The 115,343-nt window shown below is 44.4% G+C and carries 97 protein-coding genes and 16 pseudogenes (1 of these 113 running past the window's edge); 67 read left to right on the top strand and 46 right to left on the bottom strand.

What is annotated here, in order from left to right:
- The 3 genes from hpfG to ACVA54_RS11615 form a co-directional block, all read left to right on the top strand.
- Positions 1-2,380 carry the 3' portion of a (2S)-3-sulfopropanediol dehydratase gene (gene hpfG / locus ACVA54_RS11625; RefSeq protein WP_446649628.1) on the top strand. 152 nt of this gene lie to the left of the window's left edge, so the window shows 2,380 of its 2,532 coding nt (coding positions 153-2,532); its start codon lies off the left edge, out of view; its stop codon occupies positions 2,378-2,380.
- Between the two features lie 94 nt (positions 2,381-2,474).
- Complete coding sequence (gene hpfH, locus ACVA54_RS11620) at positions 2,475-3,434, top strand: (2S)-3-sulfopropanediol dehydratase activating enzyme (RefSeq protein WP_446649627.1); 960 nt, start codon at positions 2,475-2,477, stop codon at positions 3,432-3,434.
- Between the two features lie 79 nt (positions 3,435-3,513).
- Positions 3,514-4,575: an aldose epimerase family protein gene (locus ACVA54_RS11615; RefSeq protein ID WP_446649626.1), complete on the top strand. Its 1,062-nt coding sequence runs from the start codon at positions 3,514-3,516 to the stop codon at positions 4,573-4,575.
- Between the two features lie 146 nt (positions 4,576-4,721).
- On the opposite strand, the gene ACVA54_RS11610 is transcribed toward ACVA54_RS11615, so the two are convergent.
- Complete coding sequence (locus tag ACVA54_RS11610; protein WP_446649625.1) at positions 4,722-5,477, bottom strand: DeoR/GlpR family DNA-binding transcription regulator; 756 nt, start codon at positions 5,475-5,477, stop codon at positions 4,722-4,724.
- A gap of 18 nt (positions 5,478-5,495) precedes the next feature.
- Positions 5,496-6,383, bottom strand: coding sequence for a PfkB family carbohydrate kinase (locus ACVA54_RS11605; protein ID WP_446649624.1), 888 nt, complete (start codon positions 6,381-6,383; stop codon positions 5,496-5,498).
- Between the two features lie 210 nt (positions 6,384-6,593).
- Between ACVA54_RS11605 and yihU the strand changes: the two genes are divergently transcribed.
- From yihU to ACVA54_RS11560, 9 genes are all read left to right on the top strand, one after another.
- Positions 6,594-7,487: a sulfolactaldehyde 3-reductase gene (gene yihU / locus ACVA54_RS11600; RefSeq protein ID WP_075652658.1), complete on the top strand. Its 894-nt coding sequence runs from the start codon at positions 6,594-6,596 to the stop codon at positions 7,485-7,487.
- 521 nt (positions 7,488-8,008) lie between these two features.
- Positions 8,009-8,869: a class II fructose-bisphosphate aldolase gene (locus ACVA54_RS11595; protein ID WP_446649623.1), complete on the top strand. Its 861-nt coding sequence runs from the start codon at positions 8,009-8,011 to the stop codon at positions 8,867-8,869.
- Positions 8,870-8,952: 83 nt separating this feature from the next.
- The gene (locus tag ACVA54_RS11590; protein ID WP_446649622.1) at positions 8,953-9,579 is read left to right on the top strand and encodes a TRAP transporter small permease; all 627 of its coding nucleotides are present in this window, start codon (positions 8,953-8,955) and stop codon (positions 9,577-9,579) included.
- Between the two features lie 14 nt (positions 9,580-9,593).
- Positions 9,594-10,883 (top strand): TRAP transporter large permease, encoded by a 1,290-nt coding sequence (locus tag ACVA54_RS11585; RefSeq protein ID WP_446649621.1) that lies wholly within the window; start codon positions 9,594-9,596, stop codon positions 10,881-10,883.
- A gap of 117 nt (positions 10,884-11,000) precedes the next feature.
- Positions 11,001-11,267: a PTS transporter subunit EIIB gene (locus ACVA54_RS11580; protein ID WP_075652654.1), complete on the top strand. Its 267-nt coding sequence runs from the start codon at positions 11,001-11,003 to the stop codon at positions 11,265-11,267.
- Between the two features lie 76 nt (positions 11,268-11,343).
- Positions 11,344-12,594 (top strand): AGE family epimerase/isomerase, encoded by a 1,251-nt coding sequence (locus tag ACVA54_RS11575; protein ID WP_446649620.1) that lies wholly within the window; start codon positions 11,344-11,346, stop codon positions 12,592-12,594.
- A gap of 541 nt (positions 12,595-13,135) precedes the next feature.
- On the top strand, positions 13,136-13,582 hold the full coding sequence (locus ACVA54_RS11570) for a carbohydrate porin (RefSeq protein ID WP_446649619.1): 447 nt from the start codon (positions 13,136-13,138) through the stop codon (positions 13,580-13,582).
- A gap of 34 nt (positions 13,583-13,616) precedes the next feature.
- Positions 13,617-14,348, top strand: a complete 732-nt coding sequence (locus ACVA54_RS11565; RefSeq protein ID WP_446649618.1) for a carbohydrate porin — start codon at positions 13,617-13,619, stop codon at positions 14,346-14,348.
- Positions 14,345-14,521 carry a carbohydrate porin gene (locus ACVA54_RS11560; RefSeq protein ID WP_446649617.1) on the top strand — a complete coding sequence of 59 codons (177 nt, stop codon included), beginning with the start codon at positions 14,345-14,347 and terminating at the stop codon, positions 14,519-14,521. The genes ACVA54_RS11565 and ACVA54_RS11560 overlap by 4 nt, the downstream gene beginning before the upstream one ends.
- A 250-nt stretch (positions 14,522-14,771) precedes the next feature.
- Here ACVA54_RS11560 and ACVA54_RS11555 read toward each other — a convergent pair whose 3' ends face one another.
- Positions 14,772-15,635 carry a LysR family transcriptional regulator gene (locus ACVA54_RS11555; protein ID WP_446649616.1) on the bottom strand — a complete coding sequence of 288 codons (864 nt, stop codon included), beginning with the start codon at positions 15,633-15,635 and terminating at the stop codon, positions 14,772-14,774.
- 186 nt (positions 15,636-15,821) lie between these two features.
- Between ACVA54_RS11555 and ACVA54_RS11550 the strand changes: the two are divergent.
- The 5 genes and pseudogenes from ACVA54_RS11550 to ACVA54_RS11530 all read left to right on the top strand — a co-directional run bounded on the left by ACVA54_RS11550 (position 15,822) and on the right by ACVA54_RS11530 (position 22,572).
- Positions 15,822-16,327 (top strand): annotated as a pseudogene (locus ACVA54_RS11550) (YgjV family protein).
- 77 nt (positions 16,328-16,404) lie between these two features.
- A complete protein-coding gene (locus tag ACVA54_RS11545; protein ID WP_446649615.1) occupies positions 16,405-17,454 on the top strand; it encodes a TRAP transporter substrate-binding protein in 1,050 nt (349 codons plus the stop codon).
- Between the two features lie 186 nt (positions 17,455-17,640).
- Positions 17,641-19,647 carry an alpha-glucosidase gene (locus tag ACVA54_RS11540; RefSeq protein WP_446649614.1) on the top strand — a complete coding sequence of 669 codons (2,007 nt, stop codon included), beginning with the start codon at positions 17,641-17,643 and terminating at the stop codon, positions 19,645-19,647.
- A 118-nt stretch (positions 19,648-19,765) separates the two neighbouring features.
- Complete coding sequence (locus ACVA54_RS11535; RefSeq protein ID WP_446649613.1) at positions 19,766-21,388, top strand: dihydroxyacetone kinase subunit DhaK; 1,623 nt, start codon at positions 19,766-19,768, stop codon at positions 21,386-21,388.
- 101 nt (positions 21,389-21,489) lie between these two features.
- A complete protein-coding gene (locus tag ACVA54_RS11530) occupies positions 21,490-22,572 on the top strand; it encodes a glycerol dehydrogenase (RefSeq protein WP_446649612.1) in 1,083 nt (360 codons plus the stop codon).
- 183 nt (positions 22,573-22,755) lie between these two features.
- On the opposite strand, the pseudogene ACVA54_RS11525 reads toward ACVA54_RS11530, so the two are convergent.
- Both ACVA54_RS11525 and ACVA54_RS11520 read right to left on the bottom strand, forming a co-directional pair.
- Positions 22,756-23,358, bottom strand: a pseudogene (locus ACVA54_RS11525) (transposase); the annotation flags it as partial.
- 56 nt (positions 23,359-23,414) lie between these two features.
- Positions 23,415-24,259: pseudogene (locus tag ACVA54_RS11520) on the bottom strand (IS5 family transposase).
- 93 nt (positions 24,260-24,352) lie between these two features.
- Between ACVA54_RS11520 and ACVA54_RS11515 the strand changes: the two are divergent.
- Complete coding sequence (locus tag ACVA54_RS11515) at positions 24,353-25,300, top strand: IS1595 family transposase (RefSeq protein ID WP_446617798.1); 948 nt, start codon at positions 24,353-24,355, stop codon at positions 25,298-25,300.
- A gap of 5 nt (positions 25,301-25,305) precedes the next feature.
- Here the strand turns inward: ACVA54_RS11515 and ACVA54_RS11510 are convergent, their stop codons facing one another.
- Together ACVA54_RS11510 and ACVA54_RS11505 are read right to left on the bottom strand one after the other, a co-directional pair.
- Positions 25,306-25,989: a hypothetical protein gene (locus tag ACVA54_RS11510; protein ID WP_446649611.1), complete on the bottom strand. Its 684-nt coding sequence runs from the start codon at positions 25,987-25,989 to the stop codon at positions 25,306-25,308.
- Positions 25,932-26,405 (bottom strand): hypothetical protein, encoded by a 474-nt coding sequence (locus ACVA54_RS11505; protein ID WP_446649610.1) that lies wholly within the window; start codon positions 26,403-26,405, stop codon positions 25,932-25,934. The genes ACVA54_RS11510 and ACVA54_RS11505 overlap by 58 nt, the downstream gene beginning before the upstream one ends.
- 268 nt (positions 26,406-26,673) lie before the next feature.
- Between ACVA54_RS11505 and ACVA54_RS11500 the strand changes: the two are divergent.
- The 5 genes and pseudogenes from ACVA54_RS11500 to tdh all read left to right on the top strand — a co-directional run.
- Positions 26,674-27,066: pseudogene (locus tag ACVA54_RS11500) on the top strand (ISAs1 family transposase); the annotation flags it as partial.
- A 21-nt stretch (positions 27,067-27,087) separates the two neighbouring features.
- Positions 27,088-27,291, top strand: coding sequence for a hypothetical protein (locus ACVA54_RS11495; RefSeq protein ID WP_446619999.1), 204 nt, complete (start codon positions 27,088-27,090; stop codon positions 27,289-27,291).
- A gap of 50 nt (positions 27,292-27,341) precedes the next feature.
- Entirely contained in the window at positions 27,342-29,579 is a 2,238-nt protein-coding gene (locus tag ACVA54_RS11490; protein ID WP_446580347.1) for a thiamine pyrophosphate-dependent enzyme, read from the top strand.
- Between the two features lie 41 nt (positions 29,580-29,620).
- Positions 29,621-29,749 (top strand): annotated as a pseudogene (locus ACVA54_RS11485) (HNH endonuclease domain-containing protein); the annotation flags it as partial.
- 150 nt (positions 29,750-29,899) lie between these two features.
- A pseudogene (tdh, locus tag ACVA54_RS11480) lies at positions 29,900-30,057 on the top strand (L-threonine 3-dehydrogenase); the annotation flags it as partial.
- 272 nt (positions 30,058-30,329) lie between these two features.
- Here the strand turns inward: tdh and ACVA54_RS11475 are convergent.
- Positions 30,330-30,619 (bottom strand): annotated as a pseudogene (locus tag ACVA54_RS11475) (mechanosensitive ion channel family protein); the annotation flags it as partial.
- A 240-nt stretch (positions 30,620-30,859) separates the two neighbouring features.
- Here ACVA54_RS11475 and ACVA54_RS11470 point away from each other — a divergent pair.
- Entirely contained in the window at positions 30,860-31,207 is a 348-nt protein-coding gene (locus ACVA54_RS11470; protein WP_099078212.1) for a transcriptional regulator, read from the top strand.
- 73 nt (positions 31,208-31,280) lie between these two features.
- Here the strand turns inward: ACVA54_RS11470 and lldD are convergent, their stop codons facing one another.
- Positions 31,281-32,420, bottom strand: coding sequence for an FMN-dependent L-lactate dehydrogenase LldD (lldD, locus tag ACVA54_RS11465; protein WP_099078211.1), 1,140 nt, complete (start codon positions 32,418-32,420; stop codon positions 31,281-31,283).
- Between the two features lie 187 nt (positions 32,421-32,607).
- On the opposite strand from lldD, the pseudogene ACVA54_RS11460 reads away from it, so the two are divergent.
- The 4 genes and pseudogenes from ACVA54_RS11460 to ACVA54_RS11445 all read left to right on the top strand — a co-directional run.
- Positions 32,608-33,003 (top strand): annotated as a pseudogene (locus ACVA54_RS11460) (LysR substrate-binding domain-containing protein); the annotation flags it as partial.
- A gap of 132 nt (positions 33,004-33,135) precedes the next feature.
- Positions 33,136-35,169, top strand: coding sequence for a prolyl oligopeptidase family serine peptidase (locus tag ACVA54_RS11455; protein ID WP_446609026.1), 2,034 nt, complete (start codon positions 33,136-33,138; stop codon positions 35,167-35,169).
- Positions 35,170-35,459: 290 nt separating this feature from the next.
- The gene (locus tag ACVA54_RS11450; RefSeq protein ID WP_446596726.1) at positions 35,460-37,820 is read left to right on the top strand and encodes a Lon protease family protein; all 2,361 of its coding nucleotides are present in this window, start codon (positions 35,460-35,462) and stop codon (positions 37,818-37,820) included.
- 142 nt (positions 37,821-37,962) lie between these two features.
- Positions 37,963-38,260, top strand: a pseudogene (locus ACVA54_RS11445) (methyl-accepting chemotaxis protein); the annotation flags it as partial.
- A 104-nt stretch (positions 38,261-38,364) separates the two neighbouring features.
- Here the strand turns inward: ACVA54_RS11445 and ACVA54_RS11440 are convergent.
- The 6 genes from ACVA54_RS11440 to ACVA54_RS11415 form a co-directional block, all read right to left on the bottom strand.
- The gene (locus tag ACVA54_RS11440) at positions 38,365-39,111 is read right to left on the bottom strand and encodes a flagellar brake protein (protein ID WP_446617341.1); all 747 of its coding nucleotides are present in this window, start codon (positions 39,109-39,111) and stop codon (positions 38,365-38,367) included.
- A gap of 366 nt (positions 39,112-39,477) precedes the next feature.
- Positions 39,478-40,317, bottom strand: coding sequence for an energy-coupling factor transporter transmembrane component T family protein (locus tag ACVA54_RS11435; RefSeq protein ID WP_099078208.1), 840 nt, complete (start codon positions 40,315-40,317; stop codon positions 39,478-39,480).
- Entirely contained in the window at positions 40,314-42,068 is a 1,755-nt protein-coding gene (locus tag ACVA54_RS11430) for an ABC transporter ATP-binding protein (protein ID WP_446649609.1), read from the bottom strand. Before ACVA54_RS11430 ends, ACVA54_RS11435 begins: the two co-directional genes overlap by 4 nt.
- A gap of 6 nt (positions 42,069-42,074) precedes the next feature.
- Positions 42,075-42,623 (bottom strand): ECF-type riboflavin transporter substrate-binding protein, encoded by a 549-nt coding sequence (locus ACVA54_RS11425; protein WP_099078206.1) that lies wholly within the window; start codon positions 42,621-42,623, stop codon positions 42,075-42,077.
- Between the two features lie 268 nt (positions 42,624-42,891).
- Positions 42,892-44,022: an HlyD family secretion protein gene (locus tag ACVA54_RS11420; protein ID WP_099078205.1), complete on the bottom strand. Its 1,131-nt coding sequence runs from the start codon at positions 44,020-44,022 to the stop codon at positions 42,892-42,894.
- Positions 44,022-44,408 carry a DUF3302 domain-containing protein gene (locus tag ACVA54_RS11415; RefSeq protein WP_099078204.1) on the bottom strand — a complete coding sequence of 129 codons (387 nt, stop codon included), beginning with the start codon at positions 44,406-44,408 and terminating at the stop codon, positions 44,022-44,024. The genes ACVA54_RS11420 and ACVA54_RS11415 overlap by 1 nt, the downstream gene beginning before the upstream one ends.
- 145 nt (positions 44,409-44,553) lie before the next feature.
- On the opposite strand from ACVA54_RS11415, the gene ACVA54_RS11410 reads away from it, so the two are divergent.
- Positions 44,554-45,447: a DMT family transporter gene (locus ACVA54_RS11410; protein ID WP_099078203.1), complete on the top strand. Its 894-nt coding sequence runs from the start codon at positions 44,554-44,556 to the stop codon at positions 45,445-45,447.
- 51 nt (positions 45,448-45,498) lie between these two features.
- Here the strand turns inward: ACVA54_RS11410 and ACVA54_RS11405 are convergent, their stop codons facing one another.
- The 4 genes and pseudogenes from ACVA54_RS11405 to deoD form a co-directional block, all read right to left on the bottom strand.
- On the bottom strand, positions 45,499-47,082 hold the full coding sequence (locus ACVA54_RS11405; RefSeq protein WP_099078202.1) for a GGDEF domain-containing protein: 1,584 nt from the start codon (positions 47,080-47,082) through the stop codon (positions 45,499-45,501).
- On the bottom strand, positions 47,063-48,550 hold the full coding sequence (locus ACVA54_RS11400; RefSeq protein ID WP_099078201.1) for a tetratricopeptide repeat protein: 1,488 nt from the start codon (positions 48,548-48,550) through the stop codon (positions 47,063-47,065). Before ACVA54_RS11400 ends, ACVA54_RS11405 begins: the two co-directional genes overlap by 20 nt.
- Before the next feature lie 163 nt (positions 48,551-48,713).
- Positions 48,714-49,480 (bottom strand): annotated as a pseudogene (locus tag ACVA54_RS11395) (lactate dehydrogenase); the annotation flags it as partial.
- 97 nt (positions 49,481-49,577) lie between these two features.
- Complete coding sequence (gene deoD / locus ACVA54_RS11390; protein WP_099078200.1) at positions 49,578-50,288, bottom strand: purine-nucleoside phosphorylase; 711 nt, start codon at positions 50,286-50,288, stop codon at positions 49,578-49,580.
- Positions 50,289-50,681: 393 nt separating this feature from the next.
- On the opposite strand from deoD, the gene ACVA54_RS11385 reads away from it, so the two are divergent.
- Genes ACVA54_RS11385 through ACVA54_RS11370 form a run of 4 tightly spaced genes read left to right on the top strand, consistent with a single transcriptional unit; the run spans position 50,682 to position 54,794 of the window.
- Complete coding sequence (locus tag ACVA54_RS11385; protein WP_099078199.1) at positions 50,682-51,632, top strand: YbgA family protein; 951 nt, start codon at positions 50,682-50,684, stop codon at positions 51,630-51,632.
- Complete coding sequence (locus tag ACVA54_RS11380) at positions 51,622-52,428, top strand: MerR family transcriptional regulator (RefSeq protein WP_099078198.1); 807 nt, start codon at positions 51,622-51,624, stop codon at positions 52,426-52,428. The genes ACVA54_RS11385 and ACVA54_RS11380 overlap by 11 nt, the downstream gene beginning before the upstream one ends.
- A gap of 19 nt (positions 52,429-52,447) precedes the next feature.
- Entirely contained in the window at positions 52,448-53,863 is a 1,416-nt protein-coding gene (gene phrB, locus ACVA54_RS11375) for a deoxyribodipyrimidine photo-lyase (protein WP_099078197.1), read from the top strand.
- Between the two features lie 4 nt (positions 53,864-53,867).
- A complete protein-coding gene (locus ACVA54_RS11370; RefSeq protein ID WP_446580339.1) occupies positions 53,868-54,794 on the top strand; it encodes a L,D-transpeptidase family protein in 927 nt (308 codons plus the stop codon).
- A 26-nt stretch (positions 54,795-54,820) separates the two neighbouring features.
- Here ACVA54_RS11370 and ACVA54_RS11365 read toward each other — a convergent pair whose 3' ends face one another.
- Positions 54,821-55,075, bottom strand: coding sequence for an Lpp/OprI family alanine-zipper lipoprotein (locus ACVA54_RS11365; protein ID WP_099078195.1), 255 nt, complete (start codon positions 55,073-55,075; stop codon positions 54,821-54,823).
- A 424-nt stretch (positions 55,076-55,499) separates the two neighbouring features.
- Here ACVA54_RS11365 and ACVA54_RS11360 point away from each other — a divergent pair, with 424 nt between their 5' ends.
- From ACVA54_RS11360 to pstB, 5 genes are all read left to right on the top strand, one after another.
- The gene (locus ACVA54_RS11360; protein WP_099078194.1) at positions 55,500-56,843 is read left to right on the top strand and encodes a DEAD/DEAH box helicase; all 1,344 of its coding nucleotides are present in this window, start codon (positions 55,500-55,502) and stop codon (positions 56,841-56,843) included.
- 186 nt (positions 56,844-57,029) lie between these two features.
- Positions 57,030-57,851, top strand: coding sequence for a phosphate ABC transporter substrate-binding protein (locus ACVA54_RS11355; RefSeq protein ID WP_119464336.1), 822 nt, complete (start codon positions 57,030-57,032; stop codon positions 57,849-57,851).
- Positions 57,852-57,947: 96 nt separating this feature from the next.
- The gene (gene pstC / locus ACVA54_RS11350; protein ID WP_099078192.1) at positions 57,948-58,880 is read left to right on the top strand and encodes a phosphate ABC transporter permease subunit PstC; all 933 of its coding nucleotides are present in this window, start codon (positions 57,948-57,950) and stop codon (positions 58,878-58,880) included.
- A 22-nt stretch (positions 58,881-58,902) separates the two neighbouring features.
- Complete coding sequence (gene pstA / locus ACVA54_RS11345) at positions 58,903-59,766, top strand: phosphate ABC transporter permease PstA (protein WP_099078191.1); 864 nt, start codon at positions 58,903-58,905, stop codon at positions 59,764-59,766.
- Between the two features lie 60 nt (positions 59,767-59,826).
- On the top strand, positions 59,827-60,576 hold the full coding sequence (pstB, locus tag ACVA54_RS11340; RefSeq protein WP_446596722.1) for a phosphate ABC transporter ATP-binding protein PstB: 750 nt from the start codon (positions 59,827-59,829) through the stop codon (positions 60,574-60,576).
- An 84-nt stretch (positions 60,577-60,660) separates the two neighbouring features.
- Here pstB and ACVA54_RS11335 read toward each other — a convergent pair whose 3' ends face one another.
- The 6 genes from ACVA54_RS11335 to ACVA54_RS11310 are packed head-to-tail and all read right to left on the bottom strand — an operon-like array spanning position 60,661 to position 67,414.
- A complete protein-coding gene (locus ACVA54_RS11335; protein ID WP_446645069.1) occupies positions 60,661-62,307 on the bottom strand; it encodes a BatD family protein in 1,647 nt (548 codons plus the stop codon).
- Positions 62,308-62,311: 4 nt separating this feature from the next.
- Positions 62,312-64,006: a vWA domain-containing protein gene (locus ACVA54_RS11330; RefSeq protein WP_446642459.1), complete on the bottom strand. Its 1,695-nt coding sequence runs from the start codon at positions 64,004-64,006 to the stop codon at positions 62,312-62,314.
- On the bottom strand, positions 63,999-65,003 hold the full coding sequence (locus ACVA54_RS11325) for a vWA domain-containing protein (RefSeq protein ID WP_099078187.1): 1,005 nt from the start codon (positions 65,001-65,003) through the stop codon (positions 63,999-64,001). The genes ACVA54_RS11330 and ACVA54_RS11325 overlap by 8 nt, the downstream gene beginning before the upstream one ends.
- Entirely contained in the window at positions 65,000-65,476 is a 477-nt protein-coding gene (locus ACVA54_RS11320) for a DUF4381 domain-containing protein (protein ID WP_409119921.1), read from the bottom strand. Before ACVA54_RS11320 ends, ACVA54_RS11325 begins: the two co-directional genes overlap by 4 nt.
- A 40-nt stretch (positions 65,477-65,516) precedes the next feature.
- A complete protein-coding gene (locus ACVA54_RS11315) occupies positions 65,517-66,443 on the bottom strand; it encodes a DUF58 domain-containing protein (protein ID WP_099078185.1) in 927 nt (308 codons plus the stop codon).
- Between the two features lie 14 nt (positions 66,444-66,457).
- On the bottom strand, positions 66,458-67,414 hold the full coding sequence (locus ACVA54_RS11310; RefSeq protein WP_446649608.1) for an AAA family ATPase: 957 nt from the start codon (positions 67,412-67,414) through the stop codon (positions 66,458-66,460).
- Positions 67,415-67,794: 380 nt separating this feature from the next.
- On the opposite strand from ACVA54_RS11310, the pseudogene ACVA54_RS11305 reads away from it, so the two are divergent.
- From ACVA54_RS11305 to ACVA54_RS11290, 4 genes and pseudogenes are all read left to right on the top strand, one after another.
- A pseudogene (locus ACVA54_RS11305) lies at positions 67,795-68,038 on the top strand (methyl-accepting chemotaxis protein); the annotation flags it as partial.
- Positions 68,039-68,096: 58 nt separating this feature from the next.
- A complete protein-coding gene (locus ACVA54_RS11300; protein WP_099078183.1) occupies positions 68,097-68,297 on the top strand; it encodes a restriction endonuclease subunit S in 201 nt (66 codons plus the stop codon).
- 179 nt (positions 68,298-68,476) lie between these two features.
- The gene (locus ACVA54_RS11295; RefSeq protein WP_099078349.1) at positions 68,477-69,145 is read left to right on the top strand and encodes a LuxR C-terminal-related transcriptional regulator; all 669 of its coding nucleotides are present in this window, start codon (positions 68,477-68,479) and stop codon (positions 69,143-69,145) included.
- A gap of 310 nt (positions 69,146-69,455) precedes the next feature.
- Positions 69,456-69,608, top strand: a complete 153-nt coding sequence (locus ACVA54_RS11290; protein WP_253252652.1) for a hypothetical protein — start codon at positions 69,456-69,458, stop codon at positions 69,606-69,608.
- Between the two features lie 57 nt (positions 69,609-69,665).
- Here the strand turns inward: ACVA54_RS11290 and ACVA54_RS11285 are convergent.
- Together ACVA54_RS11285 and ACVA54_RS11280 are read right to left on the bottom strand one after the other, a co-directional pair.
- Positions 69,666-69,968 (bottom strand): annotated as a pseudogene (locus tag ACVA54_RS11285) (diguanylate cyclase domain-containing protein); the annotation flags it as partial.
- A 310-nt stretch (positions 69,969-70,278) separates the two neighbouring features.
- Positions 70,279-70,467 (bottom strand): hypothetical protein, encoded by a 189-nt coding sequence (locus ACVA54_RS11280; RefSeq protein WP_143699928.1) that lies wholly within the window; start codon positions 70,465-70,467, stop codon positions 70,279-70,281.
- Positions 70,468-70,557: 90 nt separating this feature from the next.
- Here ACVA54_RS11280 and ACVA54_RS11275 point away from each other — a divergent pair.
- The 3 genes and pseudogenes from ACVA54_RS11275 to ACVA54_RS11265 all read left to right on the top strand — a co-directional run.
- A pseudogene (locus tag ACVA54_RS11275) lies at positions 70,558-70,983 on the top strand (transposase); the annotation flags it as partial.
- Positions 70,984-71,318: 335 nt separating this feature from the next.
- The gene (locus ACVA54_RS11270; protein WP_099078181.1) at positions 71,319-72,167 is read left to right on the top strand and encodes a mechanosensitive ion channel family protein; all 849 of its coding nucleotides are present in this window, start codon (positions 71,319-71,321) and stop codon (positions 72,165-72,167) included.
- A gap of 317 nt (positions 72,168-72,484) precedes the next feature.
- Positions 72,485-74,481 (top strand): annotated as a pseudogene (locus tag ACVA54_RS11265) (EAL domain-containing protein).
- Positions 74,482-74,608: 127 nt separating this feature from the next.
- Here the strand turns inward: ACVA54_RS11265 and azu are convergent.
- Positions 74,609-75,061: an azurin gene (gene azu, locus ACVA54_RS11260; protein WP_446649607.1), complete on the bottom strand. Its 453-nt coding sequence runs from the start codon at positions 75,059-75,061 to the stop codon at positions 74,609-74,611.
- A 636-nt stretch (positions 75,062-75,697) separates the two neighbouring features.
- Between azu and ACVA54_RS11255 the strand changes: the two genes are divergently transcribed.
- Positions 75,698-79,477: an Ig-like domain-containing protein gene (locus ACVA54_RS11255; RefSeq protein WP_446649631.1), complete on the top strand. Its 3,780-nt coding sequence runs from the start codon at positions 75,698-75,700 to the stop codon at positions 79,475-79,477.
- 88 nt (positions 79,478-79,565) lie between these two features.
- Here the strand turns inward: ACVA54_RS11255 and ACVA54_RS11250 are convergent, their stop codons facing one another.
- Positions 79,566-80,216, bottom strand: a complete 651-nt coding sequence (locus ACVA54_RS11250) for an HAD family hydrolase (RefSeq protein ID WP_099078178.1) — start codon at positions 80,214-80,216, stop codon at positions 79,566-79,568.
- Between the two features lie 195 nt (positions 80,217-80,411).
- Between ACVA54_RS11250 and ACVA54_RS11245 the strand changes: the two genes are divergently transcribed.
- The 3 genes and pseudogenes from ACVA54_RS11245 to ACVA54_RS11235 form a co-directional block, all read left to right on the top strand.
- Positions 80,412-80,996, top strand: a complete 585-nt coding sequence (locus ACVA54_RS11245; protein WP_099078177.1) for a 2OG-Fe(II) oxygenase — start codon at positions 80,412-80,414, stop codon at positions 80,994-80,996.
- A 140-nt stretch (positions 80,997-81,136) separates the two neighbouring features.
- Complete coding sequence (locus ACVA54_RS11240) at positions 81,137-82,162, top strand: lactonase family protein (RefSeq protein ID WP_446609014.1); 1,026 nt, start codon at positions 81,137-81,139, stop codon at positions 82,160-82,162.
- A 65-nt stretch (positions 82,163-82,227) separates the two neighbouring features.
- Positions 82,228-82,514 (top strand): annotated as a pseudogene (locus ACVA54_RS11235) (AraC family transcriptional regulator); the annotation flags it as partial.
- 47 nt (positions 82,515-82,561) lie between these two features.
- Here the strand turns inward: ACVA54_RS11235 and arsB are convergent.
- Both arsB and ACVA54_RS11225 read right to left on the bottom strand, forming a co-directional pair.
- A complete protein-coding gene (arsB, locus tag ACVA54_RS11230) occupies positions 82,562-83,617 on the bottom strand; it encodes an ACR3 family arsenite efflux transporter (RefSeq protein WP_099078175.1) in 1,056 nt (351 codons plus the stop codon).
- 85 nt (positions 83,618-83,702) lie between these two features.
- On the bottom strand, positions 83,703-84,044 hold the full coding sequence (locus ACVA54_RS11225) for an ArsR/SmtB family transcription factor (RefSeq protein ID WP_099078174.1): 342 nt from the start codon (positions 84,042-84,044) through the stop codon (positions 83,703-83,705).
- Between the two features lie 940 nt (positions 84,045-84,984).
- On the opposite strand from ACVA54_RS11225, the gene ACVA54_RS11220 reads away from it, so the two are divergent.
- Positions 84,985-86,142, top strand: a complete 1,158-nt coding sequence (locus tag ACVA54_RS11220) for an amino acid permease (protein WP_446619213.1) — start codon at positions 84,985-84,987, stop codon at positions 86,140-86,142.
- Between the two features lie 142 nt (positions 86,143-86,284).
- On the opposite strand, the pseudogene ACVA54_RS11215 reads toward ACVA54_RS11220, so the two are convergent.
- From ACVA54_RS11215 to ACVA54_RS11185, 7 genes and pseudogenes are all read right to left on the bottom strand, one after another.
- Positions 86,285-86,374, bottom strand: a pseudogene (locus tag ACVA54_RS11215) (methyl-accepting chemotaxis protein); the annotation flags it as partial.
- Positions 86,367-86,561 carry a hypothetical protein gene (locus ACVA54_RS11210; RefSeq protein ID WP_253252651.1) on the bottom strand — a complete coding sequence of 65 codons (195 nt, stop codon included), beginning with the start codon at positions 86,559-86,561 and terminating at the stop codon, positions 86,367-86,369. The pseudogene ACVA54_RS11215 and the gene ACVA54_RS11210, both read right to left, overlap by 8 nt.
- Before the next feature lie 8 nt (positions 86,562-86,569).
- A complete protein-coding gene (locus ACVA54_RS11205) occupies positions 86,570-86,917 on the bottom strand; it encodes a hypothetical protein (RefSeq protein ID WP_446617349.1) in 348 nt (115 codons plus the stop codon).
- Complete coding sequence (locus ACVA54_RS11200; RefSeq protein WP_119464673.1) at positions 86,898-87,194, bottom strand: hypothetical protein; 297 nt, start codon at positions 87,192-87,194, stop codon at positions 86,898-86,900. Before ACVA54_RS11200 ends, ACVA54_RS11205 begins: the two co-directional genes overlap by 20 nt.
- A 227-nt stretch (positions 87,195-87,421) precedes the next feature.
- Positions 87,422-88,786 carry a YjiH family protein gene (locus ACVA54_RS11195; protein WP_099078170.1) on the bottom strand — a complete coding sequence of 455 codons (1,365 nt, stop codon included), beginning with the start codon at positions 88,784-88,786 and terminating at the stop codon, positions 87,422-87,424.
- Positions 88,787-89,258: 472 nt separating this feature from the next.
- Positions 89,259-89,930, bottom strand: a complete 672-nt coding sequence (locus tag ACVA54_RS11190) for a YoaK family protein (protein ID WP_099078169.1) — start codon at positions 89,928-89,930, stop codon at positions 89,259-89,261.
- Positions 89,931-90,068: 138 nt separating this feature from the next.
- Positions 90,069-90,470 (bottom strand): GFA family protein, encoded by a 402-nt coding sequence (locus ACVA54_RS11185; protein ID WP_099078168.1) that lies wholly within the window; start codon positions 90,468-90,470, stop codon positions 90,069-90,071.
- Positions 90,471-90,756: 286 nt separating this feature from the next.
- Between ACVA54_RS11185 and ACVA54_RS11180 the strand changes: the two genes are divergently transcribed.
- The 4 genes from ACVA54_RS11180 (at position 90,757) to ACVA54_RS11165 (ending at position 93,797) form a co-directional block, all read left to right on the top strand.
- Entirely contained in the window at positions 90,757-91,386 is a 630-nt protein-coding gene (locus tag ACVA54_RS11180) for a hypothetical protein (RefSeq protein WP_119464672.1), read from the top strand.
- 123 nt (positions 91,387-91,509) lie between these two features.
- Positions 91,510-92,796 carry a peptidoglycan DD-metalloendopeptidase family protein gene (locus ACVA54_RS11175; RefSeq protein ID WP_099078166.1) on the top strand — a complete coding sequence of 429 codons (1,287 nt, stop codon included), beginning with the start codon at positions 91,510-91,512 and terminating at the stop codon, positions 92,794-92,796.
- 389 nt (positions 92,797-93,185) lie between these two features.
- Positions 93,186-93,536, top strand: a complete 351-nt coding sequence (locus tag ACVA54_RS11170) for a hypothetical protein (RefSeq protein WP_099078165.1) — start codon at positions 93,186-93,188, stop codon at positions 93,534-93,536.
- A 129-nt stretch (positions 93,537-93,665) separates the two neighbouring features.
- Positions 93,666-93,797, top strand: a complete 132-nt coding sequence (locus ACVA54_RS11165; RefSeq protein ID WP_099078164.1) for a hypothetical protein — start codon at positions 93,666-93,668, stop codon at positions 93,795-93,797.
- Positions 93,798-93,880: 83 nt separating this feature from the next.
- On the opposite strand, the gene ACVA54_RS11160 is transcribed toward ACVA54_RS11165, so the two are convergent.
- The 3 genes from ACVA54_RS11160 to ACVA54_RS11150 form a co-directional block, all read right to left on the bottom strand.
- Positions 93,881-94,459 carry a glutaredoxin domain-containing protein gene (locus ACVA54_RS11160; protein WP_099078163.1) on the bottom strand — a complete coding sequence of 193 codons (579 nt, stop codon included), beginning with the start codon at positions 94,457-94,459 and terminating at the stop codon, positions 93,881-93,883.
- A 57-nt stretch (positions 94,460-94,516) separates the two neighbouring features.
- Positions 94,517-95,362, bottom strand: coding sequence for a DMT family transporter (locus ACVA54_RS11155; protein WP_172438057.1), 846 nt, complete (start codon positions 95,360-95,362; stop codon positions 94,517-94,519).
- 421 nt (positions 95,363-95,783) lie between these two features.
- Positions 95,784-96,752, bottom strand: coding sequence for a porin (locus ACVA54_RS11150; protein ID WP_119464670.1), 969 nt, complete (start codon positions 96,750-96,752; stop codon positions 95,784-95,786).
- Between the two features lie 558 nt (positions 96,753-97,310).
- Here ACVA54_RS11150 and ACVA54_RS11145 point away from each other — a divergent pair.
- From ACVA54_RS11145 to ACVA54_RS11135, 3 genes are all read left to right on the top strand, one after another.
- Positions 97,311-98,363, top strand: coding sequence for a porin (locus ACVA54_RS11145; RefSeq protein WP_446580322.1), 1,053 nt, complete (start codon positions 97,311-97,313; stop codon positions 98,361-98,363).
- Positions 98,364-98,558: 195 nt separating this feature from the next.
- Positions 98,559-99,173 carry a fumarylacetoacetate hydrolase family protein gene (locus tag ACVA54_RS11140; protein WP_099078160.1) on the top strand — a complete coding sequence of 205 codons (615 nt, stop codon included), beginning with the start codon at positions 98,559-98,561 and terminating at the stop codon, positions 99,171-99,173.
- A gap of 522 nt (positions 99,174-99,695) precedes the next feature.
- Positions 99,696-100,328: a LysE family translocator gene (locus tag ACVA54_RS11135; RefSeq protein WP_099078159.1), complete on the top strand. Its 633-nt coding sequence runs from the start codon at positions 99,696-99,698 to the stop codon at positions 100,326-100,328.
- 166 nt (positions 100,329-100,494) lie between these two features.
- Here the strand turns inward: ACVA54_RS11135 and ACVA54_RS11130 are convergent, their stop codons facing one another.
- On the bottom strand, positions 100,495-102,189 hold the full coding sequence (locus tag ACVA54_RS11130) for a phospho-sugar mutase (protein WP_119464669.1): 1,695 nt from the start codon (positions 102,187-102,189) through the stop codon (positions 100,495-100,497).
- 325 nt (positions 102,190-102,514) lie between these two features.
- On the opposite strand from ACVA54_RS11130, the gene coxB reads away from it, so the two are divergent.
- The 4 genes from coxB to ACVA54_RS11110 are packed head-to-tail and all read left to right on the top strand — an operon-like array spanning position 102,515 to position 106,823.
- Complete coding sequence (gene coxB, locus ACVA54_RS11125) at positions 102,515-103,678, top strand: cytochrome c oxidase subunit II (RefSeq protein ID WP_099078157.1); 1,164 nt, start codon at positions 102,515-102,517, stop codon at positions 103,676-103,678.
- Entirely contained in the window at positions 103,675-105,315 is a 1,641-nt protein-coding gene (gene ctaD, locus ACVA54_RS11120) for a cytochrome c oxidase subunit I (RefSeq protein WP_099078156.1), read from the top strand. The genes coxB and ctaD overlap by 4 nt, the downstream gene beginning before the upstream one ends.
- 21 nt (positions 105,316-105,336) lie before the next feature.
- A complete protein-coding gene (locus ACVA54_RS11115; protein WP_099078155.1) occupies positions 105,337-105,942 on the top strand; it encodes a cytochrome c oxidase assembly protein in 606 nt (201 codons plus the stop codon).
- A complete protein-coding gene (locus ACVA54_RS11110) occupies positions 105,939-106,823 on the top strand; it encodes a cytochrome c oxidase subunit 3 (protein ID WP_099078154.1) in 885 nt (294 codons plus the stop codon). The genes ACVA54_RS11115 and ACVA54_RS11110 overlap by 4 nt, the downstream gene beginning before the upstream one ends.
- A 2-nt stretch (positions 106,824-106,825) precedes the next feature.
- Here the strand turns inward: ACVA54_RS11110 and ACVA54_RS11105 are convergent, their stop codons facing one another.
- On the bottom strand, positions 106,826-107,062 hold the full coding sequence (locus ACVA54_RS11105; RefSeq protein WP_172438048.1) for a DUF2909 family protein: 237 nt from the start codon (positions 107,060-107,062) through the stop codon (positions 106,826-106,828).
- On the opposite strand from ACVA54_RS11105, the gene ACVA54_RS11100 reads away from it, so the two are divergent.
- Genes ACVA54_RS11100 through cyoE form a run of 4 tightly spaced genes read left to right on the top strand, consistent with a single transcriptional unit; the run spans position 107,061 to position 110,296 of the window.
- Complete coding sequence (locus ACVA54_RS11100; protein ID WP_099078346.1) at positions 107,061-107,828, top strand: SURF1 family protein; 768 nt, start codon at positions 107,061-107,063, stop codon at positions 107,826-107,828. The two genes, ACVA54_RS11105 and ACVA54_RS11100, sit on opposite strands and share 2 nt — an antisense overlap.
- Complete coding sequence (locus tag ACVA54_RS11095) at positions 107,825-108,361, top strand: cytochrome oxidase biogenesis cluster protein (protein ID WP_099078153.1); 537 nt, start codon at positions 107,825-107,827, stop codon at positions 108,359-108,361. Before ACVA54_RS11100 ends, ACVA54_RS11095 begins: the two co-directional genes overlap by 4 nt.
- Positions 108,362-108,372: 11 nt before the next feature.
- Positions 108,373-109,392, top strand: a complete 1,020-nt coding sequence (locus ACVA54_RS11090; RefSeq protein ID WP_099078152.1) for a COX15/CtaA family protein — start codon at positions 108,373-108,375, stop codon at positions 109,390-109,392.
- Entirely contained in the window at positions 109,385-110,296 is a 912-nt protein-coding gene (cyoE, locus tag ACVA54_RS11085) for a heme o synthase (RefSeq protein ID WP_099078151.1), read from the top strand. Before ACVA54_RS11090 ends, cyoE begins: the two co-directional genes overlap by 8 nt.
- 403 nt (positions 110,297-110,699) lie before the next feature.
- On the opposite strand, the gene ACVA54_RS11080 is transcribed toward cyoE, so the two are convergent.
- The gene (locus ACVA54_RS11080) at positions 110,700-111,701 is read right to left on the bottom strand and encodes an OmpA family protein (protein ID WP_099078150.1); all 1,002 of its coding nucleotides are present in this window, start codon (positions 111,699-111,701) and stop codon (positions 110,700-110,702) included.
- Positions 111,702-112,157: 456 nt separating this feature from the next.
- On the opposite strand from ACVA54_RS11080, the gene aroG reads away from it, so the two are divergent.
- A complete protein-coding gene (gene aroG / locus ACVA54_RS11075; RefSeq protein ID WP_099078149.1) occupies positions 112,158-113,210 on the top strand; it encodes a 3-deoxy-7-phosphoheptulonate synthase AroG in 1,053 nt (350 codons plus the stop codon).
- 170 nt (positions 113,211-113,380) lie between these two features.
- On the top strand, positions 113,381-114,553 hold the full coding sequence (locus ACVA54_RS11070; RefSeq protein ID WP_446580314.1) for an MFS transporter: 1,173 nt from the start codon (positions 113,381-113,383) through the stop codon (positions 114,551-114,553).
- A 296-nt stretch (positions 114,554-114,849) separates the two neighbouring features.
- On the opposite strand, the gene ACVA54_RS11065 is transcribed toward ACVA54_RS11070, so the two are convergent.
- On the bottom strand, positions 114,850-115,343 hold a 494-nt coding region (locus tag ACVA54_RS11065), incomplete at its 5' end, for a transketolase-like TK C-terminal-containing protein (RefSeq protein ID WP_446649606.1).

The following is a 115,343-nucleotide window of genomic DNA, read 5'->3' as shown; positions in this document are numbered from 1 at the left end:
TCTGCGCCAAACGTTCTTAGATCGTCCATATGACATTGATGTGGAAAGATTGCGTTTAGTAACAGAAGCGTATCGTGACAATGAAACCATGCCACGTATCGTGCAATGTGCACTGGCGTTTCAAAATATTCTGCTTAACAGCACGTTGCATATCTACGATGAAGATTTGATCTTAGGTGAGATTGCCGCGCCTGCTAAAGCATCGCCAATCTATCCAGAGTTCTCTGTTGACTGGATCATCGACGAAATTCTTAACTCGCCATTTGAAGAACGCTCAAACGATCAGTTTTATATTCGTAATGAGCAAGAGCGAGCGGAAATTCTTGAGTTGTGCGCTTATTGGAAAGGTAAGAGTGCCAATGAGTTCATCACAGCGAACTTAGATGATGATCAGAAGAAAGGTTCTCACATGGGTGAGAAAGTGTTCCAAACCAACAACTATCACTTCGCTGGTATTGGTCACTTCGCAATGGACTTCAATAAGTTGATGACGCTTGGCTACAACGGCGTTTTGCAGCAGGCACAACAAGCTTTTGCTGGGCTCTCAAAACAAGATCCAGATTATGGTGATAAGCGTGATTACTACACCGCAACGATCATTGCGCTAGAAGCGGCGATTAAATACATCACCCGTTACGCACTGCTCGCGGAAGACATGGCGTTTGCCGAGACTGATGAAGTTCGTCAGCAAGAATTGCAAGCGATGTCGGCGAACTGTTACCAAATTGCTGGTGGCGTACCGCAAACATTCTGGCAAGCGGCTCAGTTGTTTAACTTTGCTGTGACGATGACGCAAATCGAAGGCAATGGTCACTCAATTTCTTACGGTCGTATGGACCAGTGGATGCTACCGTTCTATGCCAAAGATCGTGCTGAAAACGGTGTGACCAAAGAGTTCGTTTTAGAAGTACTGGAAGTGCTCTACGTTAAGATGAACAACCCAACCAAGCTGAAAGACAAAGGCACAGTTAAGGTGCGCAATGGTCGTGGCTTTGGTGGTGAGAGCTTAACTATTGGCGGTGTTGATCAGCAAGGTAATGATGCCACTAACGATCTAACCATGTTGATGCTTGAAGCATCCGTGCATACACGTATGATGAACCCTTGGGTGTGCGTGCGTTTACACGATCAAACGCCATATGAGCTTAAAGTTAAGACTATTGAATGTATTCGCGCAGGCTACGGTCATCCGAAATTGTTCAATGATGGTCCAGCGATTAAAGCGATGCTTGGTAAAGGCGTGACGCTTGAAGAAGCGCGTGATTACGCGGTTGTGGGCTGTGTTGAGCCGACGATTCCAGGTAAAGAGCACGGCTGGCTTGATGCGGGCTATGTGAACACCGTGAAAATGATGGAAATGGTGATCAACGGCGGTCGTATTTTGTCGGGTCCTAATGCTGGCATGCAGCTTGGCCCTGATACTGGCAGCCTTAAAACTTATCAATCATTTGAAGAAGTGTTAGTGAGTGTAGACAAGCAGTTTGCTTATTGGTGTGACCAACTGTGTAGCTGCCTAAACATTACTGACAAGATGCATCGCATGATCAAACCAACTCCTTACATTTCCGCGTTTTTTGAAGGGTGTATCGAGTCAGGCAAAGACATGACTTATGGTGGCGTTAAATACAATGGCACAGCCCCACAAGCGGCGGGCATTGCTAGTTGTGCTGACTCATTGGCGAGCATCAAAAAGCTCATGTTTGATGACAAGAAATACACAGGTAAACAGCTGTTAGACGCGGTAAAAGATAACTGGGATGGTCACCAAAAACTGTATGCCTTGGTCAACAGCTCAAAGATCCCACACTTTGGCAATGATATCGACGAAGCGGACGAGCTATTTAACTTCATGTTTGAATGTTACTGCCGTCATATTAAAGGTCGTCAAAACCCACGTGGTGGTAAGTTCAGCCCGGGTGTTTACACTGTAAACGCTAACGTTGGGATGGGGTTATACACTAACGCATCGTTGGATGGACGCAAAAACGGTGAGCCAATCTCTGACAATATGGGACCAGTGCATACTGCGGGTGGCTCACACGATATTAGCGGACCAACGGCAGTGATCAACTCCGTCACCAAAGTGGACCATAGTTTGGCAACAAACGGTACGTTGCTAAACCTGCGTTTCCCTGAAGATGCAGTTTCGGGTGTTGAAGGTCGCGATATTCTGCTCAGCTTTGTTGATGAGTACATCGGTAAGCAGGGCATGCACGTACAATTCAACATCATGAGTTCGGAAAAAATGCGCGCAGCGCAAAAGAATCCAGAGCTTTATCGCGATATGTTGGTGCGAGTTGCTGGCTACAGCGCTTACTTTGTCGAGCTGGGTAAACCGCTGCAGGACGACTTGATCCAACGTACAGAACTACGATTCTAATTAACCCATAGTGATACCCAAACCATTGCCCAATCGTACGCGGGATTGTAAGTGGTTTGGGTTTTCACGTTTTAACACCAGGTTGAGGTGAATTGTGTCAAATCAGGCGATAGTGCTAAATATCCAAAGGTTCACGCTGCATGATGGACCGGGTATTCGCACCGAAATATTTCTTAAAGGTTGCCCTTTGCGCTGTGATTGGTGTGGTAACCCAGAAAGTTTTAAACGGGATATTGAAGTCGGCGTTTACCACAACAAATGCATTTCCACTGAACATTGCGCTTCGTGTTTTGATGTCTGTCCTGATAACAAAATGCTGATCTATTCCGACGCGATGTTGCAGCAAATCGATAGACACCAGTGCACCAGTTGCTTGAATTGTGTCGAGGAGTGTCCTTCGGAAGCAATAAAGCAGTGGGGCGAGTCGATGTCCGTTGATGAGTGTATGGATCTGATACGCAAAGACCGCGGATTTTATGACCGTTCAGGCGGTGGAGTGACGGTTTCTGGTGGAGAACCTTTGCTGCAGAGTGACTTTGTGGTTGAGTTGTTTAAAGCCTGTAAGCAAGAGGGGATTCATACCTGTCTTGAGTCGAGCTTCTATGTCAATTGGAACCGGATTGAAAAGGTTCTGCCTTATACGGATCTGTTTATTTCTGATCTCAAGTTAATGGACAGTGCCAAACATAAGCAATACACCAGCGTTGATAATCGTAAGATTTTTAATAACTTAAAAGCACTGAGTAAACTCGATAAAGCGCTGATTTTACGGATCCCAGTGATACCAACTATCAATGACGATAGTGGCAATATTTCAGCCACTGCTGACTTTATTGAGCAGGAACTTGATGGTCGAGTCAGCATCTTGCAGTTGCTGAGTTTTATGCGCTTGGGTGAGGAAAAATACCAGTCATTGGGTCTGCCGTACAAAATGCAATCACTGCAATTCGACCGCCATGAATTTCAGGCCCGAGTAAGCGAGATTGCCAACTACTTTAATCAACGCGGTATTCGTTGCTCAGTGGGAACGAAAGAGCAGAGCGAAACAGTTTAGATAGCACAAATAGAAATGCTAAGTGAGAGTGATGGTATCAGTTGGCGAATAAGATAAAACGGATAAATGAGGTAACTACGTGGAACTGAAGATTGAACATTGGGGACAGGTTGAAGGTCAAACTGCACCGGTAAAACTGATTACGCTGACCAACAGCCAAGGTATCTCACTGCAGTTGACTAACTATGGCTGTATTGTGACTTCAATTAAAGTACCAGATCGCAATGGCGTCGTAGCGGATGTTGTGCTTGGTTACGAAAGCCTAGAAAAATACCTTGGAGGTCATCCTTTCTTTGGTGCGGTAGCGGGTCGTTACGCTAACCGTATTGCAGAGGGACGTTATGAGCTTGATGGCGAAGTGTTTCAATTAGAAACCAACGAAGCGCCAACTGGGCAACACCTGCACGGTGGTACGAAAGGTTTTGATAAGTACGTATGGGATTTTGAGATTGAAGAACAAGAAGAGGCGACATACGTTCATCTGACGCGAGCATCGCTCGATGGTGAAGGAGGTTACGGTGGTACTATGAATGTGACTCACACCATTGGTTTAGATGAATTCAATCAAGTTCACTATAACTTCCAAGCTTTTACTAATAAGCCTACGGTTGTTAATTTAGTTAACCATAGTTACTACAACTTAGCGGGTCATGATTCGGGCACAGTTGATCAACATGAATTGAAGCTTTATTCCCAGTTCTACACCCCGGTATATGATAACGCCATTCCAACCGGTGAAATTCTGTCGGTTAAGGGTACAGGTCTCGATTTCACCGAGACCAAGCAAATTGCTTTGAATAAAGCGATGATGCCGTTATGCGGCTTTGACCATAACTGTATTCTTGATGGGTCTAGAAAAGAAGGCGAGTACAACTATGCGGCGGAGCTTTATGAGCCGCAAAGTGGACGTATGATGACGGTTCTCACCACCCAGCCAGCTGTACAGTTTTACAACGGATTCAAGCTGTCAAACAAGCATTGGGTAGGGCGTCATGGGGAGCGTTATGAGTCATGCCATGGTATGTGTTTGGAAACCCAGCACTATCCAGATAGCCCAAACAACGTGCATTTTCCAACGACTCGTCTTAACCCTGGTGAGTTGTTTGAAGAGAAAACGATTCACCGCTTCTCAATCAAATAGCTCTAAAGCAAATGATGTTGAAGCATAATTAGAGAAGGCCCGTAGAGGGCCTTTTTTAATTATTACAAGTGGTTGTAATAGGCGTAAAAAAAACGACTTAGATAAGTCGCTTTTTACGTTAATACGTTCACAACACTGAGTATCTATCAACAGATGACCACATATGTTTCGCCCTGTCTAGCCGCAGTTTCAATTGCTGGGCTAGGTTTCGAGTCAGTAAAGAAGTAATCGACGTCTTTGATGTTAGCAAGGGTGATTGACCCTTTTGGAATGAACTTGCTTGAGTCCATCGCCACTAACACATGACGTGCTGCCTTCATCACTGTTTGGGTGAATACGGTTTCGTTGAGATCGTATTCTAACAGTGTGCCATCGACATCGATAGATGCTGCACTTGTTACTAAGTAATCAAAGCGGAAGTTAGAAATGAACTCCATGGCTTCAGTACCAACAATACCGCCATTGAATGCTTTCACTTTGCCGCTAGGAATCAATACATCAATACACTTGTTAGTGTGCAGAACACTGGCTACTCGCAGGCTATTGGTGATGACCTGTAGATTACTTTTCGTCGCTAAGTGGCTCGCGATGATTTCTGTTGTCGTACCAATCGAAATAAATACGGTTGAACCATCAGGTATCAAATCAGCAATTGCTTTGCCCATGGCATGCTTTTGCTCGGTATCGGCAACTTTACGAACCTCATAGTCGAGATTGTATTTTGTCGCTGGCGAACTTGCACCACCGTGGTGGCGGATCACAAAGCGAGCGTCGCTGAGCTTTTTAATATCACGGCGGATGGTCTGTGTAGAAACTTCAAGAAGCTCTGCGAGATCTTCAACGCTGTAATAGCCTTTGTCATTGACGAGCTGAATTAATTTATCTTGTCTGGGATTAGTCACTTTAATCCTCGTTTTTGTTTATTTTTGAAGTTTTTGGTCCACTTCTGATCTAGTCGGAATGCCTTCTCGACCACCTCTTTTGGTGCATTTCAACGCTGCCACTAGGTTAGAAAAAACGATCGCCTCACGGCTTTGTTTCGATTCTGCGACTGCGACCGCTAAAGCACCATGAAAAACATCACCTGCACCTGTAGTATCTACTACATCTACTTTGATTACTGGCTCGTGACAAATTTCATCACCTTCTAACCAGTAGCAGCCTTGTGAACCTACTGTAACATAAACTTTGCCATCAGTTTGTTTTTTAGCGATTTTAAGACCTTCAATTGGGTCGCTGCAACCGGTGAATTTTTCAAGACCAGGTTCTGAAAATGCTACATGATCAGCTAGTTTTACAAGCTCGTCAATAGGATCTGGTGCTAGGTCAGCGTCCAGCACAGAAGGTATGTTGTGTTTTTTCGCTTGCTCTAAAGCGTATTTTGCACCTTCCGGCCAACGTACATCCGTTAAGATGGTGTCATACTGAGAAAAGTCGAGATGTTCCAATTGCTTTGGATCACGGCTAAGAGACTGATCTTGGTAATTTATGATCATTCGCTCACCTTCGTCGTCAACTAGAACAGCAGAAAAAGCTGAAGATGCATCTGAAACATGTACAGCGTTATCTACGTTTACACCATAACTGGCGAGTTCAGAAAGCATGGTATCTGCTACACCATCTTGGCCAACACGCCCGATGAAATCGACTTGATGCCCCATCTTAGCAACTGCTACAGCCGCCGTTGCTGCTGGGCCTCCGCCAACTTCGAAGTAGTCTTTTGCTACATATTTACCGCCCGTTGTTGGCAAAGTGGCTACACGTTGAATACGGTCAAGTACCGTAATACCTAAACATGCAATTGTCATAATTCTAATCTCTTTATGTTTACTTTATTGGATTGCGATTTTGCAAATTGATGTCTTCAGTATATTCACATCTGTAGTTTTAACTAGGACTGCAATCACAAAACGACCAAAACAAACAAAAAGCAACAAAATGTGACATTAGTTACGGTTGCAATGTCATTTTATGTTTATATTTGTCTCAACTTAATCGCTAACGTGAAGGAAAGAACAATGTCTACTATTGGATTTATTGGTTTGGGTCAAATGGGTACGCCAATGGCGCTTAATTTAATCAAGGGCGGCCACTCAGTAAAAGTTTTTGACATCAACCAAGATGCAGTCCAGCAGCTAGTTGAACAAGGCGCGACAGCAGCGACATCACCTGCTAATGCGGCATTAGATTCGGAATTCGTTGTTACTATGCTGCCAAACGGTACGCTAGTTAAAAATGTCATCTTAGGTGAGAACGGTGTTACGACGACACTCGATAAAAATGCACTACTTATCGACATGTCGACTATTCACCCGCTTGAGACTGACAGCCTAATTAAACAAATGACAGAACTTGGCTTCTCAATGATGGAAGCGCCAGTAGGCCGTACTTCTGAGCATGCTGTTCGTGGTGAGCTACTTATTATGGCTGGTGGCACAAAAGAGCAAGTAGAGCGCGCTCAGCCACTGTTTGATTGTATGGGTAATGAGACGGTTGATTGTGGCGGTGCAGGTAAAGGTATCCGCGTTAAGATCATCAACAACTACATGAGTATCGCGCTAAACGCACTTTCTGCTGAAGCAGCAACGCTTTCTGAAGCCATTGGTCTGGATTGGGAAACGTCAATGAAAGTGATGAGCGGCACGCCAGCAGGTAAAGGTCATTTTACAACTACTTGGCCAGGTAAGGTGCTAGCAGGCGATCTATCACCAGTATTCATGGTCGACCTAGCGCATAAAGACATTGGTATTGCGTTGGATCTTGCTAACCAAGTTAACGTGCCAATGCCTTGTGGCGCTGCGGCTCGTGAAATGTACAACCTAACTCGTGCAGCAGGTCGTGGTCGTCAAGACTGGACTGCGGTACTTGAACAACTGCGCGTAAGTTCAGGTCTTGAACCAAAAGTGAAATAAAAACTAATAGTAAATTGGTTATATAAAATGAAGATTAAGCAGCATTTTCTGAAATTTCGTGCGGTTTTTGTTGCTTATTGTTCCTTTGAAAACAACTATTTTTCATTGTATTGATGCATGGTTTTTCATTATTTCGAAGACGAAAGACTATAAATACGCAACATACCCTCATGGCAAAAATGAAGGGCTAAGTAGCAAAATCACGAATATTAATAAGTAATCGATTATTGTTTATACCCTAATTATAAAGGGGTAGGACTCTGTTTGCGCTGGTTAGTTTCGCAGACAATATTCCTTTGAAACAGTAAGTTATATCTATATAGCAAACGATGAGATATCGAGTTCTAACATAAATTTATGCTTGTTGAGTGTTTTGTGACTCCGTGTACATTTATGGCAATGAATGTCATTAAAGTGACATGAAGTGTTGTCCATCTAACAGAAATTGACAGCTTGGATTGGTAACTTCTGTCTTAGCAAAATTAGAGTCGATAAGACTAAAAATATTACAAGGAAATAAAATGGCTTACATATCTGGTAACACAATGATTAACGAAGCGTGGAAAAATGGTTATGCAATCGGTGCTTTCACAGCTCACAACCTAGAAACGATCAAAGCAGTACTACTAGCGGCTCAAAAAGAGCAATCGCCAATCATGATTCAAATTGGTCAAAAAGCAATTAACGAAATGGGTATGAAACCACTTCGTACTGCGATTGATTCATTAATCGAATATCACCAAATCACTGTGCCAGTGTGTGTTCACCTAGACCACAGCCGTAAGTTCGAGCAATGTATGCAAGCTGCGACTTGTGATTTCCAATCGCTTATGTTCGATGGTTCAGCGCTAGATTTTGAAGAGAACGTACGCATCACTAAAGCTGTAGTAGATGTAGCGAACGCGCTAGGTCTAGGTGCTGAAGGTGAGATCGGTAAGATTGGTGGTACAGAAGATGACATCACAGTTGATGAAAAAGACGCGATGATCACCACTGTTGCTGAAGCACTGGATTTCTCTGAGCGTACTGGCGTTCACTACCTTGCTGTTTCAATCGGTACTGCGCACGGTGTTTACAAAACAACCCCACAATTGAAATTTGACCGCCTGTCAGAAATCAAAGAAGCAGTACAAAAACCAATCGTTCTTCACGGCGGTTCTGGTGTGCCAGATGATCAAGTTATTGAAGCGGTAAAACGCGGTGTAGCGAAGATCAACGTTGATACTGAATTACGCCAAGGCTTTATTGACGGTGTACAAGCGCACTGGCAAGCAAACGCGAAAGACTACGTACTTGCTGACGTGATGAATACTGGTATCGCATCAATGAAAGAAGTGGTTCGCCACAAAATTCGCCTGTTTGGTTCAAACGGTAAAGCTTAATTTAACAATAAATATAATAAGACAGGGTGCTGTTTACCTCGGCACCCAATTTCCCAAAGCCCTATAAAAATGATGGTGATTCTATGCTAAAAACAATAGAAAAAGCATTGAATACAGTGACTACTCCTGTTGCGAAATTATTGCGCCATGTTGCTGGTGTATTACTTCTCGTGATGACAGTGATGGTTGTCACTCAAGTACTCTTCCGTTATGTATTTAACGTGCCTTTAAGCTGGACAGATGAGATGGCTCGTTTCTTGATGATCTACATGACTTATCTCTGCCTGCCGTTCGTGTACTTGGCCGACAAAAACATTGCAATGACGTTCGTAACTGAAATTGTGGAGAAAAAAGCACCTCGAGTGTACGCATTGTTTGCTTTAGTTGCGCATACCTCAGCAATTCTTGTGTTTGCAGTTTGGATTAAATTTGGCTGGAACTTCTACAACACTGGTTCAGTAATGGCCGACAGTTTGCCAATTCCAATGTATGTCATCTATGTGATTCCGCCAGTGATGATGACAGTAACATGTGTTTATGCATTGCAAAAATGTATCCAGTCTATCCGTGGCATCTTAGGAGATTTTACTGACGTTTCTCAAAGCCAAGCGACGGTTGCTCTTTATGAAGCAGCAATTATCGAAGAAGACAGTTCTGACGCGCCTGAAAGCAAAAACGACGCGAATTTAGAACCAACAGCAGCATCTTAAGAAGGCGTTAAACTATGGTATCTCCAATCTTTCTCATTTACTTTTTAGTGCTGCTTATCGTCGGCGTACCAGTACTATTTACATTGGGTTTGTCTCCGATGATCACTCTGTTCCAAAACGACCAAATGTTGTTTGCGAACATGCTTTACCAACGCCTTTACTCGGGCTTAGATAGCTTCTTACTACTTGCTCTACCATTCTTTATGTTGGCGGGTGAGTGTATGACCGCGGGTGGTATTACACCACGTATAATCGCGTTTGCTCAGACAATGGTTCAGCACTTGCGTGGTGGTCTAGGTCACGTAGTGATTCTGGCGGCATCTATCTTCGGTGCACTTACCGGTTCAGCGGTAGCTGCGACCTCTGCAATCGGCGGCATGTTGCTTCCTGAAATGAAGAAGTACAACTACGATACTGGTTATTCTGCAGCACTAACGGCAGCGGCGACGGTACTTGGTAACATCATTCCGCCATCAGGCATCATGCTTCTCTACGCGTTTGTTATGAACACGTCAGTAGCTGCGATGTTCTTGGCAGGTGTTACTCCTGGTATCATTCTGTGTGTGGGTCTTATGATCATGAACCACTTCCAGATCAAAAAATATCCGCAAGTACAAGCAATGGAACGTGCACCAGCGATGGAGCGTCGCCAAGCATTCGGTCTAGCGATTGTTCCGCTAATGACGCCAGTGATCATTCTTGGTGGTATTTACGGTGGTATCTTTACGCCAACAGAAGCGGCAGCAGTAGCAGTAGCTTACGCAATCGTAGTTTCACTTTACATCATCAAAGCAACGAACGTTAAAGCAACGTATGCACTGTTCGCGAAAGTCGCAGTGAACGCAGCATCGATTCTTATCATCGTTGCAGCGGCAAGTGGCTTTGCATCGTTAATCAGTCTATCTGGTGTTTCGACCATGGTTGCTGATTTCATGAATGGCATCACTGATAACCCTTACTTACTGTTTGCCATTATCAACGTACTGCTATTCATCATTGGTATGTTCTTAGATGCGGGCCCTGCAATCCTAATCTTTGCTCCGATTTTCGCGCCAATCATGACAGCAGCGGGTATCGACCCAGTTCACTTCGGTGTGGTTATGTGTGCAAACCTATCTATCGGTTTGGCAACTCCACCAATGGGTCTAGTACTGTTCGTAGCATCCGGTGTATCGAAGGTATCTGTATCTGAAATCTCTAAGAAAATCATTCCATTCCTAATCGTAGAAATGGCAATCATCTTCCTGATTTCATTCTTCCCATCATTGGTAATCGGTCTACCTAAATTGGCTGGCATCATGTAGTAGGTTGAGTAAGCGCGGCACGCCAAATAGTGCCGCGGTTCGAGATTAATTTTGGCTACACGTTATTTCAATAAGCACCAAAAAGTATTTGGTTCTTTTTTACCAGAGAGAAAATCGATGATTAACGATAAAGGCAACTTACAAGCCAAAGCGCAAAAAATCTTAAAAGCGATGGGCGGTGTTGAGAACATCGTTGCAGGCCGAATCGACAACTGCGCGACGCGCCTACGTATTCAGGTTAAAGATTTAGAAATCGTCAACGAAGGTTTACTGCGACGTCAAGGTGCACTTGGGTTTATCCGCTTACCGGATAACCAGATTCAAGTGGTGTTCTTTGATGTGCACACCCTAGCTGAAGAAATTCGAACTCAAGCCGCGAACTGATAACTCAAAACAAGCAAATCGCCGCTTAAGTTAAATACCCAAATTAAATAGATATAAGAAATAATAGGAAACAAATATGAAGTGGATTAACACCAAATCTCACACCTCTTGGCTTGATACTGAAACAGATCGTATCTTTGAATTCGGCCGTCGTTCAGTGGTTCCTAACGGATTTGGTTGGGTGGGTAACAACGGTAACATTCGTGAGGAGATGGGCACGCGCCTATGGATCACTGCACGCATGCTTCACTGTTACGCACTAGCAGCACACATGGGCCGCCCAGGTGCTTACGATTTAGTTGAACACGGTATTGCTGCACTTGAAGGTCCACTAAAAGACCACACTCACGGTGGCTGGTTCGCAACGATCGACAACTCTGGTGAAGGCATTGTTGACTCTTCTAAGCAAGGTTACCAACACGCTTTCGTACTACTAGGTGCGGCAAGTGCGGTTACAACGGGTCATCCACGTGCACACGCTCTACTTGATGAAGCGATTACCGTGTACGAAAAAAACTTCTGGGTTGAAGAGAAGCAGATGTGTTACGAGTCATGGGATCAAGCGTGGACTGAAACGGAAGATTACCGTGGCGGTAACATGGCAATGCACTCGGTTGAAGCATTCCTAATCGTTTACGATGTAACTAAAGATAAGAAATGGCTAGATCGCGCTCTAAACATCACTGAATTCATGATCAACAAGACTGCGAAGAGCCTAAGCTACCGTGTAAACGAGCACTTTGATTCAAATTGGAACCCACTACCAGACTACAACAAAGAAACACCAGCGAGCCACTTCCGTGCATACGGCGGTACTCCTGGTCACTGGATTGAGTGGGGGCGTCTAATCTGTCACCTACGTGCAACGCTGCTAGAAATTGGCGCAGAGTGCCCAGCATGGCTACTCGAAGACGCAATTGGTCTATTTGACGCAACAGTACGCGACGCATGGCATGTAGATGGCGCACCAGGCTTTGTTTACTCAGTAGACTGGGAAGGTCAACCTGTTGTTCGTGAGCGTATCCGTTGGGCTCCAGTAGAAGCGATCGGTACTGCTTACGCTCTATACGCAGTAACAGGAGAGAAAAAATACGAAGATTGGTACCGTATATGGTGGGATTACTGCCGTACTTACCTAATCGACTACGAAGGTTGTTCATGGTGGCAAGAACTTGATGTAAACAATCAAGCGGGTACAAGCGTAGTATGGGATGGTAAACAAGACATTTATCACCTAATGCACTGTTTAGTGATTCCTCGCTTGCCACTCACCCCAGGCTTAGCGCCTGCACTTGCTTTAGGTCTACTAGACGTGAATCTGAAGTAATCTTACCGATATAAAGTAATAGAGTCGCACCGTTTTCAATGATCGTATTTTGAACGGTGCGAACTTTTTGTATTCGTGCTCCTCTTTCTCGGGTTACTGCGTTAAAAGGATGAGCATCGACAATGGCTTGGTTTGAAAGCGAGGTAACAATTTAAAGATTAAGTGATACTTAAACGACAATGGTTAAAGAAGTACGCAAGCCAAGGTCCACACTATTCGCAAACCGTGTCCTTTGGGATCGCTCTCAGTGAGGCGCGTTCTTTGTTGAATGGATATTAACTTGAAAAACGGGCTATTCCGCTTTGTTGTTTTCCTTGAATTTTAGTCCGTCACAACGCTCTGAATCTGGCAGCTTGAAATCAGTTGGTTATCACATGCTCTGTCTATTTGATAGCGCATTATTTCAGGCGGCGATCCGATCATGGAACCATCAATTAGCAAGGTTTGCATATCGTGTAGGCCGGTTTTTTACGCCTCAAGTTTCTGACTATGGGCGAAAAATAATAATAATTTCGTGAAACATATTATCGGGACAATTGACATGAAAAATATGAACTATTCAAGTATTACTCTTTCTGTTTTTATTGGCTTATCAGCGTATTCTGGCTATGTAAACGCAGATGATCAAAGTCAAAAAAATGCACTAGCTATCGAGGAACTAAAAACTCAATTAGCGAAACAGAAAGATGAAGCTGTGCAGTGGAATGGCTACTTCCGAGCGGGCTTTACCTCCAACGAAAATGGCTCAGGCTCGGGTAATTCGACCATCCAAGCTCCGAATGCTGGAGGTTTTTATCGTCTTGGTGGCGGAGAGAGCAATTATGCTGCTACCGCATTTAGTCGCAAATTTAATACTGACTCAGGAGCTTGGGCGAAGGCCTATTTTGGTTTAGTGTATGAAGACCGCGATGCAAGGCGTTGGGTATTCGATACACAAGACAAAACCATATTTATGGACAAAGGCTACGTCGAAATGGGGGGGGCTTGACTTTTCTCCTGATGCTCTGTTTTGGGCAGGACGAGTGAACTGGTCTGATGATATCCATATTCTTGACCGCAAATACTATGAAATTCGTTCGCCAGGTATTGGCGTAAAAGGCATTGCCATCGATGATGCTAAGCTGGATTTGTTTATGACTTCTCATGACAGCGACGGTGATAAAACTTACACTGACGAAAATGGCACCGAAGTCACTTACGAAGATGACGCGAGACCAAGAACTCATACACTCGGCATGGAGTATCGCTCAGGCGCTTGGTGGTTGACTGCTAGCATCCAGAGCAACAGCAGTGATAGTCGCTATTCAGTAACAAGAAAAATCAATGGTGTTGAAGGTACTTACATTGGTGAAACCGCGACCACAGGTGCACATCTTATGGTGAACTATACTCAACCATCTTACTTCGGGTTGACGAATGGGCGAGACAAATACGGTGCACAATATGCCACGGGAACCTCGGCTGCCTTCTTGGGACGTCATGGCGATACTAACCAATCTAACGATGGTGGCCAAAATTACCGTGTATTTATTGATGGATTAGCGACCATTGGCAATTGGGACATCAACACAATTGCGTTGTTTCAACAGAAAAACGACGTAGATTTCGATGGTAGTGAAAATCAATGGTGGACGATCGGTGGCCGTTCTGCCTACTACTTCAGCGACAATTTAGCATTGCAATTCGAAGCTGGTTACAATGGCAGTAGTTATGCAAGTAAATCCGAACAGGAAGAAGGAGGGGTGCGACATTGACCATTGCTCCGACGTTAAAACTCCAAAAAACTTTCTTTAGCCGCCCTGAAATTCGCTTCTATGCCACATATGCAAAATACACCGGAGATTACAACGCATCTGGCCTAGATGGTTATAACCAAAATGATGATGATAGCTTCACTTTTGGTGCCCAAGCTGAAATCTGGTTTTAACTAATTCGGACTCAGTATAAGGGTAGAAAGAACACAAAAGCTGGTTCGGTCATTAGACTTTGTGGCAAACAGGGTCTGATGACTGAACCAGCTATGCGTCTCTTTTGCTACTTGCTCTACCATTTCGATGAATTTCGAAATGAAACACCCCCTCAAAGATAATGTCTTGCTAGCTGTGAGTTACCCCAATAGCAGAAAGCATATCTCTAAAAATTCGGCTCTGAATGGCTTAGAGTATCCTGAGTTGAGGTTATTTATTCACGACTTTTTGAATAAATGCGGTCCGTACAGGATCGGCGATATCAGCATTCCATAACAAGCCCACATCCCACTCGGCGTGTTTTCCGGTCAGTGGGATAAAACGAATTTGTGGTTGACTGATCCGCGCTACGCTTGCAGGAATGATGGTGTAACCCAAACGGGCAGAGACCAGTGCTAAAGCAGTAACAATGTCGTTGGCTTCTTCAAACACCGCAGGGCGCTGCTTTGCTTCCCACAAATAGTTGGTGATGTGTTTATTTAGAGTCGGATTTTTGTCACGACTCAAACCAAGATAGTTGTAGTGACTGAGCGAGCCCCACAGATTATCAAAGTTTAACTTCTCTTGATTATGAATCGCGATGGCAAGTCGGTCCGAGTATAGCGGGATCGCCTTAAGTGGCGCGTCGACAGGCAAACGGTCAAAACCCAGTTGCAGGTTACCTAATTGCAGCTCTTCAACCAGTTGGTGCGAAGGGTAGTCGTTAAGCGTGACGTGAACATTGGGGCAATCTTGCTTGAATTTAGCAATATAGTTGGGTGCTTCATGGAAAGAAGAGATACCGAAGCCGATATTAAGATGACCAGAGGTACCTTCTGCAACGAAGGTGGCTAAGCGTTGAAATGATTCAAAGCCTTTAAGAACCCGCTTTGCCTCCGGTAGTAAAACCTTACCCATTGGGGTTAATTCTGCCCCATGTCGACCGCGATCAAATAATGAAACATTTAGCTGCTCTTCGATGCGCTGAATCTTCTTAGTCAGCGCGGATTGAGTGATATAGAGGTGTTGCGAGGCAACACGGAAGTTCTTGTCATCGGCAAGTTGGCAAAAAGTGCGAAGTAAATCTATATCCATTCTGGTTTGGAATCGAAAGCTGAATTTTATTCATTATAACTAATCAAATATGTAATTTATAGTAAATTCATGTAAGAAAAACGACAAACCGTTGCAGTTATAAGTTCCTGAACTTTATATAGATTTTGTTTTGCCAAACATTGTATTGAGCGAAATTGAAAACAAAAGTTGAGCGTAGAAAATTAGATGAATGAGACACTGGTTCAAGCATTGGGATTTGTGGCATTAGGTTTAAACCTATTCGCATCATCGACAACTAACGACAATCGCATGCGAGCGATCATCTGCCTCTCTTGTTTGACGTTCTCAATTCACTATACCTTGCTTGGTGCTGTCGTGGCGGGGTTGAACTTATTGGTTCGTTCCGCGCGCTAGTTTCAGTGAAATATAAAGGACTTAAAGTCTTTTACTTGTTCCTAGCGGTGCAGATAGCGATGAGTGTTTACTTCTACTCTGAGCCACGTGATGTGTTACCGGCGATTGCATCAATCATTAGTTGCTACGCGCTATTTATTGCCGAAGGCATGCGAATGCGAATTGCCTTCCTGATTTGCACCTTAACTTGGATGGCCAATGCGGTCTTGGTTGGATCTTATGGCGGCTTACTTAACGATATGTTTAACGCCACTATGCTCTCAATTACCATTTTTAGGTTAAAAAAACAACAAAAAATACAAATTCAGACAAATTAATTTTCAATTAGTACCACGGCTCTTTGCCCTAATAACCCTAATAAAAGAGCCGCACCAATAATGATTAAGGAAACAACATGAAGAAAATACTACTGGGCCTTGCCACTGCATCTCTTCTTGCGGCTGGTGCTGCAAATGCTGCGGACTACAAACTAACGATTCCACACGTAACCACAGCAGATAGCTACAACCACCAATCGCTACTTGTATTGAAGAACTTTGTAGAGTCTCGCTCTAACGGTCAAATTCAAGTTGATATCTACCCTGCAGGTCAGCTGTGTGCTAACGCAAAAGAGTGTATCGCTGGGGTACAAGCGGGTATGTTCGATTACTTCCAAACCACGATTCCTGAGCTAGGCAGTTTCTGGCAGCCAGTTGGTGCATTCGACCTTCCATACCTACTGCCAAATGACCGCGTAGCAGAGTGTGTGTACGACAACGAACAACTTATTGCTGACGTGCGTAAAGAGCTAATGCAACGTGCGCCAAACGTGCGTCTAATGGCCGTATCAAACTCTGGTGGTTGGCGTAACATCGCAACTACTAAGAAAGAAGTAAAAACACCGGGTGATGTACAAGGTCTAAAACTGCGTACCGTACCGGCAAAAACTCAGCAAGACCTTGTGAAAGCACTTGGCGGCGCACCAACACCAATCGCGTGGCCAGAAGTATACACCGCGCTTTCTACAGGCATGGTTGACGGTACTAAGAACGGTATCGTAGATATCATCATGAACAAGTTCCATGAAAGTATCGGTTACATGATCCTTGACGGTCACGGCTACATGGGCGGCGCTTGGGTATTCAACGACATGAAATTTAAGTCGTTCCCAGATGAGCTAAAACAAGTGGTAATCGATGGTATCGCGGCGCAAAACCAATACCTACGTTCATACCCTAAACACCGCGAATACGCAGCTTATGAAGAATTCAAGAAAGCTGGCGGTAAAGTTTACAGCCCAACAGAAGCTGAAAAACAAGCATTTATTACGGTTTCGGCACCCGTTAAAGAAGAATTCTTGAAAGCAACCGGCGCTGAAGGTGAGAAATGGCTACAACGTTTTGAGAACGAAATCAAAACTTGTGAAGCGAAGATCCAAGCAGATTACGACATCCAATTTAAGTAATCTGCCCCTTATCTAACTCGATTGATGCTGCAGCGGTGTTCACCAGCAATCTTATTGCAGCGTCAATTCGTTAAGAGTAACAAATTTAATATATACGCTAGCTAGGCGCAGTACACCTAAGGCTTTTTCCTCGGGTGAACACCCAAGTTGCGCCTAAATTTTATCTCTATTTCGGAAGCTGTTCGAATGAAACTTACCCAAACTCCATCAGGCTTTACTATTAGCCACAAAAACAGAACTGTATTTGAACATTCACAAGTTAGCCCTGCTTTGTACCTAGGTATTGGCCAAGGCACTTTTGATATGTACCGCGGTAACTTTGATATTTCTGACTATGTGACAGAGCGTTTACCGCTGAAGAAATTCGCGATCACAGAAAACTCAGATGATGTTGTGGTTACCTTTAGCCTAGATGGTGAAGCGGTACTTGAAGCGCGCATGTATGAAACGGCTGAGTCGCGTCTTAAAGTTGAATTCACAGCGCTTGATGAAAAATACAACCGTTTTTGGGCACGTGTATCGGCAACTGAGTCCGAGTCAGTGTACGGCTGTGGTGAGCAGTTAAGCTACTTAAACCTACGTGGCAAAAACTTCCCTCTATGGAGCTCTGAGCCGGGTGTTGGTCGTAATAAAAACACTTACACGACTTGGCAAGCGGACGTTAAAGACAAAGCGGGCGGCGACTACTACACCACAAACTACCCACAACCAACATTCGTATCTGATAAGAAGTACTTCTGCCACTTAGAGACGCGTGCTTATGCAGATTTCGACTTTACTCACGCTGAGTACCACGAACTGCAATGTTGGAACATTCCAGAATATATACTGTTTGATGCTGAAGAGTCATTCCCAGAGCTAATGACTAACATTACTGGCGTATTTGGTCGTCAACCAGCATTGCCTGAGTGGGTTTACAACGGTGTGATCTTAGGTATTCAAGGCGGTACTGATATCACTATCGAGAAAGTTGAAGCAGCTAAAGCTGCGGGTGTTGAAGTTTCAGGTGCATGGTGTCAAGACTGGCAAGGCATCAAGATGACCTCATTTGGTAAGCGCCTACAGTGGGATTGGCAGTGGAACGCGGATCTTTACCCAGGTCTAGACACTAAGATTCACGAGCTAAAAGAGCAGGGCGTTCGCTTCCTAGGTTACATCAACCCTTACGTATTGAAAGATTTCCCGCTATACAACGAAGCGTTTGAAAAAGGCTACTTAGCAACCAAAGAAGACGGTTCAAAATACGTTGTCGACTTTGGTGAGTTTGACTGTGGTGTGGTTGACTTTACCAACCCTGAAGCATGTGAATGGTACAAAGGCGTTATCAAGCAAAATATGATCGATTTCGGTCTTGATGGCTGGATGGGTGACTTTGGTGAATACCTACCAACAGACTGTTCACTATACAACGGTGTAAGTGCTGAAATTGAGCATAACAAATGGCCGTACCGCTGGGCGAAAGTGCAGCATGAAGCGATTGAAGAAGCAGGCAAAACAGACGATATCCTGTTCTTCATGCGCGCTGGTGGCACAGGCATTCAAGGCTACTGTCATGCGCTTTGGGCTGGTGACCAATCAGTGATCTGGGAAAAAGATGACGGTCTTGCATCGGTTATTCCAGCGGCACTATCAGCGGGTCTAATGGGTAACGGTATCAGCCACAGCGATATCGGCGGCTACACTACATTACACGGTAACACTCGTTCTAAAGAGCTATTCCAACGTTGGGCTGAAATGGCGGCGTTTACACCAATCATGCGTAGCCATGAAGGCAACCGCCCTGGTGACAACCACCAATTCGATACTGACGCAGAGACACTAGCGCACCTAGCGCGTATGACTAAGATTTACAAGCATCTTAAGCCGTACATCAAAGCTGCAGTTGAAGAGAACGCAACCAAAGGTATGCCAGTACAGCGCCCACTGTTTATGCACTACGAGCAAGACTCAGAAGCGTACCAAATTCAATACCAATACCTATTTGGTCGCGATTTGATGGTTGCACCGGTTTACAACCAAGGCGAAACAGTGAAAGAGCTTTACCTACCAGAAGATGAGTGGGTTCATGTATGGACTGGTGAAACGTTCACAGGCGGTTGGATCAAGGTTGATGCACCTATCGGTCAACCACCAGTATTTTTCCGCAAGCAAGCGCAAGATGCTGAGCTGCTAGCGGCAATCAAGCAATTCTAATTAATGCTGGCTCAGGGTATTCCTGAGCCACATTTCCAAACCAAAAAATAATAAGTGGCGCCCTCATCTTGACTGGGCTCTCCCCAAACTCGTTTGAACAAAAATTTCTGGAATAACTATGGCTGACTTAATTCTAAATAATAAAGAGTCGTTCGTAATGGACTCAATCCAAGGCACTCTTTACACCTCTACGCTTGAAAACTTAACTTTTCTAGACTTTGAAAATGACATCAAAGTCGTTGCGCGCAATGACTGGAACAAAGAGAAAGTGGCGCTAATTTGTGGTGGTGGCTCTGGTCACGAGCCAGCACACGCAGGCTTCGTTGGTAAAGGTATGCTAACTGCTGCGGTATGTGGTGACCTGTTTGCAGCACCTAGCGTGGATTCAGTGCTTAACGCTATTTTGCACGTAACGGGCGATGCTGGCTGTTTAGTGATCATCAAAAACTACACTGGCGACCGTCTGAACTTCGGTCTAGCGGTGGAAAAAGCGAAAGAGATGGGTCGCAAGGTTGACCTTATCGTTGTCGGTGATGATATCTCTATCCCAGGTAACCCTCAGCCTCGCGGTATCGCAGGTACGCTATTTGTACAAAAAGTAGCTGGTTATGTGGCTGAAAACGGCGGCACGTTGGAAGAAGTGAAACAAGCGGCTCTTGATGCACACCAAAAAACAGCGTCTATCGGTGTGGCACTAACGAGTTGTTCACTACCGGGTGAAAGCAACGACCGTATCGCGCAAGGTAAAGCGGAGTTAGGTCTAGGCATCCACGGTGAAGCGGGTATCGAAACCATCGACCTACCAAAAGCAAAAGATCTTGTTTCCACTATGGTCAGCAAGCTACTAGAAGTGAAACCAACCACAGACAATGCGATTCTGCTTAATAACCTAGGTGGTCTATCTCCAATTGAGATGAACATTGTGGCTAAAGAAGTGATGGAATCAGAACTGGGTAAAAACACCAAGTTCATCGTAAGCGGCGCACTGATGACTGCGATCGATATGAAAGGTTTCTCTATTTCGACTATTCAACTAACCGATGAAATTGCTAACGCATTGGTTTCTCCTGTTGAAACAGCAGCTTGGCCAGGCGCGGTAGCGCGTCGTGAAGTGCCGGTGACTAAGTGCGAAAACCAAATCGCGAAGAAAGCATTTACGCCTTCACACGATGAAGAAACTGCGTTAGTGCTAACTAAAGTGTGTCAGGCAATCATTGATATTGAAGGTGAGCTAAACCACCTAGATTCAATCGTAGGTGATGGCGACACCGGTTCAACATTTGCTGCGGGTGCACACAAGGTTCTGGCTCAGCTAGAAGCAAACAACTTGCCATTACAAGACAAGGCTAAGTTGATGACAACTATCGCTGACTGCCTAACGTCAGTCATGGGTGGCTCTTCAGGCGTACTGCTTTCAATCATGTTTACTGCAGCAGGTCGCGACTTTGAGCAAAATGGCTCTCTACCGCAAGCACTGCAAGCGGGTCTTGGTCAAATGATGGCTTACGGCGGCGCGAAACCAGGTGACCGTACGATGATTGACGCACTACACCCAGCGCTAGAAGCATGGGCTCAAGAAGGCTTTGTAGCCGCAATCGCAGCAGCAAAAGCGGGTGCAGAAGCAACCGTAACAATGACTAGCGCGAAAGCGGGCCGTTCTTCTTACCTAAACAGCGACAGCTTAAACGGTACGAAAGATCCAGGCGCATTCGCAGTAGAAACTGTATTCAGCCAGTTCTAATTGATAAGCCATTTCAGAGGGGCACTATTGTGTGTCCCTCCAATATCTCCAATAACGTCGCACTAGTGACGAGAAACAGAATAAATTAAAAGGATCCCATCATGGATAACATCATCATCTCACCTAGCAAATACATTCAAGGCGAAGGTTCACTAGACAATATCGGTAAATACGTATCGGTATTTGGTAAAAAACCACTCGCAATCGCGGATGATTTCGTAATGGGTCTTGTACGTGATCGCGCTGAAACCAGCATTGTTGGTGAAGGTCTAGAAGTTAACTTCAACACTTTCGGCGGCGAATGTAGCCGCGTTGAGATTGACCGTTTAATCGAAGTACGCAATGAGCAAGGTAATGATGTGATCATCGGCTTCGGTGGCGGTAAAACGCTAGACACAGCAAAAGCTGTGGCGTACTACGCAAAAGTGCCAGTGGTAATCGTACCGACTATCGCTTCAACAGATGCACCAACATCTGCGCTAGCAGTAATCTACACGCCAGAAGGCGAGTTCAGCGAGTACCTACTGTTCCCACAAAACCCGAACATGGTGATCATGGATACGGGTATCATCGCAGCTGCACCAGTACGTACACTTGTGGCTGGTATGGGTGATGCACTGTCAACTTACTTTGAAGCTCGCGCTAACGGTCTTTCAGGTAAAGCAACCATGGCAGGTGGCGCGCCAACGCGTTCAGCTCAAGCATTGGCTAAGCTATGTTACGAAACGCTAATCGCTGACGGCGTGAAAGCAAAAGCAGCGGTTGAAAATGGCGTATCAACTAAAGCGGTTGAGAACATCATTGAAGCGAATACTTACCTATCGGGTATCGGTTTTGAAAGTTCAGGTCTTGCGGCTGCACACGCGATCCACAATGGTCTAACTAAGCTCGAAGAGTGTCATCACCTACTACACGGTGAAAAAGTAGCGTTTGGTACACTGACTCAACTGGTGCTAGAGAACGCAGCGCAAGCGGAAATCGAAGAAGTACTAAACTTCTGCCGCTCTGTAGGTTTGCCAACCAACCTGCACCAAATGGGCGTGAAAGAACTTAATCATGAGAAATTGATGGAAGTGGCTGAGGCATCATGTGCAGAAGGTGAAACTATCCATAACATGCCATTCCCAGTAACAGCGAAGTCTGTTTACGCAGCGATTCTGACCGCGCATAAGCTAGGTCTATAAACCTTCGTTCTACAGGGTATTGTCTCTGTAGATAAAGTTTTTTCTGAGTGCAAACGGCTTCTGAGGAAGCCGTTTCAGATTGATGACGAACCCTGCTTAAAAAGCGGGGTTCTTTTTTGGAAGCGACCTTAGGTCGCGATCGCGATATTTTTTTGTTATATCGTGCGCAGAAGTTTCCATTCATTACATAGGCATACAGAAGCAAGTATCTGCCATATTTAAGCCCATTTTTCGTAGATAGCTCACCACCAACGCTATCTTCTTGATGTTTTGGGCTGCCGTTGCCAACCAACACTGCATTTGCACATTAGCTAGACCTCGGAAGCGAGCATAACGATGACCATGATGTTGCTTGGCGTCTGCAAAGCTCCGTTCTACTGTTTCACTTCGACGTCGATAAGTCTTCTTGCCATAGGAAGAGAGCCGCATTTGATTTGCTCTCTCTACTGCATCGCTATAGATATGCCGAGTAATCACTTTCTTCATGTTTTTGCTTTGAGTGCAGTCATCCCTCATTGGACAGAACGCACACTCTTTCGGGTCTGAGTGGTATTCTCGGTAGGCATCGCGTGATGTGGTTTTATAAAGCAACTCCTGACCATTCGGGCATTGGCAGCTGTCTCTTTGCGCGTCGTAAGTAAAGTGTTTCTTTTTGAACGCATTTTTCGTTCTCGATGGGCGTCGATAACCAAACACGCCAAGAATACCTCGACGTTCAAGTGACTCCGCCACTGGAGCAGTAAAGTAGCCCGCATCCAGTCCAACGGCTATCGGGTTCAATTGGAATGGGCTTTGTTGCGTAATTCCAGTGGAAAGCGAAGATGTCTAAAATTGGGTGATTATCAAACAACGCACTGAGTTTTGGGCATACCTAGCCCTGTAAGTTTGTTCAGCGCTTTGATCATTGCGTAGGTCTCGCCAACCTGAGCGTTGTAATTTCTTAGGCTTAATTTTCCACCTAGCAACTGTTTCACCCGATACATTGCAGTCTCTGATAGCGAGCGCTTATGATAGCCATACCGCTTTTTCACTTCTTGTTGGAGCCGTAGAGCTTTTGACAGCCTACTGCTAAGTTACGAGGATGTCCTTGCTCCCAAAAGGCAGCTCCTTCTCTTGGTGGAATGAGCGGAACCGCTCGCTTGATCCGTATTGCATCATGACAATTCCTTGTGTCATAAGCTCCATCGCCTGATATCTCAATGATTTTGCGACGTGTCTGCTTAAGTAAGTTAGGAAGAACTTCGGCATCGGTTACGTTAGATAAGCTCAACTCTGCTGCGACTATTTCGTGGGTGCTAGTATCTACAGCGATATGCAGCTTACGCCAAACTCTACGCTTCCCATCAGTACCATGCTTTTTGACCTTCCATTCACCTTCGCCATAAACCTTGAGACCAGTGGCATCAATGGCCAGATGTTGTATCGCACCTCTGGTTTTGGTTTTAAATGAAACCAAAACCTCCTTAGCTCGACGGCTTATACAGGTGTAATGCGGACTAACAAGCGGGATATTAGCCAGTTTAAATACTGAGTCTAGAAAACCTTGCACTGCTCTCAATGGCATAGAGAAAACTCGTTTTACCATCAGTGCGGTCGTAATGGCTAAGTCGCTGAATCGGCGAGGTCTACCACGCTTGCCTTGTTTGTTTTGCTTCCAGTTGGTTGTTTTGTAACGAGGTCTTGGCATGAGGCTACATAAAGTTACATAATTACGCATAAGTTTCAGCTAGATCATTTTCTAGCCAACACTATACTTGGATCATTGGTTTGAGAGGTGTTTATGGCTAGAAATGAGATCCAATTTCAAAAAGGTGTATCATTGATCCGTTTCAATAGCCTTTATGGGACGGAAACTCAGTGCTATGAAAGACTTTTTAATCTTAGGTGGGGTAATGGGTTTATCTGTCCTAGCTGTGGCGGTAAAGAATACTGCAAGCTAAAGCGACATTCGTTATATCAATGCAACACCTGCCACCAACAAACCTCGCTCACCGCAGGAACTATCCTAGATAACACCAAGCTGCCACTGACTAAGTGGTTTCTCGCCATCTTCCTGTTGACTCAAGTTAAAAACGGCATATCAGCACTAGAGCTATCAAGACTAATTGAAGTCTCATATAACACTGCATGGCGCATGAAGCATAAGCTCATGCAAGCGATGAAAGAGAGTGATGATAAAAGACAACTCGATTACATAGTGCAACTCGATGATGCATATTGGGGCGGTAAAACAAAGGGCAAACGTGGGAGAGGATCTGTAAACAAAGTTCCTTTCATTGCCGCTGTAGCTTTGAACGAGGATTACAACCCTGTTTACATGCGAATGACTGTCGTTAAGGGCTTTCGTAAAGATGAAGTTGAGAAGTGGGCTAAGAAGCACTTGGTGCCGTCCACTCTCGCTATATCAGATGGACTTTCGTGCTTTGAAGCTCTGTCCAATGCGAACGTACACCATGATCGGGTTGTTAAAGATGGCGCACCTGATCTTGATGAAATTCAAGATAAATACTTTCATTGGGTTGATACGATGATAGGTAACGTCAAGAACTCATTGAGAGGTACTTACCACGCTATCAGCAAAAAGCATCTACCTCGATATCTCGGTGAGTTTTGTTTTCGATTTAACTACCGATTTAGACTCGAAGAAGTGCTAGATGAGCTACTTGGCTCGTCAATGACAACGCCTCCTATGCCATATCGGTTACTAAAATTAGCAGAGTCCCATTAAGTGACCTATTTGAGCCACTGATATACCCATCCATCAGCGATTAAAGTCTGTTTGATTTTTGCTTTATCTTTGCGACTGGCACGATTGTAGATTGATCGGATCTCTTGCTCAAAGCTATCTTCATTAAACCCACGTTTAATTGCTTTCTGATACCACTCATGCCCTTGAGTCACATCTCCCAAGATCATCTTACATGCGCCAATTAGAGTGCATGGGCGGTAGTCTTGTTTAGTAAGTTCATGAGCTTGAGTACCAAATTGGATCGCCTTATCAAGCATGTTTAGATCACGCTTTACCCCGCCACTTGTGGTTAAGAGTGCCGATTTCAGGCTCTTGTTGCCATTTGCGAATTTGAATGGGAAATTTTTATTAACCAGATCTGCCGCAATTTGAGACTTCCCAGCCTTTCGGTAATCAGCAATAGCATTCACTAGATTCCAAGGTTTCTTCGTATCTTCCCATTTGCGCTTTGCTAGTTCAGCTCGATTCAGGTAGTACAGCCCACTTACATATTGATTTTCAAAACCTTTGTTGATTAACCATAAGTAATCGCTCTTAGAAATTGTTTGTCCTTTGGTCAATGCTACGAGGATTTTTGCTGCTTTGGATCTTCTTAGTATCTTAACTACGTCTATCGATGGAAAATCAATATAGTCCCTCTCATATTGAGCTTTTCGTTCCTTAAACATCTTTCTGATGCTTCACGCCTTGCTTGCAGCTTTTGCTCTTGAATCTGGCGTTGCTCATTTCGTTGTTCAGCGGGAGTTTTGCTTCCGATAGAGACATGCTTTGAGAGCAGGGATTTAATCATTTCACAATCACCTGCGAACTCACCACCGTTAGTCGCTATCCTCTTTTTAGCTGAAAGTTTTAAAGGCATTAACTTCAAAGGTAATGAATAAGGTGATTCAGGTTGGGAATCAAGAAGCAACATCAAAGCCTCGGTGTACTCATCGCCCATCAGTTTGGATATGTCATTAATCTCATTTATTAGGCACTCTTGATCACTGGAAGCATCAATGCTCTTTTCTACCAATTCCAACCAGCCGTAATGGAGCGGGAACTGGGAGCGAGAGAACAAATTTTTAACTTTGCTGATTGACATGTGAGTTGATTCCTTGAGTGAGTGATGAACAGCCTTTGTTCATGTAAGTCATTATAAATAGGTAGCAAGAAAGCACAACAAAGTGACATTTCAATTTAGCTGAAAGATATACGTAATCAGGTATCTTTTTGCTCTAACTTAAGCTTCTTTCGTTGCTCAATTAGTAGAGTTGGAAATTCATCAATATTTTTCATTATGCAGCCTTAAATAGCACATTAATCAGCTTAACAACACTTTAGTCGTTTTGTTCTTGAAAGGAGATTAATGGTGGATGTGTAAACCATATCAATGGGGTGGTCTAAGAAGCATTATTAAAGTCACTTCTGAGGTTGAACATTCAATGACAGGAAAGGTGAGCAAAGAGACTCGTTGGTATACGAGTTCATTGGATTTCGATGCAGAGCAAGTACTTAAAGCCGTCCGAGGACACTGGCAAGTAGAGAGTATGCATTGGATGCTAGATATGACTTTCAGAGAAGATGAGTGCCGCATTCGGAAAGGAAATGGAGCCTTTGCTTTCAATGCGCTAAGGAAGATCGCTCTCAACTTATTTAAGTTCGATACGACGAAGAAGATAAGTATGGCACGGAAGAAAAAGAACGCAGCCATGAACGATGAATACCGCTCAGTGCTTTTAGAATCTGCGATTGAAATGCGCTAGCCTTGGGACAATATTCGCCAAATGAAGCTTCTTTTGTATACTGTCTATAATATGCTGCTAGAAGCCTACACGCCGCGACAACTCGAATACAAGACCGGCGGACCGCCCAACATCGATATGATGATGGATAGCACCAGCCTGCAACATGAATTGACCGGGCTCGACATCGTGCAAATCGAAGAGACTGTCCGTGACATCCGCGAAGGCCAATTTCGTAATGAGTAAGGCGCAGTTGTGCAACTGCTGTCCCGAAAACCGGGAGGGGAAGATACATCATGAACAAACCGAAAATCGCTGACACTAAACCCATCGCCGTTGAGCTAGAGAAAGATAAAAAATATTACTGGTGCACCTGTGGTCTTTCATCCAACCAGCCCTTCTGTGACGGTTCTCATGCAGGCAGTGGATTCGAGCCACAGGCGTTCACCGCACAGCAGGATGGCAAGGCATTTCTGTGTCAATGCAAACGCTCGGCCAATCCCCCCTTCTGTGACGGCAGCCATAACGCCATTACCCAGGAGGAACTCGACGCCGACCAGGGACTCGATACGATTTGGTACAAAGTGGCCGGGCTGGATGAGCTCAAGGATGACGAGGTCCGTTCGGTACAGGCCGGCTCGAAAACCATCGCCCTGACCTTCCATCAGAGCCAGTACGGGGCACTGGACAATGCTTGTCCCCACCAGGGTGGCCCACTCGGCGAGGGCGGCATCGAATGCGACGAGAGCGGCGAATGCTGGCTGCGCTGCCCCTGGCATGGCTGGGACTTCCATCCGTTGAGCGGTAAATCCCCCGGTGGATTCGGGGATGGAGTGGATACCTACCCAGTCGAAGTGCGCGATGACGGAGTCTATGTCCAGGTCAAGGAGCATCGGGAACGTACCCGCACCATCTCCGACGTCATGGTGGAAACCATGGTGAACTGGGGTGTCACTCATGTCTTCGGCATGGTAGGGCATTCCAATCTGGGCTTGGCGGACGCGATTCGCGAACAGGAAGATGCTGGGAATCTCACCTACATTGGTATTCGCCACGAGGGCGCCGCGTCTTTTGCCTGCTCAGGCTTCGCCAAGCTATCCGGAAAACCTGCCGCCTGCCTGTCGATCGCCGGTCCCGGCGCGACCAATTTGATGACCGGCCTGTGGGATGCCAAGGTCGATCGCGCACCCGTACTCGCGTTGACCGGTCAGGTCAACACCCAGGTGTTCGGCCCGGGCGCTTTCCAGGAAATCGATCTGGCCTCGGCCTTTCAGGCGGTCAGCCGCTTCAGTCAGACTGTGCTGCCGGGCAGCCGACACGCGGAACTGATGACGTTGGCGCTCAAGCATGCCATCGTCGAACGGGATGTGGCGCACTTGATCTTCCCAGACGAGGTCCAGGTCTTTGCGGCGGCGGACGATGCGCAGAGTTCATCGCCCGATGGACGCCTGGCAGCGCAGCAAATTTCACCGGCCAACGACTCGCTAGGCATGGCGCTAGAGAAAATTGCGGCATCACAGCGTCCGGCTATCATCGTTGGCTACGGTGCAAGGGAGGCCATGGCGGACGTACTCGCGCTGGCGGAGCGACTCAGTGCCCCCGTTCTGACCACCTTCAAGGCCAAGGGTCAGGTCAGTGACCGACATCCATTGGCCGCAGGGGTACTTGGCCGCAGCGGCACCCCTATCGCCAGCGGCTGCATGAACGAAGCCGATCTCCTGATCGTGTTCGGTGCGTCATTTGCCAATCACACCGGGATCACCGAACACAAACCCATTATCCAAGTCGATTTCGAACAAATGGCTTTGGGTAAGTTCCACCCCGTCGATGTGCCGGTCTGGGGCGAGGTCGGCGTCACGGCCCGGCGCCTGCTGAACGACCTGCCGGCAATGCATTCGACCGTCGACCAGCGAGCCGAAGTGGCTGGGCGCTGGGACGCATGGCGTGAGGAAAAAACGCGCCGCGCGGCTCGCAATAACGACCACGGGCTCAATTCCGCCACCGTCTTTGACGCACTCTCAGCGGCCTGCCCGGAGGATGCCGTCATCGCGGTAGACGTGGGCAACAACACCTACTCTTTTGGCCGCTATTTCGAATGTACCAATCAGACAGTGCTGATGTCCGGCTACTTGGGTTCTATCGGCTTCGGTTTCCCCGCTGCCATGGGTGCCTGGGCCGCCACCCAGACGGTCGAGGCGCACAAGGGAAGGCCGGTGATCTCAATCAGTGGAGACGGCGGCTTCGGCCAGTATCTGGCGGAGTTTACCACCGCCGTCAAATACGGCATGAACCTGACCCATATCCTGCTCAACAACAGCGAACTGGGTAAGATTTCCAAGGAACAGCGTGCGGGCAACTGGCAGGTTTGGCAGACATCCCTGCACAATCCGGATTTTGCCGAATTCGCTAATTCCTGCGGCGGGCTTGGCATCCGCGTCGACACGAAAGACCAACTGGATGAAGCGATCCGAAAAGCCCTTGCCTTCGATGGTCCCGCACTGGTAGAAATCAAAACCGATGCAGAACTGATTTGACCTATCGATAAAGCGAGAACAGAACACACAACCAAGAGCGGTTCTTCACAGAGGCAATGCTTTCATTGCCTAATATATCAACTCAGTGCAGCGATTTTGAAGAAGTGTTTGAAGCAATGGGGTTGCAAGTCAGAGGTATCAAAAGCCGACTTTTAGTGTCGGAGTGGTAATGTCGGAGAAGGGAAAGGTTGCTATAATACGTAGCAGCTTTCCCTTTTCTTATATCAAAAATACAAAAGCGCATTGATTTGCCCCAAATCTGTCCCATGGATTATTGTAAATTTTTGATAATTAAAGGTATTTAGACTGTTATCCCTAACATATTCGAAACTTGGTACAAGATGGCTTCACTGATCCCATCAGGCCTCGATCTAGCGCCAATCATCACGCACCACTACAAGATTGATGACTTCCAAGAAGGCTTCGACGTTATGCGTAGCGGGCAATCTAATCTGGCAAAGTTATCCTTGATTGGGAGTCGGGTAGCACAAGGTTAGATAGGCTTGTTGCTGTTACCCAAGCACTGGTTATCCGAACATGTGAATGGCAAAAATAGCCCTATTTAACGCCCTAAAATGTCCTATTTTTGTCCCTTAGACAGCGAAATAGTAATAAAAAGTGCCTCATACAGTATGAGGTACTTTTGTATCACTTGATGAAAAGTTTGGGTTTATTGTCCATCCTCAAAGTTTACTTATAGTGTTCAGCTCTCTTTTGCTTTCTCAAGCTCTCTCCACGCACGTTCTGACTCGTGCTTAGCCAGTTGAATTGATTGCCTAGTTCGCTGTGCAAAACGATGCCCAACGAGACGGTTGCAGGCCAGCACCAAATTAGCGTGCTGATGGGGGGGTTAATGCTTCTAAAAGCAAATCAACCCAATGGAAAGGGATTTTCTCTACAAGAATAGATTAGCGAGAGTGTAATACCCGCCATGCAATCCACGTGAAAAAGCTTGCAATAGTGATGAATAATACACTGCTGATCCATTCTTGATGGTGGACCATGATATCGTTTTGTAGTTCAGTAAGCCAAGGTGACATAGGTGTTGTTTCTTTCTAAATAGCAATGGCTAAAAGGTAACAAAGTCTGCGTCTTTACCCTAGTGGAATCATTGTTCTAGCGGGCTCAATGAAAGTGTTTAGGTAGCCATCGACGTTTTTTTGGGCGAGATGACTGTCAAGAGATTCAATGGATGAATTGTTTATTCTCTGACTCATCCCTAACATTTATCACACTCAAATATGAGACCGTAGGGCCACTTTGAATAGGGGAGATGGATCATGGAATTTACAGAGCTAGATAGAAACGCGCTCTATGACATTTGGATGTCACAAAAAGCAAAAATGCATATGACTCAAATGGAGATGGCGAAACGTATGGGTTTGGGATTGCACGAATTTACCGCCTTATTACGTGGAAATACGCCACTAACGCTAAGTTTTGTTAATCAGCTTTGTGAACAACTGCATGTGCGTCCAAATCAGGTTATTCCGTCTTTCACTGAGCGTGAATTTTCCACTTCAGGTTCGGTTTATTTACAAAACCGAGTGACAGTCGATGGGGACATACGCAATGTATTCATTGAAGGCAGCCAAGTCGTTATTGAGTATGAACACAAAATTGGCTGATCCAGTTTAGAGCAAATCCGAGCGCCAAGTACGAATGGTATTCGGCGCCTTATGTTTAAGTCAGTTATGCTGGTTATGGCATCCTTACCAAGGAGTTTTGTGACAGATCACCAATGCTCTTCGCGCCCGTAAGTGTCATTGCTACGCGCATCTCTTTGTTGTACAGATCGAGCAAATTTTCTACGCCTTCCGCCCCTTGAGCAGCCAGCGCGTACACGAATGAACGGCCAAGTAGCGTGCAATCTGCACCGAGTGCTAACATTCGAACCACATCCAAGCCCGTTCGAATGCCCGAGTCGACGAAGATCTTGAGATCCCCTTTCACTGCATTAGCAATACTGGGTAGCGCTTTTGTTGTTGAGAGCACGCCATCAAGTTGGCGACCGCCATGGTTAGAAACCACAATGCCATCAGCACCGAATCGAACCGCGTCTTTTGCGTCTTCTTCATCAAGAATGCCTTTGATGATCATCGGGCCATCCCAAAAGTCTCGTATCCACTCTAGATCTTTCCATGAGATTGAAGGATCAAAATTCGCGCCTAACCAACCGATGTAATCACCCAGCTTGGTCGGCTCACCACGGTACGTGGAAATGTTGCCCAAGTCGTGAGGTTTACCTAATAAGCCAACATCAAGTGCCCAACTAGGATGACGCATTGCTTGGAATACACGACGAATAGCGGCATTGGGGCCGCTCATACCCGAGTGCATGTCACGGTAACGAGCTCCTGGTACGGGCATATCTACGGTAAATACCAATGTTGTAACGCCTGCCGTTTTGGCACGTTCAAGGGCATTTTTCATAAAGCCACGGTCTTTAAGCACATAAAGCTGGAACCACATTGGGCGTTGAATTGCTGGCGCAACTTCTTCGATAGGACAAACCGAGACGGTAGACATAGTAAATGGAATCCCTTTTTTTTCGGCTGCTTGCGCCGCTTGTACTTCACCGCGTCGAGCGTACATACCCGTTAGGCCCACTGGAGCGAGGGCGATCGGCATCGCCAGTTTTTCTCCAAAGATAGTCGTCTCTAGGCTTAGGTCGCTCATGTCACGCAGTACCCGTTGGCGCAGTGCGACATCACCTAAGTCATCGGTATTGCGCTTTAGTGTTCGTTCATCGTACGAGCCCCCATCAATATAATGAAAGAGAAAAGGAGGCAGCTTGGCTTTTGCGGCTGCACGGTAATCAGTAGAAGCAGAGATAATCATAATGGGATAGTCCTAGCAATGGTTCTATCGTTGCCTACTTCGCAAGAGGTAGATGCTCGCTATGCATAGCGTTCTTGCTCAAGGTTTACGCGCAACAGAAAACGATTTTTATGTGATGCTTTGTTAAATTAATGTGAATTTACCTCTTTGCTTTTTATTAATATAGGGAAATAATGAAATCCTTTGTTCCTACATCACAAAAAACGGCAAGCCTATCGTTCCTATCGACCTCACCAGTCATAATTGCCTGCAATATGCCTATCAAACCACAGGAGCAACGGATTGGCAGTTTAAGGAACAAGAAGGGGATTATATCGTGGAAGTATCGGGTTACTTCTTAACAGACAACGAAACGGCATTAAGAAAAGCCGCATTGGACGGGCATGGTATCGCTTATGTGCCACGTTGCCTGGATTATCATGATATTCACAGCGGTCAGTTGGTGGACATCTTTCCGGATTTGGTTGGTAAGAAGCTTGGTGTTTATGCGGTTTCCCCTTTTACTCGTCAGTCACCAAACAAAGTAAAATTGTTGATAGAGCACATGCGCGAACGCTACCTCGCGATAGCACATTATTTCTAGACGCTTCATAAATTCAATAAATGTATCAATGTTTTGGTTGAAATTAGATGCCTACACCTTATGGTAGATATTGAGAATACATCTCAATAAAAACTAAAATAATGAAACTTCAAACGGAGCCACATGGACGTTATGGATTACCCAAAAACACGTAAAGATTCTGTCGTGGATACCTATTTTGGACACGACATTGCAGACCCATATCGCTGGTTAGAAGACGATCGCAGTCAAGAAACCGCAGAGTGGGTGTCTGGGCAAAACGCCGTCACTTTCGATTTCCTTGGTCAAATACCATATCGCCAGCAAATTCGTGACTTAGTTGCAGACAGCCAAAACTACGAAAAGTATTCCCAGCCATTTGTGCATGGTGATTACACTTACTTCTACAAAAATGACGGTTTGCAAAACCAAAATGTACTTTATCGCCGCAAAGGAGAGGGGGAAGCAGAAGTATTCCTTGATCCAAATACTTTTTCTAAAGAGGGGATCACTTCTCTGGGTGAAGTGAGTTTTTCTCAAGACAACCGCTTAGTCGCGTATTCGATTTCAGAAGGTGGCAGTGACTGGCGTAAGATCTTCGTGATTGACGTTGAAACCAAGCAGCAACTTGAGCCTGAAATTGTCGATGCCAAGTTCACTGCGATTTCTTGGTTAGGCAATAAAGGTTTTTACTATTCAAGCTATGACAAGCCAGAAGGCAGTGAACTGTCTGCCCGCACTGAGCAACACAAGCTCTACTACCATGAGTTAGGTACACCTCAGTCAGAAGATGAGGTCATTTTTGGTGAGCTTGAGTCACAGATTCATCGTTATGTAACGGGTACAACAACCAAAGATGATCGTTTTTTGATCATTTCAGGTGCGGAGTCGACATCGGGCAATCGTCTGTTTTATGTTGATTTGGATTCCGAGTCTCAAGAGGTTGTGACACTTCGTGACACCACCCAAGGCGATACTTACCTAATTGATAACCAAGATGATACGCTGCTTTTCTACACCAACCTCGATGCACCAAATGGCAAAGTAATGAGCTACCACTGTCAGACGAAGCAATGGGCAGAGGTCATTGCTGAGCAAGCGCAGCCACTGGATGTAAGCAAAGGTGGCGGCTATTTGTTCGCGACTTACATGGTCGATGTGTTGTCCAAAATGCAACAGTTTAGTTACCAAGGCGAGCTGATCCGTGACCTGGCTTTACCAGGGGAAGGCACCGCATATGGACTGGCCGGCAAAGCAGAAGACAAAACACTTTATTACACCTTCACGAACTACACTACACCACCAACCATTTTCTCTTTTGACGTCGAAAGTGGTGAATCCACACTCTATCAAGAGTCGAAAGCGCAATTTGATCGTAACGGGTATGAGTCTAAGCAGGTGTTCTATCGCTCGAAAGATGGCACCAAAGTGCCGATGATCATTTCTTACAAAAAGGGGACTAAGCTTGATGGTACTGCTCCAACGATACTGTATGGTTACGGTGGTTTTAATATCAGTTTAACGCCGATATTCTCAGAAAACGTCGCAAACTGGTTAGAGCTTGGTGGCATCTATGCCGTAGCTAATATGCGTGGCGGCGGTGAATACGGCAAGGCTTGGCATATTGCCGGTACGCAGCAATTAAAACAGAACGTATTTGATGATTTTATCGCTGCTGCGGAATACTTGATTGAGTATGATTATACCAGTTCTGAGCGTCTTGCAATTCGCGGTGGATCGAATGGTGGTCTACTTGTTGGTGCGTGCATGACACAGCGGCCGGAGTTGTTTAAAGTCGCGCTGCCTGCGGTGGGCGTACTCGATATGCTGCGCTATCACACATTTACCTCTGGTGAAGGCTGGAAGTATGACTTTGGCACATCTGAGCAGAGTGCTGAAATGTTCCACTACTTGCTTGGTTATTCTCCAACCCACAATGTGAAGCCAGGCGTGGACTATCCAGCAACGCTTGTAACAACCGCTGATCACGACGATCGCGTAGTACCAGCTCACTCCTATAAGTTTATTGCTGAACTTCAGGATAAATACCAAGGTGATAACCCGGTGTTGATTCGTATCGATGTCAACGCAGGTCATGGTGCAGGAATGCCACTTAGCAAGCAAATTGACCTCACCACCGACATGTACGCCTTTACTCTTTATAACATGGGAATTAAAGCTCTGTAGTTCGCACCGCAGTGCTTTCACACTAAAAAACGCCGCAATTTATTCGCGGCATTTTTCCTACGCTATGTCTGATCACTTACTTATTGTGATTGGTATAATTGAAAAGCCTGTCTTATCTAATCTCTTTGTTTGTCAGTATCCATGTGAAATTGAATAAAGTGACGTGATTTTGTTTATGGTTTAGTTGCTCAAAAAGCATTCAATTGAACTGGGGTGGAAGATAAATCACTTAAACTTAAGCAAATAATCTCTACACTGAGTTAATGACAATAAGAAAAAAGGAGACGGATATGGCCATACAAAGATTGGAACCAAAACAGCTGTATTCTGTAGCTAATCTAGAGAATATGCCATGTAAGTCGACCAAGGAACTGCCTCCGATTGATGAAATCGTCGGCCAAGAACGCGCGCAAAAAGCGGTTGAGTTCGCGATGTCTATCAAGGAGAAAGGGTACAATATTTACGCCATTGGGCAGAATGGCCTAGGTAAGCGCACCATGATTTTGCGCTATTTGAATCGTCATAAACACGATTCTGAAGAGTTATTTGATTGGTGTTATGTGGCTAATTTTGAAGACACGCGAACGCCAAAAGTACTTAAGTTACCCTGTGGTATCGGTAGCAAGCTACGCGCCGATATCGAAAAGCTCATGAGCAAGTTAATGAATGCGATGCCACTCGCTTTCGACAACGAAATGTATTATAGCCGCGCCGATCGCTTGAAGAATCAACTTGCTGATAAACAGCAACTTGAATTGGACGGCATCAGCAAAGAAGCCAAGGAAAAGGGTGTTAGCTTAACGATCACCACTCAGGGCGATTATCAGTTTGTTGCGATGAATGGCGACGAGCTTCATACCGAAGAGTCATTTGATGCTTTGAGTAAAAAAGATCAAGAGTATTTCGCTAACAGTATCGATGAGCTAGAGGTCAGTTTGCGCGGTATGATACGTGAACTGACGGAGTGGGAAGAAAACTTTAGCGAGAAAATCAAAAAACTCAATGATGAAGTCACGTTGGATGTGATCACTCACTTCATCAAACAGCTCAAAGTAGACTATGCGGGTTACTCAGAAATCAAAAACTATCTGACGGAACTTCAGAGAGACATTGTCGAAAATGCCGAGATTTTCCTAGATCAAGATGGGGAGCAAGGTGAGATAGCGACCGCATCATTAGACAAGAAGCTACCACGTCGTTACAAAGTGAATGTATTGGTAAACCGTGCTGATTGTGATTTCCCTATCGTTGTAGAAGAGAACCCAAATTATCATACGCTGTTTGGTTCGATTGAGACGGCAACGTTCAAAGGCACGGTATTTACTGATTTTTCATTGATCCGCGCTGGTAGTTTACATAAAGCGAATGGTGGCGTATTACTCATTGATGCGCAAAAGGTACTGGAGCAACCTTATGTGTGGGATGGTTTAAAGCGTGCCTTGCGTTCTCGCCAATTGAGTTTTACATCGTTAGAAAAAGAGGTCACCCTCACGGGGGCGGTGTCATTAGATCCTGAGCCGATCCCACTGAGTATTAAAATTATCTTGTTTGGTGATTATCGTACTTATCAGCTCCTTCAGCATTACGATCAAGAATTTGGAGAGTTGTTCCGTGTGACTGCGGACTTTGAAGATGAGATGAAGCGCACACCCGATTCTGAATTGCAGTATGCGCGCTTTATTTCCAGCGTGGTAAACGATAACAACATGCTGCATTGTGATAAGAAAGCGATAGCGAGGGTTATCGAGTATAGTTCTCGCTTGTCTGGGGACCAAACCAAGTTATCTCTTCATTCGGCCAACATTGCAAACGTGTTGCGAGAATCAAACTACGTTGCGCGTCAAGCGAACTCCAATATGATTCGCATCGGTCATGTAGAAGAAGCGCTTAAGAATCAGGAAATGCGCGTAAGTCGGCTGCAAGACAGCGTAATCGAGACGTTTGTCAATGGCACCACTTTGATCCGTACCGAAGGCACGGCAATTGGGCAAGTGAACGCTTTATCGGTACTGAGTACAACGGATCATATGTTTGGCGCACCCAATCGAATTACCGCTACAACCTGTTATGGCGATGGTGGTGTAATTGATATTGAACGCAGCGTTGATTTAGGGGGCAGTATTCACTCCAAAGGCGTCATGATTTTGTCTGCCTACTTGTTATCAGTGTTTGGAAAAACGGCACGTGTACCGCTAACTACTACGATCACGTTTGAGCAGTCTTATGGTGGCGTTGATGGTGACAGCGCAAGTATGGCGGAACTATGCGCCGTGGTGTCGGCATTTTCTAAACAACCTAACCGTCAGGATATTGCGATTACCGGCTCTATGAACCAGTTTGGTGAAGCGCAACCAATTGGAGGAGTGAATGAAAAAATTGAAGGCTTCTATGACGTTTGCGTGATAAAAGGGCGTCACCCAGGGCAAGGGGTGATTATTCCGCGCTCCAATGCACACAATCTGATGCTTCGCCAGGATATTGTGAAAGCAGTAGAAAAAGGCGATTTCCACATTTGGGCGATCGATCATGTTACTGAAGCAATAGAACTTTTTACTGGCAAAGCCGCAGGAGAAGCGACAGATGAAGGTACCTATCCAATTGATACCACCTTCGGATTGGCGCAAGCCAAGCTCAACGCTTTGCGAAAGTAAGACAGTGTTGAATCGATGTGATCTTACACTAGCGGTTGTGGCGACAATATATTGTTGATATGACAAAATATTTTCGCCTAATTCCATGAACTTATTGCTGTTTTATAAAGACATTCTGGCGAAAATTGATGATCAAACCTATTCATTGCAAGTCAGCCTTGAAATGTTGTGCCGCAATAATGAGCTAACTCAACAAGCGAATGACGCCTTGATTGGCATAACGGAATCAGTTGCGAACATTAATGATTCAAATATTCAGGTCGCCACCGTTGCGAAAGAGCAATCTCGAGTGACACAGGACATCAACCGTAATGTGGTAAACATGTCTGAACTCGGAAATCAGAATCTAGTGGGTATTAGCCAAAGTGCGAGTGCGAGCACAGAGCTGTCACTGCTGGCAGAAAAGCAAAAAGAACAGCTAAGTGTTCTTTAAGCTATAAATAACAAAAGGCACCTCTGGGTGCCTTTGCTTTATAGTAAAATGTATCGGTATCTTGTTATTCCATTCAAGCTGAGCCTTTATTATTATCTATTGTGCTCGGCTTTATTGTTTAAGTTTGAGTTTAATACCGTCAAATTTAAGCTGACTCAGTAAGTTTTTCGCATTGGCTTTTCCTATATCGTCAAATTCGACCCCATAGCGTGCATAGTGAGTAGATTTTTGTAAGTTACAGATGCGTCCCTTGAGAGAAGGCAACATGCGTCCATTTCCTGGGAGGACTAAATCTAATGAAACTTGTTCCCCGACGTGTAGTAGGCGGCTCATCGGCGAGGTAACAAAGCGGCAACCACTACGGGATAAATCACGTATCTCACATTCACTACGGTACTCTTTCAGCTGAACACGTGAGCGTAAATTTACCTCATAGCGCACTTCTTTTCGTAGTTGATACACCTGCATGCTACTTGGCAAACTCAGTACCAATAGTGGGTATGGCTCACTGAGACGATGTTGCAGTTGTGCCCTGAACGGAATAATTGCACCTTCCCCCCGATGTGAAAAGGCTTTTACATTGATCCAAAATCCCGCCTGAAAATAGTATTTTAAATCTTCTTCAGAAATATTCGGAATTTCAATCAGTGCTGTTTTATTCGAGTGGCAGCCTACAAAAGTACTGGTGGTGATACATTTAGTTCCTACTGGTGTCGTCACATTGAGAGTGACTTCGCTGCCGTGCTCGACCATAGCCATTGCATCTGTGCTGTTTAACGTTGTTGCCTGACGTTCCGGTGCATTTTTGTGTGAATGAGGCGCATTACATTCTTTAGCGCTTGTCATCTTATCACTCATTATTATTTTTTACCTAGACTGAGAAGGTTTTATGCACATCAATACTTAGTATTAAGATCTTAAGTATCAAGTAGAGTGATAATTCTAATTAGTATGAAATAGTGTTTCAACAAACTGGCCATTGATTCAGTCGGTGGTAGGGAAAAGTGAGAGGTAAGTAATAGTTTGTGTTAAAAAAATGTAGTATTTGTGGTTTTGTGACTTGAAGGGCGATCGCAACAGCATGCAAAAGTAAGTGCTATGCCTAAGTGAAATCAGATGTAGGATTCAGACTCGCGTGTTGAGATGGAGCTAAGGTAAGACTTTATTGAGTGATATAAAAATGGGATGCATTGCCATCCCATTTTTGTTTGTGTTGCATTAGATTCAGTACGGATACCAGAAAAGGTGAGTATCCATAACCCGTTTACTGATCGCTGCAACAACAATCACCACAATACCAGCCATACATATCATGTCGGCTTTGGTCAGCGGCTTCAGGCTGTACCATGTACGAGATGAATGACGACCAAAACCGCGTAACGTCATCGCATTAGAGATTTGATCCGCGCGATCTAGGCTTGAGAAGATCAAAGGGCCAAGAATCTTCGCGACGTTCTTAATACGAGTGAACAATGGTGCTTTCTTACTTAGCTCAACGCCGCGTGCTTGTTGAGCATGCATAATGTTAACAAAGTCCTTTTTCACTTCTGGCAAATAGCGCAGTGTCAAACTGACCGCATAGGCGATTTTGTACGGCACGCCTAAACGGTTCAAGCTTGCTGCAAATTCGGTAGGATGCGTAGTGAACACAAACACCAAAGCGATCGGGAACATGCTGAAGTATTTTAAGGTGACAGTCACAAGATAGAACAAGGTTTCTTGGGTTAGCGAGTAGTGACCTGGCAACGACAGCAGTACCGTAGTTGAGCCCATGTATTCAGAGCCTTGCTGTGGTGCCAATGCAAACATAAACAAGGCGTTCATCATCAAGACACTGGCTGTACCGATCAATAGCGGCTTGTATACATGAAATGGAACCTTGGTCATTTTTAATAACCAAAGGCCAGTAATGATTAACACCGCAATGATGCGTAAATCAAAGGTGGTGAGTACCACCGTAACCCAAGCAATGAACATCAAAAACTTAGTAATGCCATTCAGTTGATGCAGTGGTGATTGGGTATCAATGTAGTTGATACCAAACTTCATCTTGTTGTCTTTCATGCCACTACGTTCTCAATGTTTTCATTCTCAACGCCTTTGATAGGCAGCGTTGTTTTTGCTCGGTTGGTTTTCTCTGCATCAATAAAATGCTGCATAAAGCCGTTTGTGTCTTCGATACCTAATTCAATGGCCAGTTCGTACAAGCTAGTTGTGGTTAGGTTAGCTTGATCTAATAACTCTGGGTCACTAAATACCTGAGTCATTGGCGCATCGGCAATCAGTTTGCTGTCTGCAATCACGATAGAGCGTGTGGTGTACTCCAATACCAAGTGCATGTCATGCGATATGATCATCACAGTGATACCTAACTCACGGTTAAGCTTCTCGATAAAACTAAGCATAGAGGTGTAGTTACGGTAATCCTGACCGGCGGTTAGCTCATCCAAAATAAGTAACTCAGGTTCCAGCGCAAGAATAGACGCAATCGTCACGCGCTTCTTCTGACCGTAGCTTAACGCTTCAATTGGCCAGTGGCGGTATTTGCTCAAACCACACAGATCAAGCACTTCAAGGACTTTAGCTTCAACGAGCTTCTCTTCGATACCACGATTACGCAGTCCGAATGCGACCTCATCGAAAATCATGTGATGAGAAATCATATGATTCGGGTTTTGCATGACTACGCCAACCTTTTGGCTGCGCTCAAAAATCGTCAGTTCGCTAAGATCTTGACCGTTCAATGTCATCGAGCCGTTGTCTGGCTCAATCACGCCCATCACAAGCTTAGTAATGGTGGATTTTCCAGAACCATTTTTACCCAATACCGATACGAACTCACCACGTTGAATATCGAAACTGACGTTTTCCAGGGCGTTTTTCTCACCATCGTAGGAGTACGTCAGATTACGTACGCTTAATATTGTCTCTGTTTCTGGCTCTGTTGCTGGCGTTTTTGCTTCATCAAACCATCCTGTGACGGCAGACTTATACTGAGTGAGCGGCAGCGTATTTAAGTGTGATGGCTTTGCGTTACTTTGGATAGTGCATCCCGCTTGCTTTAAGGCAGAGAGGTATAACGGCTCACGAATGCCGTATTCCTCTAGCAGAAGCGAGGCTAAGAGCTCATCTGGGCTGCTATCCGCGATAATCTCACCGCTTTCCATTAGGATGATGCGATCAACTGAGCGGTGTAACACATCCTCAAGACGGTGCTCGATCATGACTATTGTTTTGCTCGTTTCGCGATGCAGTTCATCGATGATCTCGATGGTTTTTTTACCGGTTTTCGGGTCGAGCGCAGCAAGTGGTTCATCGAACAACAAAATGTCGACGTCATCCACCAGAATACCAGCCAAAGAAACGCGCTGTTTTTGTCCACCCGAAAGATCGTGTGGAGAGCGTTTTAACATCAGGTCTAAATCGACCATTTTTGCCGTGGCTTTGACCAACGGGTACATATCGATGTTAGACATAAGCTGGTTTTCCAGCGCGAAAGCAATGTCTTCACCAATACTTAAACCAACAAACTGACTATCGGTATCTTGTAATACGGTGCCAACTTGCTCGGTATATTGGTGCATATCAAAAGGAGCAGTATCGAGGCCGTTGATGGTCAACGTGCCTGTGACTTCCCCTTTGATTGCATGTGGAATCAGCCCGTTAAGACATTGGCCAAGGGTAGATTTGCCACTACCACTTGGACCGATGATGACGATTTTCTCTCCTTTCTCTATCCTTAGATTGATATTTTTTAGCGTCGGTTTATCCAGCGACTCATACCTAAAAGAGAAGTTAGAAAATTCGATTGTCATTCGATATTAAGCCTCTGTTAAGTTGCGGCTTTGCTTGTTACGTTTGGCGACAGATTTAAGAATGAAGAAGCCAACAATTGCAATAAGAATAGTGTTGCCCAGCGCGATGATTGACAGCTGAGTGAATACCTTAGTGAACGGTTCTGCGTACAAAATGGTATCTAGGAAAGCTGAGCAGCCATAACCAAACACATTGCCCAATAGAGCAAGTACGACGAACAACATAAAGTCCTTCATATTGAAATCTCCTTTCTCTAGACGGTTACGTGTCAGAGAAGGGAAAAGACCGATGATCAAACCGACAATACCTGAACCAAGCACCCAAGTTAACCATACGCCCCAACCTGCAAATAGATCGGTTACCCAGTGGCCGATAAAGCCGACCAAGAAGCCAACAAGAGGGCCGAATAAGACTGAGAACAGTGCCAACACCGCCATTGCTGGTTTTAGCGTCGTGTTTGCAAAGACTGGAATACCAAACATTGGCAGACCACCGATACCATAAAGGGCAGCACCGATTGCAATAACCACCACGGTTTTAGCAGAAAGATTCATAGATAACCTCAGTTCATTGTCGATTTTAAAGAACGTTCACTTGCTTTATTTTAGAAGCGTTTGGTTCATTGTTTGTTCTAATTTCTTTAGGGGGTGTGTCATTTGCTTCACACACGCCTTTGACTGGCTTAGTTTTTAGCAAGCATCAAAAATAAGGCGCGAATTATACAGAATAATAAAAAAATAGGGAATGCTATCTGTCTGGATGGCTAAAATGAAATCAGGGGCTAACTGTCAGCCCCTGATTACACTTTTTTTTACCGATAAATTAGTGATCTAGGTAGAGATAGTTTTGCCAGCTTTTCATCCGGATGAGTACCTTGCGCATGATAGATACGTGGGTGAAGCTGTCAGAGTAAACCGCGACCTCTACCGCTGTACCCATAGGCAAATGGTACGGTTCTAGATCGTCAGTGATTTCTAATTTAACAAATACTCGTCCACTTGTGCGTAGTGCATTGGTGTCAAGTAAATTACCACGCGCTTGGATTTGGCTTTCACCAATAGCGGGTAGTACTTCCATCACTTTGCCTTTGAAAACTTTTCCCGGTAGCGCTCGGAATATGAACTCCGCGTCGAAACCTGACTCTAGGCGTTGCAGTGAGTTTTGACGAAATGCGGCGGCGTAGATCTTTTCTTCTGTATGAACAAAGGTCATGACCGGAGCAAGGGGAAGAGGTACGGCCATGACGCCTGGACGTAACGCTAATTGAGTTACATAACCGTCGGTTGGTGCCGTCACTACAGTTTGATCTAGGTTGAATTCCGCTTTTCTCAGCTCGGCTAATAATGCTGCCACTTGGGTATTTTCACCGCCGACTTCAGAGTTTAACGCGATTTGTGCTTGATCTTGTTTAGATTGGGCCACTTCAAGTGCGGCTTGCGCTGCCTTGAAGGCTTGACGACGAGTATCCAATTGTTGTTCGGTAAACGCACCACGGTCAAAACCACGTTGGTATCGGTCAAATTCACGTTGTGCTTTATCGCGTTCAGCGAGCGCTTGTAGTACCGCAGCATCCGCTTCTTGCACACTCGATTCTAACCCTAACGCACCTTGACTGGCTTCTTTTACCTTAGCGCGTAGTCGGTCTACTTCGGCTTGAAAAGGAATAGGATCGATCCTAAACAGAATATCCCCTTTTTGAAGAGGTTGGTTTGGTTGAACCGGGACATCAATCACTCGACCACGCACCCCTGATACGACGGGCGTCGTCGAAAATACTTGGTTACCGACTTGGGTGAAGGGGTGGTTATAGTTCATTAATAGTATCAGTGTGCCGATTAACACCACACCACCAAGTACAGCGGTAGGCACTGTCCACTTATTGAGCGGGATATTGAATATTTTGAAAATTGCGATACAAAGCGCGGCGTAAGTTAGAACCAGTAGTAAATCCATTATTGATCCTCCTTACCTTGTTCTTGTTGTGATGAGACAGCTTGTGATGGTTTTTTCTGTTTTAATCTAGTGACTTCGTTTTTCAGCTCATTAACCTCATCAACCAGTTCTTCGAGACGATGGTGTATATCATGGGTTTCTCGCTCGAGTTGTTTGAAGCCCCATCCACGCTCTTTTCGCCATAATGTTGCCCAAATCCATAGAAAAGGCCAAAGTGCATGAAGTGTGAATAAGCTTACCCAGCCAGCGTAGTGAATCGCGTCTTGGTGTGGGTGCTCACGCTCTTTTGCTATTTCGTAAGGAATGTCGTGAATGACGATGATCCCGTAGAAGATAACTAAAGCAACGAAAATGAGTAACCCAAGTGCAAAATAGTCTAGAAACATCTTACTTCCCTGTATTGTTGCTAAAAATAAAACTTACGTAAATTAACTGTTTGAGTATTTGATAAAAATATCGATGAATCAAGAGTTTTATAGGTTATCTTACTGTAAATGATCGGTGCTACGTGGAATACGAAGGAGTAACACAGTGCAATATTTTGGTGAAATTGCCGCACTTTGTGCTGCGATAGTTTGGGCTGTCGCCACATTGATATATAGCCAATTTAGCCATCGATTTTCTGCAATGCAGTTGAACATTGTTAAAGGTGTTATCGCATCCATAATGATGTTAGCGGTAATGCCGTTTTTACCCCAAGGCTTACCAACGACTCAGATTGAACCTCTTTATCTGGTCGTGCTCGCACTTTCGGGAGTGATTGGTATTGCGATTGGGGACTCTGCATATTTTGCGGCATTAAAACGGATTGGCCCCAATAAAACGCTATTGTTGGAATCCCTTGCACCGCCGCTTTCTGGAGTGCTTGCTTTAGCGTTTCTTGGCTCTGAATTGAGCGCGCAAAGTTGGTTAGGGATTATGGCTACGATTGTCGCCGTGACCTTCGTGGTGTTTCAGCCATCCTCTTCAGGGCGGGCAATCAATCGGAGTGGTATTCTCTTTGGCTTACTTGCCAGTGTTTGTCAGGCTTCAGGTGTAGTGATTTCCCACTATGCACTGGTTGCAGGTGATTTACCGCCGCTACTTGGTGCGTTGATTCGATTGAGCATTGGCGTGTTGGCGGTATGTATGGTGATCAAAATGGTAGAGCCAGCTCCCTTTAGTACCGTCAAACAATACATTGCAGAAATGGGAAGCAAAGCGATGAGTTGGTTGCTGCTAGCGATTTTTGTCGGCACGTTCTTAGCGTTGTGGCTGCAGCAGGTTGCCGTAAAGTATGCCAATCCAGCTATTGCTCAGACGCTGATTGCTACGAGCCCGTTATTTATTTTGATTATTTGCGCGATGAGAGGAGAGAAGATCAGCCTAAAAAGTATACTTGGCACCTTATTCGCCTTGGCGGGTATTTCTTTGTTCTTTTTGTAAAACGATTGCAAAGAAAGCGCCCCGTTTTTCAATAGAAAGTCGGGGCATTTGTTATAGTTCGGTACAAATTTGATTTCGGCCATTGGCTTTGGCTCGGTAGAGTGCTTTGTCAGCTCGGTAGAAAGTACGTTGGGTATTTTCGCCATCTCGATGAAGCGTAATGCCAATGGAAACGGTCAGTCCTCGCTCGCCAAGAATTTCATGCCAGCTGTATTGATAGATGCGCTCGCGGTAGTTTTCTGCATGCATTTCAGCACGCGCTAATTCTGTATTTTCCAATATCGCTAAGAATTCTTCACCGCCAAAGCGAACACAGGATGCGCCGTGGATCTTAAAGTAGCTTGTCAATTCTTTAGCGACATTTTGAATGGCTTTGTCTCCAACTAGGTGGCTGAGCTCATCGTTGATTGACTTGAAGTGGTCAATATCAATAACCATTAAGGCAAATGGCGTATCGTGGAGCAGCAGATCTTTCAACTTTACTTCTAGCCAACGACGGTTATGCAGGGAAGTCAGCGGATCGGTGAACACGTCTTGCTGCAACTGAGCAACGGTGTGTTTGTGCTGTTTTGTGGTCTCTTTGAGCTCTTTATTTTCAATCTCAGATAGGATTAATTTGAGCTGTAATTCAAAGCGAGAAAGGCGTTTAATCTGAGCAGAACCAAGTTCACTGATTGGAATGTGTTTGACCAAATCTGATTCTATTCGGAACGCCTTTCTTTCGTAGCTAAGCGCTTTTTTAAACTGTCCTTGAGAGGCACACACTTGGCTTACCGCATCGTAAAAGCGATAAGCGATCAGCGGCGAGGTGTGTTTATTGATTCGTTTGTCTCTTGAATCGAGTAATAAGTTTGCCAGTGACTGACGGCCAACACCATTTAAGCAATAGGCTGCTTCAATTTTGACCATGGTGGAAAACCATTGTGAGTAGGCCTTTCTCGGTCCATATTGAATGCGTGAGATGGCAGCAAGTGCTTGGTGGTATTCTTTTTGGAGACGATGGAATTTAGCACGATATAAGTGGATTTGATTGGCTAGGTCTTTATCACTTACGAGGATACTCAGTTCTTCACATTCGTGTATTAGGTCGGCGGCGACACCGATTCGCTGCAGTGTGATATAGCAGGCTAGCATGCAGAGTTTGTACCGCAATCGAAGAGAGCGACTGCCAATGGCATGGTCGATAGCATCAATCTTCTGGTAGAAACGCAGTGCACGGTTATGGTCGCCATAGGTATCACAAAGGTTCCCCATACCGATGAGAGCGAGGACATAATGATCTATATAACCGTATTCAACGGCCATATTGGTCGATAGCGCGTATTCCGTGAGAGCGTCATTGTAATCGCCCCTCTCTACCAAACGTTCACTGAGGCTGGCTTTGAGTAGCAAGATATCTTCAACGTCTTGTGGTAATTCGAGAAAGGTGGCGGCATGCCTCAGCTCTTCAATGCTTTCATTGAGTTGTTGAAGTTTATGGCGGTATTCAGCACTGATAATATGGCAATGTGCTTTCTCTTGGTTGGTTACAGCGACGTGGTTACGAATATACTCCCAAAAAATGAGCGCCTCTTCGCCTGCAACAGAAGAGGGATCCATTCCTGCATCGGTGATTTTACTGAGCAGTCGTTCCATTCTTCATTACCTCAATGTGGCTTTCTTCCAACTGCTCAAGAGTGAACGGGAAGGTTAGGATGTCTTGTAGATAGAGGGTGGGTTTTACAGTGACAAAACCACGCCGCTTCCAAGGGTAGATGTCCATCATGGAACAAACCGTGCGATATAGCTCCTGGGCGGCTTGGCCTTTTTCGGCAATGAGCAAAGCAAGTCGGGTACTGCTAATACGGGAAATTAAGTCGCTTGGCATGGCCAAAGAGTGTACCAGTTCAGTACAGGCATCTAGGACCGCAGGGTTATGGTGTTGGATCATGATCACGGCGTGATTTGAATGCTTAAGTTCTGTTTTAAATAGAACCAATTGTTCCCACCAATAGGTCTCAGAAACCACGTTAGAAAATTGTTTCTCCGGATCGTATTCATGTTGGACGCGAATACGGTTAATCTGTTTCTTGGCTCGCAGTTCTAACTGGCGCTTTGAGCCATGGGCTTTATCCATGGTCTCACGATGCGCTTGCTCTTTGAGCATTTTGATGGCGTGTTGACGGTATTTTTGAAAAGCTTTGAATGCAACCTCGTATTCGCCTTGCTCTTCTGCTACTCGAGATTGTTGAAAAAATATTTGGCTAAGCAACTCACCGTTGTCGAAGCTTAGGGCTGACTCTTCAGCCGCTTCCAATAGTTTTACCGCTCCTTGGGTGTTTTTACGTAGGAGTTCAAGTCGCGCTCGGCTAATGGATGAGTGCGCTTTCATCCAAGATAGGTTTTGCTCAATCGCCAGCTGGTGAGCTTTTTCTGTTGCTTCTTCGGCCGCATCTAGTCGCCCTAACCCAAGTAAGGCTAGGCCTCTAAAATCCCAAATTTCGGCTTGCCAAGTACAATCGGTATGATCTTTTAGGGTTTCTGTTGCACCGTCCAAGACCGTCAGCATTTCAGCGAAGTTGTTCAGTAAATAGTAATCCCATGCTAGCAGTATACGAGCTTTCCCTTCCAGCCATGCAATACGGACATTGTTTGCGACTTTGACCGCAAGCTCATGTGTGGAAGCCGCAAGCTGATGTTCATTGGTGATCCGCCAGACATTGCCTAATCCAATTAAGGCTTCAATTTGGGTCTCAATATCATCAACAAGTGCGGATTTTTCTAGTGCATTGATCCAATATTGCTGAGCGGAATAATATTTTGCTAGTCCCCAGTACTGCAAAGCAAACAGGTGGAGAATTTCAGGCAGGTGATCATCGTTGTCTAAATGAGTCTGTTTGCGATGGGCACCTTTGACGAGTTTAAGCCCCTGTCGGTAATCCATTTGACACCAGCAGCTATGCGCCATAATGATCAGTGCTTTTATTTCACCGTCAATAAACAGGATTTGCTCAGCGCGAATAAGGCACTGTTCTGCGATACGGAAAGCCCGTTCAGGGTCGGCTTTAATTTGCCCTTTAACTTTATTGAGCTCGGTCTCTAGCTGAAATTGGCTTTTGTCCAACGTTGATATCCATAACTAACGATGTGGTAATGGCGTCTAAATGTGATGCGCATCTCACTTTGTGTATGGTGTCAATGCCACACACAATAAGGTATTGAGTACCGTAATATATACATTGTTCACTACCTATTTACCACATATTAATTAGAGAAGTGTTAGATAGTCATGACAGCAATGGTTTAATCGTCAGAGGTGCATACGTGACTTTACTTTCAGCCTCTGAGCTGCGGTAAGCCCTTACTTATCTTGACAGCACAAATTATGCCAAGCTCTGAATATATCTAACAGGGGTAAAATACCTGCAGGTCGTAATTTGCGACGTGGCTCGTTGATGAAACTCTCAAAAAGGAGCTGAAAGCGATTTTGGTAGAATTGAACGTGACGGGTCGTGCCAACATTGAACCATTCTTCAGACTTGTTTTTATCCCCGGCTAAGTAACAAATACCTTTGTGATTATTTCCTTGGCTAGAAATTGCCCAACGATCTCGCCACCAACTCATGTAGACGATATCAATCTTGCCAAATGGCGCAGCCATGTCCTAATTGGCATCTTCTTCTACATACATTAGATCGATGTTGCCCTGTTTAATCCTCTATAAACAGACACTCAGTGCGGTCGAACGAAGTAAATAGTCTTGAGGCACATAAATAGTGACTCGTTTCTCAGGATTGCACATATCAATCACGTGTAAATAGTTGGCATAAGACGTATACGGAGGACGAACTAATGCGCCTTTCGATGGGTAATGAAAAACAAAGAGGTTATTCAATGGAGCTTCAACATTCGCTCGCGCTAGCATGGTCTGATTTTTTTGATCGATCCGCTCACGCAGATTTTCCAATGGCTTGGGCGGCGCTTCACTTGCTTATGGCGTAAATTTTTCTGAAACAAAACGTGACACATCATCATAAGAGGTGTGATCCAGTGCGGCGATTTTGGCAGTTCGCCGTTAGACACAATCGCCCCCTCGGGATCATACGTGCAGCCGTTCAGGCTCCGGCTGCAATTTATTACTTAGGTGTTTCTTAGATGTTGATTGCTGTTTCTAGTGCAACTTTCATCATGTCGTTGAACGACTTTTGACGCTCTTCTGAGCTTAGTTTTTCACCACGGATGATGTGGTCAGAAACCGTTAGGATAGTTAGCGCTTTCGCACCTAGGTCTGCAGCTACGCCGTAGATACCAGCCGCTTCCATGTCTACACCTAGGATGCCTAGTTTTTCCATCTTCTCAAAGATGTCAGCTTCTGGTGTGTAGAACAGATCTGCAGAGAATACGTTACCAACTTTTACAGGTACATTTTGAGCACGCGCTTGGTTTACTGCTTCTTCTAGAAGACCGTAGTCAGCGATTGCTGCGAAGTCGTGGTTGTTGAAACGGATACGGTTAACTTTTGAGTCTGTAGATGCACCCATGCCGATAACAACGTCCATCAGTTTAACATCGTCACGTACTGCACCACAGCTACCTACACGGATAACGTTTTTTACGCCGTATTCAGCGATTAGCTCGTGTACGTAGATACAGCAAGATGGGATACCCATACCGTGGCCCATTACAGACACTTTTTTGCCTTTGTAAGTGCCAGTAAAGCCGAACATGTTGCGCACGTCACAAACTTGTTTCACATCTTCTAGGAACGTTTCTGCGATGTATTTAGCGCGCAACGGGTCGCCTGGCATTAGAACGGTTTCAGCGAAATCACCTGATTGTGCGTTAATGTGTGGGGTTGCCATAAGTGCTCTCCAAAGTTTTGTTCAGGTAAAACGCATCAATTATAGGTGCTATTACCAATTCTGTTGAACTTGCTCGTTTTCGTTGAGGCCATAATATTGGCGCAGGGCAAGGGGGCTTGAGTGTTAAGTCACAAAATGGTCGGTTCTAGTGTCTAAATAATCTTTTAATAACTAAATCTGTTGAAAGCCAAAAGGCAATCGATTTGCTTTTGAGCAGTTTGTCGATTGCATGCACAAAATCCCTATATCGCGCTAAATTTTTTTTCAAATCGTCTGATCTAAATCCTGTCTGAATGAGTAAAACGGTTAAATTGTACAATTTATTTTCTTGTACAATTTGAATTGACTTACTATAAGTTATACAACAAAACATTTTGTATAGGACGCTTCGTTATGGAATCTTCAATCAAAGTCGGTATCAGTTCTTGTGTACTTGGAGAACGAGTACGTTTCGATTCGGGCCATAAAATCAGCAACTTCGTCACTAAAGAGTTAGATGGATACTTCAGTTTCGTGCCTGTGTGTCCAGAAGTTGGTGTAGGCATGTCTGTGCCGCGTCCGACTATCCGCTTGGTCAGTAATGAAGAACGTATTGCATTGGTCGAGACAAAAAATCCAGACAACGACCACACAGACAACATGCTTGCCTATTCAGAAAATAAAGTGAATGAACTGCAAGGCGAGCAACTTTGTGGGTATATTGTCTGCGCTAAATCACCGACTTGTGGTATGGAACGTGTAAAGGTGTACAGCAAAAATAATGCGGCAAAAGAAGGCGTTGGCTTGTACACCAAAACGTTAATGGAAAAAATGCCGTGGTTGCCAGTCGAGGAAGATGGTCGCCTGAACGATCCTGTATTAAAAGAGAACTTCATCACTCGCGTTTACTGTTTGAATGATTTTTATGAGTCGATGGATGGAGAGCCAACCCGTGGCAAAATTATCGAGTTTCACTCGCGTTACAAGCTCACGCTAATGGCGCATCATCCTGAGTCGTACCGTTCTCTTGGCCGATTGGTGGCAGATGTAGCGAACTATGAAATCGAAGGCTTCTACAATGAATATCGTCTGGGTTTGATGAAGGCGCTACAAAACCGCGCGAGCCGCAAGAATAACACCAACGTTCTGATGCATTTGCAAGGATATTTTAAGCGATCCCTGAACGCCGGCGAGAAAGCAGAGTTAGCAGAAGTCATCAGCAATTATCGATCTGGTTTGTTGCCACTGCTTGCCCCTCTGACATTAATTAAACATTACCTTAATGCATACCCAGATGAGTACTTACAAAAACAGAAGTATATAGACCCACATCCACAGGAGATGAGATTACGTTATGGTTTGTAGCCAAGAAGTAAAACTATACGCAATTCGAGAAGTTTCAGAGCTAACGGGTGTTAAGCCCGTCACTCTCCGTGCTTGGCAAAGGCGCTATAACCTCGTTCAACCGAAAAGGACAGAAAAAGGGCACCGCTTATTCCGACAACAAGATCTCGATACTATTCGTGAAATACAAGGATGGTTATCCAAAGGTGTTGCTATCGGCAAAGTGAAAGGATTGCTTGGTCAAAAATCAGATATTGTTGTGGCGACAGACATCCAGCGCTTAGAAGGAGTCCAAGCCATGTTGAAAGCCTTGTCAGAGCTAAATCGTGGCAAAACAGAAACGTTGTTATCTAATGCTCTGAAAGAGTACCCATTGAACTTAGTCATCGAGCAACTGATTAACCCAGTGTTTGAAGCGTTAGACTTGGTGAAAGTATCGCTACGTTCACTACAGTTGGGCTTGTTCCAAACTTGTTTGATTACCCGACTTGCCGTGGTCGTGGATTCTGAGAACAAAACCGCATCGAAAGGAAAGTGTCTATTGGTGAGTTTTGAACAGGCTAGAGAGGCTGAGAGCTGGGTTCAAGCGGCAAAGCTTTGCGAACAAGGTTTGCATATTACGCTAATTGATAAAGTGGATGATGTATCGGGGTTGATTGATCATGATGTGCTGCATCGATACCAATACCTCCACTTTTTTTCCAACAAAGCGCTGCAAATAAAACAAGTAGATGCGCTGCGAACGATGAAAGCTCTGAATCCTGAACAAGTTCAATTTTCTGAAGTGATTGAAAAGCTTCACCTCAAAAATAGTTAAATCTTCGTAAGGAGACGACATGATTCTGGTTTGGTTTCGACGTGATTTAAGAACGTTAGACCACATGGCACTGCAGGCTGCGTTAGAAAGTGGCGAGCCTGCTGTTGCTTGTTATGTTGCAACTCCGAGCCAGTGGCAAGAGCATCACATGGCTCCTATGCAGGCGGATCTTATTGCACGACGTTTGGCGCACCTCGCTGAAGAACTCACCGACCTAAACATTCCGCTTCTATATAAAGAAGTGCCGAAGTTTGACGATGTGACCGAAGTGATTCAAGCATGGGCAACATCTTTGGGTGCAAAAAGTGTCATGGCAAACATTCACTACGAAGTCAACGAGCAAGCGCTTGATAGAGAAGTGATGGATGCCTTGTATCAGAGAGCAATTACGTTTGAAGCTTTCCACGATAAGTGTGTTCATGCGCCAACAACGGTATTAAACAAGCAAAGTGAGTACTTCAAGGTATTCACGCCATTCAAACGTGCTTGGATGAGGAAATTCCAAATGCCCATGGTGTCAAAACCAGAACCACAGGCAGAGCTACCTAAAGAAGCGATCCAATTGGTTGAAGCCGAACGCTATCATCCAGATGTCCCTTTTTCTTATCCACGCGAATCTAGTGAGCATTGGTATGCCTCAACCACTGATATAGTTGAACAGCTAAGAGAGTTTGTCCGAGAGCACAGTGATGCCTATCATGCGGAAAGAGATATCCCTGCGATCGATGGTACGAGTCAATTATCTCCTTATCTTGCTATTGGCGCATTATCGCCAAGGCAATGTATCGCGAGGCTATACGCGGAGAATCCATTACCTGATTTGAGTGAAGGGAAAGCCACTTGGTTGAGTGAAATCATTTGGCGCGAGTTTTACCAACACTTATTGGTATTTGAGCCAAAGTTGGTGAAAGGGAAAGGCTTTACTCCATGGGAAGAGAAAATTCAATGGTCCTATGATGAGCAAGCATTTGAGCGCTGGAAAACGGGCACTACTGGTTACCCAATTGTTGATGCAGCAATGCGACAACTTAATACTACAGGCTGGATGCACAACCGCTTACGGATGATTGTCGCCAGTTTCCTGACAAAAGATTTGCACATTGATTGGCGTTGGGGAGAAGCATACTTCATGAGCAAATTGGTAGATGGGGATTTCGCAGCAAACAATGGGGGCTGGCAATGGTGTGCATCGACAGGCTGCGATGGACAGCCTTACTTTCGAGTCTTTAACCCTGTTACTCAGGGAGAGAAATTTGATCCCGATGGCCGTTTTGTTCGCCACTGGATTCCGGAAATAAATCCTGTGCCTAATAAGTTCATACACAACCCTTGGAAATGGCATGGTTTTTCTTTACTGGAATATCACAAGCCAATGGTTGATCACAAGGTAGAAAGAGAGATAACCTTACGGCTCTTCAAAAGCGCCAAGGAATAAAGAGATGCCTAGCAAGAAGCGTCCAATGAGTATCGCGAAACGAACCCTGTTATCAGTATCGTTGTCATTAGTGAGTGGGATATCATTCGCTAAGATGTACGAATTACCAGATGATGGGGCTCGTGTGATAGGTCGCATGGAAAATCATGTGGTTGAACATGGTGAAACCATGGCCAATATTGCTAAGTATTATGACGTTGGCATACTTGCGTTAATGGCAGCTAATAAAGGTGTTGACCCTTTTCTCCCTAAAGAGGGGCATGTGCTCACTATTCCTACTCAGTTAATCCTACCTGATGTTCCTCACAAGGGCATTGTTATTAACTTGGCTGAATTGCGTCTTTACTATTTCCCAGCAAACGAAAATGTTGTGCATGTTTTCCCTGTGGGTATTGGCCGTATTGGCAGAGATACGCCAGTGATGAGCACTAGCATCAGCCAAAAGCGTCCCAACCCAACCTGGACGCCCCCAGCTTCTATTCGTGCTGAATACAAAGCAAAAGGCATCAGCTTACCTGCGGTCGTTCCTGCTGGGCCGGATAATCCACTAGGTTTGTTTGCTCTCCGTTTGGCTTATGGTAATGGTGAGTACCTGATTCACGGTACTAACAAAGATTTTGGTATTGGTATGCGCGTCAGTGCTGGCTGTATTCGTATGGACCCTAAAGATATTGAGTGGTTATTTGAGCAAGTGCAGCGTGGCGAAAAAGTGCGCGTTATTAATCAGCCCGTGAAAGTAACATTAGAGCCAGACCGAAGCGTGTTTATTGAAGCGCATGAGCCTTTAACTCGCAGTAATGGTGAAAAAGAGCATTTAGAGTATCCGAAAGAGCTCGGTTGGTGGCTAGATGAGTTTGGTATGACGGATGTGAAAGCGAAAGCAACGATTGCTGCTCAGAATGGGGTTCCTGTAGAAATTACCGCGCCTTAACGGCTGTTAAAGCGCGGTAATTAATCTTACTTAGTGTAAGACTGAGCGATGTTGTCGATACGCTCATTTGCACGTGCAGCTTCTTCTTGTGCTGCCATAGCTGCGCCGCCTGCTGCTTGAACGTCAGATTGTAGAGACTGAACGTCTTGGCTTAGTTGGCTAACTTGGTTGCTTAGTTGGTCTAGTTTTTCTGCATTTGCCATTGCTGCGTCATCAGAAGAAGCACAACCAGCTAGTAGAAGTACTGAAGCTGCTGCAGCTGCGATCAACGTTTTGTTCATGTAAGAACTCCTTGCTTATAGTGAAAGTCCCGCCTAATGAGTGTTGTTTCATGTGCCAGCGGGGATTAATGTGGACACATTCTATCAGTACATGATGTAGCAAAAGTCAAAAAAATCCAAGAATTTCATGGGGTACCCGCTAAGAATGCTAACTTTAGTTTGACAAAAGTTAGCATTCACTACGTCTTACAGCCCCTAAACAGGTTCGATGCAGGTCATTTTTGCTACGTTCCTGATATCAATAATTTAGACGATATTGACGCAAATGAAAGTTTCTTAGAGGAAACTTTATTCTTTCTTGTGGAATTAGTTTGTGTGATCTCTATCTATACTCTTATGATTTGCGGTATTATAGCAGGCTTTTATTTTTTGCTGCGTTAGAGCGGAAACGACACTGAAAAACGCTCGGACGTTTACTGATTTATTGGAGAATACTTTGCAATTTAAAGATCTAGGCCTAGACAACCGATTGTTGAAGAACCTAAAACATTACGATTTTAAAAAAGCGACTGACATTCAAAAACAGGCAATTCCTGTAGCGATTGCAGGCAAGGATCTATTGGCATCTTCTAAAACGGGTTCGGGTAAGACTTTGGCATTTGTATTGCCAATGCTTCATAAGTCTCTAAAGACGAAGTCGTTTTCTGCCAAAGACCCTCGAGCGGTTATCCTTGCGCCAACGCGTGAGCTAGCGAAACAGGTATACGGTGAGCTTCGTTCTATGTTAGCGGGCTTGACTTACGAGGCCACTTTGATCTTAGGCGGTGAGAACTTTAATGACCAAGTGAAAGCACTTCGCCGTTATCCGAAATTCATTGTCGCAACGCCAGGGCGTTTAGCGGATCACCTGGAACACCGTTCACTGCACCTTGATGGCTTGGAAACTCTTATCCTAGATGAAGCGGACCGTATGTTGGATCTGGGCTTTGCACCAGAACTTCGTCGCATTCATAACGCGGCAAAGCATCGCCGTCGTCAGACACTGATGTTCTCTGCGACTTTGGACCATGCTGAAGTCAATGATATCGCTTCTGAGATGTTAAACGCGCCAAAGCGTATCGCTGTTGGTGTGTCGAACGAAGAGCACAAAGATATCACGCAGAGATTCTACTTGTGTGATCACTTAGATCATAAAGAAGCGATTCTGGAGCGAGTGCTTTCTGAAGCGGAATACCGTCAAGTTATCATATTTACTGCAACTCGTGATGACACTGAACGCCTGACTGCAAAGTTGAATGAGCAGAAACTAAAGGCGGTTGCATTAAGTGGTAACCTAAACCAGACTCAACGCAACACCATTATGAGTCAGTTTGAGCGCGCAGTATTTAAAATCTTAGTAACAACGGACGTGGCTTCTCGTGGCCTAGATATCGCGACGGTAACACACGTGATTAACTTCGATATGCCTAAGCACACAGAAGAGTACGTTCACCGTGTTGGTCGTACTGGTCGTGCTGGTAATAAAGGGGATGCCGTATCTCTGGTTGGTCCTAAAGATTGGGACAGCTTTAAGCGTGTTGAAGCATACCTACAGCAAGATCTGAGCTTCTCAGTGTTTGAAGATCTAAAAGGTAAATTCAAAGGTCTTAAACCCGCTAAGAAAGATTTCCGTAATAAGAAGGCGACCGTTAAGCAAGCGCGTCCGCAGGCGAAGAAAGTCGCGAAGAAGCCAGTTAAACGCGATAAAAGCTTCTATCAACATGTGGCTGTGGGGGATAACGTCTTCATCCCTAAGAAGAAGCCAGCAGAGCCTAGTTCAGAAGATTAATCTTTACTGAATATTATATAGATATTAAAAATCCGAGTGCTGTCACTCGGATTTTTTGTATCAGGAAAACGGCAAAGTGTCATAGAGGCTTCAATTAAGTGAAACACAACTGTCACATTGGGGTTCTAAAGTGAGAATCGTTCAAGTGAAACACGACGGTAATAAAGCCACTTAAAGGAAATTGTGATGAAAAAGACAGTAATCGGTGCAATCGCACTTCTAGGTGCAATGGCAGTGACTCCTGTTTCTGCTAAAGAAACTATCTCTGCTGTGGGTTCTAGCAGCGTAACTCCACTGATGGAAGTTTTCTCTGAAACATACATGAAGACAAACCCGAACGTATTTATCGAAGTTCAAGGCCCTGGCTCATCTGCGGGTGTTAAAGCTGCAAAGAATGGCTCTGCTGACCTAGGTATGTCTTCTCGTAACCTGAAGGACTCTGAGAAAGAGCCTACTCTGAAAGAAGAGACCGTTGCTCTAGATGGGATCGCAGTGGTTGTTAACCCAAAAAACAAACTATCTGGCCTAACAGCTGAGCAAGTTACTGCGATCTACAAAGGTGAAGTAACAAACTGGAAAGACGTTGGTGGTGCAGACAAGCCAATCGTTGCAATCACTCGTGACACGGCTTCTGGTACTCGTGGCGCATTCGAAGACATCATGTCTCTAAAAATGAAGATTTCTGGTAAGAAAGTTTCTGCCATCTCTCAACGCGCTCAAGTTGCTAACGGTAATGGTGCACTGAAGACAATGGTTGCTTCTAACCCGTACGCAATCGGTTACATCTCTCTTGGTACCGTTGATGCGTCTGTAAACGCACTTCCAATTGATGGTATCGAAGCATCGGTAGACAACGTGAAGAATGGTTCATACAAAGTTGCTCGTCCATTCCTTGTTCTTTACAAAGAAGGCAAGCCATCTGCTGAAACTCAAAAATTCCTAGACTGGATGCTAACTGACGAAGCGCAAGCGCTTGTTGACCAAAAAGGTTATATCTCAGTTAACTAATCCTATGGGGATTCTAATTTTGCTCAGCCCAACGTTTCGGGCTGAGCCTTTTCTATCCATTGTGTTCGACGCATTGCTAAGAACCGTGAGATTTTTATGACCATCGCAACAAATAGTGAAAAGCTTATGAGTACTGACGCTAAAGCGATCAGCAAGCCAGGCCTACGCGAAAAACGACGCGTTGACTGGAAAGAGCGCATCTTCCACGGCTTGTTCCTAACGAGTGCTGTAATCGGCATCGTATCATTAGCAGTTATCGCATACTTCATCGTTCGAGAGAGTATTCCTGCATTCCAAGAAGCCGGCATCTCGGGCATCGTTCTAGGCCAAAACTGGTTACCACCAGCACTGTACGGTGTTGCAACTATGATTGTTGCTTCTATCGTATCGACAGCAGGTGCTGTTCTAGTGGGTGTTCCCGTTGGTGTCTTGACCGCTATCTTCATCGCAGAAATCGCACCAAAGCGTTTAGCTGACATCATCCGCCCAGCGGTTGAGCTACTCGCAGGTATTCCTTCAGTGGTATACGGTTTCTTCGGCCTGGTTATTATCGTTCCATTGATTCAGAACGTATTTGATGTACCAGCAGGTAACACTATCCTGGCTGGTATCATTGTACTTGGTGTGATGATTCTACCAACGGTAATTACGGTATCTGAAACGTCTATCCGTGCGGTTCCTCGTACTTATAAAGAAGGTTCTTTGGCACTGGGCGCATCGAAAATTTACACCATCTTTAAATTGCTCGTTCCAGCGGCTCGCTCAGGCATCATGACAGGTGTGATTCTGGGTATTGGCCGTGCGTTGGGTGAGACCATGGCGATCATTATGGTAATGGGTAACGCGCCAGCAATGCCAGAAGGCATCCTTGATTCGGCACGTACGCTAACCGCAAACATCGCAATTGAAATGTCTTACGCAAGTGGTGTTCACGCGAGCGCACTTTACGCTACAGGTGTGGTACTTCTGGTCTTCATCATGTCGTTGAACGCTGTACTACTTTACCTAAACCGAGAAAAAGCGAAGTAATCGCTCGTTAAAGGTGACTATTATGGATCGCGCAAAACTGAAAAAAGCACGTCAGTTCAAAGATAATGTCTTTAACGCATTTGTCTGGATCTCGGCGGCACTGACGGTAGGTTTCTTGTTCTGGATTATCTGGTACATCCTATCAAACGGTCTACAACACGTAGATTGGAGCTTTATTACTGATAACTACACGCGCACAGGTGAAGAGCACGGTATCTTCCCAATGATTGTGGCGACCATTTACATGGTTGTCGCATCTATCGCAGTGGCAGCACCACTCGGTATCATGACGGCAATCTACTTGACCGAATACGCAAAAGTGGGCAGTCGTTTGGTGAAAATCATCCGATTCTGCACTGAGTCATTGGCGGGTATTCCGTCGATCATCTTCGGCCTGTTCGGTATGACGTTCTTCGTGGCGATTCTTGGCCTTGGCTTCTCGATTCTATCGGGGGCACTGACGCTAAGTATCCTAATCCTGCCAGTTATCATCCGTACCACGGAAGAAGCGTTGATGGCAGTACCACAAACGTACCGTGAAGGCTCATACGGCCTAGGTGCATCTAAGATTTACACTATCTGGCGTTTGATTCTTCCGAGCGCAATGCCAGGTATCTTAACCTCGATCATTCTAAGTATTGGTCGTGTCATTGGTGAGTCTGCTCCAGTATTTCTGACAGCAGGTATGGTTGCACGTATTCCGGATTCGCTATTGGATTCTGGTCGTACGCTAACCGTGCACTTATACAAACTGACTACCGAACTGTTTACCATTGAAGAGTGGAATCAGGCTTACGGTACCGCGACAGTTCTGATTGTTGTTGTTCTACTGATCAACATGTTAACAAAATTGATTGCCAGACGTTTTAACACCGCAACTTACTAACGAAACGAATTAAGAACGCACGTTAAAAGACACGAATTCAAGATTTAAGAGATTAAGAAAATGAACAAGTTTGATATTGAAAATCTAGATCTGTTTTACGGTAACAACCAAGCACTGAAATCAATCAACCTGCCAATCCCAGTCCGTCAGGTTACGGCTCTGATCGGCCCATCTGGTTGCGGTAAATCAACACTACTACGTTGTTTGAACCGCATGAATGACCTTATCGAAGGCGTAAAAATCACTGGTAAGCTGTCAATGGACGGTGAAGACATTTACGGCAACATCGACGTTGCTGACCTTCGCATCAAGGTGGGTATGGTATTCCAAAAGCCAAATCCGTTCCCAATGAGTATTTATGAGAACGTGGCTTACGGTCTGCGTGCTCAAGGCATCAAAGATAAGAAACACATTGATGAAGTGGTTGAGGGCTCACTGCGCGGTGCAGCACTTTGGGACGAAGTAAAAGACCGTCTTAAGTCACACGCATTTGGCCTATCAGGTGGTCAACAGCAACGTCTGTGCATCGCACGTACCATTGCGATGGAGCCAGATGTGATTCTGATGGACGAGCCAACGTCAGCGCTTGATCCGATAGCAACGCACAAAATTGAAGTGCTGATGGAAGAACTAAAGAAGAATTACACCATTGTTATTGTCACGCACTCTATGCAGCAGGCTCGTCGAATTTCTGACCGCACTGCGTTCTTCCTAATGGGAGAATTGGTTGAACACAATGACACACAAGTGATCTTCAATAGTCCGAAAGATGATCGTACCCAAGGCTATGTAAACGGTGATTTCGGTTAATCAACACATTTACTGGCATATACACAAATAACTATAAGCGATGGTACTCTTGCCCCTCCTAGTGAGGGGCTTTTTTGGTAATCACTATAACTTTTCTAGCTGGTGGCTAGGTTTGCTTTTCTTCTCTTTGGCCAGTTGTTTGATCTTGGCGATCAGATTATTTGCCATCCACTCCTGTTGAGTTGCACTAAAGCGAGATTGGTTCATCAGGTTCAGTTCTTCTTTTACTGCTTTCACTGCTTCAGAATCATTGTTGAAGTGGTGAGTGTTTAAGTAGTCATTAACCGCTCTTTCAATCTTAGCACAGTCACCTTGTTTAATGATGTACTCTAGCTCTTGAAGCGAGGAACTGTTGTTCGTATTCGTAGTTTTCTCAACGCGTGGTTCGGCACGTGTCTTCCATAGTCTCAATGCAATCGCCGAAGAGACAAGCCACAGCACGCCAAATACGAAGGACAGTGTTTGCCATATAGATTCAACACCACTTTGAGTCGCTTGCTCAGAGGTGGTTGCCGGCTGTGCTGGTAACGCGCTTTCTGGCAGCGTAATTAAGCCACTGTCACTTTTCTCGACATTGAGTTTTAGCGCCGAAATGTCGGCTTGTCTTGTTTGGTCTCGGTTACTGTCCCACCAGTTAACTGTATAGCTAGGTAGCGTGAGTTCTCCCGGTTCAGTTGGAATCAATACTTGTTTAACCGTCATAGTCACCGTACCGTCGCGAGCGGTTTCGAACTGCGGCTGTTCTGAATAAACACGTATCGTACTAGGGTAGACAATACCGGCACGAGGTAGATATTCTGCTTGCGTACCGCGAGCACGGATACGAATTGTGCGAGTAATCGAAGATCCTTGCTTTACCGTGCTGACGGCATTTTCTGACAATGGATTGCCTTGCTCACCTTGCCAGCTTTGTGTCATTTCCAGTGCAGAGGCTGGTAGCCAGTTACCTTTAAAATCCTTAGGAATAGGCTTTACGGTAATAGGCATTTGTTCTGCTTTGGTATTGATCGGCATTATCTGGGTTGAACCCGTTAGGCTGTCACCATAGAAGTAAGAGCCTGTCAGTTTCGGACCATTAAGCATGTAGGTGCCTGGTTGTTCTGCAGTAATACGGAACGCTTGTTCAACGATAGTGACTTCAAGACCATCAATCACGCGTTGACCTTGTTTCATGTCGCTCGTAGGCTCTAGTTTCATACCATCGATGCTTGGTGGCACAATTTGGGGGTTATCTAAGCGGCGAGGATCCACTTTAATCACCAACTGCATGCGAAGCGTTGCTGATTGTTGAGGATACAAGGTGTGATTGTCCACGCTCATATCAAAGTTAAATAAATCGTTTAAGTTCGGCTCGGCTTGATTCTTGGTGACACGTAACTTAATTGGATCTGTCTTCATGCCATCCACGGTAAAGCTTGGGATCGTCACCACCCCCTCTTTCATTGGTGCGATAGAGATGCTCCATTCCGTTTGAACCGATGTGTGGCCATTGATGTTATTGCTTGAGCGGCCGTAACGAGGCTGTCCTAAAAAGAAATCTTTCTTCAAGACATTGAAATCAATCGCACCAGAGCCTAGTTCTGTGTCAGCCATGATCCTTAAATTGATCACTTCGTTCTTCGCCACCTGAGTTTTGTTTACACTGGCTTGAAGGCTTTGTGCGAAAACCGAAAAGCTAGTCAGTAGGCTGGCCATTAGAACAAAGACCAGTTTTGCGCCTTTTTTCATCATGGACTTACCACTCCTTATTAGATTGTTGTGGGCGTTGTTTTTGTTGCGCTTGAAGCTGCATTTGAGCTCGAATCAAGAAGCTAGGGTCACGTGCACTTTCTACCGCTTCTAAGCGGCGAAACTCGGGATCATCTTGATGCATTTCCCCTGGCTGAGCTTGTGCCTGCGTTGGTTCGCCTTGTGTCTCTTTTTGTTGCTCAGCGTTTTGCTTTTCTTGTTTATTTTCAAGTTTTTTCTGGTTTTGTGACTGCTGTCCTTGCTCTTTTTTAGCGTCATTTTGAGACTTTTGTTGCTGCTGTTGCTGCTGTTGCTGCTGTTGCTGCTGTTGCTGCTGTTGCTGCTGTTGCTGCTGTTGCTGCTGTTGCTTCAGTTTCTCCTCTACAACCGACAAGTTCTTTTTCGCAGCTTCAAAGTCTGGTTTCTCTTGAATCACGTTCTTGTAGAGCTCTGCTGCATCCTCAAGTTGTCCGTTCTTAGCAAGTGCGTTTGCCAAGTTGTAGCGGCCATCAAGGCTTGGATTATTGGAGAATGCTTCTATCGCACTTTCGTAATCTCCAGCTTGGTAACTTGCTGCACCTTTCCAATTAGGATCAGTAAAGGTTCTTTGGGCTTTTTCGTACTCACCTTGTTGATAAAGCTGCTCACCTTGTTGGTTTTGATTCAAGAACGCATTCGCTTCTGCTTTCGGCGTCCAACTCATCGGTAACACCGTCGCAACCAGCAGCCAAATCATGCCTCGACGGAAGAGTAGGGCTGTGGGGAACAAGAGCAGAGGTAGCAACCAGAAACCGCCGTTCAAGCGAGAGTCGGTTTTCACGTATTCACTTTGCTTGGCGGCAAGGTTGTTGCTCGCGTTGTTGGTAAACTCGGCAATGTTCTCAACGTCACGGTTATTGTGTTGAATTGGCACAAATAATCCGCCGGTCTCTTTAGCTAGCTTCTGTAAGTTTTTCAGATTAGTTTTCGCTACCACAGTGTTGCCTTGTCGACTCTTCATTAAAGAACCATCCGGAAGAGCAATTGGTGCGCCAGTTGATGTGCCGATAGCGAGTACTGATACTCGAATGTTTTTACCGTTTAATAACGCTAATGAGCGAGATAATTCGGAGTCATCCAAATCATCTGCCAGCACGACGATGTCACCTTGATTTACGCCCGCCTGAGTAAACTGGCCAAGCGCGGTTTCAATCGCTGATGGTAAGTTGGAACCTTGATAAGGCATTAACTCAGGAGACAAGTTTTCGATGATGCCAGCGAGTGTGCTGGAATCTGTCGTAAGCGGACTAAGCGTATAAGCATCACCGGCGTACGCAACCAAGCCTGTTGAGCCTTCTTTCCATTTCGGCAATAAATCCAACGCTTTATAACGCGTTTGTGACAGGCGATTTGGTTTCACATCCGTTGCGTACATAGAGCGCGACATATCCAGCACTAACACTCGGTTTTGGTTTAGTTCAAAGCTCGGTCGTGTGTTGGATTGCCAACTTGGGCCTGCTAAAGCGATACAAGCGATTGCCCATGCTATTCCCCAAATGGCGAAGTAGTGCTTAGTTTTCACTGAATAGCCAAGCATTTTTGCCAAATGAGGCGCAATCAACGATGACTTTTTGGTTCTGTATTGGCTGTTAACAGCAAGGACAACGGGAATGACGAGCAAACCCAACAACCAATAAGGGGTTAAGAAAGTAAACTCAGCCATGTTTTCTCCTCAGAACAAACAGGAACACGGAAAGTACCAGTGCAGCGCCCAATGGGTAAGGGAACCATTCCGACTGAGGACGCCAAGTTTGGGTGTCAGTAGAAACGGGCTCTAGCTGGTTAATGGTGTCGTAGATCGTTTCAAGTTCTTTGGCATCACGCGCTCGGAAGTATTTACCACCTGTCATCTCTGCAATCTTGGTCAGCGTTTGCTCATCAAGGTCTGAGGCGGTATTGACTTTGCGCGTCATAAAGAAGTCTTTGACCATCATTTCACCAGCGCCCACACCTACGGTGTAGATGGTTGCGTTGTATTTTTTAGCGATTTCAGCGGCTTCAAGCGGATCAAGTACACCAGCAGTATTGCTGCCATCACTGAGCAAGATCATCACACGTTGTGGTGCGTCACTGTCTACAAAGGTTTTAGTGCCTAAGCCGATACCATCACCAATCGCAGTGCGCTGACCAACCAAGCCAATGACGGTTTGATTGATCTGTTGCATCACGGTTTTACGGTCAGCGGTTAGCGGCGTTTGTAGATAAGCGTGATCACCAAATAGCACCACACCTAAGCGGTCACCTTGGCGTTTTTCTACGAAGTCAGATAAGACTCTTTTGACAGCGGTTAGACGGTCTATGTATTCACCATTGTCGTTCATGTCTTCTTTCTGCATGGAACCAGATAAGTCGACCACTAACATCATATCGCGGTATTTCGGTTGGAACTCAACCGGATCGCCATACCAAACTGGGCGAGCACAAGCGACAACCAACAGAGTCCACACACCAACAGACAGGACTTTTTGCACTATCTGTTTTGGTTTGTTGTTGTGTTTGTTGTCTGGCAAGTACGCCAGCTTAATTTCAGCTTGCTGAGTCTCTTCAGGGAAGAACTTATAAATCAGCCAAGGTAGGGGCAGTAACAGTAATGCCCACCACCAGACAAACTCAATATTCAACCACTGAGAGAGGCTCGAAACGAGAGTTGCCTCAGTCACGAGTTTTTGCCTTTTTTCTTCGGTGGCAATGCGGTTGCAATCCAGAAAGCACAATCCTCAATCAGATCTTGATGTTGCTCTTGACCGGATTTTTGATACAGCGCCGCTTGCCACTGTTGTTGTTTATCGACGAATCGAGTCTCTTTGGTGCAGCTATCAAGAAACTCGTACCAAGCAGAGCCTGTTAATGGCGCGATTTCTTCACGAGGGAAGTAACTCAAAGCCGCTTGACGAAGCACCTCTAATGCAGAAGACGGTGTGTGTGGTGTGATCGGATTGGTCAACAGTTTCAATGCGGTCTTCTTGGCAACAAGACGCTTTGAATGCCATCTTAAGTAAAGTACAACAATCAAGATGGTAAAAATTACACAACCCAGAGCTGCCCACCAACCCCAAGCAAGTGGGAACCAATCTGGTGCATTCGGTAGGATTAAAGGTTCAAGGTTTAGGCTTTGATTATTCGTTGTCATTATTATTACTACTGCTTGAAGGATTTGTATGTTGTTGCTTTCGTTAGCTTAACTGTTGAACCAGAGGTAATCCGCTCGACAGACTGTTAAATGGAATCGCCATCGAATGACACTGCTGTTTGATGGCTTGCTGATGTTTAACAAAGTGAGATTCCAACGCCTGGCGCTGTCCCTTTGAACCGAAGTTAAACCACTGACTTCGATGACCATCAGATGCTTTCGCTTGGCCTCGGAAGTCGGTTTCACCTCGCTCTAAAGGATCATAAAATTGCACGGCACGAACGCTGTTGTGTTGCTTTAATCGACGCAGTTGAACCAGCTCTTTCTCTTCCACTTGTGCAAAGTCGCTGAGTAAAATGAGCTCACTGCCTTTCGGCGTAAGGTTGTGCAGCGTTTCAATTGCGCTCATGTAAGGCAGCGTGCGTGTGCTGTCAGCTTGTTGACTCGTAAGCAATTGATTGTGACTATTCACTATCGCGTCAAGAATTCTCAGCCCTTGCTTTTGTAGAGAAGAAGGGCGGAACTCAATACACTGGGAACCATCATCAATCACCGCGCCAATGCGATCTTTCTTGGCTAACGTCAGCCAAATCAAGACGCTAGCGAAGTGTGCCAGTTGGACCGACTTAAGAACATACTGTGAGCCGAAGTGAAGACTTGGGCTGAGGTCTATGTATAAAATAACCGCTTGCTCTTTGTCTTCTGAGAACAGCTTGGTATGCGCTTTACCCGTTCGAGCCGTGACTCGCCAGTCGATGCTGCGAATATCATCACCCGCTTGGTATTGGCGTACTTCCATAAAGTCCATACCACGACCTTTTTGACGGCTGGTATGGTTACCGCTCATTTGCGACCAAATACTCTGTGCTGGTGGCAGCCAGCGAACCGATTGAGTGCGATATTGAAGTAGCTCTTCAAGGGTTAATGTCACCCCATTCGCATGAGGTGGCAATGCATATGATGCAGACATGTCACCTACCTACGTTATGCGCTACCTACAAGATTAAGAAGCTTGTCGATAATCTGATTTGCTATGATGCCTTCTGCTTGGGCATGGTAGCTAAGCAGTAGACGGTGGCGTAGCACAGGGTAAGCCATGGCTTGAACATCTTCTGGAGAGACAAAGTCACGGCCCGCTAACCATGCGTGTGCTCGAGCGCAGCGGTCAAGGGCAATAGTGGCACGTGGGCTGACACCCATGGCTAGCCATTGCGCTAACTCATGGTCGTATTCCGTTGGCTGACGAGTTGCCATCACGAGACGTACGATATATTGCTCAATCGCGTCTGCCATGTGAATATTGAGCACTTCTTTGCGCGCAGTGAAGATGTCTTCTTGGCTCAAACTTGGGCGTTCAATCGTCGCTTCGCCTTTTGCCTCACCACGGTTGATGCGTAGGATCGCCAGTTCATGCTCTGCATCTGGGTAATCTACATTAAGGTGCAACAAGAAACGGTCGAGCTGTGCTTCTGGAAGCGGGTAAGTACCTTCTTGTTCAATCGGGTTTTGTGTCGCCATTACCAAAAATAGCTCTGGTAGCGCATAGGTGTTTCTTCCCGCCGTCACTTGCTTCTCAGCCATTGCTTCAAGCATTGCAGCTTGCACTTTAGCAGGCGCACGGTTGATTTCATCGGCAAGGATCAGTGAGTTGAAAATTGGACCTAACTGGAAGGTAAATTCGCCGGTTTCTGGACGGAAGATATCAGTGCCGGTTAAGTCCGCTGGCAGTAAGTCGGGTGTGAATTGGATACGGTGGAAATCACCTTCTACGCAATCCGATAGAGACTTCACCGCACGGGTCTTAGCCAAGCCTGGAGGACCTTCAACCAAGATATGCCCATCGGCAAGTAGAGCAATAAGGAGCTGTTTAACGAGATCATGCTGACCAATGATCTGAGACTCTAAGTAGCGCTGAAGAGTTTCGAAGTTTGTTTTGTGCATTTTTTGGACTCTCGGATATCCATAGGATTTTTACTGTGAATATTGGTCACTGCTAAGTGGGGAAAGTTCCCTTAGCGTTTGCGTAATTTATTTTTTGCAATATTGGGGCGTAAGTGCGGATTGCAAGCATTGTAGAAATCTAAAAAACACAGATTCAGGGTGTTACATTTCGATTTACATAAAATATGAGACTTTGCATGAGATATTTAGGCCTGGGCTGATACAAGCTAGGTGGCACAGGTGTCATGCAAACATGCCCTAGTTTAAATTTTTTTTTTGGGGGGGGGTAATGAGTGATTCTTTCAAAGGTCCAGATATGTTGAAATCCAATTCTCTGAGTATTAAACAAAAGGTTGTACTTGGTCTTACTTTTGCTGTCCTTGTTCAACCAACTACAAAGTGACGTACAAGATGCGGTGACGGCGATGGAAGCGGGTAAAGTGATCACATCTTAAGGTGTGGATTTAAACGATTAAGCGGTAGAAGTACTCGTCAGCTGCAGACATTTCTGACCGAAATACTCAACTCGCAACGGCAACCGCAGAGGAACTTGCAGACGCAAGTAGAGGTTTACAGGCGCTTTCCTTTCGCTTGGATACGATGGTTGGTAGCTTCAAGCTGTAGAGTTGGATAGAATAGACCTAGTTTGCAAGTTTCACGACTATATATTTAGGTAAGTACTATGAATGACTTCGAAAAAGAACTAGAACAAATTTCTCAAGAGGCTGCTCAGGAGCCGGAAATAAAACTACCTTCTCTAGAAGAGCAAAAAGAAATCGCAGCTGAACTGAAAAGGCTCGAAGCGGAAGGAAAGCTCACTCCTGAGGTTCTTGAACAATACTTTGGCAAGTTCAACCAGAAAAATTCAGTACCAGTACATTAATCAAAAGGGAGTTTATTACTCCCTTTTTTAATCAGCTTATTAATTCTCTTATACTGTCCAATTATTGAGATATCAATCATTTACATATTGGTACTACTATTTTCATACTTGACTTTATCACGTTGGTAATTAAACCTATTGAATATCTTAAGGAAAATAACGTGGGTGCAGTGAATAGGATGGACGATAAGAGAATAAGGAACGTAATTTTAGTCACTGAAGATAGTTTGCAGTCATCTTTGTTAAAGGACGTCTTGGAAACGAAGCTTAGTATTCATGTTATTTTGATTACACCAGAAAAGCTCTCAACCCCTCCTGTCCTTACAGAAACCATTTCCACCATCATTTTTGATTATACCGTTGTCACTGAGGATGTGTTCTCTCGCTACATCAACTTCAAAGATGCGGCTTTCAAAGAGACGATAGAAGTTTTGATCAATTGTGACAAAACTTTGTCGGTCGAAGAACTGTTTATTTGGCAAACGTTGGCGGGGATTTTCTATACGTCCGATGATATAGGCACCTTGCAAAAAGGTATTGGTCGAATTCTACAGGGCGACATGTGGTTTAGTCGCGAATTTTCTCAGCAATATATCGCACATTTGCGTCGTCATAGTCGACCTATCAATAAAAATACACCTACCGTATTGACCAAACGTGAACAGCAAATTATCGATTTTCTTTCGATGGGGGCATCAAATCAACAAATAGCGAAGCAATTATTTGTCAGTGAAAATACGGTAAAGACTCACTTGCACAATATTTTCAAAAAAATAGATGTAAAAAATAGAGTTCAAGCCCTGATTTGGGCGAAGGAAAATGTTTCAGACTTATCGATGACAGGTTAATGGATGGCTTCAACGTTTTTGAAAAGAACTAGGGCCTGTTGATTTGTATTTAGTTGTTTTCTGTATATTCCCCGTTTGGGCTTAGTGTCATATGCTTGCTTGATGCCATGTTTTGGTCTCACCTGTACCTATGTAGGAACCTTTCTAACACCTACCTAATTGCGATGACTAAAGTGAACGTTGGGATGATTTCTTGTGCGCATATCACGTTTTGTGAAAAGCAAAAGTGTTCTCATATCGTGTTATCCCAAGTACCTTCAAGAGACTGGGGAATACATACACCCCAAATATTGGCTTTTTAGGCAAAACGATGAGAAACAATGAAGACAGAAAAACAAAAGATGTTGTTAATGCGTGTTTGTTCCTTACTCATCCAGACAACGATTTTGTTAATGGTCACAACCTTATTGTTGATGACGGAATGAGTAAGAAAATGATCTATCAAGACAGCTTATTGGATTAAGCCACCTTCTTCAGGAGTTAATACTCGAGTGACAATGCTAAAATCATGTCTGATGAGCTATTTTTCCCGATAGAGTTCTTTGTCTGCGACATTAAACAAGTATTCAAAGCTTGGCTTGAGCGATGAAAATTGAGTAAAGTTTGCAACCCCCATTGACAAGGTTAATCGCTCTGAGCATATCGATGAGGGCTTGATCATATTCATTTGTTCGATTCGTTTTTGAAGCAGAATCAGTTTAGATTCGATCTGCTGTGAAGATCGATTCGCGCTAATGCGTAGGTACTCACCTGCATTATTGAAAACACCTTGAAGTACCTTCGCTACGGATGTGAGCGCGATATCCCCTTGTTGATGCCCATAGTAGTCGTTGAATCCTTAATAGTAATCAATATCAATAATGGCAATCGCCAAGCGTTTCTGCTTAGATGTAGCGCGTTTTAATCAACGTAGGTGCGATATTGCCTAATTGATATCGGTTATAGAGTCCTGTCAGGGGGCTGTTTTCGATAGCTTATCTAGCTGGGCATTAGCATACTGTAGGTGCTTTCTCTGGACAAAATTTTCCAATGAAATAGCCAGTTGTTCAAACAGATAAACGTGATGATGTTGTTATTGCTTCTATGCGTCTGTCCGAAATCGTTCTAGCAATGGCTAGTGGTTGGTGGCAATGTTACAGGGTAGAATCTGAATCACCGAGTTGCCCTAATCCCATTCCCACATTCAATAGACAGATGGTTTCATTCACTGAATTACGAACTTTATTCGATGCTTTCGCGCCGAGTTTGGCTAGTTCAACTGCCAGAGGGTACTTTTCCAGAGATAGGTACAAATCACTGACATTGGTGTACGCCAGCGACAACGAGTTGGTATCAAAGCGATGTGAGTTTGGAAGCGCAAAGGTGGGGCATCATTTGTACATGATTCAATGCAGGATTGCTATGTATCTATTGCTGAGTTGAGTTTATTAAATGTGAGCGACGCTGAAGCGCTTCCAAATTTGCTTAAACAGATGCGCCTAAGAATCATTGAGATATCTGGTGATGGTGCTTATAACATAAGGTTGTGCTAAGAAGCGATTAGCATCAAACAAGCTGTCCCGATCATTCCTCGCAGGGAAGGCGCAGCCTTCTGGGTACGGGGTCATCTCCGCAATCTAGCGGTCGGCCGTCAGAAGCTATATGGTTAAAATAAGCATTGGAAAAAGATGTACGGCTACCATAAACGTTCGCTCTCCGAGACGGCGATGTTCCGTGTTAAAAAACGGCTCGGCGGTACATTAAGCTTAAGAAAATACAATGCTCAGGTTAGTGAGACTTACGCTATGATAAAAGCGTTAAACAAGCTCACAGGGCTAGGTATGTCGGAACGAAGGTGATTACCTAATAATTAGACATGTTAGGCGCGTTTTAACTCGAATTTGGAAACAAAGCCATGAGTAACTAGCGGATCGACGTGCACAAACTGTGATGGCGTAACTCAAAACATAAATCGACCCATCGCAGTTCGTGTGGGAGATAAATGTCTTTGGTGAACTTTAACCTGTTCAACGAAGAGTCTCTAGAAGCCTATGCGTTAAACCGCCGTGCGTTTATCGTATTTAAACAGAGCGAACTGGGGCAACCGACTGAATAATTTGATAAGGTTGTTCTGGCGAGGGTTAGCTTCTAACCTAAAGGATCTATCTACTCAAACTAAATAGGGAGCCGGGAAATGGAGAAAGTGCAGTTAGTCGTCGATTTTCTTCTTACTCACAAAATCGTTTTCACTGCATTAATTCTGTTCGTCGTTATGATTTTGCGTCGCTTGATTTTGTCGCAAATCCGTGGCGATGATGCCTTCATTACAGAAAAACAACGCAGCTGGATGTCGAGGACCAAAAACGGCACCTTTGCTATTACGTTGATCATTTTGTTTATTCTTTGGAAATCTGAGATCAGCGAATTTGCCCTTAGTGTCACTGCGATTGCTGTTGCGATTGTTGTTGCTTCGAAAGAGATCATTCTTTGCTTTACCGGATCGATTCAACGTGCAAGTTCTCGTTCATTTCGTATTGGAGATTGGATTGAAGTAGGCAAGTTGTGTGGAGAAGTGATTGAACACAATATGATGGCGACAGTGATTCAAGAAATTGATCTATACCATGGTCAATATCATTACACGGGTAAAACGGCAACATTGCCGAATAGTATGTTTTTTATATACCCAGTAAAAAATCTCAATTTTATGAAACGCTACGTTTATCATAACTTTTTTATCGTGGTTAGAGACTTTGTAAATTTATATCCAATCTTACCATTGCTGACCAATAAGATTGATGAACATTGCAGTTACTTTTCTGACGTTGCTCACCGTTACAATGCAATGATAGAGAAACACGCGGGTGTCGACCTACCAGGGGCAGAGCCACATATTCATATTTCTAGCAATATCAATGGCGAACAAATCGTGCATATTATGATTTTCTGCCCAACTGACAAAGCAAACCACCTCGAACACTTGATTCGTCAAGACTTTATGGAGTTGTACGAACAGCGTTTTCCATCAGGAAATGAGCATTAAACGTTAGCTTTCTTAATCATAAAATTAATACATTGTCGTTAAGATAAATAACCTTAATGGTTCAAGACGCATATAACAGTTAAATTACGCCTGCAATCACTTCTTGTGCGATAGTCTTTATTATCTTGTCCCACCAGCATTCAGCACCTGAATACTCCACAAAAATTCAAGAAAGGCGGTAAAACCAGCCATTTAGCTTGCAGTGGCGGTTGTAATTATGGCTGTTTAATTAACGGTTTAGCTCACTTTTAACGATAAGACTATCCATGAAAATTGGTTTAACATTTAATTCTGGTTTGTTTCATCGCGTATTAGCGATGACAGATTCGTGGCGTTCGGGGTCTAAATCCTATTTAACGGATTTGGCTTCGATTGCACTGTTGTTGCTGCCGCTGACTTTATCGAATGCATTGGCGATCTTTTTAGGCCACGCTTTTCGCTTGTCTGAGTTTTCTGAATTATCACGGATGCTGTTTCATGTATCAGACATCTTAATCAATTTATATCCAACAGCATTCTGCGTCGTTGCGGGTTATTACCTGTCACATAAGACAAATGTATCTAGCGCCGTTTTCATTATTTATTCAATGATCATGTTCTATCTAGCCTCGATAGAGAATGGAAGCTTGTCTACGACTTACATGTTGCCAAATAACCCTTTACTGGCATTGCTTAGTACGGTGATGACATATGTCTATTGCAGTATATTCAAGATACGTTTATTAGAGCCACAAGCGTTAGATTTTTCATCTCGCCTTATCAAACATGTTGTGCATTTTTTTACTTTTGTATTAGTCGCACTGGCCTTATCACATATTGCAGCTGTTTTGATAGCGATCTTGAGAGGGGTTATCCGTGATATTGGCGCGGATCCATTGACCCTTGAAGGTGGGCTGATCTATCAGATGATACTGGGTATTCTCGGTGCTATCGGTATTAATGGTCACAACATGCTATTTACCACCAAACAGCAGATATATGCAGCGACTGAAGCAAATATGGCAGCTTGGCAAGCTGGAGATGCCTCACTAAACGTGATTAGCCAAGGTTTCTATGATGCATTTATGTCGATGGGGGGATCAGGAAACAGCATCAGTTTGTTGCTTTGTGTATTGTTGTTTGCCAGAGAACGCCATCATGTCATATTGGCGTTGACAGCGATGCCACTGGTCATCTTCAACATCAATGAAGTACTGCTTTTTGGCTTGCCAATCATTTTTAATCCCTTATTGATTGTGCCATTCGTATTAGTGCCTTTAGTGAGCTTTGTCATCACTTATGTTTGTATTTCTACAGGGGTGGTATCACCCGTTGAGAACATTGTTAACTGGATGACCCCTCCGCTATACAGTGGTTATTTAGCATTGGGAGACAGAATTGAGGGCTCTATACTTCAGTTAGTCATCATTGTGGTTGGTATCTTTATTTATCAACCATTTTATTCGGCTTTTGCAGGGAAATATGTTGCTCAGTTTCGTTCTAGTAACGCATACTCAAGCATTGAACGTTCGGTATTTAACACTTTGCTGAGGAGTGTTAAAGATTCAAACGATACGAGTCTGAGTAAGTCGATGGCACAAAAACGTTTGAATATGATCATGAGTGAGGGGGAGCTAGTGATGTTTTATCAAAAGCTGCAATCAACTCAATATGATAATGTCTATTCTTACGAGGCTTTACTGAGATACGTTGATAGAGATGGTCAGTTGTGCCCACCCACGTTTGTAAGTGATTTCCAAATGTTGAATTCGATGCCTTTGCTGGATAAGTTAGTGATTGAGAAGGTATTGGCAGATATGCAAAAGATGACGCTATCCAAAGCATGTCGTGTTGCGATTAATATTTCGGTAGCGACTATTGAAAAAGCGGAATTTGTTGAGCATCTTTTTGCAAGGTTAGAGTACTACAATGTTTCTCCAGAATGGTTAGAGATTGAAATTACGGAAGAGGCAATTCTGAGTAATAAGGTTTTTTTGATCAAAACAATGGAAGCACTGCAAGCGAAAGGTATTCGAATTGCGATGGATGATTTTGGTACTGGTTATGCGTCATTCCCACACTTGCTTAAGTACCCATTTGATAAAATCAAACTTGATCGGTCTCTATTAAGAGGTGTAAATGATCAAAAGGGCCAAAACCTCTATCAGTTGGTGGTGAAACTCGGTCATATTACTCACTGTGAAGTTATTGCTGAAGGGGTGGAAACTAAGAGTGAATATGACTTCGTAAAAAATGTGGTGTCGATAAAGTACAAGGTTATTTCTTTGCACGACCACAACCTCTAGCAGACATTTTGCTGGAACAACAAGAGTAACTATTGTCATCCATATAAATAGAAAACAGGCTCAATAAATAAGTTTGTAGGCATGGATGAGCGTCACGCTGTTTTTTGTAAGTCAAAAGGGAAGCCAATACTAATAGGCTTCCCTTATTCACTAAGTTTACTTAAATTCGAATTTTCCCTGCATGATTGCCCAGTGACCAGGGAAAGAGCAGAAGAACGAATAATCCCCCCCCGCAGTCATCTTCTCGGTGCTAAAGGTGACAGATGTACTCTCTCCACCACCAATGACTTCTGTAAAGGCATACACGCGGTTATCGTTAGGCTTAACGTAATTATTATCCATGCCAGCAGACATGCCATCTGTGCCCACCGCTTGTAGATTGGTGGTATCTGCAATTACTACGTTATGACCCATCGACTGAGCCGGCATTTTACCAGTGTGGTTCAACGTCAGTTTTACTTCTTTACATGTCGCCGGAACACTTAACGTTTTGGTTGAAAACTGCATCATATCATTGGCATCAATGGATACTTCACACTCTGCGCTTGCTTGTGCGCCAAAGCTTATTCCAATGAGTGCGAGGGTTGCTGCGCCTAAACGTAAAAACATATATAACATTCTCCCTATTTATTTCGGGCTAGTTTGGAATCAAACCAAGCCAGTACAAAACATCTCATTATCAACTAATTTCGGCAAAACAACGTGCTTCAATACTGATATTGACGTTTTTAAGCAAAGTTGTACGCAACACACATGTGGTGTGATCACTTTATATCTGATCTAAGAGCGATCAATTTATACGTGACTTGCGTCAAGTTTTTATGTAATGCATGGGTATTTCATAACATATGTAATGGTTGATTAGGTTATTTTTCATACCAACATGTAAGTAGATATTTCAATAATTGTTATTATGTAACAATATTATTTTTGGATGCATATAATTTGCATGATGGCAAATAGCATCGTCTTTTGTGATGAGCAAATTGATTTTTTTTAATCTGGCGCACACTTTATTGACTTTGAACTAGAGTCTCAAAATTTTGTGTGCTGGGCGCTATCTTTCTGGTTGCCATAATTTTGGCGAAAAAATTCGTTTTTATTTTGGCATAATTACAAGTGTAAGCTTAGTCACATTTCGTTACATGCGTCTGCTGTGCCGCGAAAAAAGTTCGCACCTATAATGCTTGTCCATTTTATTGTTTTTATAAATCCCTAATTATGAGAAAGAATACACTAGCTATCATGCCAAGTGTTTTAGCACTTACGATCGGAATGGCACTGCCGGTAGCTCACGCGGCAGTTAGTACAGATGCAACTGTTGTTGGTTCTGAGAGCCAATGGTGGAATACATACAAAGTCACCTTGACTAATGATGGCACTAAGCCGGTTGAATTGCGCGACGCGAAAATTGTGTTTGATTCAAACATGTCAATGTCGACGCCATCATGGTCTGCACAAGGGATTAGTTACCCAGCACTGAAATTTACCAGCAACGCACAAGGCAGTGTGTTTTACAATACACTTTCACTGTCTTTTGCTGATGGCAGTTGGATCAAGTCACTACTTCAACCGGGTGAAAGTATTGAGCTAACGCTTGGTGTTAATGGTGTATTGGATCTTTCTCTGCTTCAAAATACGATTCGTCTAGTGGCAAATGATGAAGGTGACGTTGGTGAACCAGAAATCTCTATTCAACTTGCGTCACCTGCAAATGGTGCTGAGTTTGAAGAAGGCCAAACGGTCGCCATGCTAGCAAACGTAAAAGCAACAAATACTAACGTTAAGGGCGTGACGTTCCATGTTGACGGTAAGCAAGTTGCGAGTGTGACTAATGCGCCTTTTCAAGCAAACTGGGTAGCAGCAGGCGAAGGTGCTCACACGATTAAAGCGATTGTTGAAGATGCATCGGGCGTGAAGAAAGAACACTCAGTTCGCATTACCGTAAAAGCAAAAGAAGTAGATCCACCAATCATTCCTGATGATGTGATCCCGTTTGTTCCGGGTCAAACCCAAGTAAATAATGGCGATCTGGTTATCTATGACGGCGAGTGTTTTGTTGCAAAAAATAACCCTGGTGTATGGGAAGCACCAAGTGCAGAGTCATGGTTTTGGGATACTGTTGAATGTCCAGGAAACCCTGGTGAACCTGACGTACCGACAGTACATGAACTCTCATTTGTTTCACCAACTCAGGGACAATCACTGAATGTTGATGAAGCGACGATCATCAAAACTCGAGTAGAAGGTGAGTTAATTTCTAAAGTTGAGTTTTGGGCTAACAATAGCAAACTAGGCCAACAAAATATTGCGCCTAGCCAAACGCTTTACTCACAGTCTTGGACTCCAGGCGAATTAGGCAATGTAACGCTTCAAGTTCGTGTACTTGATCAAGATAACCAATTGGTAGAGCAACAAACGATAACGGTTTCAGTAGAGGAAGCTGGTGAGGATTTCGAGAAGCCAGAAGTAAGATTTGTGACTCCTGTGAATGCCTCGATCATCGAAAAGGATCAAACCGTATCGATTTCTGTTAGTGCTACGGATGCAGACGATGATTTGTCGCGTGTTATTGTAAAAGCAAATAACAAGCAAATTTGTGAATTTGACGCACAAACAACCAAGCAGTTTGCGTGTGATTGGAAAGCTTCTGAAGTCGGTGCGATTGCACTTGAAACGGTTGCAACGGATGCCCAAGATCTATCTTCCACAGCACGTGTAAAAATCACTGTCGAAGAAGTAGCCACACCAACGCCACCACCAGGTGGATTATGTGCTGACTTTAATGTCTACCCAGACTGGCCGCGTGGTGATCATGCGACAGGTGGTGACATTATGGTCCACAAAAATATCGCGTACTCCGCGATTTACTGGACACAATCCGTGCCTGGTAGCGATGCATCTTGGGCTCTTCACCTAAACTGTGACGGCACAGAGCCTGGTACAGCGCCGCTTCTATCACTACAAAACCCAATGGACCCAGTTCGTCTAGAAGTTGCAGGTTGGCCAAATACGTTTGTTGTTGCTAGCCCATCGTCAAGCGCACCAGCAACATTGACAATTGGCGCGAACAACAGTGACGTGCTAGCAGATACCGACGCATTAACACGCGCATTTGTTTCTTTCATTGAACAAGCTGAGCATGCAGGAGCTTCATCGATCATCATTACTAGTGATGTACTTGATCAAGCGACACAAGATAAAGGTGAGTCTTTCGGTACGGTTGCGGTTAAAGATGCGCTGATTAATGCGGTAGATATTACCGGCAGCAACATCGACGTTGATGTCATCAATGCACTGAGCAATGATGTGAAAGGCTGGGCGCAAGCACACAACGTGATCATCGCTACACTTGCACCAGAAGCAACTTATGGTTGGTCACTAAACATCGGTGATTTTGCTTACGATACTCATTCAGGTCGTCAGTCTGTATGGGATGAAGCGTCAGTTTTCACCGCAGATTTACTCGATAACTTTGAATTGTACAAAGCAGACGCTGCAAACAAAGCTGACTTTGTTGTCTTCACTAAATCAGACGTAACAAACGCACTATCAAGCGACCAATGGCACAACGCACTAGAGTACGTGAAACAAGTGACAGATTACGTGAAGACACCTGCGATGCTGGCAAACATGCCAACGGATCAAACCGCGGGTTACTTTATGGGTGACACGCAAGGTAAGCCGCAACTTCGAAAAGCAGCGTACAGCAACGTATTTGCACTACTATTCAACCAAGATAGCGAACAGTTAACGGCTAAAATTGAGCGTTACCAAGATGCGAAAGTGCCACTGTACTACGTGGGTGAAGAGTTAGAGAAAGGCTCATTAACTCGTATTGAAGCACTGAACCAACAGCTAGCGAATGCTGAGTCTGTCATGGATAATGAAGCGTTCCTATATGAAACGCCGCAATCGCAATGGGTTCCTTCTACTGTGTACAAGTGGAATGACTTCTTGGACGGCTTGAACGCAATGCACAACATCGGTGTGGCTGGCAACAAGTTCTGGTTGATGAACGATGGTATCGATGATGAAACCAACATCAAATACGCGAAAGTTGCGATTGCTGCGTTCTTAGCACAAAGTATGCAAGAAACTATCCGTTACAACGCATGTGACGAGAACAACTGGTCTGAAGTGAAATACGGCGCACCAACGGATTACCCGATGTCAGCGAGTTGTGGCCAGTTGGGTCAGAAATACGCGGATTACGGTGTGAATCCAGTATCAGGTTTAGACTACGCTTACTCTTGTCCACGCGATAACAAGATGGAAGTGAGCGCTCTGACGCACGCCAAATGGTACGGTGCACCAGCGCCAGTATTTGCGGCACCTGACACGGTACTAGAAGAGCGAGGTCTACTTGTTGATGGTGCTGTTGGTCGCTGGACGAACAACGGCCACTGTAACGACGTACCAGAAAGTGTAGATACGTCTAAGCAAGTATGGGAACGTGACGAATGTAAGACTTACGTTGGCCAAAAAGCAGGTAAGTTTATTTGGGATGGCAGCAGCCAAGAGAGTGTAGAAGGTTGTGGTTGGTGGGGTCGTGGCGTTATCCAGACGACTGGTCGTCAGAACTTCGGCACTCTTAACCATTACCTAGGCCGTTCACACGTTGATCCTGAAACAATCGGCAAAACGATTGATGGCGTAACGGTTGAAGCGCCGCCAGCGAACCCGCTATACGCAGAACTTGATTTCTGTTCAAACCCAGGTTTGATCTGTAGCTCTGAAGAGAACAAAGAGATTAAGTGGATTGCAGGTCTGTTCTACTGGGTAACATCGGTACAGGCTTACAATGACGAAGGCGGTCAGTACGCTGGCTGGAACTACTACAACGAGCTGAAAAACTACGTTGATGGTGGCCTGAAAGGTTCACAATTCATCGATGACGTTTCTGGCATTGTAAACCGTGGCTGTCCGGATTTGACCTGTTCGACTGGTGACGTTCACAACGTGAAAGAACGCCGTGATAACTTTATGCTAGTACTGCAAAAGCTGGGTCTTGATCCGCAATAAGCGACAAAAGCTTAAACTTAACAAACAAAGCCATTACCGAAAGGTGATGGCTTTTTCATAGAAAGCCTTTGACTATCAAAGTATTAGGTCATCGAGATTTTTTGATTTCGTTTAACGCATCATGCAATGATGTAACGATCGCATGGCCAAATCCACGCACTTCTTCACATGGTTCAACTAAATCAGGGATTTGATACGTCACCATATTGGCGGCTACTGCGGAGCGAACGCCGTTGTTAGAATCTTCAAACGCTAAGCATTGTAATGGATTAGCATTGAGGCGTTGTGCCGCCAATAGATAGATCTCAGGATCTGGTTTGCCATGAGTTACTTCACAACCGGTTGTCAGGCTATCAAAGTACTCACTTAACCCTGCAAGCTCGAGCTTCTTCTTGGCGATTTCGTTCGCGGTTGATGTCGCGACGGCGATAGGAATGCCTTGAGACTTTAACCACTCTAGAAGCTCAATTACCCCATCCTTTACTGGGATAGCTTGGTGCTGTACCACTGCGTTGTAACGCGTGCGCCATTCTTGATGCAGGCGGTCCAAGTCGTCCCCGTAGGCTTTACGAAAGATAGCTTCGATACCCGCAGCATTACGGCCAATGATGGACAGATAAACTTGTTTATGGAACGGAAGGTTTTGTACTTCGCATGCTTCTTTGAATATTTGCATGCAGACGCGCTCAGTGTCGAGCAGTAGGCCATCCATATCGAAAATAGCAGCTTGATAATTCATTACTTTCCGACTTGTCAGTTGAGATTGTGCATTTTGACATAACCACCATCGTTTTACTCGGTAAATTGAGCGGCTTTATGACGCTAAGATTCCTTTGGTCAACGTAAAGGTTTTTAGGGCTCCAGTTACGCTTGTCTATACTAAGGCTTGTCATTGCAGTATCGATTTTTCAATGGTTCATATTGAGGAGAAAATATGCAGCAGCTCATTAGTTCGCTTTTATCTAAAGGTTACTATGTATGGGATGATTTTCTGACACCGGATCAGGTTGAACACTTAAGGTTTTGTTTGCCTCACCGCTGGGAAGAAGCGCATGTCGGGCACCACGATAAGAAAATGCTTGAACGTAATATTAGAAGTGACGACATTTGTTGGCTTTCAAGTGAGCTCGGTGAGCCAGTACAACGATTTCTTACCCGGATGAAACAAGTTAAAAAGGTGATGAATCAGAAACTCTATTTGGGATTGGACGATTACGAAGCACACTTTGCAAAATATCGACCTGGTTGCTTCTATAAGAAACACCTAGATAGCTTCCAGAAGCTGAATTACAGGAGGGTATCTACCGTGCTCTACTTAAATGACAATTGGCAGCCTGCTGATGGAGGTGAACTGGTTATTTATGATCAGAGAGAGCGTGAATTACAGCGAATTTTGCCTAAAGCAGGGCGGTTATTGTTGTTTTTTTCTGAGCAACATCCCCATGAGGTACTCACTTGCAACAGGACAAGATTTAGCATCGCAGGGTGGTTCAAAGTCAGCAATGTGTTGCCGGGGTAGAATCCAAACGTTAATTTAGAGCAAAAAACAACCAAGGGTGATGTGTGCATCAAAGATGCAATTGGACTGCAAGAATAGATTGCTGTTTGGCGACTCGGACGGCAAGGTATCTAGAACAATTCCAAACCAATGAAGTCATTATGCCAGTCAATGATTATTTGCAATTTTATGTTGGAACCTATACCGATGCACCGAGCCAGAGTTTAGGTATTGCCCGTGTCGGGCTCAATGCTCAAACAGGTGAAATTATAAGGCTTGATGATGGATTGGTGTTACGAAATCCGTCTTACCTTACATTGACCCAACACGGTCTTTACACCTTTAGCGAAGTCGATAGAAAGCAGGGAGCTGCGCTGACCTTTTCAAAGGCGGAGGAGGAGTACACCGTCCCTATTGATGGCGATTACCCTTGCCACGTAGATTGTTTTAATCAGTTGCTTGCCGTGGCGAATTACGGTTCAGGGAATGTTGTCGTTTACTCGCTTGATGATCAGGGCAAACCGTTAGCCCCTATCGCTGATTTACTTATCCCAGGCTATGGACCTAACAAAGAACGTCAAACCTCTCCCCATGCTCATCAGGTAACGTTTTTAAAGTACTTAAGCCAACTTGCTGTTGTTGACTTGGGTAGTGACCGTGTACATTTATACGACTATGACAGGAATCAACAGGCTTTCTCTTTAGCTCAAAGTGTGGAAATGCCAGCGGGTTCTGGACCGCGTCACTTGGTGTTCAATCGCCATGAAACGGTGGCTTATGTTGTTTGTGAGCTGTCAGAGACCTTGGTTAAGCTCATCAAGCATGAAGGGCTGTGGCGTTTAGTGAATCAAACTAAGCTGATGATGGATGAAGTAAGCCAAGAGGCGGCTGCCGCCATTCGTCTCTCTAGCGACGATAAGTTCCTGTACGTATCGTGCCGAGCGCAAAATAAAATCGTGGTGTTTGATGTCTCAGATGAAGTGCCTAACAGGCTCGCGATTTATGAATGTGGCGGCGTTTTTCCGAGAGATTTGATTCTATCGCGCGATGGGCGGTGGATGCTGGTTGCTAATCAGCACTCCAATAATCTCATGAGTTTCCGTCGAAACCCAGATACAGGTGAATTGATCCCAACTGGACATACATACGAGATGGGCTCGCCGGTGTGTGTGGTCGAGAAGTTATAGTCATTAGAATGAACGCAATAAGCCCAATTAGAGGTTTATCAGCACTAATTTGTTGAATGTAATGGTACCAACCGCTTGCTGAGTGCGGTGTATTGCATCATCTATTTGCGGGCTCGAATACGACATTTAGCCAAAAGTTAAGTCGTTATCTGGCTCATTCTCCTGGAGAAGAACACAGCTGGAGGCTGTAGCGGAGCGTTTTGCTATGAGCCGTGCGACTATGATTCGTAAGCTTAAGCAAGAAGGTACTCAATAACGAGAAGTGTTGGCAGAAGTTCGCTTTAGCCAACGGTTTAAAGGCAAGTTCGGCCTAATGCCGAGTGATTATGTCAAAACGGTTGTGTCTAATTAGTGCATGCCGTCTATACAACATGCACTTTCAATCGTCATAACACTCGGCTATTTATAGTATTTTTGCTTCAGTCTGAGTGCTATGTTTACCAAGGCAATCAATACTGGCACTTCGATCAGTGGACCAATCACACCAACAAAGGCTTGGTCTGAATTCAGGCCAAATACCGCGATAGAAACCGCAATCGCAAGCTCAAAGTTGTTGCCTGTGGCCGTGAAAGCAATCGACGCATTCTTGTCGTAATCGATGCCCATTTTCTTACCAACGAAGAAGCTCACAAAGAACATCAACACGAAGTAGACAGCCAGTGGAATGGCTACTCGGAACACATCCATTGGCAGCTCCAAAATCATTTCGCCTTTCAAGCTGAACATCAGCACGATAGTCGCGAGCAGGGCGATAAGCGTTATGGGTGAAATACGTGGGATGAACACCTCGTTGTACCACTGCTCACCTTTCGCAGCGACTAGCCATTTGCGGCTTAAAAAGCCCGCTAGGAATGGGATACCAAGGTAAATTAGTACGCTTTCCGCAATGTCCATCATTGAGATATCCACCACGAAACCGTCGTAACCAAAGACTGGCGGAAAGACAGTGATGAACAACCATGCCATGGCACTGTAAGTCACGATTTGGAAGGCACTGTTGAGTGCAACTAGTGCTGCGCCGTATTCTTTGTTACCGCCACCGATATCGTTCCATACAAGCACCATTGCAATACAGCGAGCAAGACCGATGAGAATGATACCGACCATGTAACCCGGATGATCACCTAGGAAAATCAATGCAAGGATGAACATCAAAATAGGGCCGACAATCCAGTTCATGACCAAAGACAGCGTGATCGCTTTTTTATCTTTAGTCACTGTGCCTAGCAAGTTATAGTTCACCTTTGCTAGCGGCGGGTACATCATCAAAATCAAACCAATTGCTAGTGGCACGTTTGTGCTGCCTACTGACATTGACTCGTTCCACTCAGCAACTTGAGGGAATGCTGCGCCAATACCTACACCGATTGCCATTGCTACAAAAATCCAAACCGTTAGGTAACGGTCCAAGAAGCTCATTTTATTGTTGGCACTGTTTAAAACGTGGGTCGTCATAGTGTTCTCTTGTTCGTTTATCGTCGAAAGGCGATGATTAAAGGTACAGTTTATCTCTACACACCTTATCAGCGTGCAAAGGCAATTAATCAAATAACTTAGAAAATCCTAGATTGAACTGTTCAAAGGCGTCGCGTTGAATGCGGTAACAGACTTTAGGTGGGTTTGGTTCCGCGCTGATAAAGCCTGCTTGCTTAAGAATACGCAAGTGCTCTGAAACCGTAGATTGTGCAAGACCCAGTTCAGAAACCAAATCACTGTTCAAGCAACCGCCCATGGTATCGAGAGTGTGCAGGATATGCAGAATACGCAAACGTGCTGGATGGGATAAAGCTTTCGCTTGTGCTGCCAGAGTTTGTTCATTCTCGAGTTGTTGTTGCGTTGTCTGAAAAGCAACTTCGCACTTGTCGTTGCATTTATCACTCATTCGCTGGCCTTAATAGTTCATCGTCGAATTACGATTAAGTGTACGTCTGCTTTACGCAGGATGCAACTGTTGAATCAAATGGGTAAATTTGAGCGCAAATACTGGTTCAGTCACGTTGTATTTGAGTTAGCGTGTTACTTCATAGATAAAGAGAAAGAGCAGACGTCGAGTTTTCAAGGCGTTATTAAAGATATTATCCTCACATGGGGGCTAGATAAAGAGTTATGATGGTTTATCAGGCAATACGCAAACGAGTGGATACACCGCAACAGAATTTGCGTAAAGTTGGTGTGTTAGGGGGCAGGGAAAGATGCAAATGCTGGGAAAATAAAGCCCAGCATTCAGACACTCATTTACCTAAATTTTCGAACCGTAAATCAGCGTTTAGAGGTATGTGAACCGAAATCAATCGGAACAGAAATAATAATAACGGTATTGACTGCTCGAGGCTATGCCATGGATTTCTAATGGCTGAACACAAACTGTAAATTCTATTGTACACGCCGAAGCGACACACGCGCTTTCACTCTTTGGTCGCCATCTAGCGATAAATGCCTAATTCCAGTTTAAAACCTCAGCATGTAAGCGGTAAAAGACTCGAGTTGTTAAAATAAATCGCTATGAGGCGGGCCTTTTTCTTTTCAATTCTCCAGTTTATGCCATACAATCCTTTCGAACCAAACCCATTAAGCAGAGATGGGATTGACGAAAAGATACGCTGATTTTGCTTCGAACCCAAAATAAGCCATTCTGTTAATCGAAATTTTGCCCGGAAAAGCATCCCCTTAACGCAATCATGCTCATGCAGAATTGAACCCTCATGAGTTGTGGCTTTTGGTTCGCTGATTGCCAGTGGTATTAAGGTTGGGTCTTTCCGTAGATCGCGCAAAAAATGCGCGATATGTACACAACTAACGGATTAAATTTAGAGGTATTAACCGTGAACCTAAAACTTGTCGGCAGCTCCCTGATCATAGCAGGCACTGCTCTTGGCGCTGGTATGCTTGCTATACCAATGGTGCTTGCTCAATTCGGCCTTCTTTGGGGTACTCTTCTCATGTTGGTCATTTGGGCAGGAACAACCTACGCTGCTTTACTTTTACTAGAAGCTAGCTGCAAAGTCGGTGGTGGTGTGAGTATGAATGCCATCGCTCGTGAAACCTTAGGTAAAGGTGGTCAAGTCATTACTAACGGCTTGCTTTATGCCTTACTTGTTTGTCTCCTCATGGCTTACATCATTGGCGCGGGCGATCTCGTTCAAAAAGTGACGGCGTCTATCGGTCTTCCAGTTTCGACAATTACCAGTCAAGTTGTCTTTACCGTACTGGTCGGTCTTATTGTTTCTGCAGGTACTGCTGTGGTGGATAAGCTAAACCGTGGCTTGTTCATCGGTATGATCGCAGCACTCGTACTTACCCTAGTTTCTCTAGCGCCAAATGTGTCGTTTGACGGTTTAAGTGAGGTTGTGAGTGATGACAAGTTGGCGCTGATCAAAACCAGTTCTGTTTTATTTACTAGCTTCGGTTTCATGGTGGTGATCCCTTCTTTAGTGACTTATAACAGAGAAGCAAGTAAAACGGACCTACGTAATATGATTATTATAGGTTCAGCAATCCCACTCGTATGCTACTTATTATGGCTATTTGCAGTCGTGGGCAACTTACCACCACATGAACTTGTACAGTTTTCGAATGTATCTGAGTTGATTTCTGTATTAGGACAACAGTACAGTGGTCTAGAGTTCATTCTGTCAATGTTTACTGGTTTGGCTTTGCTGACCTCTTTTTTAGGTGTTGCGATGGCGCTTTACGACCAAAATGCTGATTTTTTGAAAGTCAGTAAACCAGTCGTATTTATAGCAACTTTTATTTTCCCACTATTGGGCGCAATATTCGCTCCTGAGCACTTCCTTGCTATCTTGAGCTATGCTGGAATCATTCTCGTTTTCCTTGCGGTGTTTGTTCCTCTATCGATGACAATGAAGGTTCGTCGTATGCCAGCAGCAAGTAGTGACGTATATGAAGCTGGCGGTGGTATCGTTGGCATGAGCATGATCTTCCTGTTTGGTTGTTTTCTATTGGTTGCTCAAGCGGTGTAATTACTGGTCGTTATAAGTCAAATTATTGAAAAAGCCGCTTATCTTTATGGATAAGCGGCTTTTGTCTTTTTGGCTTGATAAATTCACGTGATTTTTGGCGATTCATTGAAATGGCCTAATACCAATAATCCAAGTGATTTCGATCATGCGTTCGCTGCGTAAGTGTACGAACTTCATCCGCAACAACCGCGAAGTTAAGACCTGATTCACCGGCACGCACGGCTTCAATTGCGCCAATTCTTGCAGTTGGTTTTGGATCGCAATAGCAGAATCTTGAGCACCTCGGCAGTCACACGCGTTGCACTTAGAATTTGACTAGAAATCCGCTTCGATTCGATCATTTGATTTTGCAAATTATCCATAAAGGTATTAAAGCCTTTTGCGAGGTCAGCAAACTCGTGGTCAGTTTTCGTATTCAAACGTTGAGTCAGATCACCGTCGCCAGAAGCAGCGGCTTGAATTGTGCGTTATTGAGTTCATCAAGAGGGCGCAATAAAGGACGGATAAGAATAGTAAGTGCAATGATTGACGTGAATACCGCAATTAAAGAATAGATGATGGCATTGTTGCGCAGTGTTGTCACAGAAGCATAGGCAATGTTTTCATCAACAATGGCACCGACGTACCAGTTTTCACTTGGAATGTGGATCAGCACAACCATAAAGTCATTTCCGTTTATCTCTATATGCTGAGAACCTCGCTGTAAGTTTGCTTGAGGCAAGTAGCTAGATAGTTTTTCACCATTGTATTTGCTCTCAGGGTGGGCGTGGATCAAAGCTTGCGTCTGCTTCCCAAGAGTCATCATTTTCAAGTAGAAAACCGTTCTTATCATAGCCTAAAGCAATGGTTAGAAAACCGGATTTTAATGTCGATTTTTCAATCATTTCCTGGATATGGTTATGATTGGCAGGTTCGATTTCAATGATCTCTGTGGTCGATTGCGCAAGGTCTTTTTTTGCTTGTATCTCAGACTCTACGATCGTCCCAACACTGGATAGAATTTCATGGACGCTTGAATCAATGTGCTGTTGGATTTGAGTGCGGATCGTCATTACTTGCTGTGTTGATAGTAAGGACACCGTAATAAGCAGCAATGAAATTTATGGATTAGATTTCATTTACTTTCAATTTATTTAAATCTATCAAGTCAGAGGGGGATTGCCATGAGGCTTTGCGGTATCTACCTGTTTCAGAGAGGTTTTTAATTAAAGTGGGCTTAATTATGTATGGATTTATAAAAAAGGCCCCAATATTATGGAGCCTTTGAAATTTATTTATTTTAGAAAATGAGGTGAGCGACACCGGCAATGACAGGAAGCGTAATCAAGGTACGTAGAATAAAGATAACAAACAGCTCTACGATGTTGATAGGGATCTTGCTACCTAATAATAGCGCACCGACTTCAGACATGTAGATAAGCTGAGTTACTGACATCGCTGCGATCACAAAGCGCGTCATTTCGTTATCGATAGAAGCGGCTAAAATCGCAGGGATAAACATATCAGCAAAGCCAACAACAATAGTTTGCGACGCTGCAGCAGCTTCAGGGATTTGTAGCAGCTCTAAGTAGGGAATGAATGGTTGCCCTAGAATTTCAAATATAGATGTGTATTCAGCAATCACTAACGCAACAGTACCCATACCCATCACGACTGGCAGTACGCCAAAGACCATATCGATAGCGTTGTGCACGCCTTCTTTAAATACTGACTGGAACGAAGTAACTTGGCCTGCTCGTTTAAGCGCCAAATCCATACCCCAAGAGAATCTTGTATGACCCGCAGGCACTGCATCGGCATCTTTTTGAGGTTGACTGCCATCCATGTAGGTGTCTTTCTTAAAGCTCAAAGGTGGCAAGCGAGGAATAATAATTGCGGCAACGACACCAGCTAAACAAACTGCACCATAGAATGGTAGGAATAAATGTTCCAGTTGAACCTGAGCGATAACAACCAAACTAAATGTAATTGATACCGCTGAGAATGTGGTACCAACTACGGCAGCTTCGCGCTGAGTGTAGAAGTTATTTTCATACTGTTTACTCGTTAGAAGGATACCGACACTGCCATCGCCTAGCCAAGAAGCCATACAATCAATCGCACTACGACCCGGCAGATTAAATACTGGGCGCATAATTTTACTTAGCAGTGCACCAAATAATTCAAGAAGACCAAAATTAAGCAGTAATGGTAACAACAGGCCAGCAAAGATGAACACCGCAAATAGCGTTGGTAAAAGCCCTGTTAGAACGAGTCCACCGGTATTTTCTTCCCAGATCGCTTTCGGACCTACCTGGAAAAATGTCATTAGGACTGCAATTCCACCAATTAGGCGAATGAATAACCAAAGTGGCGATGGGTTAAAAAGGCCGTTAAGGAAACCGCTACGAAGAATGGCAGCTGGCTTGAAGATTTTACAAAGAATGGATGCAACAGCCATAAACGCAATAATGATGGTGACGATAGTGATAAGGGTATCGCCAAGAAAAGCAGGAATGACTTTCGCCATTACCGCTACAGGAATAGTCAAGCCACCGTCATAAGAGATAGGTGCCATGAAGAGTAGAAGACCAATTAGCGATGGGATGAAAAACATCCAAAAGTTGCCCTTAGGTGCATCGGCAGCATTCGTATTGTTGTGCATATTTTTTTTCTCGTGTTACTACTAGTCAATAGTTGCCATGTTGTATGACATAAGTATTCACTAAACATCCGTATTTAATCACAGTGAGTGGAGGTTACCCGCAAACTGTATCCATGGCAATACTATTCATTAAATACATCTAGTTATTCAGCTGTTTTCTCGGTGATATTAGCGAAGTTCAGGCTGTTGTATATGAACAGGTTATATGTGTTAGAAAATTGTAGCATTTTGACCGAGGTATGTTCTTGGTTATGAAGTACAGTGTGACTAAAGCAGTAATAAATCGAGAAAATGTGACGTTAATCACAAATGTGTGATGGGAATTTGATGTAGTGAGGTTATTGTTTATGGCGGATAACAGCACGAAGCTCTAACGAAAAAACCGTGTCATAATGTGTTTTGTTCTACATGATGAGAAAAATTTGAGCGTGACATGACGGTGTAAACAGAGTGCTTAAACCGCCACATCTCATTAGGCCGTTTTGTTTCTTTCTAATTGGGCTAAGTAACCCCAGTAAGCAAATGCAATGATGAATGATAACATCGCAGGGAATGCGAGCGCATAGAGGTCATAAACATTAAAAAGGGCTGCGCCAGCGGTACCACCGAGTAAAAAGCCAAAGAATATGAATACAAAAAGTTTAGCTTTACGCCGATCAAATTGACGTCCACGTAGACTTTCACCAATCATGATTCCAAGGTCGGTAATAATACCGGTCATGTGGGTGGTCCTTACCACTGCGCCACTAAAGGTGGTGATCATTGCGTTTTGTAAGCCACATGCGGCAGAAGCGAGATATTGACCGTATACATCCCCTTGAACTAAAAAGCCTAAACTCAGAAGCAGTAGCCCCCCCTCAATACAGAGGGCAATACCATAACGGCGGCCAAGCTTAAGTGCAGTACTTTCAATAAAAAAACCACTGAACGCAGAACCAATCAAAAAGCTGAAAACGATGAAAAGCAGGTGAATGGAACCTTCCACACCAGTTAGTAAGCTATTGCCTAGCTGAGTTACGGTTCCTGAAAGATGCGTTATCGCTTGATGCTGAAAGCCAAGTAGACCTACAGCATTGACGCAACCTGCAAGGAGGGCCAGTAGAAAAGCGCCATACTCGACCCAACGAGGAAGTCTGGAAATCACAATAAAACCTCATCAATGTTAGGTCAGGATTATATACCCAAATAACCTAGAGATGCGAGGCTCTGTGAGAATGACTTAGTGTATAGATGTGGCAGTGATTTGAACGTTAATCGGTTCTAAGCTGGGCTGGCTAGGAAATTAATCGATGTGTTCCATCGTACATTCAAAGCTTACCCAACCGTGTTTTCTTTGTTCATAAATTGAAATTGTTGGGTTAGGAAACTCTTTATTGTCAAATAATCCAATCGGGATAATGGCATAACCTGGTACGTTTGAAAGTAGTAAGCGCATGGTCGTTCCACAAGCAGGACAGAACTCATATTGAACGTTGTTTCCCAGATCACTGATTCGGGTAAAAGAAATGACGTTACCATTGAGAACAACTTGATGTTTTTTGAATCTTGCTTGAACGCCGAATACACTCCCTGTTCTTTTTTGGCACTCAAAACAGTGGCGTATAGAAGTACGAACGGGTTCGCCTGTACAGCGCAATTGAACTAAACCACAGGCACATTCGCATGTATGAATATTACACTTCATTGTCATTACCTACCAATTATCCTTGATATGCCTAAATAACTAAGAAACGTTGGCTCGATGAGCTTGAGTTGGTTTACAAACGTGGCGACGGTTTGAAGATTGAGAGGTGCTAAACCTTTAATCGATGATAACGCTCTGAGCTCGGTATCTTAAAGCTACTTGGGTATTATAGTTTAGTTTAATTTTGAAACACTTGAAGTAATGAAAGAAGCGAGGTTTGAAGTTAAAGGCATTAATTGGTATATACTCCGATCATTAATGAGAACGAGAACACAAGGAAGTCTCCATGACTCGTAGGAAATTTCTCCCAATTCCACTTATTCTTTTGATCCCGATTATATTGCTGGCCATGGTTGTGATCGCTGGTGTTTATCGCTTTAGCTTGTCCGATGAAGACATCATGGCGAAATTTCCTCAAGTGCAGCTTCAATCAAATTCTATCATCGCAGAAGTGTTGGGAATTCAATCACAAAACCCATGGACAATCCAAGTACCTGAGCAAGGCGCCGTTACTTTCCTTGAAGAATGGGACAAAGAACATGGTTTTTTGAAAGGGCAATATGATGCTGGCGCAACAAAAGGAGAGGTTGTTGTGCCGACGGCATTTATCGCTCAGCGAGATATTGCGGGAACACCTTGGCTTGTCGCCCCAGTAATCGTAACAACACAAGGCAGTGGCGCATTCTATTATGTTGGGTTGTTTAAATTTGATCCAATACCAAGTCGAGTGGTTTTGCTTGATAGCGTGTTTATCGGTGACCGCATTCAAATGTCAGATCTAGAGTGGGCCAGTGATACAGAAATCTTGCTGACTTACCTTCAGCATGGTGAAAATCAAGCGATGGCTGAACCACCAAACCAATTGACCTCCGTAGCCTTAAAGCGTGTTGGCAATGACCTACTTATGCAACAGTAGTATTGTTTTTTCGACTTATGAAAAAAATAAGTATTTTTTGCGCTAGATCTCATAATTTACTAGTGATTTCTTATTTGGGAATGAATAAGCTATGAGCCTTGCTAAAAGGAGATGATAATTCCCGTGTCTACAAATGAAATTACAACAAAACGGTTGCCGAATCTGGCAAGTCGTAAAGCGCTACTGTTGTACTCCTTGCCAGTGTTAGTTGCGATTGGTGTTTCTCACTCTTTCAAAGAGTCTTCTCTTACTAAAACCATCGCCTTGAACCTGCCAGAATCGCAGGTTGTTGAAAGAATTCTTGATGCGACAACGACGGAAGTTGTCACTCCCCCTAACTTTGAGTATCAAATTCAAGCTGGGGACAATTTAAGTTCCATATTTAGTCAACTAGGTTTTGGTTACAGCTCGTTGATGAAAGTAATGGAAACAGATCTAAACTTCCTTGCTCTAGATACCCTCAAGCCAGGTAATACTCTGCGGTTTTGGCGTAATGAGTCAACGGATGCACTTGAGAAAATGGAACTGCAATTCTCAATTGCAGACAAAGTGGTTTACCAACGCAACGAGGATGGTAGCTATGACTTCTCTGATATCTCGATTCCAGGTGTGTGGCATCAAGAGGCGCTCGTTGGCGTGATTCATGGCAGTTTCTCTTCTTCTGCAAATCGCCTAGGTTTAAGTTCTGCTGAAATTAGCCAAGTAGTGAGCCTTTTAAAAGAGCAGGTTAACTTTGGAAAAGACTTGCGCGCTGGAGATCGTTTTGAAGTAGTACGCCGCTCTCAAACCATTGATGGTGTTTCGACTGGTAAGAACGAAATTGAAGCGATTAAGATTTACAACCGTGGCCGTGAAGTAACGGCTTACCTTCATACTGATGGTCAATTTTATAGTGCGAAAGGTGAGAGCCTTCAACGAGCCTTCCAGCGTTACCCTGTCACTCGTAGTTGGCGTATTAGCTCCGGCTTCAACCCCAAACGTCTTCACCCTGTAACGGGTCGGGTTGCTCCCCATAACGGTACTGACTGGGCAGTGCCTAATGGCACGCCAGTAGAGTCAACGGGTGACGGTACGGTAATCATGACGCGTAAACACCCATATGCGGGGAATTACGTAGTAATTGAGCACGGAAATAAATATAAAACACGTTACTTACACTTGAGCAAGATCTTGGTCAAAAAAGGTCAGAAAGTATCTCGAGGTCAGCGTATTGGCTTATCGGGTAAAACAGGGCGTGTGACTGGTCCTCACCTTCATTATGAACTGCTTCAATATGGTCGCCCGGTGAACGCGATGCGTGCGAACATCCCAATGGCGAGTTCAGTGCCGAAGAAAGAGATGGCGAGTTTCATCGCTAATCGAAATGAGATGGAGAATCTGCTTAAAGAGAAAGCAAAAGCAGTGCTATAGAGCAGAGAAAGACCAAACATCGTTTGGTCTTTTTTGTTTTGTTCACTAGCGTTTTTTACCCTTTAATCGAATTTTTAGGTAATCGAGGAACAGTCGAATACGAATGTGTTGCTACTCTGCTTGCCTTTCGCGGTATGGTCACTTTTATGTGCGTTTACCTGTTTGAGTTTTGCTCAGGGAATATCTTTTCCTGTATCGACAGACTGATAACAACGTCGTTCATTCCTAAGTTATATAGCCTAGCCATTCTTGTTGAACCAAGCTTCTCGAGGTTACTTGGGTATGTAAGTTGAATCTACTTGCAACGCAACAAGCTCCTTTCTAAAATGCGCAGCAAATTACGCCAGTTACCTTATAGGTAGCCTACCCGTTAATCGTTAGGTGAAATCATGCAACAGAACGAGTTTGAAACACTACTAAAAGAAATTGATCAGACAGAGACCCTCCCTCAAGCACTTGAACTATTGAAAGCATGTGAGGAAGAAGAGATCGCGCAAGCGGCACAATCATTAACTGGTCAGTTTGGTCTTGCCGAAGTTGAAGGTGAAAAACGCATTTACCATATTACAGTTCATCAAGACGAATCTGGTGAAGAACAAGAGTTCGTTGAACATGTCATGAATGAAGGTGACCAGTTGATCAAATTTTCCGCATGGTTTTTTGAAACTTTCTTTGAAATCAAGCAGAAAGATACATACAAAGCGGCAGGTAAAACTTACCAACAGCCAAAGCGCCAATAAAAATAGTTATCGCTAGAATAAAAATTTATGTAATAAAGCTACGAAGATAATGTGACGCGTGTCTTGTTTTTGCGTGGTTGTGGTGTAAAATTACAACATAACCAGTCAATTACTTCGTAGGAGAAGAGCATGGGTTACGGACTTGGTGGTGTTTACATGGGTCAAATGATCGGTAAAGAGGCCATGCATAAAGCGCTTTATGGTAAAACGAAGAAGAAGCCTTCAATGTTTGCGCGCTTAATGAAAAAACTAGCGAATTAAATCAAAAAGCCCTGATTAACCATCAGGGCTTTTTGATTTCTATGAGAAGGGGCGTTTACTCTAAGCTGTTTGGCTAGGGATCGCTATACTTTACCGAGTCCTTTTTCTGCCAACCACTTTTCTAAATTGTCTGCGCCTCCAATGTACTCTCCATCTAACCAGATTTGGGGCACAGTAACGGGTTTTTTATCACCAATGATGGCTTTCACTTCTGGGAGCATTCGGTATAGTGCCGCACTGTCTTTAACAACATCATGATATTGGTAATCCACTCCAGCTTGAGTCAATAACTTCTTCGCTTTTATGCAGTATGGGCATGTCGCTTTACCATAAACGATGTTACCTTTAAGCTTATCTCGTTTCGCCCATTGAGCAATAACTGACTGCACAAGCACGCCCCGGTTTAGTGCTTCCCCTTGGCTGATGACTTTACCTTCCACGACCAGTATAGGGGCATGCCATGCACCTAGTGTTAAAGGCTCCCACCAATGTGACAACCAATCTTTTACGTCTAATTCGACGGGAACGCCTGCTAATTCGTTTTCAAACGTATCAGCAAGGATATCTTTCGTAAGGGTACACTCACCACACGGGATATTTACTTTGAATGGTCCCCAGCTACCAGCCCAGCGGTATAGCGTAATTTTGATTGGTTGTGCCATAGAGTGATCCAGATTTTCCTTCATGCGAACATAGAATTAAAAACTCACGGTTTTAATTTAGCGCACTTTTCTTTTTTTTGCTTCCCAATGAGTAATAAACGCAATTGAACCAATGATAATCGCCGCTCCTAGCCATAATCGGCCAGGAGGAACCCAACCAAATACCAGCCAACCTGCAAAAACGTTAAGTGGCAGTTTTGCGTGGTCAAATGGTTGCACGAATGAAGCATCAGATACGGCATATGCTTTAACAATAGCCCACTGAGCGAGGGCGGTGAGTACGCCAGCCAGAATAAGGATCCCCCATACGCTCCATTCATTCGGCATGGAGAAAGTTGGAGCCGCTAACAAGATATTGAAAGGAGTAATCAACAGCAAAAGATAAACCACCATCGTCGAAGGCGGATCGTTTACCGACATCTTTTTCACCATCAGTGAATAGGCTGCCCAAAAGAAAGCGGCACCAACGGGCAACAACGTAGCCCAAGTAAAGGAGTCTGACCATGGTTCAAGTATGATCATTGCGCCAACAAAGCCCGTAATAGTGGCAATCCAGCGAGCGGTACCGACTTTTTCTTTTAATAGCAACCCAGAGCCAACAGTGGCAAATAACGGGGACGTCATCAGTAATGCGATGCCTTGCCAAATTGGCACTGGATACGCCAATGCCCAAAGCCACAACTGAATACCAATAACGGATAAAAAGATTCGAAAGAGGTGCCAACCGAAATGCTGAGTTTTAAGTGACTGCCTGATGCCTAATGTTTTTAGATAAGGCAAGATCGCAAATAACGCAATAGCATATTGGAATAACGCAAAGGTAGTGGATTGTACGCCAAAGTGGATACTTGCGATTTGAGCGAAGTTATTGACGATGGCGAATGCCAAGCCTGCGGCGAGCATCCAACATGCGCCTTGGACAGGATGATGATTCAATTGGATATTTCCGGTTTTAAACAATGGGTAGGATCATACGTTCTAATGTTGGGGTAGCCAATAAAAAAATGCCTCCGATAGGGAGGCAACATTACCAATTCAAAGGACGTGCCTACTAAAGTAGGTACAAAGAACGAGAAGCACAAACGCTGCCATGCATTTGCCCGTTTTAATGTAGCAGTTAGTGTGCCAACTATTAACTTGTTGATTTGTGTTGTTTTATTATTGGTGGTGCTAGAGGGATTGCACTAATTTCGGGAATGAATGGATTAAAAGAGGGCAGTTGGATTGCAGTAGACAATCTCCAGATTTTATCCTGATTAAAAATGACCGGCACGAAGCGCCGGTCAAAAACTTGCTACGATATCGTTTTGATTGGAAGTTATGGTTAGAAGTCGTAACGAACACCTATACGCAAGGTGTCTTCACCTTTAATTACGTCACCGAATTCATTTTTTTCTTTATCAAGTTGGTTCATGTAGTAAGACAAATAAGTGCGGAAGTTGCTGTTTAGTTTGTAGTAACCCACAAGATCAAAACCTTCAACCGCATCGTATTTTGCAGCGCTATTTGGGTCATTTTCTTGGAAAGTGTATAAACCTGCGACTGTAAACTTACTGGCTAACTTGTAGCTTGCAAGTAGCTCATAAGCGGTAAAGTCTTCAGAATCTGTGAGTGCACCTTGTGAGTAAGTACCTGCAAGGTAAAGGTTATCTAGCGAGTATGCGATACCGCCAAGGATTTGGTCTTCTGAGTTATCTTTGTCTACATCACCGCCTGAGTATGCAAGACCTAGGTCAAGCCCCATTGATAGAGAGTAAAGACCCGAAATGCCGTATTTGTCTTGCTTGTCACTTGAGTTTGCTTGGTAAGTGGCTTGAACTTGTAAAGCGTCGAATTCGCCACGGTAAGCAAAAACGCTATCCTGCTTATCTGAAGATGAGTCAATGACTTGTTGAACACCAGAAAACTCAGTGATATCCGTCATGTCTGAGATGATAACGGCAGCCATGTCTTGACGACCTACAGAGAAACGACCTGCATCTGCGCTTACGCCAACATACATATAACGGTTTTTAAATTCGCTTTTACCGGTTTTTTGTTCTGCTTCGTAAACACCAAATGCAGACAGACCGTTACCGATGTCAGTCTTACCTTTTAGGTTTACACGCGCACGTGACTTATCTTCCATAGAACCGTCAACTTCAGCACCGCTGGAACCAATAAAGTCACCTCGGAATTCTACGCGACCACCGAGTTTTAATTCTGTGCCACCATCTTTATAAACCATTGCTGCAAAAGATGATGTTGATACCAATGCTGTAAGAATTGCAGTAGAAAGTGCTGCCTTTTTCATTTTTTATTTACCTTATTTGTTATCGATGGGCTTTCTTGCCCGCTGTATTGATGAGGCTAAGGTAAACGGTAAAAATGAAAGGTAGATTTCTGTTAGGTTATGATTTTATTGCAATTTTGTTTCTGTTAGAAAGGGTGGTTCAATAGTGGTTGATGAACACATAGGGTTGAAGGCATGTGTTTATATTTTTTTAGTTATTTTATTTGAATATTTCTTTAAAAAAGTTTGTGAAGAGGTTTGTCTACGCAAATTGTAACTGCTACCAGTCTGTAACTGTGATTTAAAATATGTTCTTTCAGTTGTTTAGCTCAATAAATGACAGGTGGAGTAACAAATTGTTTTGTATTTTAGGTTTTTATCGCGATGTGTTGCATTTTGGGGTGGGGAAACGGAAGCCTCTTTCTAGTTAATTAGATTTTTTTACTCTACCAAAGGGAACTATTGCAATAAAGTGACGCACAGTTGTTACGCAAAGGTGACTTGAAATGGGCGTAATAAATGCCCTGTGAGCTTTTGAATAAAACTGACGTACAAACGAATAAATACATGGACTTTATAATGAATAAGAAATTCCTAGCAGCAGCAATCGCAGCAGCAACTTTTGGTACTCAAGCAGTAGCAGTAGAGCTATATAATAATGATGGTACAACGTTCTCTATTGGCGGTCATGTTTCTGTTAACCTAAATGGTTCTGAGCAAGGTGACACAGATGTAGGTACAAACTCTTCACGTATCAACTTTAATGCAACTCACGATATCGGTGAAGGTTTCACTGTTGACGCTCGTGGTGAATGGGCTCTTAACTTCCTAAACGGTGGCGAAAACTCGTTCACAACTCGTCTTGGTTACCTAGGCCTAACTCACGATGTATATGGTCGTGCAGTGGGTGGTACTCAGTGGGCACCTTACTACGATGTAGCGGGTGTTGCAGATATGCCAATCGCGTTTGCGAACGACTTTATCTACGATGACCACAGTAACCTTGGTACTGGCCGTGCAGACAAAATGCTTTCTTACCGTAACGCTATCGAACTTGGTGAAGCGGGTAAGCTTGGCTTTGGTCTAGGTTGGCAAGGTGCGAAAGACAAGTTTTCTCGCAACGACAAGGATCAAATTGTTGACGGTGCAAACTACGATGACCGTATGCAACTTGCGCTATCATACTCAATCATGGACGCGAAGCTTGGTTACACGTACAACACGGGTGACTTCACGGCATTTGGTTCTAAGAAAGAAACGGCTGAATCTCACCTAGTATCTGCAGCTTACGGTTCTTACGGTAAAGGCCTGTACGTAGCTGCTGTTTACGGTTCAAACGAAAACATGAACTTTGATGGCAAAACTCGTCTAGCTGATAGTGATACGTACGAAGCGTTAGTCGCTTATGCACTGCCAAGCAGCCTAAACTTAAGCCTGAACTACGAAATGGTTGAAGGTAAAGCGACTAAAGCAAGCTCGACTGAAACTGCACGTGAACAAATGGCGGTTCAAGCAGAGTACAACTTCACTTCTAAGTTTGTTGGCTTCGCTGGTTACCAGTTTGACCTAAACGATGCTAACAATCGTAAAACAGACGACAAATGGGCGTTTGGTGCTCGTTACTACCTATAATAGCAACTTGTCCTAGTTGTTTTATAAGCCAGCATCGTGCTGGCTTTTTTTAACTCCGTTATTTACTCAATGGTGGTGTGTCAGCTTGATAAAAACGGGCTGAATGTCTTATTTTTAATATCCAGAATTGATAATTAGTGTTAGTAACTCAAAGGCTTAGATTATGATGTTGCCTTTGTTTTGCAGGGAAGAGCAATGAGCGTCATTCAGGTTGAAGAAAAGAATGTCAAAGTTGGCAAAGTTCTGTGCGTTGGACGCAACTATGCTGAGCATATTCAAGAGCTCAATAATGCGATGCCAGAGCAGATGGTCGTATTCAATAAGCCAGCGACTTCTGTCTCAACTAAGCTCACCGCATTTCATCAAGAACCTCTGCATTACGAAGCAGAAATCTGTTTTTCGATCAAAAACGGTCAATACAGTGCGGTAGGGCTTGGCTTAGATCTAACCAAGCGTGGTTTGCAGTCAACTCTCAAAGAAAAAGGGCTACCTTGGGAGCGTGCCAAAGCGTTTGATGGCTCAGCGGTGTTCAGTCGTTTTCGCCCTCTTGAGGGGATAGATATAGACGATCTCCATTTAGAACTGTTGATTAACTGTGTTCATGTTCAGAAAGGACACGTTAAGCAGATGCTTTACCCGCCAATGACCATTCTGGATGAGCTTAAGAGTTACACATCTTTAGAAGACGGTGATGTGGTGATGACCGGTACGCCAAAAGGCGTAGGAGAAGTCCATCAAGGTGATGTCTTCCTTGGTCGTTTGAAGTGTGGGGAAATCACCTTACTAGAAATCGAATGGTTGGCTACTTAATTGCCGCTTACAATCAAACTCGAAGCAGTAAAAATGTGATCATACTAGCGATGGTAGTCAGTAAGACATTTTCGTCACAGGTAAGCAACTGAGACTGCCACTGTGGCTGGCAATATAAATGGATTTTTGCCAAGTTCACCCCTGACATAAATACAATGTGTGCCCATTGCGGTAAACACCGCAGGGCTAGCATAACGCAACAAGCTGCTCTAAGCTGCCCAGCTCTTGAGCAATTTTAAAAGTCGCAACTTCCTTATTCTTCTCTTTCATCTTTGTTCGTGATGTTTAAGCTTAATGTCTCTACATAAAGTCCTTTCGAGTTTACCGAAACCATCCTGCTTATTTTTGTACGAAATTGCTATCAGTATTAAAAATGAACAGAAAAAAGGTTAATTGTTTTAAAGTTGAATATTAAACCTTTTGTATTTTCTGTATTTAGCTTTTTACTTGGACATTTTGTCTGGTTGTTATCCATTCATTGGTATAAGATCCGCCGCCTGTTTTTGAATAGCTAGTTCCACCATGATCGATTTATCTGTACTCCCTGTTTATCTCACCGCTGTTATTGCACTTCTTCTATTGCCTGGACCTGACATGCTGCTAATAGCCAGCTCTAGCATGAGTTATGGTAAGAAAGTCGGTTTGTTCGCAAGTTTAGGCAATGCGACATCAGGCGTAATCTTAACCTTGCTGGCAGCGATGGGCGTATCGACCTTAATTGCGATGAGTCCAATCGCGTTAAAAGTGCTTCATCTACTTGGTGGCGCGTACTTGCTGAAAATGGGGTGGGATTGCTTGCAAGCAGAGGCGGCATCAGCACCTGAGCTTGATCAGAAGAATAAGATGGCGTCGACCTATTACCAGCGTGCGTTGATGAGTAACTTGCTTAACCCTAAAGCACTGGTGTTCTTCGTCATGTTTTTACCTCAATTTGTATCTAGCAACATTACCGCATCTTCTGGTGAACAAATGCTCGCGTTGGGATTGGTGCTAAATGTGCTTGGTTTACTGTTCAACTTATTGCTTGTTGCGCTGGCGGGGACTTTAGGTAAAGGATTACTGGAAAACGAAAAGTTCCGCATGTACCAAGGCAAGTTTATGGGCTTGGTGTTCGTGATCCTTGCCGTGTGGATACTAAGTAGCTTCGCGATGTAATTTGTAAGAACAATCAGATTTTCTAACAAAAGCCAGCACTCGCTGGCTTTTTAGTATCGGGTCGATTTCTAGAAGTGGCTGTAATGAAGATTGAATTCAAGCTTGAGCCGAGAACAGAATCGCTCGGTGAACCTTTTTTGCTATTTGCCTTATTGTTCAGCGCTGCTCAAAAGCTTTGCTGATGTGCTTCAATCAACGCGTTCATCTTCGCTTCTGCAGCTTGGCTTGCTTGCTCGTAGTCCACATCTGGAGGGAAGTCGCTGATCACTTCATAGTAACACTTCAACTTAGGCTCAGTGCCAGAAGGGCGAACAATCACACGAGATTTGTCTTCTAAGTGGTAGATCAGAACGTCACTTGCTGGCAGGTTGATCGCTTCTGTTGGACCGTCGATGACAAAACGAAGTGATGATTTCAGATCTTCTATCACGTTAATACGAATACCTGCGATTGCTTTTGGTGGATTCGCACGAAGTTTGTCACCGATTGGGGGGGATTTAGGATCAAGCGAAATGCTGCGTTGTGCGTTGAAGTAGAAGCCGTGTTGACGGTATAGCTCTTCGAGTTTGTCCCAAAGCGTTTTGCCTTCTGCTTTCAGTTTGCCAGTCAATTGAGAGAAAGCGACCAATGCAGATAGGCCATCTTTATCCCATACCTTGTTGCCTACCGTGTAGCCTAGCGCTTCTTCGTAAGCAAACAAGAATGGATTGGCCTCAGTCTCTTGAGTCATTGCCACGTTCGTTAGCCACTTAAATCCGGTTAGCGTTTGGTAGTATTCTGCGCCGTGTGCTTTTGCAATACTGCTCAATAGGCGAGAAGACACAATTGTATTGCCGACCAGTGCATTTGGTTGATCTTGTAGTAAGTAATCACCAAACAGTGAGCCGACTTGGTCTCCTGTTAGCATTTGATATTCGCCATTAGGGCGTTTTACTGCGACAGCAAAACGGTCCGCATCTGGGTCGTTGGCGCAGGCAATGTCTGCGTCAACTGATTTACCTAGCGCCATGACCATGTCCATAGCGCCCGCTTCTTCTGGGTTAGGGAAGTTAACGGTTGGGAAAGCACCATCCGGTTCGCGCTGTTCTGAGACACTTGCCACTTTGTTAAAGCCAGCATCCGCAAGCAGCGTTTCTGCCATGTCTGCGCCTACACCGTGCATTGCCGTGTAAACGATAGAAATGTCGGTGTTGTTATCGGGTGTCAGCAGCGGGTTTTCATTCATTGCTTTTCGGTAAGCTTGGTAGTACTCATCCTCTAACCAAACCAATAGACCTTGCTGTTTCGCATCGTCTAGAGACATGAGCGGCAGTGGCTTTGTCGTTGCTTCATCGATCTTAGCTGCTATACCAGAGTCGTGCGGTGGAATGATTTGTGCGCCATTTCCCCAATATACTTTAAAGCCATTGTACTCAGGAGGATTATGACTGGCTGTTACAACGACAGCGGCCGCGGCATTTAACTCACGAACGCCAAAAGCAACAATTGGTGTCGCTGCTACTTTGTAGGTTAGGTAAACCTTGATGCCTAAAGCGGTTAGTACTGAAGCGGTATCGTGCGCGAACTGCTTCGAATCTGGGCGACCATCGTAGCCAATAACAACGCCTCGAGAGAATGAGTCTTTTACTTGTTCAATGAGGTAGTGACCGAGACCAGTGGCCGTTTCTTGAATCACGAGACGGTTCATGCGATTTGGACCGGCACCGACTTTACCGCGCAGACCTGCGGTACCAAACGCAAGACGGGAGCCAAAACGGTCAGAAAGCTCTTGTTCATTATTGGTGTCAGCTAAGTGCTGTAACTCTTCACGAGTTTTAGGGTCAGGATCTCGTGCCAGCCATTGAGTAATTGGTGCAGTCATATTTGTCTTTCCTTAGTAGGGAACCTACCTATTAGACACTTTTCAATGAAAAGCATCTCAGTTTCTCTCTTAATCAATGTAAATCGTTCTCAATTACATTTCAAAGTTGGCAATCGTTAAACTGAAATTCATTTTCTCAATTGTATATAATTTATTCGCATTTAATTTCTTGAAGAACCTTTGAACTAAAACTAGCCTTTAACATAATTATAACAAAGCATGTTGAACACGCAGTTTTTATGAATTTTAGTAAGTTTGTTCGATATTTGCATTGGGAAGCAAGGAAGCTCGCGTAAGCGCAGCGGCTGAGCAGAGGAGAGATCTTTTGAAAAGATTAGCAACTACTCTAGCCATAGTAACGAATGTGATTTTTATCACATTTTCATCGTGCGCTTGGTCAGAGCAGAATGATTACAACATGACAAAAGGCGTTACCGCAATAAGTGAGCAAGTGTTTGAATTGCATATGCTTATCTTTTATATCTGTTGCGCTATTGCCTTAGTAGTTTTTGGCGTTATGTTCTATTCCATCATCCGCCACCGTAAATCAAAAGGAGCAGTTGCCGCGAATTTCCATGAAAGCACAAAAGTGGAAATTATCTGGACCGTTATTCCCGTCATTATCCTCATCGCAATGGCTATTCCTGCGACAAAAACGCTGGTGGCGATGGAAGATACCAGCCAATCGGATCTCACGGTAAAAATAACGGGATCACAATGGAAGTGGCATTACAGTTATTTTGGTGAGGATGTTGAGTTCTTCAGCTTACTCGCAACTAGCCAGAAAGAAATCGATGGAATTGAAGCAAAAGGAGCGCACTACCTACTTGAAGTAGACAACCCACTCGTGTTGCCCATTAACCGTAAAGTGCGCTTCTTAATGACATCTGATGATGTAATTCACTCTTGGTGGGTTCCCGATTTTGCAGTGAAGAAAGACACGATCCCCGGTTTTATTAACGAAGCATGGACCAAGATTGATAAGCCTGGTGTTTATCGCGGCCAGTGTGCAGAACTCTGTGGTCGTGCGCATGGCTTTATGCCGGTTGTTGTTCACGCGATGGTTGAAGAAGAATTTGACCAATGGTTGTCAGGAAAGAAAGAAGAGATGGCATTGCAAAAAGCCGCAGCTCAGGAGGCCCTATCTCAAGACTTATCGATGGGTGACCTGATGGCACAAGGAGAATCTATCTACACGGCACGTTGTGCAGTGTGTCATCAAGCGAATGGTGAGGGTATTCCTGGTGCATTTCCTGCAATAAAAGGCAGTGCCATTGCTCAAGGTGAAGTTGATACTCACATCGATGTGATCGTCAATGGCCGGGCAGGCACCGCAATGCAAGCTTTTGCGAACCAATTAAGCGACCAAGAAATCGCAGCGGTGATTACTTACCAACGTAATGCGTGGGGTAATGACACAGGTGATACCATTCAAGCATCGGACGTTAATACCTTTAAGGCGCAAGAAACTGCCAAGGAGGAGATATGAGCAAGTCATTTGAAAAAGCGGTAAAGTCAGCGCCTGTAGAAGCGCAAACCAGTGCGAATACCACTATTGCTATTGATGACAGCCACGACCATGATCATGCACCAAAGGGTATTGCTCGTTGGATCTATTCAACAAACCACAAAGATATCGGCACACTCTATCTTTGGTTTAGCTTTGCCATGTTTCTCACTGGTGGCGCGATGGCAATGGTCATTCGTGCAGAGCTATTTCAACCGGGCTTACAGTTAGTAGACCCTCAGTTCTTTAACCAGATGACTACAGTTCACGGTTTAGTGATGGTGTTTGGTGCGGTCATGCCTGCTTTTACTGGCCTTGCTAACTGGATGATCCCAATGATGATTGGTGCTCCTGATATGGCACTGCCACGCATGAATAATCTAAGTTTCTGGATTTTACCTTTTGCCTTCCTCATTTTGATTGGCTCATTGTTCTTACCTGGTGGAGGTCCTGATTTTGGCTGGACCTTCTATGCACCACTTTCAACAACTTACGGGCCAGATAGTACTGCGTTATTTGTTTTCTCTGTGCATATAATGGGTATTAGTTCGATAATGGGTGCCATCAACGTGATCGTGACCATCGTCAACATGCGAGCGCCCGGTATGACTTGGTTTAAGCTGCCAATGTTCGTTTGGACATGGTTGATTACGGCATTCTTACTCATCGCCGTAATGCCCGTGTTGGCTGGGGCAGTTACCATGGTATTGACCGATAAATACTTTGGAACCAGCTTCTTTGATGCCGCGGGTGGCGGTGACCCAGTGATGTTCCAGCATATTTTCTGGTTCTTTGGTCACCCAGAGGTATACATTATGATTTTACCATCGTTTGGTATTATCTCGGCCATCATTCCGGCTTTCAGCGGTAAGAAACTTTTTGGCTACCACTCAATGGTTTACGCCACTTGTAGTATCGCACTGCTCTCATTCCTTGTTTGGGCTCACCATATGTTCACGACGGGGATGCCGGTATTTGCAGAGCTCTTCTTTATGTATTGCACCATGTTGATTGCAGTGCCCACCGGAGTGAAGGTCTTCAATTGGGTGGCAACCATGTGGAGAGGCGCGTTGACATTTGAAACGCCAATGCTATTTGCCATTGCTTTTATCGTATTGTTTACCATTGGTGGTTTCTCAGGCTTGATGCTTGCGATAGTACCCGCAGATTTCCAGTATCACGATACCTATTTTGTGGTCGCGCATTTCCACTATGTACTGGTCTCCGGCGCAGTGTTCTCCATCATGGCTGCCGTTTACTACTGGCTGCCCAAATGGACAGGGCATATGTATGACCAAAAACTGAGTCTCTGGCATTTCTGGTGTTCAGTGATTTCGGTGAACGTGCTGTTTTTCCCAATGCACTTTTTAGGGTTGGCAGGTATGCCAAGACGTATTCCTGATTATGCGATTCAGTTTGCGGATGTGAATCAAATAGTCTCAATTGGCGGTTTTGCCTTTGGCTTGTCACAGCTGATCTTTTTGTGGTTGGTGATCAAATGTATTCGTGGTGGTGAAAAAGCATCAGCGAAACCGTGGGAACGTGCGGAAGGATTAGAATGGACGGTACAAAGCCCAGCGCCGTACCACACATTTACAACGCCCCCTAAAATCGATTAATGGACATTCGAGGTGATTGAGATGCAATCCAAATCATCCAACAAAAGACTGACAATCAAGCTGTTATTGGCAACGGCATTGATGTTTGGTTTTGGTTTTGCTCTGGTTCCTCTTTACGACATTATGTGCGATGCGCTCGGAATCAACGGTAAAACCAGTGATGTCGCCTCGATACAGCCGATAGGTATGCAACCAGACATCAGCCGTACCATTCGCGTTGAATTCATGGCACATGTGAGCCCTGATATGCCATGGGAGTTCAAACCGAAAGTGCTCTCTATGGATGTGCATCCGGGGGAAGTGGTTCAGACCGAATATCTTGCTTTTAATCAAAGTGACCAGAACTTGGTTGGACAAGCGGTGCCTTCTGTCTCCCCCGGTACTGGCGCAGCGTATTTCAATAAAATCGAATGTTTTTGCTTTAATCAACAACCCCTAGATGGTAAGCAGCAAGCAAGCATGCCTTTGATCTTCTATATCGAACCCGACGTGCCGAACTCGATTCACACGTTGACGCTGTCTTACACACTCTACAAGCTTTCTCCTCAATCGGGCGATTCGTCAGTTGTTAGCCTCTCAAGGAGCGAGATACAGGCCAATAAGCCTCTGCAAGGAGAGAATCAATGAGCAACAAGCCTGAAACGTACTATGTCCCGGCCCAAAGCAACTGGCCCATTGTTTGCGCATTTGCCCTTTTCTTAGTGGCCGTAGGCGCTGGATTGACTGTCCAAGGAACCCAAACTGAGAGTGCGATTGGAACCTTAGGTGTCATTATTCTAACGTTTGGTGTGATATTTCTACTTTACATTGTGGCGAGGTGGTTCAGCAACGTGATTACAGAATCGCTTACCGGGAAATATAATGCTCAAATAACGCGCTCTTTTCGTCAAGGAATGAGTTGGTTCATTTTTTCTGAAGTGATGTTTTTTGGGGCATTTTTTGGAGCGCTGTTTTACGCAAGAATGATTTCGGTGCCTTGGTTGGGTGGGGCTGACAACAATTTTATGACCCATGAGGTGCTGTGGCCTAATTTTGAAGCAATATGGCCTTTAACGATGACGCCTGCAGGTGATATTACTCAGGCAATGCCTTGGGACGGTATACCTCTAACCAATACGATTATCCTGCTATTGTCTTCAGTTACGTTACACATGGCACATGTGAGTTTGGAAAAAAACCATCGTACAGCACTCATTGTCTGGTTAGAAATCACCATCGTACTGGCTTGTTTCTTTTTGTATTACCAGGTTGTGGAATATGGGCATGCATATGAAGAAATGAATCTAACTCTACAATCAGGGATCTACGGCAACACCTTCTTTATGCTGACGGGTTTTCATGGTTTGCATGTGTGTCTCGGTACCATTTTCCTGATTGTATTGTTGTTTAGAATCGCCAAAGATCACTTCTCTCCAAAAGATCATTTTGCGTTTCAAGCAGGCAGTTGGTATTGGCACTTCGTGGATGTGGTCTGGCTATGTTTATTTGTGTTCGTCTATGTGCTGTAAAGCTAGTAAGGGCGAGGGTTCGGCGTAATCATCCCGGTGCTTAATGCGATAAGAAGAAGTATGACCACCAAGGCAGAAAACATGACACGACGACCTAGATAGTGGCTCATTGGTTTAACTTTTTTCTCAGCATTGTCTGGATCTTCTCGAACCATTTCGATTAGTGCTTTTGCGAGGTTGAAAATGATGAATAGCAGCAAAAGAACCAGCGTTAATTTGAACAGAAATACGGTGGACATAGCACCTCCAGGTTCGTCGTTATGGTTATCGAAGTGGGTGTGGTTAGCTGTTTGTTTAACTGTGGCTGTGTTTTCTCTTTTGGTCAAACTGGGTTTTTGGCAACTCGAGCGTGGGCATCAGAAACGACTTCTAGAGCAGTCAATTTTAGCCAGATCGGATGCCCCTTATCAGGACATATCGACGGTATTGGATACTAACGATTGGCGTGAAGAAAATGTGATGGGGATAAAGGTCAAAGCAGAGATCAAACCGGAATCTTTGCCACTTATTCTACTAGATAATCAGACGTTTGAAGGTAAAGTGGGTTATCTCGCATTTCAAGTTGTTTCTTTGAGTCAAGATCCAGCGATACTGACACTCTTAGAGTTGGGGTTTGTTCAAGGGGAAAGAACACGGTCATTGTTGCCGAATGTTAGTGCTCTCGCTAGACCACTCACTGTCACCGGACGTTTATATCGCAAGTCGACTAACCCCTTGAGTTCCGCCTTGATGGCGGAGATGAGAGATGTCATTCGTGTGCAGAACCTCAATATTAACCAGTTAAGTCAGTTATTGGATAGAGAGTTGATGCCAACGATTTTTCAGCCCGACAATTTAGATAACTGGCCGTATCCCTTTCCGTGGAATCCCGTACCACTAACGAGTTCTAAACACTTCGGTTACTCGTTTCAGTGGTTTTCTATGGCTAGTGTTTTCTTACTTATTTCGGTGATTATTTTTGTTCGATCGATAAGAAACAGAGCGTCACATGGAGGTGAAGCATGACATCAGCAGTAACTAAAGGGCGAATTGTTCTGATTTCGTTGGTTTGTTTATTCGCATTTCCGGCGGTCATGGCAAAATTAGTGCTTAGCCAAGGTTGGTATAAGACCGGAGTGACAAATAGAGGTCAGTTGATTGAGCCTTACACTACGTTAGGTCAACTTGGGCAAGCATCGCCTTTGGTGGAGAGAGGTTGGCAACTGGCTTATGTCTTGCCAGCGGAGTGCAGGGAACAGTGTCAGCAACAACTCCATTTAATGCAGCAAAGTCATATCGCGCTAGGTAAGTATCAAGAGCGTGTCGTGCCAGTCATTTGGACATCTCAACGATCGGGCTCTGTAGGGGGAACAATGGCCGTGATGCAAATGAATGACGCTTTATCAGCTAAAGTGCACCAGGGACAAGTGTTAATTGTTGATCCATTAGGGCAATTGGTCATGTCTTACACCTCTCAGCCTAATGAAGACCTAGTGGCACTCAGTAAAGATATGCTGGCAGATCTACGAAAATTATTGAAATTGTCTCGAGTTGGGTAGGGGGGAAGTTCATGACATTGATACGACTGGTTAAAATCAGTTTATGCCTTACGCTAGTGGTGATCATGTTAGGCGCATATACCCGTCTAGCTGATGCGGGTCTCGGTTGCCCAGATTGGCCGGGTTGTTATGGACAATTGTTGGTACCACAATCAGAAGCTGAAGTGTTGAAAGCGAACGCCTCGTTTCCTGAACGTGCGGTTGAGCAAGATAAAGCATGGTTAGAAATGATTCATCGCTATTTTGCTGGTACGCTAGGGCTTGTCATTCTTGTTATAGCAATAGCCTCAGCGAGAGCTAAACAAGTCGACGCCACTATTCCAATCTTGTTGTGCCTATTGGTGATAGGGCAGGCTGCGCTTGGTATGTGGACAGTGACCCTTAAGCTTATGCCAGCTATCGTTATGCTTCATTTAATCGGTGGTTTTACGCTTTTAGCACTACAAATGGTGTTTTTGTGTCAGTTAGCATCACAGAATAACGTCGATTTTCCACCCTCGTCAAAAATAGTTCGCGTGCTCTCAATCGTGACTTTTGGTGTCGTGTTCAGTCAGGTGTTATTAGGGGGATGGACATCATCTAATTATGCTGCGCTAATGTGTACAACATTACCCATCTGTGAAGGAAATTGGATAAGTTATCTGTCGTGGAAAGAGGCATTTTCTTTTTGGCAATCAGGATTTGATAGCTATGAGTTTGGGGTGTTGGATTATCCTGCGCGAATGACGATTCATATAACGCATCGTATTGGTGCGATCGTGACGACTGCTGTCGTATTGACATATTGCTATGTATTGCTGCAACAAGGATCTCAGTACCTACAGAAAATCGGCAAATGGCTGTGTTTTACACTGGTTTGTCAAATCCTACTTGGTGTGAGCAACGTGCTCTTTCAGTTACCCATTTTTATTGCTGTTGCGCATAATATCGGTGCAGCGGTGATGCTGAGTTTAGTTTGCATCAGCCAATTTTATTTGTGGCAGGGAAAGGCTTGTTGGAATGATAAAGCGAAAGGAGTTCGCTATGAGTAAAGAAATTGCGCTATCACTAGAAAGTCGTAAGAAGATGGGGTCAGCGTACTTGAAGCTAACTAAGCCGAAGGTTGTGGCGCTCATGTTAATTACAGCCATTGTTGGAATGAGTTTAGCTCCGGTCGCTTCTTTTCCTTGGCTACAAGCCATATTTGGTTTAATGGGTATTGGCTTAATGGCGGGTTCTGCTGCAGCATTTAATCATTTGATAGATAGACGTATTGATGCTCGTATGGCTAGGACGCATAACCGCCCACTACCATCAGGTGAACTCAACCCCACTTCCGTCAGTATTTTTGCGACTAGCTTAGGCCTTTTTGGTTTCTCTGTACTTTATGTGTTTGTCAATGCACCTACGGCGTGGATGACATTTCTTAGTTTGCTGGGGTATGCGGTGATCTACACCATGTATTTAAAACGAGCTACCCCACAAAATATCGTGATAGCTGGGATAGCTGGTGCCATGCCACCGCTTTTGGGGTGGACGGCTGTGACAGGAGAGCTTCATGCCAATGCTTGGTTGTTGGTGATGATTATTTTTATTTGGACGCCCCCTCATTTTTGGGCGTTGGCGATTCATCGGGTAGAGGATTACCGAAAAGTTGAGATCCCAATGTTGCCCGTTACGCACGGTGTCGAATACACCAAAACATCGATTCTGCTTTATACCGTGTTGCTTGCCTTAGTTTGTATATTGCCTGTTTTGGTTGGTATGGCTGGTTCGGTTTACTTATTCTCATCACTCTTACTTAATGCCGGATTCGTTTACCACGCTTGGAAGCTTAAGTTCTCCCCAGAATCTAACAGCGCGATAGATACGTTTAAGTTCTCTATCTACCACCTCCTTGCTCTATTTGTGACGTTGCTTGTAGATCACTATATCGGCTTGTTTATTCTTTTATAACCATCAGTTTTAAATCATTTTTGTCACCGCACCTTTAACTAACGTGCGGTTTGTGTTTGTGAGTAACGATGTATACCCAAGTGACATGCCCTCAAATGTCGAGTTGTCTTGGCCTACATATTTTGTTAACACCATTTTTTAGATTCACTCAGTCTTCAAATTGTTACCTTGCTTGATAACCGAATCATTCTCACAGAGCCAATCGCTTGGAGGCTCGTTGTGTATCACTTAATGTAGAATTTAATTGGATTGTATTATTAGAGAACCCAAGCGCAACAGTGATTTGAATGATGGGGGAGAAAAAGGCGGTAAGAACGCTGAAAGTTAGTAGGAAAGCATAATTTGAAGCAAACAAAAGGGATGGCGAGCCATCCCTTAGAGTTTAGAACGTAGTTCTAATTAATTATTGTACAGTTGTTTTAATTGTTTCTTGGTATTCAACTTCTTCGTATTGGAACTCAGGAACAACAACTTCGACACGACGGTTTTTCTCACGACCTTCTGGAGTGCTGTTGTCAGCGACTGGATCTTCTTCACCCATGCCTTTTACTGTAAAGCGATCTGCATCAATACCTGCAGCAATGAGATAGTCGGCAACTGCTTGAGCACGACGCTCAGACAGTTTTAGGTTGTATGCTGCTGGACCTGAGCTATCTGTGTAACCTGTGATTTCAACTTTAGCTTGTGGGTATTCATTCAAGAAGTTTACGAAGTTGTTTAGGCGTTCAGATACTTCGTTAGTGAGCTTAGCGCTGTTGAATTCGAACGTTCCTGTGCCGTACTCTTCTTTGTGCGTTTTCGTTAGCACTACAGCTTCTTGAACCACTTCTTCTGTGACTACTGCGGCTGCCACAGGTGCTGCTGCGAACTTATAGTTAACACCAATACCGAAGAAGTTTGCGTCCATATTCTTCCAGGTATCATCTGTCATATCGTGATAGCGTTGGTATTCAGCTCTTACACTCCAATTACGATCGATGTCATACTCTGCACCCAACGAACCTGTTGGAACAAAGTCTTTTTCGTCACCAGACATCATGTAAGCGCCACCGATTTTTGCAAACAAGTTCCAAGTATCGTTGAGGTGCCAGTTGAATTTAGGCGCAAGCGTTAGTGCGGCAAGACGACCGTCGATGATATTAACAACGTTGCCAGATTTAAAATTAGCCTTATAGTGACCTAGCCAATCAACACCATATTCTAAACCGATAATATCGGTGAAATCGTAACCGATGTGTAGCCCAACACCAAAAGAGTCATCATCACAAGGGCTGTTTAGGTAGCAGGCATCACCTAGCGTAGTCATGCCTACCTTGCCCCCAACGTACATTTCAGCTGAAGCAGAGTTCATTAAAGCGCTACCACTGGCTACCACTGCTGCTACTGCAATTGCTACTTTCTTCATAATCTTTCCTTGTATTGATTGCATATTAACTTCTACTTTGTCTTTAAAATTTTTGAAAACGAGTAGTTATAAGATATCAGTTTCATATAGCTATTACCTAACATTAAGCAACAATAGCTTAGAATTCAATACACTTTTCGTCTCACTATCTCCCACAAACTTCTGATATTTCTTACATTGTAGACAAGATTTTTAAAGTTTTTAGAAAATGCATGATTATTTTGAACTTTTTCCGTAAACGATGTTTTACACCGAAGTTTTATGTAAACGGCTGTTCCGGTTTGCATTTTTTTTGAAAAAGTGATTGAAACTGTGGTGGTAAGCCGATAACGTGTTTAAACCAACACAACTAGATGAACCTAGAGCCCTTTTATTACTTGTTTTGTGAACAATGTTGAAGTGAATAACGTTGGGTAAAAATACTGGGTTAGAGAACGCAACCAGGAAGTAGAAGTAATGTTTCAAACTGATGATGTAAGAATTAATAAAGTAAAAGAGTTATTGCCACCGGTAGCGGTGCTAGAGAAATTCCCGGCAACTGAAACCGCTTCTTCGACCACTTTTGAATGCCGAAACTCAATTCATAATATTTTGGAAGGTAAGGATGACCGGTTGCTTGTCATCGTCGGTCCGTGCTCGATCCATGATCCAGAAGCGGCAGTAGAATACGGGAAGAAACTAAAGGTATTACGTGACGAGCTTAGTGACCAGCTAGAAATCGTAATGCGAGTGTACTTTGAGAAACCGCGAACGACTGTCGGTTGGAAAGGGCTTATTAACGATCCGTATTTGAATGACACCTTTAAGCTAAATGACGGTCTTCGTATAGGACGCAAGCTGCTGCTTGACCTGACGGACATGGGGCTTCCTACTGCAAGTGAGTTCCTTGATATGATCACGCCTCAGTACGTTGCGGATTTGATTAGCTGGGGGGCCATCGGTGCTCGTACCACTGAATCTCAAGTGCACCGTGAGTTAGCATCAGGTTTATCTTGTCCTGTTGGCTTTAAGAACGGTACTGACGGTAACATCAAAATTGCAAGTGATGCGATTCGTTCAGCGAGTGCTTCCCACCATTTCTTATCAGTGACGAAATACGGTCATTCTGCCATCGTAGAAACGGCTGGAAACCCTGACTGTCACATTATTCTTCGTGGCGGAAAAGAGCCAAACTATAGTGCTTCTCATGTTGCACTGATCAAAGATGAGCTAGAAGCGGCTGGTTTACCAAAGAAAGTTATGATCGACTTTAGCCATGCGAATAGCTCGAAGCAATTCAAGCGTCAAATGCTGGTATCTGATGATGTGTCTGAGCAGCTATCTGCTGGGGAAGATGCGATTTTTGGTGTCATGATCGAATCTCACCTCGTTGAAGGAAGACAAGATCTTATCGATGGTAAAGCGGATACGTATGGTCAATCAATTACAGATGCATGTATCGGATGGGACGATACTGAAACGGTTTTACGTCAGCTATCTGATGCAGTGAAAGCGCGTCGCACAAGATAGCGCCTAAGTTTCCAATATTAAGAAAAAGCCAGCAGCACGCTGGCTTTTTAATGTTTGAACCACTTATAGTCGTCGAAATAGGAGTGAGTTATTACGGTTGAATATCTCATGTATTTTAGCAACCAATCCATTAAGGTGTTGTAGAGACTAGAAAATACTCAAGGAATGAGATGAATAGAAACGTATGGCTTTTATCGCTTTGCCAAGCTTTACTGATGACAGGAAATATCCTATTGATTTCCGTTATCGCTCTAATCGGTAAGCAAATTGCGCCTTCATCCAGTCTGATTACGCTGCCTGTGGCGTTACAGTTTCTTGGTTTGATGTCCGCAACAATTCCTGCTTCTTTGATTATGGGTAAGCTAGGGCGGAGGCTGGGCTTTAGTGTCGGCAATATTATTGGGGTTATTGGAGCATCGTTAGCGACCTATGCTCTTACTCTGCAAAACTTCTCGCTATTTTGTGCTTCCACCTTCCTGTTAGGTGTTGGGATTGGGTTTGGTACGCTCTATCGATTTGCTGCTATTGAAGTGTGTGATGAGTCAGTAAGGCACCGAGCTATTTCAATCTCAATGGCGGGTGGTGTATTGGCTGCTGTTCTAGGACCGAATTTAGCCGTCTATTCCCAAAATTGGTCAACAGATGGCTTGTACACCAGCGCGTTCGCTGTTTTGATTGTGTTGTATATTACTGCGCTTATTTTGCTGCAAACCATTCGGTTTCCTGCAGCCCACACCCAAAATATTCATGTGAAATCCGATCCGCTCAAAATTATCGTGCGCCGCCCCAACTTCATGATCGCAGTATTAGCAGCAATGGTGGCTTATGCGGTGATGAACATTTTGATGACCGCGACGCCACTTGCCATGATTGGTTGTGGATTTGATTTCACCAGAGCAGCAGGTGTAATCGAATGGCATGTATTGGGAATGTTTGTTCCAGCTTTTTTCACTGGTCGATTGATTGAACAGTTTGGCGCGAAGAAGATGATTATAGCTGGCAGTATGTTATTCATTGTCTGTATCGCGATCAATAGGCACGGCGTGTCAATTTGGCACTTTAGTATTGCTTTGATTTTGCTAGGTGTAGGTTGGAATTTTATGTTTATTGCAGCGACGAGTTTGTTTAGCCAAAGCTACGAAGTGAAGAACAAAAGTAAAGCGCAAGCATTCAATGAGTTCTTGGTGTTTAGCTGTGTCACCGTCACCGCATTACTATCCGGTTGGCTGGAATCGACAGTTGGCTGGCAAAACCTTAATTTGTATGTTCTTCCTTTTGTTCTTTTGATAATAGCGATATTTATCGTAAACGCGAACAGCAAGCAGCAATCTGAGTGGGCGTAACTTTTCTTATTAGCTCAATATGTACGCTTCTCAATTATTGATGATTTTATAATTTAATGGGTCGATATATGTTGCAAGTTTGGCTTTTTTTATTAGCTGATTTGTAATCAAAACAGCAGACAGTTAAAAGAGCAAGTGCAAGACTTCTATCGACTGGCCAACCAGTTTGAAGAGAAGTAATTCGACATAGATATTTGGAAACGTTGCTGAAAATAGATAGCTAAAATAAAGCCCCGCCGAAGCGGGGCTTTTCAGTTTTCAAATTCGCAATAGAGAAAACTGATAGTACTAAGCGATTAAGCTAGCAGCTCTTTTGCTGTGTTCACTACGTTTTCTACCGTGAAACCAAACATTTCGAATAGTTGCTCTGCCGGTGCAGATTCACCGAACGTTGTCATACCGATGATGCGACCGTCGAAGCCAACGTACTTGTACCAGAAGTCAGCGATGCCCGCTTCGATAGCGATACGTGCGGTTACGTCTGATGGCAGTACAGATTCACGGTAAGCCACGTCTTGCTTGTCGAATGCATCTGTTGATGGCATTGAAACAACGCGTACTTTCTTACCTTCAGCCGTTAGTTGCTCAGCCGCTTTCACTGCTAGTTCTACTTCAGAGCCTGTCGCGATTAGGATCAGCTCAGGCTTGCCATCGCTGTCTTTCAGGACGTAAGCACCTTTTGCGATATCTGCAACTTGTTCAGCCGTACGCTTTTGTTGCGCTAGGTTTTGACGAGAGAAGATAAGTGCCGATGGCCCATCTTTACGTTCAATCGCTAGCTTCCAAGCTA

The organism is Vibrio sp. PNB23_22_6 (genome assembly GCF_052877535.1).
The sequence above is the reverse complement of the archived record's forward strand: the minus strand, read 5'-3'. Positions and strand labels throughout refer to the sequence as shown.

Excerpts from the sequence above, each read along its gene's own strand:
- ACVA54_RS11605 (WP_446649624.1), bottom strand. The coding sequence starts at position 6,383 with ATGACAATTGCATGTTTAGGTATTACGGTACTTGACCGTATTCAACGT.
- yihU (WP_075652658.1), top strand. The coding sequence starts at position 6,594 with ATGTCTACTATTGGATTTATTGGTTTGGGTCAAATGGGTACGCCAATG.
- ACVA54_RS11595 (WP_446649623.1), top strand. The coding sequence starts at position 8,009 with ATGGCTTACATATCTGGTAACACAATGATTAACGAAGCGTGGAAAAAT.
- ACVA54_RS11590 (WP_446649622.1), top strand. The coding sequence starts at position 8,953 with ATGCTAAAAACAATAGAAAAAGCATTGAATACAGTGACTACTCCTGTT.
- ACVA54_RS11585 (WP_446649621.1), top strand. The coding sequence starts at position 9,594 with ATGGTATCTCCAATCTTTCTCATTTACTTTTTAGTGCTGCTTATCGTC.
- ACVA54_RS11580 (WP_075652654.1), top strand. The coding sequence starts at position 11,001 with ATGATTAACGATAAAGGCAACTTACAAGCCAAAGCGCAAAAAATCTTA.
- ACVA54_RS11575 (WP_446649620.1), top strand. The coding sequence starts at position 11,344 with ATGAAGTGGATTAACACCAAATCTCACACCTCTTGGCTTGATACTGAA.
- ACVA54_RS11570 (WP_446649619.1), top strand. The coding sequence starts at position 13,136 with ATGAAAAATATGAACTATTCAAGTATTACTCTTTCTGTTTTTATTGGC.
- ACVA54_RS11555 (WP_446649616.1), bottom strand. The coding sequence starts at position 15,635 with ATGGATATAGATTTACTTCGCACTTTTTGCCAACTTGCCGATGACAAG.
- ACVA54_RS11545 (WP_446649615.1), top strand. The coding sequence starts at position 16,405 with ATGAAGAAAATACTACTGGGCCTTGCCACTGCATCTCTTCTTGCGGCT.
- ACVA54_RS11540 (WP_446649614.1), top strand. The coding sequence starts at position 17,641 with ATGAAACTTACCCAAACTCCATCAGGCTTTACTATTAGCCACAAAAAC.
- ACVA54_RS11535 (WP_446649613.1), top strand. The coding sequence starts at position 19,766 with ATGGCTGACTTAATTCTAAATAATAAAGAGTCGTTCGTAATGGACTCA.
- ACVA54_RS11530 (WP_446649612.1), top strand. The coding sequence starts at position 21,490 with ATGGATAACATCATCATCTCACCTAGCAAATACATTCAAGGCGAAGGT.
- ACVA54_RS11515 (WP_446617798.1), top strand. The coding sequence starts at position 24,353 with ATGGCTAGAAATGAGATCCAATTTCAAAAAGGTGTATCATTGATCCGT.
- ACVA54_RS11510 (WP_446649611.1), bottom strand. The coding sequence starts at position 25,989 with ATGTTTAAGGAACGAAAAGCTCAATATGAGAGGGACTATATTGATTTT.
- ACVA54_RS11505 (WP_446649610.1), bottom strand. The coding sequence starts at position 26,405 with ATGTCAATCAGCAAAGTTAAAAATTTGTTCTCTCGCTCCCAGTTCCCG.
- ACVA54_RS11495 (WP_446619999.1), top strand. The coding sequence starts at position 27,088 with ATGAAGCTTCTTTTGTATACTGTCTATAATATGCTGCTAGAAGCCTAC.
- ACVA54_RS11490 (WP_446580347.1), top strand. The coding sequence starts at position 27,342 with ATGAACAAACCGAAAATCGCTGACACTAAACCCATCGCCGTTGAGCTA.
- ACVA54_RS11470 (WP_099078212.1), top strand. The coding sequence starts at position 30,860 with ATGGAATTTACAGAGCTAGATAGAAACGCGCTCTATGACATTTGGATG.
- lldD (WP_099078211.1), bottom strand. The coding sequence starts at position 32,420 with ATGATTATCTCTGCTTCTACTGATTACCGTGCAGCCGCAAAAGCCAAG.
- ACVA54_RS11455 (WP_446609026.1), top strand. The coding sequence starts at position 33,136 with ATGGATTACCCAAAAACACGTAAAGATTCTGTCGTGGATACCTATTTT.
- ACVA54_RS11450 (WP_446596726.1), top strand. The coding sequence starts at position 35,460 with ATGGCCATACAAAGATTGGAACCAAAACAGCTGTATTCTGTAGCTAAT.
- ACVA54_RS11440 (WP_446617341.1), bottom strand. The coding sequence starts at position 39,111 with ATGAGTGATAAGATGACAAGCGCTAAAGAATGTAATGCGCCTCATTCA.
- ACVA54_RS11435 (WP_099078208.1), bottom strand. The coding sequence starts at position 40,317 with ATGAAAGACAACAAGATGAAGTTTGGTATCAACTACATTGATACCCAA.
- ACVA54_RS11430 (WP_446649609.1), bottom strand. The coding sequence starts at position 42,068 with ATGACAATCGAATTTTCTAACTTCTCTTTTAGGTATGAGTCGCTGGAT.
- ACVA54_RS11425 (WP_099078206.1), bottom strand. The coding sequence starts at position 42,623 with ATGAATCTTTCTGCTAAAACCGTGGTGGTTATTGCAATCGGTGCTGCC.
- ACVA54_RS11420 (WP_099078205.1), bottom strand. The coding sequence starts at position 44,022 with ATGGATTTACTACTGGTTCTAACTTACGCCGCGCTTTGTATCGCAATT.
- ACVA54_RS11415 (WP_099078204.1), bottom strand. The coding sequence starts at position 44,408 with ATGTTTCTAGACTATTTTGCACTTGGGTTACTCATTTTCGTTGCTTTA.
- ACVA54_RS11405 (WP_099078202.1), bottom strand. The coding sequence starts at position 47,082 with ATGGAACGACTGCTCAGTAAAATCACCGATGCAGGAATGGATCCCTCT.
- deoD (WP_099078200.1), bottom strand. The coding sequence starts at position 50,288 with ATGGCAACCCCACACATTAACGCACAATCAGGTGATTTCGCTGAAACC.
- ACVA54_RS11385 (WP_099078199.1), top strand. The coding sequence starts at position 50,682 with ATGGAATCTTCAATCAAAGTCGGTATCAGTTCTTGTGTACTTGGAGAA.
- ACVA54_RS11380 (WP_099078198.1), top strand. The coding sequence starts at position 51,622 with ATGGTTTGTAGCCAAGAAGTAAAACTATACGCAATTCGAGAAGTTTCA.
- phrB (WP_099078197.1), top strand. The coding sequence starts at position 52,448 with ATGATTCTGGTTTGGTTTCGACGTGATTTAAGAACGTTAGACCACATG.
- ACVA54_RS11370 (WP_446580339.1), top strand. The coding sequence starts at position 53,868 with ATGCCTAGCAAGAAGCGTCCAATGAGTATCGCGAAACGAACCCTGTTA.
- ACVA54_RS11365 (WP_099078195.1), bottom strand. The coding sequence starts at position 55,075 with ATGAACAAAACGTTGATCGCAGCTGCAGCAGCTTCAGTACTTCTACTA.
- ACVA54_RS11355 (WP_119464336.1), top strand. The coding sequence starts at position 57,030 with ATGAAAAAGACAGTAATCGGTGCAATCGCACTTCTAGGTGCAATGGCA.
- pstC (WP_099078192.1), top strand. The coding sequence starts at position 57,948 with ATGACCATCGCAACAAATAGTGAAAAGCTTATGAGTACTGACGCTAAA.
- pstA (WP_099078191.1), top strand. The coding sequence starts at position 58,903 with ATGGATCGCGCAAAACTGAAAAAAGCACGTCAGTTCAAAGATAATGTC.
- pstB (WP_446596722.1), top strand. The coding sequence starts at position 59,827 with ATGAACAAGTTTGATATTGAAAATCTAGATCTGTTTTACGGTAACAAC.
- ACVA54_RS11335 (WP_446645069.1), bottom strand. The coding sequence starts at position 62,307 with ATGATGAAAAAAGGCGCAAAACTGGTCTTTGTTCTAATGGCCAGCCTA.
- ACVA54_RS11330 (WP_446642459.1), bottom strand. The coding sequence starts at position 64,006 with ATGGCTGAGTTTACTTTCTTAACCCCTTATTGGTTGTTGGGTTTGCTC.
- ACVA54_RS11315 (WP_099078185.1), bottom strand. The coding sequence starts at position 66,443 with ATGTCTGCATCATATGCATTGCCACCTCATGCGAATGGGGTGACATTA.
- ACVA54_RS11310 (WP_446649608.1), bottom strand. The coding sequence starts at position 67,414 with ATGCACAAAACAAACTTCGAAACTCTTCAGCGCTACTTAGAGTCTCAG.
- ACVA54_RS11300 (WP_099078183.1), top strand. The coding sequence starts at position 68,097 with ATGAATGACTTCGAAAAAGAACTAGAACAAATTTCTCAAGAGGCTGCT.
- ACVA54_RS11295 (WP_099078349.1), top strand. The coding sequence starts at position 68,477 with ATGGACGATAAGAGAATAAGGAACGTAATTTTAGTCACTGAAGATAGT.
- ACVA54_RS11290 (WP_253252652.1), top strand. The coding sequence starts at position 69,456 with ATGAGAAACAATGAAGACAGAAAAACAAAAGATGTTGTTAATGCGTGT.
- ACVA54_RS11270 (WP_099078181.1), top strand. The coding sequence starts at position 71,319 with ATGGAGAAAGTGCAGTTAGTCGTCGATTTTCTTCTTACTCACAAAATC.
- azu (WP_446649607.1), bottom strand. The coding sequence starts at position 75,061 with ATGTTTTTACGTTTAGGCGCAGCAACCCTCGCACTCATTGGAATAAGC.
- ACVA54_RS11255 (WP_446649631.1), top strand. The coding sequence starts at position 75,698 with ATGCCAAGTGTTTTAGCACTTACGATCGGAATGGCACTGCCGGTAGCT.
- ACVA54_RS11250 (WP_099078178.1), bottom strand. The coding sequence starts at position 80,216 with ATGAATTATCAAGCTGCTATTTTCGATATGGATGGCCTACTGCTCGAC.
- ACVA54_RS11245 (WP_099078177.1), top strand. The coding sequence starts at position 80,412 with ATGCAGCAGCTCATTAGTTCGCTTTTATCTAAAGGTTACTATGTATGG.
- ACVA54_RS11240 (WP_446609014.1), top strand. The coding sequence starts at position 81,137 with ATGCCAGTCAATGATTATTTGCAATTTTATGTTGGAACCTATACCGAT.
- arsB (WP_099078175.1), bottom strand. The coding sequence starts at position 83,617 with ATGACGACCCACGTTTTAAACAGTGCCAACAATAAAATGAGCTTCTTG.
- ACVA54_RS11225 (WP_099078174.1), bottom strand. The coding sequence starts at position 84,044 with ATGAGTGATAAATGCAACGACAAGTGCGAAGTTGCTTTTCAGACAACG.
- ACVA54_RS11200 (WP_119464673.1), bottom strand. The coding sequence starts at position 87,194 with ATGACGATCCGCACTCAAATCCAACAGCACATTGATTCAAGCGTCCAT.
- ACVA54_RS11195 (WP_099078170.1), bottom strand. The coding sequence starts at position 88,786 with ATGCACAACAATACGAATGCTGCCGATGCACCTAAGGGCAACTTTTGG.
- ACVA54_RS11185 (WP_099078168.1), bottom strand. The coding sequence starts at position 90,470 with ATGAAGTGTAATATTCATACATGCGAATGTGCCTGTGGTTTAGTTCAA.
- ACVA54_RS11180 (WP_119464672.1), top strand. The coding sequence starts at position 90,757 with ATGACTCGTAGGAAATTTCTCCCAATTCCACTTATTCTTTTGATCCCG.
- ACVA54_RS11170 (WP_099078165.1), top strand. The coding sequence starts at position 93,186 with ATGCAACAGAACGAGTTTGAAACACTACTAAAAGAAATTGATCAGACA.
- ACVA54_RS11165 (WP_099078164.1), top strand. The coding sequence starts at position 93,666 with ATGGGTTACGGACTTGGTGGTGTTTACATGGGTCAAATGATCGGTAAA.
- ACVA54_RS11160 (WP_099078163.1), bottom strand. The coding sequence starts at position 94,459 with ATGGCACAACCAATCAAAATTACGCTATACCGCTGGGCTGGTAGCTGG.
- ACVA54_RS11155 (WP_172438057.1), bottom strand. The coding sequence starts at position 95,362 with ATGCTCGCCGCAGGCTTGGCATTCGCCATCGTCAATAACTTCGCTCAA.
- ACVA54_RS11150 (WP_119464670.1), bottom strand. The coding sequence starts at position 96,752 with ATGAAAAAGGCAGCACTTTCTACTGCAATTCTTACAGCATTGGTATCA.
- ACVA54_RS11145 (WP_446580322.1), top strand. The coding sequence starts at position 97,311 with ATGAATAAGAAATTCCTAGCAGCAGCAATCGCAGCAGCAACTTTTGGT.
- ACVA54_RS11140 (WP_099078160.1), top strand. The coding sequence starts at position 98,559 with ATGAGCGTCATTCAGGTTGAAGAAAAGAATGTCAAAGTTGGCAAAGTT.
- ACVA54_RS11135 (WP_099078159.1), top strand. The coding sequence starts at position 99,696 with ATGATCGATTTATCTGTACTCCCTGTTTATCTCACCGCTGTTATTGCA.
- ACVA54_RS11130 (WP_119464669.1), bottom strand. The coding sequence starts at position 102,189 with ATGACTGCACCAATTACTCAATGGCTGGCACGAGATCCTGACCCTAAA.
- ctaD (WP_099078156.1), top strand. The coding sequence starts at position 103,675 with ATGAGCAAGTCATTTGAAAAAGCGGTAAAGTCAGCGCCTGTAGAAGCG.
- ACVA54_RS11115 (WP_099078155.1), top strand. The coding sequence starts at position 105,337 with ATGCAATCCAAATCATCCAACAAAAGACTGACAATCAAGCTGTTATTG.
- ACVA54_RS11110 (WP_099078154.1), top strand. The coding sequence starts at position 105,939 with ATGAGCAACAAGCCTGAAACGTACTATGTCCCGGCCCAAAGCAACTGG.
- ACVA54_RS11105 (WP_172438048.1), bottom strand. The coding sequence starts at position 107,062 with ATGTCCACCGTATTTCTGTTCAAATTAACGCTGGTTCTTTTGCTGCTA.
- ACVA54_RS11095 (WP_099078153.1), top strand. The coding sequence starts at position 107,825 with ATGACATCAGCAGTAACTAAAGGGCGAATTGTTCTGATTTCGTTGGTT.
- ACVA54_RS11090 (WP_099078152.1), top strand. The coding sequence starts at position 108,373 with ATGACATTGATACGACTGGTTAAAATCAGTTTATGCCTTACGCTAGTG.
- cyoE (WP_099078151.1), top strand. The coding sequence starts at position 109,385 with ATGAGTAAAGAAATTGCGCTATCACTAGAAAGTCGTAAGAAGATGGGG.
- ACVA54_RS11080 (WP_099078150.1), bottom strand. The coding sequence starts at position 111,701 with ATGAAGAAAGTAGCAATTGCAGTAGCAGCAGTGGTAGCCAGTGGTAGC.
- aroG (WP_099078149.1), top strand. The coding sequence starts at position 112,158 with ATGTTTCAAACTGATGATGTAAGAATTAATAAAGTAAAAGAGTTATTG.
- ACVA54_RS11070 (WP_446580314.1), top strand. The coding sequence starts at position 113,381 with ATGAATAGAAACGTATGGCTTTTATCGCTTTGCCAAGCTTTACTGATG.